The following is a 109,071-nucleotide window of genomic DNA, read 5'->3' on the forward strand; positions in this document are numbered from 1 at the left end:
GATGATCGCGCCCGCCTTGCGCAAGCGCGCGGCAATCGTGCTGTCGGCCGTCGGTACATGGTCGGCCCAGGCCGTCAGCCCGACCGTGGTGCGCATGCCCGCCGTGGCGTGGCCGTCCTTCAGGGTGACCGGCACGCCATGCAGCGGCCCGACGGCCTCGCCGCGCGCCAGGGCATCGTCGGCGGCCCTCGCGCCCTCGCGCGCCGCCTTCTCGTCAAGCGTGATGATGGCGTTGAGCAGCGGGTTGACGGCGGCGATGCGCTCCAGCTGCGCCTCCATCGCCTCGCTGGCGCTGACGCGGCGCTCGCGGATCGCGGCCGCCAGTTGCATGGCGGTGAGGAAGGTGGTGTCGGCGGTCAGGGCGTTTGTCATGCGCGCATCCTCCCCGGATTGGCCTTCGCCAATCGCCAGCACGGCAGCCTATCAAAATCGGGTTGCCCCATGGCCTTTCCCCCTGCCCTCATCCTACCACAAACGACAGGATGCGGTGAGGGGCCGGAAAGTTCGGTGGTTCAGTCGATCTTGTGTGGCCTTCCGGCGGAAAACGAACAACAATGGCCTGCCGCCACGCCGCACGATGGCGGAAAGAGTAGCAGGAGGAGATGCGAATGGACGAGCCCGATCGCTGGCGCAACATGGCAAGCGCGCCGAGGGATGGCAGCCGGATCCTGGTCACGGTGCGGCCGACCGAGCAGGGGCCGGCCGAGGTCGACATGGCCTATTGGTCGCGCGCCGACCAGCATGGCGAGGAAGGCTGGCGCTCCTCCGACTCCCAGCCGGGCCGCGTGGTCGAATATGCCGACCCGGAACTGAAATGCTGGATGCCGCTACCATCAGCCGGAAGAGGCTCGATGCCGAGCCCGTGGGAGGGCGACGAGGTGCCGCTGCTGGACGGGTCGGGGATTTAGGGCCAGTCTCCCCCCTTGAGGGGGAGATGTCGCCGAAGGCGACAGAGGGGGTCGCCGCGCGTGGAGCGCCAGCCTTGATCCGCCGCAGGAGGTAGAGCCCAGTCGAACCGACCCCCTCTGCCCTGCCGGGCATCTCCCCCACAAGGGGGGAGATGGCAGCTTCAACGGCTCACCCCACCGCCACCAGCACCTCCCCTGCCTCAACCTTCGCCGGGTAGGTCCTCAGATTGATACATGGCGGCAGGCGCCTGGCTTCGCCTGTGCGGTAGTCGAAGGCGCCGGAGTGTTTCGGGCATTCGACCTCGTAGTCCATCACCAGCCCGTCGGCGATGTGGACCGCCTCATGCGTGCAGAGGCCGTCGGTGCAGAACACCTCATCGTCGGGCGAGCGGAACACGGCGTAAGTCCGGCCCTCATGGTCGAAGCGGCGGGCGCCTTCCTGTTCGATGTCGTCGAGGCCGCACGCCTTGATCCAGCTGGTCATTTTTCTCACCGTAAGATTCGATCGCGGCAGGCCTCCGGGGTCACCCGGAGGCCCAGTCCTGGGATCAGTTCTTGTTCATGTACTCGGCCGCGTTGGCCGGCGTGACCAGCTCGAACGGCACGTAGACGACGCGGTCGACCTTCTCGCCCTTGGCGAGCGCGAGCGCGGCGTCGACGCCGCCGCCGCCCTGCCCGTTGGCGTTCTGGAACACCGTCACCGCAAGATCGCCGGCCTTCATCGCCTGCAGGCCGTCCTGCGTGGCGTCGATGCCGCCGACGACGACGTCCTTCATGTCGATGCCGTTGGCTTTGAGCGCCAGGATCGCGCCGATGGCGGACTCGTCATTGTTGGCGATCACGGCATCAGGTGCCGCGCCGGCGGTCAGCCAGTTGGTCATCAGGTTCTGCGCATTGTCGCGCGACCATTCCGACGACTGCTTGTCGGTGACCTTGATGAAGTTGCACATGTCGGTGGCAAAGACCTGCTCGACATCCTTGGTGCGCTGGAGCGCCGCCTGGTGCACCAGGCTGCCCATGACGATGTAGGCATTGGCGCCTGCCGACTTGCCCTTGGCGCGCAGCATCTTGCAGACCTCGAAGGCTTCCAGCGTTCCGGACTCGACCTCGTTGGAACCGACATAGACCTGTTTTTCCGGCAGGTTCGCCATGTCTGACGGTTCGAGGTTGACGAAGACCAGCGGAATGCCGGCCTTGGCGGCCTCCTCGCTCAGCGTCTTGGAGGCGTTGGTGTCGACCAGCGTGACGATGATGGCGTCGACGCCGCTGGCGATGAAGTTCTTCACCTGGTCGAGCTGCTTGGCGACGTCGTTCTGGGCATCCTCGACCTGGATGTCGGCGCCCTTCTCCTTGGCGCGGGCCTGCATGCCGTTCTTCAGCAGCGTCTGGAAATTGTTGTCGAAGTTGACGATCGAGACGCCGATCTTGGCGGCGAATGCGTTTGCCGGCATCGACATCATGGCGGCGAGCGCGGTTGACAACAGAAGTCTCTTCACGGGTTTCCTCCCTTTGGACTGGAGCGCCGGGTCACTCCGCTTCTTGATTTTCCGGCCCTTGCGGGATGGCTTGTGTGGAAAGCCAAAGGCCTTCTCACTGGGTGGATGGCCGAAGGCCATCTCAGCAGCGAACGGCCGAGGCCGTTCACGTGGCTGTCTGTTCGGGCGTCATTTGGCGGCGGCGTTGGCGCGCGCCTTCTTCTTCTCGTAGCGGGCCTGCATGCGGGCCTCGCCGTCCTTGCTGCCATCGTGGAAAGTGCCGAACCAGCGGTCGAACGGAATGAGGCCGTCGCCGTAGTTCACCTCGAAATGTTTGTGGTGCAGATAGTGGATATAGGCGTGACTATCGACGCTGGTGTTCTCGCCAAGCTCGACCTTGTCGAAACCGACATGGCCGGGGATCGCGCCGAAGCCGGCATAGTGGAGCTGGTAGAGCGCGAGCAGCGGGTTCGACGGGATGATCAGGTGCCAGAGCGCTACGCCGAGATAGCCGAGCTGCTCGACCGGATGCATCGACAGCGACGACCAGGGCGACGGGTTGACGGAGTTGTGGTGCACCGAATGCACCCATTTGTAGAGCGGGGGCCAGTGGATCGCCCGATGCAACAGGAAGAAATGCGTCTCGTGGATGATCGGCACCACCAGCGCCAGGCAGAACAGGTATACGGGATGCTCGGCAACCGTCAGCCACGGCACGTAGCCATTGGCATAGGCGTAGAGGAGCGCCACCTCGATTGCCGTCCAGATCGGCATGCCGGTGCCGAAGGTGCGCAGCATGTTGTCGAGGTTCTGGTTCTCGAAGAAGAAGGCTTGGCTTTTCTGCTCCGATGGCCATTTGCCGTTGTATTTGAAGCGGTTGCCCTGGGCCCTCAAAATGTAGAGTCGAAGCTCGAAAACGCCGAAGAAGACGAGCAGCGCCGCGCAGTTGACGAGGAACAGGCGCAGGATCCAGCCGACGGAGAGCGTCTTCATCACCTCGGCGTCGGGCAGCACGAAATGCCACCACGCCACGGCCGAAAGCGCGAACAGCACATTGTAGGGCAGGAAATAGCTCGGCAGCCATTTCAGCACCGCCAGCGGCCGCGGTGGGAAGACGAACAGCGGCGCGGTGCCGGCCGGCTCGTTCGGCGCCCAGTCGCCTCGCTTGTTGCGCGTGCCGTATTGCAAGTCGTCCATGGCTGATCTCACAGGCCCCGGTTTCACAAAGTTTGAGAGAGGGTGAGGAAGCGGTCGTAGGCGGCATCGTCCATGTCCACCTGGTGCTTCGCTTCCGGGTAGCTGCCGCCGGCGACGTCGCGGCCGAAGGCGCGGAAGGCGGCGATGCGCTTTTCCTGCAGCTCGGCCTCCAGCGTGAGGAAGTCGGCATAGCGCTTGGCGTGGCGCGGATAGTGGCCGGCATGGGTGCCGAGCACATCGCAGGAGAACAGATACTGCGTGTCGCAGGCGCTGCCGCAGCCCATGCCCATGGTGATCAGCGGGGTCGAGCGGGTGATGTGCTCGGCGAGCCTGACAGGCACCACTTCGACCTCGACGCAGGCCGCACCCGCATTCTCGATGTCCCTTACCGCGCGCAGCACCTTGAAGGCTTCTTCCGCCGTGCGCCCGACAGCGCGGAAATTCGTCCAGGTGGCGCGGTTCGGCACCAGGCCGACATGGCCGGTGACCGGGATGCCCTCTGCCGCCATAGCCTCGATGAAGCGCGGCGAATGCGAGCAATAGACCGCATCGGCGCCGCGCTTCATCATGGCGAAGCCAAGCCGCACCGCTTCATCGGGCGAGGCGACCGCGCCGTGCGGCATGCCGACGGAGAGGAAGGCGAAGGGTGCCGCCTGGCGGATCAATTCCAGATTGTGGTCGGGCTCGCAGGACAGGATGACGATGTCGCAGGCTACCGCGGCGGCCGCTTCGGCCGGCGTGTCAACATGCAGTTGCAGCCATTTGCGGCTGCCCTTCTGGCTTTGCAGGTCGCTGACTGTCAGCCGTCTCGTCACCAATGCATCCTCCCGTTCGCGGGCGGACGACCGCAGGTGGGAAAGAGCCCCCTCACCCGGATTGCCTGCCGATCTGTGAAGGACAGATCGGAGCCATCCGACCTCTCCCAAAAGGGAGAGGGAGATCATCGGCGCCGGCGCCCGCTTCTTCTCCGAAACGGCCAAAGCTGCGGACGAAGCGACCGGATGAGGGGGCGAACTTCACATGCCATCGCCCTTCCGTTCACGGGCGAGTTAGCACCGTGACGGCGGCGAAGGCTCGCGGTTCCTTGATCAAATCAGATCAAAGGTTCTCGGCGGTGAAGGTGACGAAGCGGATCGGCGGATTGTCGACCGGCAGGTCGTGCAGGTTCAGCGCCGCGAGCACAAGGTCGATGGCGCGGCGCGCCTGTGCTTCCGGCGACTGGTCGAGAACGACGTCCATCGTGCCCTCGCGCAAGGCGCGCGTGCTGCGCTCGGTCAATTCGTGACCGACGAAGAAGATCTGGCGGCCCCTGCCGTGGCGCCGCAGCACCTCGTTCAGCGCCGTGTTGGCGCCGCCGGCATTGTAGAGCCCGGCAAGGTCGGGCCAACGCACAAACGCCTCGTGCAGTTGCTCTGCGTTGCGGTCGCCATCGTCGAAGCCGAACAGCGCCGCCACCGGTTCGAACCCGTCGCCGGTCTCCATCAGATAATCGAAGAAGCCGCGCACGCGGTCGCGGTGGACGCGGTAGATCTGGCTGTGGCAGATGGCGACGACCTTGCCCGGCCGACGCTGCATGCGCGCCATCAACAGGCCGACCGTACGGCCAGCGGCGTAATTGTCGATGCCGACATAGGTGCTCCGGGTGCCCGATATCTGGGTGACGATCTGCACCGTCGGGATGTTGTCCGCCTCGAGTTTGCGGAGCGCCGCACTCACCAGCGGATGGTCCGGCACGGCGAGGATCAGCCCGGCGCGGCGCATCTCCGGATCGAGGATCCGCGCGGCGATCTCTGCCGGGTTCGCCTCATCGAGGAAGGTGCGGTGAACGGCAATCGAGCGGTCAAGCGTGGCGGCGATGCGCTCGAAGGCACGCGAGAGCCGCGCGAAGAAGGTGGCGTCCGGCCTGACCAGGATCACTTCGATGCGGATGACGCCGCGATGCGCCTCGGGCAGCCGGCGCGGATAGTCGAGCAAACGCGCCGCCGCCACCACCTTCTCGACGGTCTCGGGCCGCACTCCGCCCCTGCCGTTCAGCACGCGCTCGACGGTTGCCGTGCCGACGCCGGCACGGCGGGCGATCTCGAGGAATGTGGGCTTTGGAATGGCGAGGCTCCCCGCTGCAGCGACGCGAAGCCTAATCCTTCCGCCCTTGCGGGAGAAGGTGCCGTTCCATCAGCGAATGCCAATTGACAGCCCAATGGAAACGGCGCTGATTGGCGCTCGCGGAAATTGCGCCAGACGGGCGATTTCGACCCGTCGGGCATCACCCCCGGGAGGGTCTGAAATGCCAACGATCATCGGCCATCACAACATCACGAAAGGCGCCAAGCACTGGCTCACATCGCCGAAGCGCAAGGAGATTTTCGGCGCGCTCGGGATCACCAACATCCGCACCTTCGTCGATCCGCAGAACCCGAACCGGGTGGCGCTGATGATGGACGTCCCAGACATGGACAAGCTGGCGGTCCTGATGCAGAGCAAGGCAGCCGCCGATGCCATGGAGTTCGACGGCGTCGTACCGGAATCGCTGGTGATCCTGGTGGAAGAAAAGGGATAGCCGCGACGCGCCCTGGCTTCGAGCGCGTTCATCGGCCCCAGAATGTCTTGCTGAACTCGGCGTGGCTCTTCAACAGCGTCAGGGCGATGGAGTTGATCGGCGACATGGCATTGTTTGCCGGGCCGACATTTCGGTCGCATGGCCGCCGGATCAGGAAGAAAGTGCGTCCGACGCCCGCGACCAGCATTGCGGCAGGGGTCATGGCGGCCCACAGATCGAGCCGGCGCACGACGGATGCCCGGTCGGCTTGTTGCTTTGCGAGGTAGCGGGCCAGGGCGATGTCGTGACGCTGCAGGGCACCATACCCTTGCTGATCGTTCCAGGGATCGTCATGCCAGATGGGCCATTCGGTCAACGCGGGATGTCGCATGGTATCCTCCTGAAAGAGCTTCAGGGCGGACAGCCTCCCCGAGCGCCGTGAGGAATGCGTGGCAACCAGCGTGATGGAATCGTGAAAAACGCCCCGCCGGCCCAATAACAGTTGAAATAGAGTGAGCTAAGCGAAAGGATTGACCTCACATCGTGGCTGTGGCGGATCCGATGACCGGACCTCACCTCTATTTGCTGGGTGGTTTCGACTTTGCCGGCGTCGGGGCGGCGGCCCCGGCCTTCAGCCGCAAGGCACGCGCGATGGTGGCTTATCTTGCCTTGCAGGCGGGACAAGCCCAATCGCGCGAGAAGCTGGCTGCCCTGCTCTGGAGCCTGCACGGTGAAACGCAGGCGCGAATGAGCCTCAGGCAAGCCGTGTCGGCCGTCCGGAAGGCAATGCAAAGGTCGGGCGGTGGGCGCTTTCTGACCGAGGGGGCCAACATTGCGCTTCACCTCGATGACTTCGATTTCGACGTCGCTCGTTTCGAGGCGCTGGCTACAAGCGGCTCGATCGAGGATCTGGAGCAGGCGCTTGTGGTCTATCGCGGCGACCTTCTCGACGGCCACGGCCTGAAGGAGGAGCCGTTCGAGGACTGGCTGCGGGTCGAGCGCGAGCGCCTGCGGATGATGGCCGTTGCGGCGCTGGACAGGTTGGTCACGCAATACGGCACGGCAAACGACTTTGCATCCTGCGCGCGCGCGGCGGCGCGGCTGCTCGCCATGGAGCCGCTGCGTGAAGACATCCATCGCGCCCTGATGCGCTCCTTTGCTGCCCGGGGCCGGATCAATCTCGCGCTGAAACAGTACGAGCTTTGCCGCGACGCACTGGAGCGCGATCTCGCCTTGGCTCCTGAACCGGAAACCCGCCAATTGTACGAGACGTTGCGGGCGCGGCGAACGAAATCGGCGTCCCATCATTCGCTGCAGATTCCGGCGACCGGGACGGAGGGCAGCGTGCCCATCGCTGCGCCAACCCACTACGTCAAATCGGCAGGGATCAATATTGCCTACCAGATGACCGGTGACGGGCCGGTCGATCTGCTCTACGTCCAGGGATGGGTCTCCAACCTCGATCTTGCCTGGGGATCGCCGCGCTACGCCCATGTGCTCAGGCGGCTCGGAACCTTCTCGCGCCTGATCCGCATCGACAAGCGCGGCACCGGTCTGTCCGACCGCAATGTCGGCCCGCCGACGCTGGAGGAGCGGATGGAAGACGTGCGCGCCGTTCTGGATGCGGTCGGCTCGAAGCGCACGGTGCTGTTCGGAAGCTCCGAGGGCGGGCCGATGTGCATGCTGTTCGCCGCCACCTATCCGGAGCGCACGGCGGCGCTGGTGCTCAACGGAACCTATGCCAGCGGCACATGGTCGAAGGATTATCCCTGGGCGAGAACCACCGAGCAGGTGGACGAGGACCTGGCCTCCGTCGAGCGGCAGTGGGGCAAGCCCGCCGAACTGCTCAACGCCGCGCCCTCCCTGTCCGAAGACAGCAGCGAGCGCGAATGGTTTGCCGCCTATCTCAGGAATTCGGCCTCGCCCGCCGATGCGATCGCGCTCTGGCGCTGGGGCACAGAAATCGACGTTCGCGATATCCTGCCCGCCATCCATGTTCCGACGCTGGTCATCCAAAGGACGGGCGACCGCTGGGTAAGGCCGGAAGAAGGACGCTACCTGGCAAGGCATATCGAAGGCGCCAGATATCTCGAGTTGGCCGGCAGGGACCATTTGATCTGGGGCGAGGACTGCGACCGCCTGGTCGACGAGATCAGACGCTTCGTCACCGGCGCCCTGCCCGCGGCTCCGAGCGAGCGCTTGCTGCTCTCGGTACTGGCAATCGAGATCGCGCCTGCCGGCGAAAAGGCGATCGGCCAACACGCCGAAGCGATTCGGGACGAGCTGCTGCTGTTCGACGGCAGGGAGATCAGGCGATCCGGCGACAAGGTGCTCGCTGTCTTCCAGCGGCCGACGCGGGCCATCCAATGTGCGGTCGCCATTCGCGAGCGCCTGAAGCCTTTGGCTGCCAATTTCCGCTCGTCGATCCACATCGGCGAGTGCGAGTCGCACGGCGAGGAGTTCAGCGGACTCGCCATCGAGGTCACGTCGCGGTCTCTGGACCATGCCCGGCCCGGCGAGATCATCGCATCGCGGACGGTGCGCGACCTGATCGTCGGCTCCGGCCTGGCTTTTGAGGAGCAAGGTGCCATGTGCGGCCCCCGGGTGCGCTGCAGTTCTTTTGTGTCGCCGCGACGCCCGTAAATGCTGGCGCATAGACGCCTTCGGCTGGATGGGTCGGCGGGACAGCCCGCCTTTGCCCTGCCGGGTGCCGCCGCATATGGGTTGGTTCGGTCGAAAATCGCGCCAAACAGACAACCACATGTTAGTCTGGGGCCACCAAATGCACCGTGGGGGATAGCAATGCTGGAAACGGACAAGGTGTTCGCCGGCTCTGTTCCGGAAAACTACGATCGCTATATGGTGCCGTTGATCTTCGAGCCGTACGCCGCGGACCTGGCGCAGCGGGCGGCGTCCCTGTCGCCCGGCGCCGTTCTGGAAACCGCCGCGGGCACCGGGGTCGTCACCCGCGCACTGGCGCCAAAACTGTCCCCCGCCGCGCGCTATGTCGTGACCGACCTCAACCTGCCGATGCTCGACCACGCCGCCTCGCGGCAAGGCGCCGACAGCCGCATCCAATGGCGCCAGGCGGATGCGCTGGCGCTGCCGTTCGAGGACGCCGCCTTCGACCTCGTCTGCTGTCAGTTCGGCGCGATGTTCTTTCCCGACCGCCCGGCCGGCTACCGCGAGGCAAGGCGGGTGCTCAAGCCCGGCGGACGTTTCCTGTTCAACGTGTGGGATCGCATCGAGGAGAATGAGTTCGCCGACGACGTGACGAATGCCCTGGCAAGGATTTTCCCGGACGATCCGCCGCGCTTCCTGGCACGCACGCCGCACGGCTACCACGACAAGGACCTGATCCGCAGCGACCTGGAGGCTGCGGGCTTCTCGCATGTGACGATCGAGACGAGGGCCGAACAAAGCCGGGCCTCCTCGCCGCGCATTCCTGCCGTCGCCTATTGCCAGGGGACACTGCTTCGCAACGAGATCGAGGCCAGGGACGCGGCAAAACTGGAAGCCGCGACCGACTGCGCCGAAGCCGCCATCAGGGACAGGCACGGCAGCGGCGCGGTCGCCGCCAAGATCCAGGCGCATGTGATCGTGGCGATGGCGTAGCGATAGGCCAATCGCCAACGTTGCAGAAAAGGCGCCTTCGGCGAAGCGCTAATCTCCCCCTCGTGGGGGAGATCAGCTGTTTCAACGCCTCAGAACAAGAACGCCGCCGTCGCCGGATCCGGCCCGGTGCGGCCGTCGGCGGAATCCATGCCACGGATGGTCTCCAGGTCGTTGCCGTCCAGCTCGAAGCCGAAGATGTCGAAATTGGCGGCGATTCTTTCCTGGTGGTTCGACTTCGGGATAACGATCAGCCCTTCCTGCAGATGCCAGCGGATGACGATTTGCGCCACCGACTTGCCGTGCTTCCTGGCGATCCCTTCCAACGTCGGGTCGGCCAGCAGGCGACCGCTGCCCAGCGGGCTCCAGCTTTCGATCTTGATATCGTGCCTGGCATGGAACTCGCGCTTGTCGCGCTGCTGGAAGCGCGGATGCAATTCGATCTGGTTGACGGTCGGCGTCACGCCGGTCTCGCCGATGATGCGCTCCAGATGGTCCTGGTTGAAGTTCGACACGCCAACCGACTTGATGCGGCCTGCCTTCTGGAGTTCGACGAGCGTCTTCCAGGCTTCGACATACTTGCCCTGGCTGGGCACCGGCCAGTGGATGAGGAAGAGATCGATCTGATCGATGCCGAGCTTTTGCATCGTGTCGTCGAAGGCGCGCAACGCGGCGTCGCGCTGGTGGGCACCGTTGCGCAGCTTCGAGGTGATGAACAGGTCGCCTCTCGGCAAGCTTGCCGCGCGGATCGCCTCGCCCACGCCTTCCTCGTTGCGGTAGCCCTCGGCGGTGTCGATCAGGCGGTAGCCGGCGTCGATCCCCCAGCGCACCACCTTGGCCGTGACGCCCGGATCGACCTGCCACACGCCGAGCCCGATCTGAGGAATGGTGGCGCCGTCGCTCAGTTTCAGCCGTTCAGGCATGCGTATGTCCTTCTATAATCATATTTGCCCCGCGCTCTATCTAGGCTGCGCTCCCGGCAATGCGAGTCGATGACGCGTTTGTGTATTTGCGGAACGGTCGGCGGCAAAGCGCACACGGCCCATTTCGACCGCACTGGAACTTTCTGCATGGCTAATGTTTTCTTAACCACCAACTCGCAGTCTCGACGGGAGCGCGTTGCAATGGCCTTGCGAAAACGTCTGCTTGGGAGGCGTCATGCCAATTCGTCGAAAAGCTCAGGACGCTGGTATTTTCGATCCGTCCGAACTGGCCTTGCTGGCAAGGGTCTTCGAACGGTTGAAGCTTGAAAGCGATTCCCCCGATCGCCTTGAGGGCCTGGCGTCCCGCATCCTTGCCAACTACATGGCCGGCATCGCCGACGAGGAAGAACTTCTGTCGCTGTCGAAGCAACCGCTGGGACGATAGACGCATCGCGGCGCGCCCGACTACCGGGGCAGCTTCGACGCCTCCCTCGCCCCGAACCGCAAGCCATCCATCAACAGCTTGACCAGCCGCCCCGAGCGGTCGCGCCAGTCGGGCGTGTTAGGCGCGGAGTAGATGCCGCCGAGTGCATGCAGCACGTCGGAGGCATCGACGTCGGCGCGGATCGAGCCGGCGGCGGCAGCCCGCTCGACCAGGCCTTTCAGCGCGCCCGAGACACGCCCGGACGTATCGGAGAACAGTGTCGAGTTGGTGGTGAGCAGGATGCGAAGGCTGGTCGCCAGGCCGCGCTTGGTGCCGATATAGTCGACGAAGCGCTGCATCCACAGCTCCAGCGCGACATCGGCCGGATGTTTTTCCGCCAGTTCCCCGGCTGCGCGACAAAGCCCTTCCACCTCGCGGCGATAGACCACCTCAACCAGATGCTCGCGCGTCGGGAAATGCCGGTAGAGCGTGCCGATGCCGACCCCTGCCCGTTTCGCGATCTCCTCCAGCGAGGCATCGACACCAGCCTCAGCGAAAGCCTGCGCCGCCACTTCGACCAGCCTGTCGCGGTTGCGCTGGGCATCGGCGCGCAGCGGCTTTGGCGCGGGCGCGTCTGGCTTCTCGTCGGCTGTCGCTGGCGGCCTTTCAGCCAATTTTGTCTCCACGAGTCGATTGGGGCTTGAACCCGACCGGGTCAGCCCCCACGTAAATAAACGGAGGCGCCTCCGTTTTAGTGGAGCAGCTTTATCATATAATCAGGGGGACCGGTATGTCACGTGTTGAGTGCGTAATCTCCCCCTCGAGGGGGAGATGTCGCCAAAGGCGACAGAGGGGGTCGGTTCGACCGGGCGCGACCTGCCGCGGCAGATAGAGGTTGGCGCTCTTTGCGAGACGACCCCCTCTGGCCTGCCGGCCATCTGCCCCTCAAGAGGGGAGATTAACACGCTCCCGTCACCCTTGCCCCTGCCCTCCCAAGCCCCATTTCCATCCGCCTAGCGTCCAGCAATTGGAGCCCGACGCCCCATGAATGACCAAGTCACCATCAGTCCGACCACGCTTTCCCTCCACCTCATCATCAACGGCAGCGACCACACTCTCGACATCGAGCCGCGCGTGACGCTGCTCGACGCGCTGCGTGACCGGCTCCACCTCACCGGCACCAAAAAGGGCTGCGACCAGGGTCAGTGCGGCGCCTGCACCGTGCATGTCGACGGCGAGCGCGTGCTTGCCTGCCTGACTTTGGCGGCGCAGGTCGAGGGACGCGACATCACCACCATCGAGGGGCTTGCCGACGCGGACGGCACGCTCAACGCCGTGCAAGCCGCCTTCCTCGATCAGGACGCCTTCCAGTGCGGCTATTGCACGCCGGGCCAGATCATGTCGGCGGTGGCCTGCATCCGCGAGGGCCATGCGGGGTCCGACGAAGAAATCCGCGAATACATGGCCGGCAATCTGTGCCGCTGCGGCGCCTATCCGCACATCGTCGCCGCCGTCCGCCAGGCAGCAGAGGGGCTCCGCTCATGAGAGACTTTTCCTACCTCCGCGCCGACACTGTCGAGGCCGCGCGCCATGCTTCCGCCCTCCCCGGCGCCATGCTGCTTGCCGGCGGCACGACGCTGGTCGACCTCGCCAAATGCGGCGTCGCCGAACCCTCGACCGTTATCGACATCAGCCATATCGAGGGGCTCAGCGCCATCGACGTCACCGCCGACCGCGCTATGATCGGCGCGCTGGCGAAGATGAGCCATGTCGCCGACCATGCCGGGATCAAAAGTTGCTTCCCGGCCGTCTCGGAGGCTCTGTGGCAGGCGGCCTCGGCGCAGCTGCGCAACATGGCGACCATCGGCGGCAACCTGATGCAGCGCACGCGCTGTCCCTATTTTCGCGACCCAGCCAACTTCCCGGCCTGCAACAAGCGCGCGCCGGGCAGCGGCTGCTCGGCGATCGGCGGGGTGACGCGGGGCCATGCGGTGCTCGGCACCAGCGAGGCCTGCATCGCCACCTATCCAGGCGACCTCGCGATTGCGCTCGTCGCCTTCGACGCCGAGGTCCATCTCGGCGAGCGCAGGCTAAAGGTCGAGGACTTCTTCCTCGCGCCCGGCGCGACCGCCGAGCGCGAGCACGACATCCGCCCCGGCGAGGTGATCACGGCGATCGAGATCCCGGGCTCGGCAGCGGCCAGACGCTCGACCTATCTCAAGGTTCGCGACCGCCAGTCCTACGAATTCGCGGCGGCGAGCGCGGCGATAGGGCTGGAGCTCGAAGGCGACGGTCGCACCATCCGCGACATCCGCGTCGCGCTCGGCGGCGTCGCCACCAAGCCGTGGCGCGCGCGGGCAGTCGAAAACGAGCTCAAAGGCAAGACGTTGACCGAGGCCACCGTGCGCAAGGCGAGCGAACTCGCCATGGAAGGCGCCGTCGACCATGGCGCCAACCACTACAAGATCGAGCTCGCGCCGCGCGTCGTCGCGCGCGCCATCCTCAATTTGGGAGAGACGGCATGACCGTTCATGAGATGAAACATGCGGCTTCGGACAGCGCCCGCCTCGAGGCGGTGGGCGGGCGGCTGTCGCGTGTCGACGGCCCGGCCAAGATCACCGGCGCGGCGCACTACGCGGTCGAGCAGCAACTCGAAGGGCTGGCGCACGCAGTGATGATAGAAAGCACCATCGCCGCCGGAACGGTGGTGGCCATCGACAGCAGAGCGGCGGAGACAGCGCCCGGCGTGCTTCTGGTGCTGACGCCCGACACTATCATGGAGTTGAAGGGCGCTTCGGATTGGCTCGGCAACCCGCCGTCGCAACAGACCTATTGCCCGCTTGCCCGCACGGTCACCTATTCCGGCCAGCATATCGCCGCGGTGGTGGCCGAGACCTTCGAGCAGGCGGTCGCGGCGGCCGCCCTCGTCAAGGTGACCTATGACGAGACGCCGGCGATCGTCGACCTCAGCGACCCCAAGGCCGGCGACGGCATCCCGATCGACGCCATGACCAAGGAGTGGGGCGACGCTCAAGGTGCCTTCGCCGCCTCGCCGGTGCGCGTCTGCGCGGCCTACAACACGCCGCGCGAATTCCAGGCGGCGATGGAACCGCATGGGCTGATCGCCCGCTGGCAGGGCGAGGCGCTCACCATCTGGGAGCCCAGCCAATGGCTGGACGGCATGGCGCGCACCTATGCCGAATGGTTCGCGATCCCGTTCGAGAATGTGCGGCTGGTCTCGCCCTATATCGGCGGCGGCTTTGGCTCGAAGGCGCTGGCGCTCGCCCACAGCGCGGTGGCGGCGGCCTCGGCGAAGATGCTCGGACGACCGGTGAAGCTGGTGCTGACCCGGCCGCAGAATTTCACCTCCTATGGCGGCCGCGCCGCGACCCGCCAGACGGTGGCGATCGGCGCAGACAAGGACGGCCGCATCCAGTCGATCGTGCATCGCGGCGTCAACGAGACGGCGGTCGATGGCATGTGGGTCGAGCCGCTCGGCTCCGTCACCTCGATCATGTACGCCACGCCCAACTTCTCCTCGAAGCAGAATGTGGTGCGGGTGAACACCGTGGTGCCCGGCGCCAAGCGCGCGCCGGGCGAGAACCCCAGCGCCTTCGGCATCGAATGCGCCATCGACGAGCTCGCCTATGAGGTCGGCATCGATCCGCTGGAAATCCGGCTGAGGAACTACGCCGAACAGGATCCGCACGCCAGGAAGGCGTGGTCGACCAGGCAGTTGCGCGAGGCCTTCGCAGCCGGCGCCGAGGCGTTCGGCTGGGGGAAGCGTTCGCCAATGCCGCGCTCGATGCGCGACGGCCACCAGCTGATCGGCTGGGGCGTGGCGGCCGGCACCTATCCGGTGCGGCGCGCCCATGGCGAGGCGGTGGTGAATATCCTCGCCGACGGTTCGGTCGAGGTCGAAAGCTCCTCCATCGACATGGGCCAGGGCACCTACACGATCCTGGCGCAGACGGCGGCCGAGACGCTCGGCGTGCCGGTCGAGCATGTGTCGGTGAAGCTGGGGGATTCCCACTTCGCCCGCGCCGGCGTCGCCGGCGGCTCGCGCCTTGCCGGCGTCATGACGGGCGCGGTCTACAAGGCGGCGAGCCAGGCGCTGGACGAGCTGATCGGGCTGGCGATCGCCGATCCGGGCTCGCCCTTCCATGCGCTGCAGGCGAACACACTGGTGGTCAAGGACGGTCGCATCGCCTCGCCGCGCGGCGACGGTCCCGAGATCCCGATCGCCGAGCTTCTGTCCGCCGTCGGTCGTGAACGGATCGAGGCCAAGGGCGATACCATGCCGGCGAACGCGACGGCTGAGGAGCGCTACCGGAACTACACCACCATCGCCGTGTCGATCCCGCACACCGAGGGCGACTATTCACGCCACTCCTGGTGCGCGCATTTCGTCGAGGTCAGGGTCGACGAGGATTTCGGCACGGTGCGGGTGTCGCGTGTCGTGTCGGCGCTGGATTCCGGCCGGCTCTACAATCCAAAGCTGGCGGAAAGCCAGTGGAAGGGCGGCATCATCATGGGCATCGGCCAGGCGCTGCTGGAGGAAGGCATGGTCGACCGCCGCCATGGCCGCATCGTCAACGGCAACCTCGCCGACTACATGATCCCGACCAACGCCGACATCCCGGACATCGAGACGATCTCTGTCGGCATCCCCGACCCGCATTCGTCAGTGCTCGGCGGCAAGGGCGTCGGCGAGCTCGGCATCGTCGGCGTCGCCCCGGCGATTGCGAACGCGGTGTTCCATGCGACGGGCAAGAGGATCAGGGATCTGCCGATCACGCTGGAGAAGTTGATTTAGGGAGGGTTCCGCTGGCGGAGAGCGTAATCTCTCCTTGCGGGGAAATGTCCGTCACCATAGCTTTTCGCCGATCTTCAGCGTCAGCCTTTCCTTACCACTCCAACCCAAACACCAGCTTGCCGAAATGCAGGCCGCCGGCGGCCATGTGGGTGTAGGCTTCGGCCGCTTCGTTCTGTGAAAACACCTTGTCGACGACCGGCTCGATGCCAGCGGCGGCAATGGCGCGGGTGGCGTCCTTGAGGTCTGACACCGATCCGGTGTTGTTGCCGATCACCTTGAGCGCCTTGACGATGATCGGCAGCAGATTGACCGTTGCCTCGGCGCCGGTAACGAAGCCGATGGTGAACAGCGTGCCGCCCGGCGCGGTGGCGTTGACCGCGCGGGCGAAGGTGGCGGCGCCGCCGGTCTCGACGACGAGGTCGGCGCCGAGGCCGTCGGTCAGCTCCAGGACCTTGCTGTCCCAGTCAGGCGTCGCGCGGTAGTTGATTAGGTGATCGGCGCCGAATGCCTTCGCCCGCTCCAGCTTCTCGTCCAAAGACGAGGTGATGATGACAGTGGCGCCGGCCGCCTTGGCAAGCTGAAGAGTGAAGATCGAGACGCCGCCGGTGCCGAGCAGGACGACGACCGAGCCCGGCCCGACATCGGCGGCGCGGATGGCGTTCCAGGCGGTGGTGCCGGCAATCGGCAGTGTCGCCGCCGCCTCGAAAGAGAGATGCGCTGGGACCGGCACGACCGAGTTGGCCGGCAGCGCGATATATTCGGCCAGCGACCCCGGCAGCGAGATGCCGCGCATCTGCGTCATCTCGCAAGGCCGAGGCCGGCCGCCGATCCAGCGCGGCTTGGCGTGGACGACGACGCGGTCGCCGACGGCGAAGCTGGTGACGCCCTCGCCGAGCGCGACGATCTCGCCGGCGCCGTCGGCGACGGGAATGAGCGGGAAGCGCGGCCCGGGATAGTTGCCGCTCGCCACCGCGACATCGACGAAGTTGAGGCTCGCCGAACGCTGGCGGATCAGCACCTCGCCGCGCTGTGGTTCGGGGGTGGCAACGACTGCGGCGCGGAAGGCGTCCAGCCTGGGCTGGCTCAGTTCGATGGCTTTCATGGGTTCACTCCGGTGTGATGATTAATCGGTTGAGTGAACCTAGTTGCTGCGCTATTTCTGGATAATCCTTGGCTTTCACATTTAAGTATTGCGCAATATGCAGCAATCCCACGAACCGGCGGCACTTGCCGAAATGGCGGCGTTTGCGGCCGTCGCCGAGGCGCGCTCCTTCACCAGGGCGGCCGTGCGGATCGGCCGCGACCCCACCATCCTGTCGCGGCGCCTGCATTCGCTGGAGGAGCGGCTGGGGGTCAGGCTGCTCTCCCGCACCACGCGCAGTGTGTCGCTGACCGAGGCGGGCGCCGAATTCCTGGTGCGCGTGCGCGCCATCCTCGCCTCGGTCGACGAGGCCGAGGCCGCCGCTTCCGCCCATGCTGGCGGCGGCCCGCGAGGCCTGCTCAGGCTGGCGCTGCCCGGCACGTTCGGGCGCATGTGGATCGGGCCGCTGTTGCCTCAATTCCTCGCCGAATTTCCCGATGTCCGCATCGAGGCCGAATTTTCCAACCGGTTCGCTGACCTCGTCGCCGAGAATTTCGACGTGGCGGTGCGGCTCGGCGCGCTGGAAGATTCGCGCCTGGTGGCACGCAAGGTGGCGACGCGGCGCCGGCTGCTCTGCGCCGCCCCCTCCTATCTCGCCAGAATGGGCAGGCCGGAAACACCGCAGGCGCTGCTCGAACATGTCTGCCTCGGCTTCTCAGGCTTCCAGACCTTTCCGGCCTGGGAGATGACCGACCGCGAGGGCCGGCACGCGCGCGTCGAGGTGTCGGGGCCGCTCGTCACCGACGACGCCGAGGTGCTGGTCGATGCAGCCGTGCAAGGCGTCGGCCTGATGATGAGCACCGACTGGCTGGTCGGCCGCGAGCTCGCCGACGGACGGCTGGTGCCGATCCTGGAGGACTGGACGCTGGCTGACGAGGGCGCGGTCTATGTCGTCATGCCGTCAGCCAAGGGCCAGGCCGCCAAGACCCGCGCCTTCGCCGACTGGATCGGCAAGCGCTTTTCGCCCGAGCCGCCCTGGCGGCGGGGTTGAGGCGGCCAGCAAAGCCTCACTTCGCCTGCCCCTTCAAAAACTGCCCGAGCAGGTCCACTGGCAGCGGGAAGACCACGGTGGAGGAGCGTTCGCCGGCGATGTCGTGCAGGGCTTCGAAATAGCGCAGCTGCATGGCCTGTGGCTCGGCCGCCAGCATGCGGCCGGCTTCGACCAGTTTCGCCGCAGCCTGCTGCTCGCCGTCGGCGTTGATCACCTTGGCGCGGCGCAGGCGTTCGGCCTCGGCCTGCTTGGCGATGGCGCGGATCATGCTCTCGTTGAGATCGACATGCTTGATCTCGACATTGGAGACCTTGATGCCCCAGGCGTCGGTGCGCTGGTCGAGGATCTCCTGGATGTCGTTGTTGAGCTTGTCGCGCTCGGCCAGCATCTCGTCCAGCTCGTGCTTGCCGAGCACCGAGCGCAGCGTGGTCTGCGCCAACTGGTTGGTGGCGGCCATGAAGTCCTCGACCTGGATGATCGCCCGCTCGGCATCGACGATGCGGAAATAGAGCACTGCGTTGACCTTTACCGAGACGTTGTCGCGCGAGATCACGTCCTGTGGCGGCACGTCCTGCACCACGACGCGCAGGTCCACCCGCACCATCTGCTGGATGAAGGGGACAAGGATGATGAGGCCGGGACCCTTGACCGCGGTGAAGCGGCCGAGCGTGAAGACCACGCCGCGCTCATATTCCCTGAGGATGCGGATGGCCGCCGAAAGGAACATGATCAAGGCCACCGCAACGACCAGATAGGCGACGTAACCGACCATCATCTTATTGCTCCGTTGTTGTTGCCATCGCGGCGCCTGACCGTCAGCACGAGGTCGCTGACATCGGTCACCTCGACGCTGTCGCCAGGCGCGACAGGTTCGTCGGCCCTCGCCCGCCAGCGCTCGCCCTGGGCCAGCACGTGGCCCTCGCCGCCCTGCCAGTCGAGCACCTTGACGGGGAGGCCGCGCATGACCTCGCCGCCGACGCGCGGCGGGTTTTTGCGCGCCGCCCAGACATAGGTTCCGGTGAGAAGCGCCAGCCCCAGCGTCAGCGCCGCGGCGGGGCCGATGACCGCCCATGACATGGCGAAGCCCGGACCCTCGACCTTGAGCAGCATGGCCGCGCCGAGCAGGAAGGCGGCGACGCCGCCCAGGCCCAGCACCACGGTGGGATTGAAGGCCTCGATGACGAGGAAGGCAATGCCGAGCAGCATCAGCGCCAGGCCGGCATAGTTGATCGGCAGGAGGTTGAGCGCATAGAGGCCGAGCAACAGGCAGATCGCGCCGATGACGCCGGGCGCCACGGCGCCCGGGCTGGTGAACTCGAAGATGATGCCGTAGACGCCGACCAGCATCAGGATGACGGCGGTGTTGGGGTCGGTGATGACGGAAAGCAGCCGGATGAACCAGCCGGGCTCCAGCGTCTCGACCGGCAGCCCCTTGGTCGCCAGTACCTTTTTCTGCCCGGCCACGTCGACGGTGCGCCCCTCGGCCAATTGCAAAAGCTCGGTCGTGTCGCGGGCGACGAAGTCGATGACATGCTCCTGCAATGCGGCGTTGGCCGACAGGCTCGCCGCCTCGCGCACCGCCTTTTCGCCCCAGTCGCCATTGCGCCCGCGCAATTCGGCGAGCGAGCGGATGAGCGCCACCGCGTCATTGGTGACCTTGGCCATCATCGCGTCGCCCGCCGCCCGCCCGGTGGCGTCCTTCTGGTCTTTGTCCTTCTCGCCGCCGGGAAGCGACGGCAGCCCGCCCATCTCGACCGGCGTCGCCGCGCCCAGATTGGTGCCCGGCGCCATCGCCGCGACATGGGTGGCGTAGAGGATGTAGGTGCCGGCGCTGGCTGCATGGCCGCCGGCCGGGGCGACATAGCCGATGACGGGCACCGGCGAGGCCAGGATGTCGGCGATCATCTCGCGCATCGAGGTGACCAGGCCGCCAGGCGTGTCGAGCTGAAGGATGAGGACCGCGGCATTGCGTTTGGCGGCGGTGTCGAGCGCCTCCTCGAGCTGCCTTGTGCTCGCCGGCCCGATGGCGCCGTCAATGGCGACGCTCAGCGCGACCTTGCCGGTCCCGTCGGAAGAGAAGGGAGAAACGACGGCCGCGGCCATGAGAGCAGCGGCAAGAAGGGCCACCCGCGCGAAGGTCACGCTCAAAGCTCCATGGAGAAGATATGGGTTGCATTTTGGTGAAGTCCAATGCGGGTGGTGAGGCGAAAGCGGCGCAACCGCCGATCTATCCCCTTGCGGGCGAGATTACGCGCTCGACCGCTTGCGCCAATCTCCAGCGCCGCGCCTGCGCTCGAGGGATCATGCCACGGCGTCATTTGTCCTGTATGGTCGCCAGATGGTCTCGACGGCCTTGGGGGGAAATCAATGCGAAGAATATTGGCGGCATTCATCGTCTTGGGAGCGCTGGCGGCCACCCAGCCGGCCCCCGCCGCATCCTGCAGCTGGAGCGCGAAGATGGAGGAGGACGAGGGCGGCAGCGTGCTGACGGCGTCGGTTTGCGGCGGGCCGAAGGGTGGCGCGCATCTGATGCTGACCTGTTTCGGCAAGCCGACGCTGAGCTACGACCTCGGCGAGGCCGGGCCGGAGCTGGAGCCGGGCATCAAGGCTTCGTTCGCGTTCAGGGCCGGCGGCAAGACGGTGACGAAGACGCTGGTGCTCGAGGCAATGTACAATTACTTCACGACGCAGTTCGGCAGCACCGACCCGCTGCTTGGCCTGCTGCGCGGCAAGGGCGAGGTCACCGTCACGTCCGACAAATATGGCGAGAACAGTTTTTCGCTTGCCGACTCGAGCGCGGCGATCGGCAAGGTGCTGGCTGAATGCGGCAAGGCTTCCTCCGACTCGGACTGACGCCGGCGGGAAGGAGGCAGCAGCGCCTCAGCGCAGCCTGTCTCGCGCCTCCATCAGCGCAAAGCCGAGCAGGTTGTCGCCGCGCCAGGTGAGCGGGTTCGCCGCGCGCTCGTCACCCGCGGCGAGGCCAATGCCCCAGATGCGATCGACGGGGCTTGCCTCGACCAGCACGGCATCCTTCGTCGCCAGCAGGAATTCGCCAAGCGGCCCGTTCTGCCGGAATTTCTGGAAGCTGCCTTCCGAAACGAGGCGGAACTTCTCGGCATCCCAACTCGCTCCGTCGAAGCCGCGCACCTCGCGCCCCACCTGCTTGGCCTGCTTCGGGCTCGCGGCGGCGAGCACGCGGCGCACGGCCTCGTCGTCGCCGAACAGCCGCGCCTTGCCGGCCATCATCCAGTGTTCCGCCGTCGCATAGGTCAGCCGGTCGACCGTGAAGGGCGCGGGCCACCACTGGCTGAGACAGGACGTGGTGATGCTTCCGTCCTTCGACGGCTGATGGCCCCAGAAGAACAAGAAGCTGGGCCGGGATTTCGCGCGGACGGCTGCCTCGAGCCAGGAACGATCATAGGTCATGACGGGGATGGAGCGGAGCGGACGGTGAATTGTCAATGGCGGCTGGCGCCTCGCCGCTTTCACCAGCGCGCTCCCCCTGCCGCGCGGCCTGCGGGTTTCGCCGCAATTTCCCTGAAGTTTCGGCGGCGCGTCACGATCTCCGGCGGGGCGGCGACTATCCTCCGCCTTGCTGTCACAGAGGACAGTTCGGAGATCAACGCCATGACCACGATCGTTTCCTTCACCGGCGCCACTGCTCACAACCGGCGCCAGGCGTCCCCTTTCCGGCACTCCCGGTTTGCCACCGCTGCCGTATCGGCACTGTTGTGGCTGCCGCGCTTCTGGAAGGCGCGTAGCGAGCTGGCCGCGCTCGCCGCCATGAGCGAATGCGAGCGCCGCGACATCGGCCTCACCGCCTTCGACGTCGAGAACGCGCTGACGCTGCCGGTCGACCGTGACCCGACCGAGGTGCTTGCGAAGGTCGTGGACGACCGCCGCCATCGCCGTGAATTCTGAGCGCGATACTCCGGGGCCGGCCGCCGGCGTTCCAGTCAGTCCGGCAGGCCGGCCTCGCGCAGGCCGGCGGCGATGCGTTCAGTCGTGCCCGCGTCGAAGGGCGAGGCGTCGCCGACCCTGGCAACGGTGAGGCCCGGGTAGGTTTCCATCAGCCTGCGGCAAGCGTGCCGTGCCTCGTCCTTGCGACCGGCATGAACCAGCGCCGTGACCAGCAGGCGCAGTCCCCACCAGGTGCCCGGCTGCTGGCTAAGGCCGCGCTGCGTCAGCGCCACCGCCTGATCGTAGCGCGCGGCGACGAAATGCGCGGCGCCGATGCCGATCTCGGCCATGTAGCCCATCGGATCGCGCGGGCTCAGCCGTTCGAAATGCTCGAACTTCTCGATCGCCGCCTCGGGCCGCTCGCGATAGACGTCCAGCCAGGCGCTGCGCAGCCAGGCCCAGGCGGAATTCGGATCGAGCGCGCGCGCCCGCGCCAGATGCATGTCGGCGACATCGTAGTCGCGGGCAAAGGAATGCGCCGCGCCGAGCACCGCAAGCACCATAGGGTCGTCGCCGGAGAGCGCCGCCCCCTTCTGCGCCAGGCGCAGGCCCTCCTCCCGTGAAGCGGCCGGCGTTTCGGTCCAGCGGTAGCCGGCGCGCTGCAGATGGCACCAGGCGAGCAGCGAAAGCGCCAGCGGATAATCCGGCTCGATCGCGATCGCGCGATCAAGCAGCGTGCCGGCTTCCTCGTTCTGCGCCCGCTCGAGCGACCAGGTGAGCGGAAAGGCGCGCAGCACGTAGTCGTAGGCGGCGAGGCTTTCCGGCCGCTTGCGCCGTGAACGCTCGATTTCGGCCGACAGGATCGACGGCTGGATGGCGCCGACGACACTCTCCGCAAGCCGGTCCTGCAGGTCGAACACGTCGGCCATGGTGCCGTCGTAACGGTCGGCCCAGATCGTCTTGCCGGAAGCGGAGTCGATGAGCTGTCCGGTGAGGCGGATGTGGTCGGCGGCCTTGCGGACGCTGCCGGTCAGTACGTAGCGCACGCCGAGTTCGGCTCCGGCCCGTTTCACGCCGTCGGCCTGTCCTTTGTAGGCGAAGCTCGAATTGCGGGCGATGACGAACAGCCAGCGCATGCGCGACAGCGCCGTGGTGATCTCGTCGACCATGCCGTCGGCGAAATAGTCCTGCGCCGGGTCGCCGCTGAGGTTCTCGAAGGGCAGCACCGCGATCGACGGCTTGTCGTCGGCCGTCCCCTCCCCGGCCGCGGTGGCAACCCGATCCTCGAGGCGGCGCACGCGCTCCTCGTCGATCACATAGCCGCGCCGCAGCACGGTGCGGATCAGGCCATCGGCCTCGGCGCCGAGCGCCTTGCGGATGTCCTTCATGCATTGGGTGAGCGAATCGTCGGAAACGGCGATGTTCGGCCAGACCGCATTGACCAGCTCGTCCTTGCCGATGACGCGGCCGGCATTCTCCAGCAGGTAGACGAGCAGCGAGAGCGACTTGGCGCGCAGGTCGACGTCGTGCCCGCCCCTCTGCAGCCTGCCCCTGTGCAGATCGAGCCTGTGGCCGGAGAATTCGAACGTCGTCATGTCGCCCCTCGAGGAGACGTCAACCAATTCGATCCGCGCGATGGCTAGGAGTCTGTCACGGCCCTCGCATGCTCGAAGACATCACGCCCGCCCGAAGACATCAAGGCTTTCGCCCGCTGAAGATGGCGTGGCCGGCGAACAGCCAGGCGCAGTCGACTTCGATGAAGCCCGCCTTCGCAAGCCAGGAAAGCTGCTCGGCGAGCGAGGAGGGCTTGTCAATCGGCTCGCCGTCCGGGTTGCGGAAATAGTTCCAGCCCAGGCGGTTGAACTCGGCGAAGGCGGCGAGATCGCCGTCGATCGCCAGCGCCCGGGCGCGCACCGCCTCGTCCCATTGCCGCGCGGCGATGTCGAGCCCGCCTGCGCTCGGCGGGCGCACGATGTCGGCCACCACCAGCACGCCGCCGGGCTTGAGCGCCGCCGCCAGATCGGCAAACAGGTCCTGCTTCTGCCGGCCGTCGAGATGATGGATGGCGAGCGAGGAGACGACCGCATGCGGCGGCTCGGCAAAGCGCCGCCAGCCGCTCTGCGCCAGCTCGAACGCGGCAGTGGTCAGGCGCCCGGCATGGTCGCGGCAGGTGGCCTGCGTCTGCTCCAGCATTTGCGCCGAGCCGTCGAGCGCCAGGACATGGCAGTCGGCAAAGCGCTCCAGCAGCGCGCGGCTGAGCAGCCCCTCGCCGGAGCACAGCTCGACCAGCAGGCCACCCGGCGCGGGTTGCGGAATGAGGTCGGCGATGATCCCGACCTGGCGCTCGCGTTCCGGCACGAAATAACGCCCGTTGTGCAGAAAGCCGCGAGAATGGTTCTCGTCCCAATGTGCCGTGCCTTGCGCCTGCGCCATGATCGCATCCATCCCTTTTTCGCCCAGCGTGAACCGGACCCGACCGGTTGTCGTGAGGCGCGGCTGAAATTCGGCTGAGATTGGCGTGACGAAGGCGCCCGAAGCGCAGCGGCGGCGATACGCAATACCCAAGGCGAGGCGGCAAGCCATGCGAGCCGCCCGGCCGTCGCGCCCCCGCGCTTCGGTTCCGTCGCTGTGCATCGTCTTGCCCTGGCGCGCTATGAAGCAATTCACACAGGCGCACCGGCAAAATCGCCGCCGGTCCAAATACACCCAAAAAAGTCAGGTTGATAATGCTGGGCCGAAAAAGTCCAGCCGGCGAAAGGCAAGCCGATTCAAGCGCATAGGCGGGAGCCGTCGCATCGGCAACCGGAGCGGTCGAAAAGCCCGGAAAACCGGCTTTTGCTGGCCTTCAGGGGCAGCAAGGACGTGATCGCGCGGGTCTGCGGCGATGGTCCGCGAGGGTCAAAAACGGGCATTCGGACACCTCGGGAAGCGACGTTGACAGCGCGCACCGCCAATGGATATTCGCAACCACTGGTCACGCCATAACCGGGGGCTGTTGGGGACGGACGGGGTTTCAGCAGCTTGGCGGGGGCGCCGGACGGGCTGGTACACGCATGGTGTACCGCCCGCTCCTGGCCGGTCTTCCAAAACGCAGATTTGAGCCGCGTCGCAAGCGCGCGCACGCCACCCTTGCGTCTTGACCGCCGATTGACCATCCTCTTGCCAGGTCGTGCATCCAGAAGGAGTCGCGGCATGGGGTTTTTGGCGCATGGGATCCATGCGCGGGCGCGGTTGGGGGATCGCATATGCCGACGCTTTATGCGTTGAAACCAGCCTTCCAGGCGAGGCTGCGGCCGCTGGCCGATCGCCTGGCCAGCGCCGGCGTCACCGCCAACCAGATCACGCTGCTGGCCGCTGGCCTTTCCGTCGCCACCGGCGTGGTGGTGGCTGCCTTCGCGGCCCATCCGGCCGTATTCCTGCTGATGCCGGTGGCGCTGTTTACGCGCATGGCGCTCAACGCGATCGACGGCATGCTGGCACGGGAACATGGGCAGGCGTCAAAACTCGGCATGTATCTCAACGAGCTCTGCGACGTCGTCTCCGACCTGGCGCTGATCCTCGCTTTCGCCGCCCTCTTCCCGGCCTGGGGCGTGGTCGCCTTCGCGATCATGGCGGTCATCGTCGAGTTCGCCGGCGTGCTCGGCATCGCCGCGGGGGCGGCGCGCGACTATGCAGGGCCGTTCGGCAAGAGCGACCGGGCGCTGGCGCTGGGCGTCATCGGCGCGTTGATCGTTTTCGGCCTGTGGCCGGTGGCACTCACGCCCTTTGTGTTTCCGGCGCTCGCAACACTGTCGCTGGCGACCGCCATCAACCGGATACGCAGCGGCCTTAGAGGAGCAGTCGGGCAATGAGCGACCTCGGGGGCAACACCATGATCCATCAGCAGAATATCGCCGCAGCAGCACCGGCGAGCCTCCAACGCGTGGCCGAGGAGCGGACCTTCAAGACCCATGACGGCACCGAGATCTTCTACCGCTACTGGCCGGCGCTCGGCGAGCAGCCCAGGGGCGCCATCCTTCTCTTCCATCGCGGCCACGAGCATGGCGGGCGAATGGCGCATCTGGTCGACGAGCTCGCAATGCCCGGCTACGCCTTCTACGCCTGGGACGCGCGCGGCAACGGCCGCTCGGCCGGCGAGCGCGGCTATGCGCCGTCCTTCGCCGCGCTGGTGCGCGACATCGACTGCTTCGTGCGCGAGATCGCCCGCGACGGTTTTTCCCAGCGTGACGTAGCACTCATCGCGCAATCCTTCGGCGCCGTGCTCGCCGCCGCCTGGGTGCATGATTATGCGCCCGACATCCGCGCGCTGGTGGTGGCTTCGCCCGCCTTCTCGGTCAAGCTCTACGTGCCCTTCGCCAAGGAGGGTATCGCGCTCTGGCAGCGGCTCAAGGGGCGCTTCTTTGTCAATTCCTACGTCAAGGCCAAGTTCCTGACGCATGATCCGGAGCGCATCGCCTCCTTCGACGCCGATCCGCTGATCACGAGGCCGATCGCCTCCAACATACTGGTCGAGCTCTACACGCATGCCGCCCGCATCGTCGCGGACGCGCGCGCCATCACCGTGCCGACACAGCTGCTGATCTCGGGCGCCGACTGGGTGGTGCGGCACGGCCCGCAGCACGAATTCTTCGTCAACCTGGCAAGCCCCGCCAAGGAGCGGCATGTGCTGCCCGGTTTCTTCCACGACACGCTGGGCGAGCGCGACCGCAAGTACGCGCTCGACCTAGTCCGGCCATTCCTCGAAAAGCAGTTTTCAGCGCCGGAGAAGCCTGCCGACCTGACCGCGGCCGACCGCTCCGGCTACACGCGCGACGAGGCCGACAGGCTCGCCTCCCCGCTGCCGCTGCTGTCGCCCAAGGGCCTCTACTGGGCGATGAGCCGCGCCTTCATTCGCATCGGCTCCTGGTTCTCCACCGGCCTCAAGACGGGGATCACCACCGGCTTCGATTCGGGCTCCACCCTTGACTACGTCTATGAGAACGACGCCCGGGGTGAGACCCATCTCGGCCGCATGATCGACCGCACCTTCCTCGACGCCATCGGCTGGCGCGGCATACGCCAGCGCAAGCTCCATCTGGAAGAACTGATCGGCAACGCCACGGAGCAGCTTAAGTCCGCCGGCCGGCCCGTGCACATCGTCGACATCGCCGCCGGCCATGGCCGCTACGTGCTCGATGCCGTTGCCAAATGCCCGACGCCCCCGGCCAGCGTCAGGCTGCAGGACTATTCCGAGCTCAATGTCGGGCTCGGCACCAGGCTGATCGCCGAGCGGCACCTGCCGACCAGCGTCACCTTCCGCCAGGCCGACGCCTTCGATGCCGGAATGCTCGCCGCGCTGAAGCCGGCGCCGGACCTCGCCATCGTTTCCGGCCTCTACGAGCTCTTCGCCGACAATGCGCTGATTTCCCGCTCGCTCAGCGGACTCGCCAGCGCCATGCAGCCCGGTGCCCTGATCATCTACACCAACCAGCCCTGGCATCCGCAGCTGGAGATGATCGCGCGTAGCCTGACCTCGCATCGCGGCGGCCAGGCCTGGGTGATGCGGCGGCGCACGCAGGGCGAGATGGACCAGTTGGTGAAGGCCGCCGGTTTCGAGAAAATCGACCAGCGCATCGACCAGTGGGGCATCTTCACCGTCTCGGTCGCGCGGCGCGTCTGAGGAAGCCGTGCCCGCCGCCGACCCTGCCCCAGCCGCCATCGCCGAGCCGTCGAAGGATAGATTCGGCGCCATCCTGCTACGCGCGGCGCTGTGGCTGGCGCTGCTCGCGCCGCTGTTCTACTCGACCTATGGCTTCGCCAACTGGCTGGCCTCGCGACGCGACGATGTCGGCAGCATTGTCTTTGCGTGGGAGCGCGACATCCCGTTCATGGCGTGGACGATCGTGCCCTACTGGTCGATCAACCTGTTCTACGGCCTGTCGCTGCTTCTCAACGACACCAGGCGCGGCGTCGACCGCCTCGCCGGCCGCTATCTGACCGCGCAGGCAATCGCGGTGACCTGCTTCATCTTGTTCCCGCTCAGGGCGACCTTCGTGCGGCCGGAGACATCGGGGCTGCCGGGCTTCCTGTTCGCGGTGCTCGGCGGCTTCGACAAGCCGTTCAACCAGGCGCCGTCGCTGCACATCGCGCTGCTTACGATCATCTGGGACCACTGGCGGCACCGGCTGAGCGGCATCTCAGGAATTGCCTGGCACGTCTGGTGCTTCCTGATCGGCGCCTCGGTGCTGACGACATGGCAGCACCATTTCATCGACATCCCGACCGGCGCGCTGCTCGGCCTGTTCGCGCTGTGGGTGTTCCCGCGCACGGGCGAACTGCCTTTCGCCGGCTTCCGGCTGGCGACCGACAGGAAAGCGCAGCGGCTGGCGGTCTTCTATGCGCTGGGGGCCACACTGCTGCTGGCGGGCGCGGCCGGCGGCGCCCTCGTCTCGGCGGTTGCCCTCGCCCTTCTGTGGCCGGCGCTGGCGCTGGCCATCGTCGCCTTCGGCTATGCCGGCGCCGGAGCCAAGGTGTTCCAGAAAGCGGCGGACGGCCGCGTCTCACTCGCCAGTCGGCTGCTGCTCTGGCCCTACCGCGTCGGCGCCAGAATCAATCTCTGGGCCTGGACGCGCACGCTGTCGCCAATTGTGCCTGTCACCGACGGCGTCTTCCTCGGCCGGTTCCCGACGGCTGCCGAGGCCAGCGGCTTCGGCACGGTGATCGACCTTGCCGCCGAACTGGAGCGGCCGCGCGGCGCATCCTGCCGCTGGATCAGCCTCGCCGTGCTCGATCTTCTGCCGCCATCCGCGAAGCAACTCTCCGAAGCGGTGCCGGCGATCGAGGCGGCGCGCCGGCAGGGGACGGTGCTGATCTGCTGCGCGCTCGGCTTCCAGCGCAGCGCCACGGTCGCCGCCGCATGGCTGGTCGGCACCGGCCGCTCGCACACCGCCGCGCAGGCGCGCAAACTGCTCGCCGCCTCCGGCCGACCGGTGCACATTCAGGCCGGGGTGGACGAAGCGGCATGAACAGCAATAGCTATCAGGACAAAGCCGGCGCGTTCGCCGCCGGACTTATGCTGCAGGCGGCGTGGCCGCTGCTGGCGGTCGCGGCTTGCCTGCTCGCCGCGCCGGTGATCGGGCTGGCGGCCGCGCCGCAGGTGACACCGCTATCGGCGGCAGCGTGGCTGGTGGCTGCGGCGGCGGCTCTGGCTACCCTCGCCTTCACCGCGCTCCTCCTGTTCGACGCGCTGCTGTTCCGGCTGATGGCGAGCCATGACAGCGAGGTTTCGGGCGGCGGCGCGGTCGATGATTTGCTCGCCCGCATGCGGCTGAAGCCCATGCCTGCCGCGACGCGATCGCTCGACCAGCGGATATCGGGTACGCGCCGGCTGCTGATGAAGCAGCGTATGGCCTTTGCGGTGTTCGCGGCGGCGTCACTGATGGCGGCATTGCTTTGAGACTTCGATGACAAAACTCCACATCCGCGCCAACACTTTCACCCTCCTGCAGACCATCACCTCGGTCGGCCTGTCGGCGCTGGCCTGGGTGGTGACCGGCGTGCGACCGATATGGAACGGCAGCCAGCCCTCGGAGCGGCAGCGCATCTATTTCGCCAACCATGCCAGCCATGGCGACTTCATCCTGCTCTCGGCCTGCCTCAGCGAGAAAGTGCGCGCCCGCACCCATGCGGTGGCGGCGGCCGAATATTGGGGCAAGTCGCGGCTGCGCCGCTACATCGCCGAGGACATGCTGTCCTCGGTGCTGATCCACCGGCAGTGGACCGAAGAGTCACAGAACCCGATCAACATCATGCTGTCGGTGCTCGACCAGGGTCATTCGCTGATCCTGTTTCCCGAGGGCACGCGCAACACCACGGACGAGCCGCTGCTGCCGTTCCGTTCCGGCCTCTACAACCTGTCGATGGCGCGGCCCGAGGTGGAGCTCATCCCGTGCTGGATCGAGAACATGTCGCGGGTTCTGCCCAAGGGCCAATTCCTGCCGGTGCCGCTTCTGTGCCGCGTCGTCTTCGGCCCGGCTGTGACCATCGCGCCCGGCGAGGAGCGGCGCGCCTTCCTCGAACGCGCCCGCCAGACGCTGCTCGCCCTCAACCCCCGCCCCGACCGAGACGACTGATGCCACTACCGCCGATACATGAAACCATGATCCTGATCGCCGGCCTGGTCGCGGTGCTGTCGACGGCCAGCGTCACCGCCGGCATCTTGTCATGGCGAGCGCCGAAGCCGCTGTCGCCGACGCTCGTCAATCTCACCCAGCGCATCAACGCCTGGTGGGTGATGGTGGTGGCGATCACCGTCGCCTTCTTCTTCGGCCATGCCGGCATGACCATCCTGTTCGCGCTGATCTCGTTCGCGGCGCTGCGCGAATTCGTGACGCTGACGCACAGCCGGCGCAGCGACCACTGGGTGCTGCTCGGCATGTTCGCCATCATCATCCCATTCCAGTACTGGCTGGTGTGGACGGCGTGGTACGGGCTCTTCACCATCTTCATCCCGGTCTACTGCTTTCTGCTGATGCCGGCGATCACCGCGCTCAACGGCGACACCGAGCGCTTCCTCGAGCGCGTCTCGGCACAGCAATGGGCGATCATGATCTCGGTCTACTTCGTCAGCCACGTGCCGGCGCTGCTGACGCTCGACGTGCCGGGCTTCGAGGGCCGCAACCTCCTGCTCATCGCCTTCCTGATCATCACCGTGCAGGGCAGCGACGTGCTGCAATACATCTTCGGCAAGCTGTTCGGAAAACACCTGCTGTCGCCGACCGTGTCGCCGTCGAAAACCTGGGAAGGGCTGGTCGGCGGGCTCGCCGCCTCCAGCCTGCTTGGCGCGCTGTTGTCGTTCCTGACGCCGTTCTCGCCGCTGCAGGCGGCCGCCGTCGCCCTTGTCGCCTGTCTGATGGGTTTTCTCGGCGGCCTGGTCGCCTCGGCCATCAAGCGCGACCAGGGCGTGAAGGACTGGGGCCATCTGATCGAGGGCCATGGCGGCATGATGGACCGCGCCGACAGCCTGGTCTTCGCCGCCCCGGTGTTCTTCCACACGGTCAGGTATTTCTGGTCGGCGTGAGGGGAATGGGCTTGCGATCGCAAGTGGGCGCCTGACCCAGCCGAGCCCATTCAGGCAGCGGCCGCTGCAAAGAAAGCCCGCCGGTGTGCGGCCGGCGGGCAGATTTGGTGTCGATAGCGAGAAGACCTCGCTGGGTTGGAAACGCGCGGTCGATGATTTGGTTTCGTGCCGGCCGTACCGCGGCCCAATGACAAACGAGCAAAAAAGCTCGCCCGGCGTGACCGGGCGAGATGGCTCTTGGAGGTTGGGAACTGCCCGCCCAACTTGCCGCAGTTTCATGACGGTCCGATGAACCGGGCGCCGGCCGGCAGCGCTCGCCCCGATTGGTTAGGCCCAGCGGCCGCCCGCGAGTCGCATGGGGCCGCCGGACCGCGTTCTGACCGCCCCCTAGAGCCGGATGATTTCAGGTCGAATCGACCTGAAATCTGAATCCGGCTCTAAATCAAAGAGATAGAGCATGATGTCGTCCGAAACCCGCTTCACACTTTTCGGCATCATGCTCTAGTCGCGTGCCCTGCGGATGGAAGAGATGAGCTCGTCGACACGATCCACCGGGTGGGCACGCGGCTTGCCAAGCGATCGAGCATCCAGCCGGTTGTCATAAATGCGCGCCAGCAGATCGCAGGCCACTTTGGCGCGCTGCCAGGTGCGACCGACCAGTGAGCGGCCTCCCAAGGTACCAGGAGCGTTGTCGGACTCATCCCACACCATCCAGCTTCCCGAAGGTTCTGGACGACAGCGGAATCTCGCCTTTCCATGATCCTGCATGGCTTCGAAACGGGAAAGGCGCACTGTTGGTTCGACAACAATCGAGGGCATGGTTAACGCCGCCGAGCGTTGTGGCAGCCCTCCGCGATCATGCCATGGCCCACTTTCGAGCGGCGGGCCGGTTTCGCCGGCTGCAAATCCAATTTTGCCTGGCAGCGGTAATTATCACGTAAGACTAGTCTAATAACTTTTGGAAGCGAAATACTTAGGGTTGGGAACGCATATGGAACAGTCCACCCGCCTAGGGAACCTGCACTTCGCCCAGGCAATGTTGAGGGAAGTCCGCGAGCGAGCGCGGTCAGACGGTGAGGATCTTCTGACCTACCTAATCGACATGGCTTACCTGGAAGCCAGCGATCGAATTAGGGCAATCTGGGCCGCAAAAGACAACGACGCCGCGTCCGGCGAAGGCCGATAAGACGACCAGGGCGTGGACCCGCAACGCCCTGGGGCCCTCACAGCCGGCCCACCGGCTCGTTATTCGGTTTCGGCCACGAAGGATATGGCGATCAGGTCGTCGCCACCAATCTGGCCCTGGCCGTCTTCCATCACCGCGGCGACCTTCCGGAAGGTCTTCATCTCGTGTTCGGTAATGCGGGCTTCCCGCATCCTCGCCCTCAGGGCGGCTACGCGCAGTCCCAAGGCGTGGGATTGCCCGATCTCACGGTCCAACATGCATGGCTCCTCGATATTTGAGCGACTTGAAGGCCCGCCGCACCGAAATGCAGCGGGCCTGAGCTGAAGCGTTTGGCCTATTCGTAAACTTTGATGATCTTGCGCGTGCCCGGATCAACGAGGACCGTCCGGTTGTCGATCACGACGTAGCGGTATTGCACGTCGGGAACTTCATAAAGCTCGACTGTATCGGGAAGAGTCGTGCCGATGTTGAGCTCCACGCCAGGAAGCGCTACCGAGGCCAGGGGCTTCTTCTTCACATATTCCCGGATGACCGTTTCCTGTTCCGGCTGAATGATCAGGGTGTCGGCGGCGGCAGCCCCGATACCGGCCAGCAGCAAAAACCCCGCAGCGGCTGCGGCGAGATAGATTTTCATAGTTTCCTCCTGGTGGTGTGGTTGCGCCAGACGACATTGTCTTCACGCTGCAAGCAGACCCAACGCCAGGTTTTTGCAAACGTTCCGCGATGAGGACCTAGGTCTGAACCGTGTACGACCTTATCAGGCGCAATAGCCTCGTCAGGGGCGGCAACCGGAACCCTTGATTGCCCGCCTTCGTTGCTCGCTACAAGGTTCAGGAGAGGAATCCATGGATAAGAGCGTCGATCAGGCACGCTGGCTACTCACGCCGGTGTTCGCGGTCGCCATCATGTTCTTGGCGATTGGAATGGCACTCGGCTGAAAATCCTTGGCTCGCCAAGAATCTTTTCAATGGAACCTGCGCAGTCCGGTCCTTTCCGAAGCCCTCGCCGCGGAGGAACCGATGTGTCCCGCCAGCCAGCTTCAGCCTTCATACTTTAGCAGTTTCGAAACTAAGCCCGCCCTTACGCGTTGACGCTTGCCACAATGGAGAATTTCAAGAATGGATCCGGCGGTCGCGGCGGTGATGATTTTGCTTTCGTGCAGCCGAGGACAGACCTCCGTCTGCCGACCTATCGATTCGCCGCCCGACCTCTACATGTCGGTCCAGCAATGCCGGGCGTCATTGAAGGAGCGTCTTGCCAGATCGGCTAACGGCGTAATCATCGGCCGCTGCCGAGAGATCGACCTGAGTATTACAGGTTCACTGCCGGCCGGCCATGCGATCGTAACGGTGACGCGCGGTGTGGGGAACAAGACCGTCACCAGCTATATCGTGCCGCGCAAGACCGACTAGAGACTGGGCGCGGCGGGCGCCGTTGCCGGCGGCCAGGTCTGCCGCCGCCTCGACCAAATCTCGACCAACCGTGGCCGGACCTCAAGCCGCCAAGCGACAATATGGGAACCGGAACCAACACTTCTAGGTCCTCGTTGATCCGATGATGCAAGAAGAGGACACAGAGATGGCCACCAAAGAAAAGAAAGAAAAAAAGCAGGCGAGCCGCGTGGTGAAAGGGCAAGAGCTGGAGGTGGAGCACCTGACGGAAATTGCCGACGTCTCGCCGAAACAGGCGCGCGCCTTGTTGGCAAGCATGGTGCCGACTGGACCAAGCTCAAGGACGAAGCCGAAGATTTGAAGGATGACTGAAACACCCGGCACGGCTTCCTCTCTCGGTCTCCGCCGCGGCGTGAGGGGATATTGCGCGATCCCTTCTTTCCTTGTGGGGACTGCTCAGGCGCCCGAGTGCCGCAGCCAATGGCGGTCGAAGACGTCCAGGATGGCGCGGAACTCGGCCGGCGGGACCTGGTGGACGCCGCCGTCGCTGCCGCCGACCAGGAAGCGCGTGAGCTGCCGGTCGACCTGCTCCGGCTGCTCGATGGCGATGCCGAGCGATGCCAGATCACCCGATATCGACTGGTCGGGCAACAGGTATCCGCCCCATGAGGCGGCGCCAGGCAGTGGAGCGCGCAGACGCACGATGAGGATCCTTGTCAGCGATGGCTGCGCCTCCGGGCCGATGATGGCGGTGCCGCACATATAGCCGCCAAGCACGCTGCCCGGCTGCGACTGCGGGAACAGGCTGATGAAGAACTGGGCATCGCCGCCGACTTCCTTCAGATGCACGTAAAGGGCGCGCTTGGCCGGCGTGACCGGACCGCCAAGCACCAGCTGGCCGGTCGGCAAGGACTCGCGATAGGTGGCGGTCAGGCCATGCATGCCAGGCCCTGGCTCGATCGACAGGATGCCCTTGATGAACTGGCCGCGAAAATAGGGCGACCAGGCGCGCGAATAGCATGCGTAGGTTCCGGCGAGCGCGAAGGCGAGGCTGCGCTCTTCATGGCTGGATGCCGTCTCGAACTGGGCGCTGGCGCGGCGTTCGAGCTCGGCCCTGTCGACGCCGTGATGGTCGGAGATGGTGGCGATGAAATCCGGCAGATCGCAGTCGGCGATCCAGGCGCCCGGGTGCTCCAGGCGAAGCAGCTTCGCCCAATCGTCGTAGACGCTGTGCTCACGCGGCTGGGCGCGGCCCTGCAGCCATTTGTCGGCGCGGCCGAGATCGAACGCGGTCTTCGGATTGACAGCCCGGAAGGCCGCCGCCAGTTCCTTGCGGGTGACAGTTCCCAGCAGGGCTGAAGTCAGCCGCAATTTCTGCCCGATATGCTGTGCCATGCGGCCGCCCCTTACTGTCCGCTGTCAGCCATAACACGCCCTGGCGCATCCTTACATTGTACTTTTCCACAAGCTAATATTCCAGGAATTCCAAAGAATTCCACGGCATTCCGCGCGTGCTGCCTTCTCGGTTCGCGGGCCGGCGCTAAGCTCGCCGCGGGCAAGGGGCAGGCCGTCGGGACAACACATAGAAATGTGGGCTGGGCACGTCTTCCTTCGCAGAGCAGTGACACGCTTCAACCGAGCAACGGCGAAACCAGGCTCAGGAACCTGGAGCAACCGAACCGTAATGCCACTTCAACCTGAAGGAACGACCCGATGAACTCGAGCGCCTCTTCCAGACTGACCTTCATTGTATTTACCGCCGGATGCATCGCATTGGCGCTGCTCTTCCGCTACGCGCCGGCCGGTGATCTTCCCTCGAAATATGTCAAAGGCCCGGCTGCGCAGGCCGCGCAGTCGACGCGCATCGACATCGACAACGAGGCGCACGCGATCCGCTTCTACATCGACGGCAAGCAGGTCGCGCTGCTCGACGAGTCCGGTTTCAAGCAATGAATGCCGTGGAACCAAGGGAGGAAACCTTCATGAAAGTCGTTCTATCCGCGCTGTCCGCGCTGCTCGTCATGCTTGTGCTCGCGCAGAGCGCGGAGGCCAAGAAGAGGGCCCCGGCGCACCAAGACAACGCCGCCAAGGCCGAGGAAACCCGTCCGCCGCTCGACAACACGTCGACAGGTGGGATAACGCCCGCCGCGGAGGCAAAGGCGCCGGCCGGCGACGGGTCGCAGTACCCGCCGGCGCTGTATTTCAATTTCCAGTAGGAGACACCCTGCCCGGCCCTCAGCCGGCAACCGCTGCCGGCACTTTCCTGGCGGCAGGCCGGGCGCGGCGCGGGCGGCGCTTGGCGGCGAGCTTGAGGACCACCGGCGGTGCGCTCGACAGCGCGCCGGTGACGGCGTCGACCATGCCGTAGGCGACGAAATCGGCATTGAGGTCGCCGGCCTCGGCGGTGGCCGCCTGCCTGTCGCTGTTGCCGGTTTCCGACCAGAAGACGATGCCGACCCTGAGCTTTGGCCTGCGGCGCTTCAGCCGCCGCACCAGAAAGCGCGCATGCTTGACGGAATCCCGGTTGAGGAAGCCGATGACGACCGTATCGATCCCGTCGAGTTCGAGATGGCGCACACCGCCGGGCTCGATATCGGTGAAGCCCGCCTTCGTCACCGCGGCGCCCTGCACTTCCAGCACCTGCGCCAGCATGGCGGCCGCCGCATCGTCGAGTTCGTCGCGCCCGCCAGCGCATAGAACCGCAATGCCGGTTCCATCCGGCAGGTTCACCTCTTCAACCTCCTCGGCTTCCTTGTCCTCGCCAGGCCTGCGCTCGGACGCCTTGCGTTCGCCGGCCTTATCGTCGCCCGAGCCGGCGGCTTCCGGCTCGACCTCTTCCTCTTCGGCTTCCTGCTGGGCACTGTCGTCGAGGTTCGCCACCAGGGCCTCGGCGCTGCCGGCCACCAGGCGCCGCTGCTCATCGTCGAGGACGCCGCGCATGCGGTCGTGCTCGCCGAGCAGCAAAGCAGGGATAGCCACCTTGTCGTAGAACTCGAACAGATATTTGTCTTCCAGGTATTCCTCGGCGTGGTCGGTCGCCTCGTCGGGGTCGCCGGCCAGGAGCCGCTGGTAAAGCCGGGCATGGGGCTCCAGCACCGGCTCGTTGCCGAACAGCACGTCGAGGAACTCGAATTGCGGCACATGGCGGCCGAGCACGACCAGGCAGACGGTGAGCGGCGTCGACAGGACCAGGCCAAGGGGGCCCCAGAGCCAGGTCCAGAAGATCGCCGCGACGATGATGGCGAGTGGCGACAGGCCGGTGCGCGAGCCGTAGAGCCAGGGTTCGATCACATTGCCGGTGATCAGCTCCATCACGATGAACAGGGCCGCCGTCCACAAGAGCAGCGCCCAGCCGGGTGCCACGGCCAGCGCCAGGAACAGCGGCAACAGCGCGCCGATAATCGGGCCGATATAGGGGACGAAGCGCAGCGCCAACGCGAGCATCCCCCACAACAGCGCATTGGGGATGCCCAGCACCCAAAGTCCGATGGTGATCGGCACGGCGTAGACGATGTTGACCACCAACTGCATCAAAAGATACTGGCCAACCCGCTTGCCGGCATCCTGCAGCGCCTGCGTGGTGCGGTGAAGATCGCCATAGCCGACCAGGCGGATGAAGCGGTCGCGCAGATCCTCGCGCTCCATCAGCATGAATATGACCACGACGATGACCAGGCCGGCCGAGGCGAGCGGGCTGAGCAGCGGCGCGATCAGGTTCTGCAGCACCTGTAGCGGCTTTTCATGCGCGACGATCTCGACCGGGATCGGATCGCGCTTCGGCGTCTCGGCCGCCGATGGCAGTTGCGGCTCCTGGCGCTCGATCTCCTGGCCGACGCGCTCGATCACCCCGCTCAGCCTGGCGATGATGCCGCCGCCGAGGCCGCTTTCCTTCAGCGCGCGGATCTTGGTCAGGATATTGATCTGATAGACGGGGATGTTCTGGGCGAGATCGCTGACCTGCGTGGCGACGACGAAGGAGAACAGGGCAAGGGCGGCGAAGGCGCCGAGCACGCTGGCGACGACGGCGGGCAGGCGGGGAACCCCTGCGCGCTTGAGCGAGGCGACGACCGGCGCGATGGCGAAAGTGAGCAGCAGCGCGACGGCGATCGGCAGGAAAACCTCGCGACCGAAATAGAGCGCCGCGACCGTCGTCACCACGGTGGCGACCGTCGGCAGCACCGTGCGCGGATGGCCCCGCGATGCAGCAAGCAGACTTGCCAGTCCCGGCTCCGACGCTCGCATGCCGTTCCGACGATTCACCTGATGCCTCCGCCCTGCCAATGGCCATGATCGGCCATATTTAGCCGGCAGGCAACGCGCTCGCCCACCGCCCGGTTCCGATGGGCGGCGGCAAAGCCGCCGATCTCCTCGCTTGTGGGGGAGATCAGCAGCTTTTGCGCTCTGTCACTTAACCGGGATCATCAGATGGGCGTAGGGCGTGCCCGGCCACATCACATAGGGCTTCGAAGTGTCAGGCTTGGGGTCGGACGGATAGCCCTTCATGACGTCCATGGCATTGACGATCATCACATGCGGGCCGGTCTCTATCCAATTGTTGCCTTCAGTGGGCGCAGTCGCATAGGGGTCGGTGTTGCTGCCGTCGGTGCCACCGGACAGCATGTACATGAAGCCGACCTTGCCCTTGGGCGGATCCTTCTTCTCGACCCACGCCATCGCCCATTCCATCGCGTTTGCATCGCCGCACATCGGGTCCGGGCCGGGCGAAGCCGGGTTGTCCGGCATGCACCAGAAGCCGTTCTTGCCCTCGCGCACCGTGCGCATGGTGCCCTTGTCATCCATGGCGTAGATTGCGGCACCGCTCGCCACGGCACGGCGGCGGCGCGGCGGACTCGGCGCTCTTGATCAGCGCAGCATCGTCGGCGGCTGCGCCTTGCATCGCAATCAAACTGCTCGCTGCCAATAGCGCAGCGACCGTCAGAAGCCGTTTCATGGCCGTTCTCCGGTTCGAGTTGATCTGTTGTGCATGATGTCGGACGCACGGCGCTCCCAGCGCCGTTTGTCGGTGATCAAATGCTAGCAGATCGCACGTTTCCGGACAACGATACTTTAGCGCTCCCTAACATTCGGTGAGTTGGGTCGTGGGTCCCGGCGCCGGCCCAGGCGGTGCTTTCGCGTGCCCGCCGGCGCGGCCGCCTCAGCCCACCCTGACGACAAAATGCTTGGTCACCGGCTCGATGATCTTCCAGGTTCCCTTGAAGTCGGCTTCGACCACGAAGGCATCGCCCGGCCCGACCTCGACCGGGGTTCCGCCGTCGGGCGTGATGATGATGCGGCCGGCGATCATGTGCACGAACTCGTAGTCGGTGTAGGTGGCATGGTAGGTGCCGGGCGACGCCCGCCAGGTGCCCGAAATCACCTTGCCATCGGCGGTGGTGTGCTGCACGGCGGTCTGCATGGTCGGCCTGCCCTCGACCACGACCCAGCCCGGCAGGTCGCCGGCCTCTGCATGCTCGATGGCGCCGAATTTGAGGATGGTGGTGTCGGTCATGTTGAGCTCCCATTTCGGCCGATATTGGCTGAGCGGGAATAGCCGATGCGCGAGGCACGGGCAACGCGAAGGCCGACCGCGAATGTCGGAGACTGGCGAAAGCGCCCTTGCCTTCTCCCCCTGTGGGAGAAGGTGGATCAGCGCGCAGCGCCGAGACGGATGAGGGTGTTCCAGCTTGGCGCCAGCTTACCCCTCGCCCGGATTGCCAACCGATTTGTGAAGAACAAATCGGGGCAATCCGACTCTCCCACAAGGGGGAGGTAAGAGGCGCCCCTCCCCTTATGTTGCACTGCGTTAAATATGTTGCATTGCGATATCGGCGCCCAGGGGCGAGTCTGTTCCTGGGTGGGCTGCCAACGACCAGTACGAGGCGTCGTCTTGACAGCACAGTTCCCGGCCTCGGCTTCGTTCCGGCCCGACATAGAAGGCCTGCGCGCGCTGGCGGTGGCTGGCGTCATCGCCTTCCATTTCGGGCTCACGGCGCTCCCCGGCGGCTTCACCGGCGTCGACATCTTCTTCGTCATCTCGGGCTATCTGATCACCCGCCATCTCGTGAACGAGATCGGCGAGACCGGCCGGCTCGACCTCTGGCGCTTCTATGCGCGGCGCGCGCGCCGGCTGCTTCCGGCCGCGCTGTTCGTCATCCTTGCCACGCTGGTCGCCGGCGCCGTCATCCTGTCGCCGGAGGAGCAGTCGCTCTATTCCAAGGGCGCCATGTTCGCCTCGGCCTACATGATCAATCTGTGGCTTATCCGCTGGTCGTTCGACTATTTCGCCGCCGACGCCGCCAACAACCCGTTCATCCATTTCTGGTCGCTGTCGGTCGAGGAGCAGTTCTACCTCGCCTGGCCGGCGCTGCTGATGCTTGCGACATGGTTGAGGCCGGGCAAGCGGGCGGTGATCCTGGTCATCGGGCTTGCCGGCCTTGTCTCCTTCGCCGTCTGTGCCTGGCTGACCACGGTAGCCCAACCCTGGGCCTTCTATTTCTCGCCGTTGCGCGCCTGGGAGTTCGCCGCCGGCGGGCTGGCAACGCTCGTGCCGGCGGCGGCCTTGCGGCAGCGCCGCGGCCTGAGCGCCGCCATGGCCTGGGCGGGCCTTGCGCTGATCGCCATCGCCTATCTTTGCTTCAGCGAGGACGCCCCCTTCCCCGGCCTGCCGGCTTTGGTGCCGGTGGCCGGCACTGTCCTCATGCTGCTGGCGGGAGCGGCCGGCGCCAGGAACGGCCTCAGTGCCGTCCTGGCGCTGCCGCCCTTGCAATGGGTCGGCAAGCTTTCCTATTCGCTCTATCTCTGGCACTGGCCGGTCATCGTCTATGCCGGCATGCTTACCGCCGAGCTCTCCACCGTGCAGCGCCTCTTCTGCCTGGCGCTGACGCTGGCGCTGTCGGCCTTCACCTACCTGTTCATCGAGAACCCGATACGCCGCAATGGCTGGCTTATGGCCAATGCGGCGCGGGCGCTGGTGCCGGCCGTCCTCCTGACCGGCACCGGCGTCGTCGCCGCCTACGCCAATGCGCGACTGGCCGTGCACGACCTCGACCCCGAGCAGCGCGTCATCGCCGAAAGTGCGGCACGCCCCTCCACCGCGCGCGCCAAGGGCGGCTGCGTGCTCGATTTCGAGACCGTCAAGCCCAAGCCCTGCGTGTTCGGCGCCAAGGATGCCGAGGGTTCGGTCGTGCTGTTCGGCGACTCGCATGCCGATCATTGGTCGACGCCGCTGATCGAGGCGGCAAGCAGGAACAACTACCGCGTCGTCACCTATCTCAAATCCTCCTGCCGTGCCTCACGGGTCACGACCTGGAACTGGCGGCTGAAGCGCGACTACACCGAATGCGACCGGTGGCGGGAGCAATCGGTCAAGGACATCATCGCGCTGCATCCGCGCATGGTGGTGATCTCGGAATTCTCGATCGGCAACGTGATGAAGGAATCGCCCGAGGAACTGAGGCACGCCGATTGGAACCAGGAATGGAGGGCCGGCCTGCACTGGACGCTCGCGGCATTCAGCCGGGCCGGGATCAAGGTCGCAGTGATCAGGGACGTGCCCTACAATGGAAACTATGTCGACAAATGCGTGGCGCGGGCGCTGTGGCGCGGGCAGCCCCCTGAGGTCTGTGATACGCCGAGGATCACGGCGGCGAACGACGATATCGCCGCGGCGGAGCGCGACGTCGTGCGCAGCGTGCCCGGCGCCACCTATGTCGACCTGACCAGCCAGTTCTGCGACCAGACCACCTGCCACGTCTTCATCAACGGCAAGCTCGCCTACCGCGACCGCCATCATCTGGCGACCCCCTTCGCGGAATCGCTGGAGCCTGTGGTGGAAAAGACAGTGCTGCGGCAGGTGCGCAGTTAGGGGCGAGAGCCGTACCTACTGCGGTCTTTCAGCTGCGAGCGGCGTTTGCCGGAGCTGCGTCAGGGTCGGAAAGCGCGGTCGTGCCAGCTGTGCGCACCGCATCAGACGGTTTCGAGCCGGCTGAACCGGACCGGAATGAGTTTGCGGGTCTTGATCTGCCCTGCCGCGGCCTTGTCGATAACAGTCAGAAACTGAACGTCTTCGGCCACCAGTGGCAGAACCAGACGTCCCCCTGGCTTGAGCTGGTCGAGCAGAGCCGGCGGCGTCCGGTCGGCCGCCACGCTCACCAGGATCTTGTCGAACGGAGCGTGCTCGGGCCAGCCGCGAGACCCGTCCCCGACACGGATGGCGACGTTGGAGAAGCCAAGGCCGCGCAGTAGATCCTCGGCCTGGCTGGCGAATTCCTCGATGATCTCGACGCTCCAGACCTGTCCGGCGAGTTCCGCGAGAATCGCGGTCTGATAACCCAGTCCGGTCCCGATCTCGAGCACTGACTCGTGGCGTCGGGGAGCAAGGAGATCGGTCATCAGAGCGACCATGAAGGGCTGAGAGATGGTCTTGTCGAAGCCGATCGGCAGCGGCATGTCCTGGTAAGCATAAGGCGCGACCGAGGCCGGCACGAAGAGATGTCGCGGCACCCGCAGCATCGATGCCATCACCCGCTCTTCGAACGTTGCCTTGCCGAGTTCGTCGCTTGTAAGGTCGGCGAGGATCGCAATCATCTCGACCATGTGCCTGCGTAGGATCGCAAGGTGCTCTTCGTTCATCGGTTTCATGACGGTGGAGCTTTCCTCGACCAGTCTGCTGCCAGATCGTTTTATACCCTGTTCGTCCTGTCACGGTCACGCCCGCCATTGGCGGGGCCCGACGGCGCGAAGCGGTCATGCGCGAACGCCGCCCTTTGGAGCTCGGCGCAGCCAGCCGATGCGCGCGTCCCGTTCCGCCGGCAAACGCTGGAACAGATCGAGCGGTTCCGGGAAAATGACGGATGCATGCCGCCAGGCGGCAACGAATGACGCGGCCGGGCGTTTGGGCGGTGTCGAGAAGCTGGAGCCAAGCTGGCCGGAAAGCGGCTCTTTCGGGCCGGTGGACCTAGATTTCCGTTTCTCGGCCGCACAGGCGATTGGATCGCCAGGGAGAAGGACATGGCTGCGGGTCATACCAAATCAGACGGGCCGGACCTGGCTCAGGGCATCGCGTTCTCCGACCTTGCCGATGGCGGCAAGCTGGTCGGCCACTGCGGCGATGAAGAAGTGCTGCTGGTGCGCCGCGGCGCCGAGGTCTTTGCCGTCGCGGCGTCCTGCACACATTACGGTGGGCCGCTCGTCGACGGTCTTGTGGTGGAGGATACCGTGCGGTGTCCCTGGCATCACGCATGCTTCGATTTGCGCACCGGCGAGGCCTTGCGCGCGCCAGCCCTCAGTCCGCTGGCCTGCTGGTCGGTGGAACTGCGCGATAACAGGATCTTCGTGGGCGAGAAGCGCAAACGGACGGCAGCGAAGCCGCGCGATGCAGGCTCCGACCCGGCAAAGATCGTCATTGTCGGCGGCGGCGCGGCCGGATTCGCAGCGGCCGAAACACTGCGGCGCGAACGCTATCAAGGCAGCATCGTCATGCTCAGCAACGACGAAGCGCCGCCGGTAGATCGGCCCAATCTTTCCAAGGACTACCTCGCCGGCAAGGCGCCGGAAAGCTGGATTCCGCTGCGCGGCGAGAGCTTCTACGCAAAGAACGATATCGACCTGCGCCTCAAAGCGGACGTTGCCGGCATCGACGTGCGTTCCGGCGAGGTCGTGCTCGCCGACGGCGCCCGGGTCCGCTACGACCGGCTGCTGCTTGCGACCGGGGCCGAACCGGTGCGCCTCACCATTCCCGGCGCCGACCAGCCGCACGTCCACACGCTGCGCTCGTTCGCAGACAGCAGGGCTATCATCAAGCGGGCCACGGGTGCGCGCCGCGCCGTGGTGCTTGGCGCCAGCTTCATTGGCCTGGAAGTTGCCGCGTCCCTGCGCACACGCGATATCGACGTCCATGTCGTGGCGCCGGAAGAACGGCCCCTGGAGCGGGTGCTCGGTCCGCAACTGGGCGACTTCATCCGTGCCCTCCATGAGGAGCATGGCGTTGTGTTCCATCTCGAGGACAGCGCCAGCAGCATCGATGGCGGCAAGGTGACGCTTACCAGCGGCAAGACGCTGACGGCCGACCTGGTCGTCGCAGGTATAGGCGTGCGACCGCGGACCGGGCTTGCCGAACAGGCAGGGCTTATCCTTGACCGCGGTGTCGTCGTAAACGCCTTTCTGGAGACGAGCGCGCCTGGCGTATTCGCCGCCGGCGACATTGCGCGATGGCCAGACCCCCGCAGCGGCGAGACCATCCGGATCGAGCATTGGGTGGTTGCCGAGCGGCAGGGGCGAACCGCGGCGCTCAACATGCTCGGCCGGCGCGAGAAATTCGAAGCGGTGCCGTTCTTCTGGAGCCAGCATTACGATGTTCCCATCAACTATGTCGGCCATGCCGAAAAGTGGGACGAGATCGCGGTCGATGGCGACATCGGTGCCAGGGACTGCCTGCTGCGCTTCAAGCGCGACGGCCGCACGCTGGCCGTCGCCTCGATCTTCCGCGACACCGCGAGCCTGGAGGCCGAGGTGGAAATGGAGCGGGAGATGACTGCCGTGAAATCGTAGGCGGCACCCCGCGATGGCTTGCGAGGCAGCCTGAGCACCATCAATGCTCGCCAGCCTCAAGCAGGGAATGGCTGTGGCCAACAAAAGCGAGTGTCGTAGATAGGCTTGGATCTATTCGAGAGCCTTCATCAAGGCTCGGCAGTTCTGGCGTGCAGCCTCCCAACCCAGCGCCTGCCGGGCGAACTTCGCACCAAGGCGTATCAGACCGGAACCATTTTTATCGGAACAGCACCGCGTCTCAGGGGTTTTATTAGATCAGCATTGAAAAGGAGGTAGTCATGAAAAAGCTCCTGCTCGCCTCCGTCATCGCGATTGCGTCGGCGGCGGCTATGATCAGCCCGGCCAGTGCCGACAGCCTGCGCCTCGGTATCGGCATCGGCCCGGCCTATGACGATGACTATTATGGCGCCTATCGCCCCTATTACGGCGACCCTTACTATCGTCCGCACTACCGCTACAATGTCTACGACGATGGCTACAGGCCGCGCTACTACATGCGCCACCACCGTCATTGCTGGACCGAGTACCGTAAGCACTGGCGCCACCACCACCGCGTGATCGAGAAGATCCGCATCTGCGAACGGCGGTGGTAAGCGTTGATACCGCCTCCCCTTCTCCCCTTGCGGGAGAAGGGCGTCGCGCTTGCAAATCCCCGCCCACATGGCATCTGATCTCCACCCCGCGACGAACTGCTCAGGCGGCTTGCGCGTCCTTTCTGGTTCCATCCTTCGCCGTGACCGACATCCTCTCATCGGCACGCTGAAGCGCGGCGGAACCCGCTTGCCGCTCGGCATCCCGTCTGCGGTGGGCACGACGCCCCTTGCCGCTACCCCGCGGCAATCTCCTCCTCATGGGGCCAGATCCACACCGACGAATATTAGCGATTGGGAACATAGGTCTCCTGCGGTGCGTTTAGCCGATGATCAGCCTCAGGAGGAGGTTGCCATGAAAAAACTGCTACTTGCTTCAGTGATCGCCGTTGCCACCGCGGCAGCCACGGTCGCGCCGGCGGATGCGCGCGGATTGGGATTTTTCGGTCCCGCTTTCGGTCCGTTCGGCGGCCCGTTCTACGGCGGCCCGTTCGATGGACCTTTCTATGGTGGACCCTTCGGCGGACCGTTCTATGGCGGCGGACCGTTTTACGACTATGGCGGCCGCTATTACGGCCCGCGCTATTACCGTGACTATTATCCCGGTTACGTGGGCCGCTATCCGCACCGCTACCATTACCGGCACCATTACCGCCATTGCCGCGTGAAGTGGGTGAGGCACTGGCACCATCACCGCCGGGTGCTGGAACGCGTGCGGATTTGCCGTTACTGACGAGGCGGGCAGGGAGCGAGGCTCCCTCGTCAACCTCGGGCTTGACCCGCGGATGGATACCGTGACGCCAGTCCTACAATGCGGCGGATCAGAATTCCGCTTCGCCGCAACGCTCACAAGTCACGGCATGGATCTCAGGGTCTGCGCGCGTCGCTTCGCTCCTTGCTTCGCCCTGGATGACGACCGCGAAGCTTGTGGGCGCCACCTCCTCCGCCTTGCAAATCCCTGCCAAAATGCCATCTAGAAAGCCGGCACTCAGGAGACAAACGCGTGACGCAGCGAAGCGGCAGCGCCGACCTGCCGCTGCATGGCGGGCGGGTCCCGAAATGGCTGGGCGATCGGATGACGAAGCTGGGCGCCGTGCTGTGCGAAGCCATCATCCACCATTACGGCCGCGACGAGCTTTTGCGGCGCCTGGCGCACCCCTTCTGGTTCCAGTCTTTTGGCGCCGTGATGGGTATGGACTGGCACTCCTCCGGCATCACCACCTCGGTCATCGGCGCGCTGAAGCGCGGCCTCAACCCGCTATCCGGCGAGCTCGGCATCCATGTCTGCGGCGGGCGCGGCGCGCATTCGCGCAAGACGCCGGGCGAATTGCTGGCCATCGGCGACCGCACCGGCCTCGACGGCGAGGCTTTGGCCACCGCCAGCCGGCTGGTGGCCAAGGTGGACAGCGCCGCGGTGCAGGACGGCTACGACCTTTACCTGCACGGCTTCATCGTCACCGACGACGGGCGCTGGGTGGTGGTGCAGCAGGGGATGAACGGCGACGCCCGCCAGGCGCGCCGCTACCACTGGCTGTCGGAAGGCTTGACCAGCTTCGTCGACCAGCCGCATGCGGCAATCGAGGGCGAGCGCCAGGGCGAGATCGTCAACCTCACCGACCGGCGCGCCGAAAAAGCGCGCGGCGGCCAGATCCAGCTTCTGAAGACGATGAGCCCGGAAAAGATCCTGACCGAGCTCGCCGTGCTGGAGCCCCCGGAAATCGTGAGGCCTGAGCCGGAACCGGCCGCGCAGCCGCTGCTGCCCAACCTCGTCATGCCGGCGCATCACGACGTGCGCGAGAGCGACATCGTCATGCGCCGCCTGCACGGCAACATTTCCGCCGCGATCGAAAGCGGCCCCAAGGATTTTCCCGAGCTGCTTTTGGTTCCCGGCGTCGGCCCGCGCACCGTGCGCGCGCTCGCCATGGTCTCGGAAGTGGTGCACGGCGCACCCTACCGCTTCTCCGACCCGGCGCGCTTCTCGCTCGCCCACGGCGGCAAGGACCGCCACCCCTTCCCCGTGCCGCTGAAGGTCTATGACGAGACGATATCGGTGCTGAAATCGGCGGTGGGCAAGGCCAGGCTCGGGCGCGACGAGGAGCTGCAGGCGCTGAGAAGGCTGGATGGCGAGTCGCGAAGGATGGAGCGGTATGTGACGGGGCCGAGCCTGAAGGAGATCGTCGCCGGGGAGATGGACCAGTCGCAACTGCTGGGTGGCCGGAGCGTGTTTGGGTGGGAGGGGGCGCAGAGCGACGACGATTCAGACCTGGGTGCAGCACGCTGACTTGGGACTACCAGTAGCGGGGCGACCAGATCATTATACATAACTGCATTAGTAAATTTTCGTCTCCTTCTTGTAGAAATAATGAGCGACCAATAGAAACAATAATCGACTTGTTTTTGCTAAAGCTTGCAAAAACCCATTTCTCAAGTGATGCTGCCAGGTGGGGGACTCGGCATGAAGACATTCGCATGGACGTTGGTTTTAGTGCTGCTGGCGATTGGCGACGCGATCGCCCAAACCGCGCCTGAGCCTATCATGCTGCAACATGCACCGCCGATGGGCTTCATCGTTGTACGCAGCAACGCACCCGGATGCGAGCCGACATGTCCGGAATGGATTTCTGCGCAAGGTCACATCGAGGCCGGTACACCAGCTTTGCTGAAGGCTCTGCTGAAAAAACTCGGCCACCGCAAGTTACCTTTGGTGTTGAATTCCCAGGGCGGCGAAACCGAGGCAGCGATGGCGCTTGGCCATATGATCCGCGCCGGCGGTCTCGACACGATGGTTGCCAAGACGGTATTTTCCGAGTGCGCGCCAGACGCAAAAGCTTGCGGGCTGGACGACCTCCACTTCGGTATCGCCAACCCCTATCGGCGCAGTCTGCTCGTCGGCTTGTACGATGGTTCTGGCGAGCGGCGTACGACGTCTGGCAGACAGCCGCGCCTTTGTCGGCATTCATCGAATCATGCTGCCGACCGTCAAGAAGATCGGCGGCAATAAGACCATCGTGCTCGTTCGGGTGCCCGAATGGTATGAACGCAAGATCGACAGCTATTTCACCGAGATGAATGGGGCTCGTGGATCTTATCCGCCATGCAAAAAACGCCTGACGACAGCATACGATACCTCATGACATATGAGCTTTTAGACCTGAACCTGATAAACGAGTTCGGTCACGGCGACACGCACACCTCGACAGATATTTGCAAGACCACGCCGCCGGCGGACAACTGCCGCACTGTCAGGCAATAGGAAAATAGAGAGCCGGAGGTCGTCGAAGCGCCAGTTCGGTGCAGTTCCGTGTCTTTCAGGCCTAACGCTGCCCAAGGCTGCCGGCAGCATATACTCATCGACGGAAAACTCACCCCGCCTTCCTCCCCATCATCCCATAGTGCACCGCCAGCAAATCCAGCCCGACCTTCAGCAGCTTGACCACCACATCCCGCCCGTCGCCGCTGCGTTCGGCGATGGCCTTCACCGACTGGCCTTCGAGGCAGACCTTGCGCACCACATCCGCCACCTCCCAATGGGCGAGCGCGGCCGCCGCCTGCGCATGGGCGCGGCCGGCTGAGAGGACGCGGTCGGGGATGCCGGCATTCACTCGAGTGCCGTCGACGCGCTCGCTCCAGGACTGTGGTTGCAGCCCCTCGCGCGCGGTGCGCTCGAAATCGTCGCGGAAGCGCCCTCCCGCCTCGCGCTGCTGGCGCGTCAGCGAGGTGATGCCCACCAGCGGATCGACATTGCGCAGGCGCACGATGCCGCCGGTGGAGGTGTAGCCGCCGTTCGAGACCGCGTAGACGCGGCGTGCCTCGGCGGTACCGGCCGCGAGGCGCTGGCGGCCAAAGGCGTCTTGCTTCAGCGCGAAGTCGTGGCCGACCTCGCGGCGGATGCGCACCTGCTCGGCCTCGCCCTTGGGGAGCTTTGGGGGTGCGGGTTTTTTGGAAGGTTTGCGGGGCATAAGCGGGTCCTTGTGTGGGGGATTGTCGAAATGGTTGCGCCAGGCACCCCTCATCCGTCTCGGCGCTGCGCGCCGATCCACCTTCTCCCACAAGGGGAGAAGGGAGAACCTGGCGGCGGCGGCGCTGCCAGCTACCAGCGTCGGCGATGGGCTGCGAGGCTGGCCCGGTCTCCCCTTCTCCCCTTGCAGGAGAAGGTGGCCGCGAAGCGGACGGATGAGGGGTGTTCCGCGGCACGCCGTCTCCAGATGTCAGCTTTTCACCAGCTTCACAGGTGAATCCCCTCCCCGCTTGGCGATCAGCTCGCGCATCAGACGGCGCTCGCGCACCTCGATCGAGAGCTGGGCGCTGGACGGGCAGAACTGGGCGCTGTCGACCCTGGCCTCGCCGCGGATGAAGCGCTGGATGGCGGCCTGCACGTCCGCCAGCTCGGCATCCTTAACGGCGGCCAGGTAGCCGCGCATCTGCATGTCGACGTCAGCGCGCGCCGACTGCGGGAAGCATGAGAACATCGCCGCCAGGACCTTGGCCGCCTGCTGCAATTCGGCTGCTGTCATTGATCTCCTCGATGATTGAATTGGCGGCATCGAGATGGGTTTTTGGCCGATGCCAGCCGGGCCTTTCTTTCGGCGCGCCTGCGCGTCCTGAAAAAGCGAGAGCTTTTTCCCTGGACTCTGGGTTCTGGGAGTCTGGACTCTGGGGCTTATCCCCTGCCCGGCCGCGCGGCTTAACCCGCCCGTTGTCCGCCCCCTTATCCCGGGGCGATTTTGCGCTGTCGTTTGAAAGGCTTGGGTTGCCGCCCTTCAAGCCGTTGCGGCGCGCGAGCCTGGCCTTGCGGGCGTCCGCGATCATGCGCCGCGAATAGATGCGGCCGTGGCGATCGCGCGAGAATACACGGTTCCGCTCGAGCTCGCCAAGCAGGCCGGCAAGCTCCGCCTCGGGACAGCCGGTCAGCCGGGCGAGCGCCGACTCGTCCAGCCCCTTGCCGGCGACCGCGACATAGCCGATCGGCTCGTGCGCGGCGGCCACGCACAGCAGGCGCATCCACAACCCTTGCGCGGCGAGCGAGCAAAGCCTGAGGTTGGGATCGGACTCCCAGTCCGCCCAAAAGAATTTCGACCAGACGGTGCCGCTCATGGGGAGGTGTCCGGATGGGCGGCGCGCCAGTGGGGATCGGGTAATCTCCCCCACCTGGGGGGAGATTGGCAGTTTCGGCCACACCGCCCATCATACCACCCCCGCCCGGTTCCCATGGAACCTGGCATGGTGGTGGCTGCAGTAGCTGCTCATCGGGCGCGTGCGCAGGCCGCAGCAGAGCATGTCGGGGCCGGGGCGCGCGCCGGGCGGATCGTCGTCGGCATCCTCGCGTAATGCGAGGTCGAGCGGCGCGCGGCAGCGGCCGAACAGGCAGTCGGTGAAGCGCATGGCGGCGACATGCGGCTGGCGGCCGGGCGCAGCCGGCCGCGGCGGCGCGGGGATCTTGTAGAGCTGCGCTTCGGATTTCTCGCGCGCCAGCCCGCCCGGCGCGAGCCATGCCGGCGGCAATGTCCGCGCTGGCATCCTCATCCTGGCTTGCTTCGGCTTGGGCGCGGTGCGGGCGGTCGCGATGTCATCCGCTTGCGCGGAGACCGCATGGGCCGATACGTCGACTCCGCCCTGCCCGTCCTCCGCGGCAGCTGCGTTGCAGCTGCCGAGGGTGGACCGGACGTCTCCCCCACTTGCGGGGAGATTGGCGGTTCCGGCGCTGGCGCCCGCCATCGACTGAGCACGTCTGGAAAACGCCGCCGGTTGGGAGAGCGTCACCCCTCCAGCGGCAACCCTGCCCCGCTTGCCTGGACGATCGGGCCGCGTCGCGTGCTTCCTCGGCCGGCCACCGGCGCGGCCGCCCTTGGGGTTGGCGAAGCCGATGGCGCGCAGGCCGGCGTTGCGATGCACGATGCCGATGATGGCATTGCGCGACACGCGCGCGCCGCGCAGCGCACTGAAGCGGGCGGCGATGCCGGAGGCCGAAAGCCCCTCCTTCAGCCAGGTCGCGATTTCGGTGAGTTCCTTGTCGGTATAGGCGGCAGGCATATCGGCATCCATCGGTTTGCGGGCTTGCGGGCGCGCGCCAGGGCTCGGCCCGAAGGCCGTCGCGAAAATCGTTCGGGGATTGGTCGGATCAGGCGGGACTCGGCGCCTCGCCATCAAGGCGCAGAAGGGCGGCCTCCGCCGCCTCCCTGGTCAGGCCGGACACCGCCCGGCCGGTTGCGCGATCGAAGAGGATGACGGTGCCGTCCTCAGTGCGGATCAGCGAGGTGACGCCGGTCCGCGGCGGGCCGGCGGCCTGACGAAGAAAGGGGGCCGGAGCCGGGGGAGGAGCGGCTCCGGCCGTTCCGGTGAACCGGGGTGCGGGCGGCTCAGCCGGATCCGGGGCAAACGCCCCGGTATTCGTCCGGACCGGGGAGGAGGACGGCCCGGACGATTGGAATTCAAAGTCGAAATGCACGCTCATGCCGCCTCCCCTTGCGCCGCGCGGCCGGCCAGCCATTCGTAGCTGACGCCGGCAATGCCGCGCCTCCGGCAGGCCGCCACCACATGCGCCCAGTGCTGCGGGGCGATGCGCTCGCGGCGGCGCATCTGGCGGGCGGCCTCGTAGCCGCAGCCGACATCGGCGGCGAAGGCGCCGATGCTGTGCCAGCGGTCGATCAGCCCGGAAATACCCGTGGGCTGCCCCGAGATGCTGGTGGGCAGAGCCGAAGCGCTCGTGGGCAATGCGGAAATGCTTGCGTGATGGTCGATCATGCGGTAAGCGTACGTTATGTACGAAAGAGTCGCAAGCGAATTCGTACACTTTGGACGATATTTTTCAGGCATTTTGTACGATGATGGATTCACGGCACAGATTGCAGCAGGCGCGCGCCCAGGCCGGCTATGCCTCGCCCAGCGATGCGGCCCGCGCCCTGCGCGAGATCAACAAGAACACGCTGATCAGCCACGAGAACGGCAACCGGCCGCTGTCGCGCAAGGCGGCGGAGAAATACGGCCGGCTGTTCGGCGTCGACCCCGGCTGGCTGTTGTTCAATGCGGACGGCGCCGAGGCCGCACCGGTCAGCCTGCAGCCCTCGCCCGTCACCGTCGACGTGCCGATCGTGTCCTGGATCAGCGCCGGTGAGCTCGGCAGCCAGGACAGCGTCGTCAACCTCTCCGACTATCCGACCATCCCGACCGCCGACCTAGAGGAAGGCGAGTGGATCGCGCTGCGCGTCGACGGGCCGTCGATGAACAAGATCTCGCCGCCGGATTCGATCATCTTCGTCAATCTGCGTGACAAGCGGCTGGTGACCAATGGCTGCTATGTGATCTCGGACGAGACCGGACGGGCCACCTACAAGCGCTGGCGCCCGAACGACACCCCGCCCTTCCAGCCGGCGTCGTACCTCGACATCCCGCCGCCGGAGCTGGAGGGCGCGATCACGATCATCGGGCGGGTGAAGCGGTCGATGATCGATATGTGAGTAATCTCGCTCTCGCCCGTCGGCCTCTGACTGCTCTTTCATGACGCCGCAATTTCTGCTTGCATGGCAAGCAGCCGTCGGCGTCGGCCGAGGTCGATGGTTTCGGGGGAGAACCGGCGAAATGACGAACCGGGAAGGCGTGGGCGAAAGCCGGCTGATACGGCTGGTGCGAAAATGGCGCCTGCCGCTGTTGCTGCTGCTGACCGGCGTCGTCGCGCTGGACGTCCGTGGCGCGATGGGGATCGCCAGCAATCTCGCCTACACGGCCTGTATCGGCAATGCGGCCGACCCGGCCCGCCGGATCGAAGCTTGCACGCAAATCATCGACAACCAGGCCGACGGTCCTGACAAACGCGCGACGGCCTACTTCAAGCGCGCCTACGCCTGGTCCATGGAAGGCGATCTCGACCGCGCCATCGCCGATAGCGACCAGGCGATAAGCCTCAATCCTGAATACGCATCGGCTTACTACAACCGAGGCTACGACTGGGCCACGAAGGGCGATTACGACCGGGCCATTGCCGATTACGGTCAGGCGATCGCCTTCGACCCGAAAAGCAGCGCTGCTTACAACAACCGGGGCCTTGCCTGGGCGTACAAGGGCGACAATGACCGGGCCGTCGCGGATTACAACCTGGCGATCATCGCCGATCCAAAGAACGCATCCGCATACCTCAACCGGGGCGGCGCATGGGCGGCGGAGGGCGCCTTCGATCACGCCATCGCCGACTACAACCAGGCGATTGCCTTCGATCCGACACTCATCGGGGTCTATGAAAATCGTGGCCTGAGCTGGGGCGGCAAAGGCGACTACGACCGCGCCATCGCCGATTTCAACGTGGCTATCGGCCTCGATCCGAAACGCGGCTACGCCTATTACGGCCGGGGTCTAGCCTGGTCAAACAAGGGCGACGACGACCGCGCGATCGCCGACTACGACCAGGCCGTGGACCTCGACCCGAAGCTTGCCGATGCCTACTACGCGCTGGGCCTCGCCTGGGCGCATAAGGGCGACCACGACCAGGCCATCGTCGACTACGACCAGGCAATCGCGCTCAATCAGAAATCCGCCGATTTCTACAGCGCCCGAAGCGCCTCCTGGAAGGCGAAGGGAAACCGCGAACGCGCCGAGGCCGACCGGAAGACGGCAGTTAGCCTTGGCGGTAAGTAGGTTGCCAGACTGGAAGGTCGCGTTGCTTCGCGCCTTCCCCTGCCCTCCGCTTGGCTCAGGGCCGGGCGCACAATCCAGCCACCGCAATTTCTGCTTGCATTCTGGAACAGAATGAGAACTGGCGCCTGCCGCGCTCTTCAAAAAGTGGCCGTCGTTCAGCGCCTTCAACAAGGCATGCCCCAGCGCCGGGTTGGTGAGCGTGTCCTTGTTGGCGGCGATCAGCAGGTCGCCTGCCTCCCGCGCATGATCGACGGCGAAAGCGTAGCCGGCGCGCGTCGCCTGCGCGAAGGCTGCAGCCGCCTTCGGATTGGCGCCAAGGAAGGCGTTGCTGGAGACGATCAGCGTGGTGTGCGCGTCGCGCACGCCGTAGTCGGCATAGCGGAACGAGCGCTGCTTCAGGCCCTTCAGCACTGTTCGAGCGATTGGGGAAGAGTGTTTTTGGAGCGAGGTGCGAAACGCTGTTCCTTCTCTCCAGTGGACAAGGCGGAGTCGCGTTATAAGATTTTCACTATTTTCTTATAACTCCCTTGAAATCCGGCCGGATAGCGTGCAGTTATAAGAAATCTGTGTAATTCTTATAACGCCCAGCCCAGACTTGGGATCGCGCCATGAAAACCATCGATCTCGCCTATCGCACCATGTATGCCGAGCTTGTGCAGCGCAGCCTGGATGCTTCCTTCGAGACCGATTTCTCGACAGCGGGCAATTTCGTGCGCGTGCCAGTGAAGGGCCGCGACTATTGGTACTTCGAGGAGACCCGGCCGACGAAGACCAGGCGTTATGTCGGTCCGGCCGAGGACCCCGAGATCGCCAAGCGGGTCGCGGCCTTCAAGGAGATCAAGAGCGATCTGAGAAGCCGCCGCAAGCTGGTTTCAAGTCTCGTGCGCGACGCCGGCCTGACGGCGCCGGACCCCGTCACCGGCGACGTGGTCGAGGCGCTGGAGAAGGCCGGGCTCTTCCGCCTGCGCGCGGTGCTCGTCGGAACGGTCGCCTTCCAGACCTATGCCGGGCACCTCGGTGTCAGGCTGCGTGGGGCCGCGCTGCAGACGGGCGACGCCGACTTCGCCCAGTTCCATTCCGTCTCGGCCGAGGTGGACGACAGCCTGCCGCCGGTTATCGAAGTGCTGAAGGCAGTCGATCCGACATTCCGCGAGGTTCCGCACCGGACCGATGCCGGACGCGCGACGCAGTTCGAGAACGCTTCCCGCTACCGGGTCGATTTCCTAACCCCGAACCGGGGCAGCGACGACCATGCCGATCACGCAAGCCCGATGCCGTCGCTGGGCGGCGCCTCGGCACAGCCCTTGCGCTTCCTCGATTTCCTGATCCGCGATCCCGTCCGGACGGTGCTCCTGCACCGCTCCGGCGTGCCCGTGCTCGTCCCCTCGCCCGAGCGCTTCGCCGTCCACAAGCTGATCGTCGCCGCGCGCCGCGAACGAAGCGCCGGCGCCAAGCGGGAGAAGGATCTGTATCAGGCAAGCCTGCTGGTCGAGGCGCTGGACGTCACGCGTCGGCAGGACGACCTCGCCTTTGCATTCGCCGAAGCGTGGAACAGGGGCGACGCCTGGCGGGACGCGCTGCGGAAAGGCCTGAACCTGCTCGGTCCCGACAGCCGTGACATGGTCGACCTGGTGCTCGGAACAGCGCTTGCCGCAGTCGGGGCGCAACTCGAAGGCTTTACGATGCGGCTCGCCTAACACGCCACGATTTGCCGCCTTATCGTTCAATTTGTACGAATTCATCTTGACCCGTATTCGTACGTAAAGTACGATATTTCCCTTCTCCGAGGGGAACATCCTTGAACACCGCGAACCACGCCGCCTTCGCCGACCTCTCCCGTCCACTGCTTTCATCCTTGCCGCTCGAACAGCGCGAGCGCCTCGCCGGCGCCTGGCGGATGGCAAGCCAGGACATCGCCGAGGACATCCGCTTCATCCGCCAATATCTGAAGGTCATCGCCGAGAAGGAAGAACGGCTGTCGACCGGCACGCTGGTCCACAGCCGCGCCTATGTCGAGGCCTGCGCCGGTTGGTTGCCGCGGACCGTGGCGCGCTATTTGCGCAACCTGCGCGCCATCACCGAATGCGAGTTGGCGATGACGGCTGCCGGCATCAGTTTTGCCAAGTCAAGCGATGCGTGGTGAGCCATCGCTTCTCCGCTTGTCTCCTGCCCTACGAACTGAAGACGGCGTTCACCCGTTGAACTTGTAGGGGAATTGTTTGGCGATGCCTTCCGTCAGCATGTCGGCGAACTTCAGCATGTGATCATGCCCTTCGTCGTAGGACTTGATGTCCGCCGCCCAATCCTTCTTCAGCCGGCCGACCACCTCGCCGGTCGTCAGTTCCAGATGCTTGTGGAGCATGTCCCGGAGATCTTTCTCGGGCCAGTTCGGATTGGCCTTGCCAAGGAACACCGCAATGTCATCGGCATTGCCGGTCCATTTTTCCTGAGCGGCCGAGAGCTTGTCCTTGCTGCCTGATTTGGCCGCCTTGACCACTTCCGTCGCAATCTTGATGTGGTCTTTCAGCAGCGCGGCCAGTTTCTGGCCGGCCGCATCACCGTAGTAAGGCTTTACCGCGTCGCCTATGTCGTCCTGGTTCTGGAGGAGACGCTTCGCGACTTCGTCCGTGTCTTGCAGATCAGCGAGGGCGCTGATGATGTAGTTGCGCGTGTAAGTGATGTGGTCTTCCCAAAGTTTCCGCATTGCCGCTCGAACGTCCGTCGCCGATTGCGGTTCGCCGGCGCGAGCGGGCAGCAGCGACAACCATCCGGCAGCCGCAAGAGACACAGCAGAGAGAGAGGAAAGCAGTACCAGACGCCTGTTCATGGCCGATCTCCGAATGTGCCAACACTCGCGCGACAGATGGGCAGCAAAGCGCGGCCGATCGGCTGTTTCCGTCCCGATCGTCGGCACCCGAAGGCGATGTTCGCTATCGGAAGATGAACATTAGCGATGGCTAAAGGTTCCGCGCCGGCGGCGAAATAGCGAGCCGTGGCGATGGCGATCCTTACGATGGAAAAAGGCTCCGGCGTAGCATGCCGGAGCCTTCGTCCTTTTTCGACGCATCAACCGCCGCTCGGAGCCGGCGCGGGGGCGGCCGGAGCCGGAGCCGCGGGCGCAGGTTCTGATGGCGCAGGGGCCGCAGGCGCGGGTTCCGAAGGCGCGGGCGCCGCAGGCGCAGGCGCTGACGGCGAGGATGCCGCCGGCGCCTCGACCTTGGGCGATTCGACCTTGACGTTGACGTCTTTGCTGCCGCCGCCATTGATGTTGATGACACCTGTGAAGACGAGCAGAACCACGATCGCCAGAATCGCGAGAACGACCGCGACAACCGTGCCACCTCCGCCCGAATTCACAACCGTTGGACCGTCAGCCATGGTTCTTCTCCTTACGATTGCACTGTCGAGAAAACGGGCGCGTCACGGCAACGTTCCGCCCCAGGGACCTCAGTCCCGGCAGCCGTGAGACTGAAGTCTCATCACCACGCGCAGAGGGCCGGAATGGTCGGTTTCAAGGAAACCGAAGCCTCGCCAACTCATTGGTAAGCGGACCACCGGACACGTCCCTTCTCGGCGGTCTCTGGGTGCCCGCCAATCATCGTTCCCGTGCTGGCGGGCACCCGCTCGCCTTCCTGTTCCTGGAACCCTGGCCCGCGCACTCGCGTGGAGTGACGAGCTTGTTAGTTGAGCCGGCGAAGGGAACGGAACCTCCTCAACAGCGTATGTTAGCTGTCGCCCAACCGGGCAAGCTGGCCAGAGTTTCCTGCAATGACCAAGGCATCGCTCCATCTTCTGAAAGGCGCAGGCTACCTGGTCTCCACGGCAAGCGTGATCCTGCTTGCGGTGGTGAGTTGGAAGAGCGCTTCGGAAAGCCCGCTGCTGGTCGCCTGCCTGCTTGGCGGCGCCGCGGCATCCATTGTCGGCATGTTCTGCCGCTGGCTTTCCTACGAGATCGAGAAACGCCGGGAAGGAAAATAGCATCCGTTGTCGGGCGCCGTCCGCAAAAAGCCCGCGCCACGGAGGGACCGATGGCGCGGGCCGGCCGATGTTTGCCCACCAGCCTGCGCGGGACGCCAAGCAGCGACGTCAGGCGCCAGACCTCAACCATTCGAAGCGGCTAATGTTCCATTTGCTCGATCGCTAGATCTGGCGACGTCGAGGCTATCGACGGCGCTCGTTTGCCGGCCAAGCGCCGCCCGGCGCTGGGTGAAATTTCTGGACCGCCCCTCACGATGCGCGTAACATCCCGTCAACGGCGATAACTGGCAAGGGCATCGCCGGCTGAGAGCGAGCATCGCGCTTCCGCCCCAATGGAGGAGGGAGCGTTGATCGAGCACAAGAAATCCACCAGCGGCATCGCCTATCCGGATGACCTCTGCCTGTTGAAAAGGGCCTACGACCAGATATGCCTCGAGAGGGATCTCCCGGCAGGCTCGCCCGCGGCGGAGCAATTGGCCATCCGCGCCATGGAGTTGTTTGCGCAAGGTATTTTTGAGGAAGAGGCCCTCTTGCAGGGGCTTAGGCAGCCCGCTTGAACGCTCGCTCACTTCACGGAACTGCGCCGACTGGCCATGCTCGGCCCTACCCGCTCGCAAGGACAGCCATGACCCCGCGATATCTCGACCACCTCCTGGAATGCCCCTATTGCCTGACGATCAAGCTGAGGATTCCGGCCGACGCGCAGCCGGACACGCGCATCGTCTGCGACGATTGCGGCGAGTTCCTCGGGCTGTGGGACGAGTTGCTGACGGACTTCGAAAGGCAGGGTGGCAACAACGGCGTCTTCCGTCTCGACAGGGGCCGCATCAGGCGCCTCGGCTGAAGCTGTCGCGATGCCCGGCTCCGCATAGGCCTTCATTCCTACAACCGCCGAGCCGCAGCGCGCGGAATGGAACGTTTCACGCAATTGCCAATTGGTGGACTCGCATGCCCTGCCGGGCGTTAGATTGGCGGCAGGCGAAGGAGGGCACGTCGCGAACAGGGAGGACGTAATCTATGGATTACGAATACGAGAAGATTCTACCCGACGAGCAGCCTTATGAAGTCATTACTTTTGCCAAAAAACACGGGTTGACGGTGCCGGCCGCGGATGCCGTCCTGTTCGCCAAGGGCCCGTCCCGGAAAGCGTGCGACGCCGCGGCATTGGCCTTCCTGTGCGCGGTGGCGCAATACGCCGACAGGCGATCGCGGCACTAACGCGCTCGCCGCATAGGGGCGTGGCGAAGACCTGTCTCGCCACGCAAAGCGCCGCTGCGACGGCCGTTATCTCAAGCCGAGAAAACTCAGTATCGCGATGACTATGACGATGGCTCCAACCAGCCAGATGATGTTGTTCATGACATTCTCCTTCACCCGAGATGGGTGCTGGAGGGACAACATAAGCGCCAGCTAAAGGTTCCGGTCTAAGGCGCGGCGGCGGCGGGGCGGTGCGTCGTTCGCAACAAAACGACTTCGCAATCGTTTCTCATTCGCCAGACACTCTGGCTACTCCAGACCTTCTCCCGCCGGCAGCGCCGGCGGGTCTTTTCGCAGCCTTTGGCCAGGATGCCATGCCGTCGACCTCGATCCGAAAGACGGACTACGATACCCAGAGGCGGATCCTGCGCGTGTGGTTCGTGGGCAGCGGCAAATGCTACGAGTTCGAGGACGTGCCGCCGGAGACTTTTGCCGGTTTCCGGGCCGCCTTCGCAAAGGGCCGATATTTCAACAGCTACATCCGCAACCGTTTCCGCTATCGCTTGGTGGCCGCCGCTGGCGCGCCGGCGGCCATGCCGCCAATTCCGGCCGCAGATCCTTCTTCAGGGAACGTTCGCCTCTCACGGCAGTTGAGCTTCCAGCGCGAAAACAATGTCGTCTCGCGCCCGACTTCAATCCGTAGGAGGAAATGATGAGAATGCACTTTTCCGCAGCCGCCGCAGGGCTGTTGCTGCTCGCCGGTATCGGTGCGGCCGCCGCCGACACCGTGGTTATTGCGCCGGAACAGGAAACGGTCATCCGGGAATATGTGAAGAAGCAGCCCCTGGCTTCGGTCAAGCTTCCCGGCGTGGAGCTCAACGTCGGCACGGCCCTGCCCGATACGGTCGAGCTTTATGAAGTGCCCGATGTGAAATACCGCTACACCGTGATCGACAACCGGACAGTCGTCGTCGATCCCGACACGCGCACGGTGATCAAGATTATCGAATAAGATCGACGTTCCGATTGAAGATCCGCCAGCCGACAAGGAGTGGCGGGTTTTCAACACGTCGAGGAGGCCGGGCCCACCTTCACTCTCGCCGGCGGCAAATATCCAACGATCCGCAAACGAACCAGAGTGTCCGACTTAGTCCCCTTAGAAAAGCGTCACGAAAACGATCGGTCCAAGGATCAGGCAAACACCCATTCCGATTGTAATGGCGATAGCCAGGCGTTCCGTTCGCCGGACAATCTCGGCCACCGCTTCGTCATCATCCGGGATGAGATCGAGGACTGAATTGTCCTTTGGCGCGGACGATTTGCGCCGGCTGACCGGACCTGTCGGTCTCCGCCGGCCAGGCGGACAATCGGATTCCGGCCGACGATAGCGCAGCCTGGTTTTCATGCGTCTGCTTCCAGCCGCTCATGCTCCGCTTTCTGGTGCCAGATCACCTGGCGGAGGTCGCGCATGTCGACAGGCTGGCCACATCTGGGACAGAGATAGAAATGGCATACCGGATATTCGTCCGGCGGGCTTCCGCGCCGGGTGCCGGTCAACGGCGGCCCGAGATCAGAAAGCTTCGTCATCCGCGCAGCTTCCTGGCTTGCCGCGCCAAGGTTTTCCGGTCATTGCCGTGCTCGCTTATCAACTCGCGGACCTCGTCCTGCGTGATGCGATGCTGCTTGGCAAAATACCTTACTTCGTAGTCGTCGTCGGCTGAGACGCGATCCCGGTCACGAAGGCCGCGGTTGCTCTTATCGTCGGCCATCTGGATTTCTCCCTGTCGAATGTCGCTAGTTTCACTCTGACTAATATAAGCCGCGAGCCGGACCCCGGTTCCATGCAAGGGCCCGGAAGACGCCGGCTTTTGCTGCGCCGGCGGCAGACCGCCTTCACGAGCGAAGATGCAGATGGACTCAGCGAGAGGAGGTGTCATACCGCCCATCGAAAAGGGCGGCCCAGCGGACTCGGGGGCGGGGCCGCTGAGCCTGACCAACGGCGTTTTTTTCGAGGGGGGTTAGCCGTTGGCTTGGCTACGCATTATAGCCCATTTTATTAGCATTAGCTAAATTTACCCTGCGGTCGGCAAAAGCTTTCCAATCGCGCAAGCAACCTTCGCGGCGCATAAAAACCCGCCGGCCGGAGCCGGCGGGTTGACCGCCCTCGAGGTCGCGTTCAGTGGAGTCGTCTCGACCATTCGTCGATCTGCCGCTGGGCTTCTTCCCTGGCAATGCCGTAGCGCTCCTGGATGCGCCCGAGAAGCTGATCGCGATTGCCTTCGATGCGGTCGAGGTCATCATCGGTGAGGTCGCCCCATTGCTCCTGGGCCTTGCCTCTGACCTGCATCCATTTTCCCTTGATCTGATCCCAGTTCATGACTGTCTCCTTTGCTCTCCAAAGGAAATGGCGCGGGCGCGACAATGTTCCCGATGCGCAAACGCCGGGTCATGACAGGCAGCGCAGCGGCACCATCAATGTGATGGAGGCCGTCCCGCGTTCCGATAGTCTACCGGCTGGCGCAGCGCAGAATTGCAACCGGGAGGACCGGCGATGCCTCATCTTCACATGAAGGGGGTCGATGTCGTCGTCGATCTCCTCGACGCGGCCGAGGATACAGGCTCAGCGAGCAGGAGCTGAAGACGCTTCTTTTGGAAGCTTCTGAAGCGGGATGTTCCCGCCGACGTCGCGAACCAGGACCTGTGCCCCGGGAGTTGATTCTGTCGACGCGCGACGGCGCGCACTGGCCATCGCCCCTGCGATGCGGAAACGCCACGGGGTAGGACGGAATTGTCAGGCTCACAGGCGCCGCCGATAGCGGCGCAGCGTGGTTGTTCAGCCCTTGCCGGCCTTCGACTTAGCGGCCTTCGGCTTGGCGGCGGCAGGCTTTGCCGTCTTGGCGGCGGCGGCTTTAGCTGGCTTGGCGGCACCCTTCTTCGGCGCGGCCTTCGCTTTCGGCTTGGCGGCCTCGCCATCGATCTCGGCCGTGGCTTGGTCCCAATGCTGAATATCCGAGCCTTCGGGCCTGCCTGCCTGTTCCCAGATCGCGTGTGCCCGCTGGCGGATGCGTTCCTGCCTGTCGTCCGTCACTGTCGCCTCCGTGGTTGTCCAAATTCCGGGAAAACATTAGCCGAAATTTCGGCGGACGTCTTGGGTGGCGAGTGGGCAACCGGGACTTGCGGCGGGTTTATTGCGCCAACACCGCCACGCCCAGCAGCGCCGCCTTCTTGGTGATCAGGCCGGCGAGATCGGCATCCGATCGCTCGGTGCCGGTGCGCCGGCGCAATTCGTCGATCGCATCCTTCATCGAGATCAAGCCGGCGCCCCGCTCGGCCAACAGCTTGTCGCAACACGCCGCCACATTGGCGGAGTTGGGGGTCTCGACATGCGGTAACATGGAAGTCGTCCTTTCCCACCCCTGAACCCTTCGCCCGCCGCCTCCGCGGAGGCGGCGGTGTCGTCATGCGTCAGCCGGCGATCCGGCCGTCAATTGAGGACCTCGACGACCCTGCGCGTGCTGGGATCGACCAGCACGGTGCGGCCGTCGACGACCACGTAACGATATTGGACGTCGGGCACCTCGCGCAATTCGACCGTGTCCGGCAGAGTCGAGCCAACATTGAGCTCGAGGCCGAGAAGGTTGATCGAAGCAAGCGGGTGCTTGTGGACGTATTCGCGGACGACGGTGCGCTGCTCGGGCGTCACGATTATCTGGTCCGCGACCGCCGCGCCGATGCCGGCAATCATGGCCAGACCAGCGACAGCAGGAATGAGGGTAATTTTCATCTCTGCCTCCTGTTGGTTTGTTTGTGAGCGTCGCCCCGCCTCCGCGGCATGCGGAAGCATTGAAGAGTTCGAAATGGCGGGCTCTCCGAAGCAAAACGCTGCCGCAAGGCTGTTGTTCCGCCAGCGGGCACGAATTGATCCACGCCGGAACCCTGCCGCCCTGCCCCGCATTGAAGGCGAATAGTCAATCCAAGCGGAGGCGCCAATGATTGAAGACATGCCATTCGACCCGCCGATCGCCATCGCCGTTGGTGCCGGCTTCAGGCGCGACATCGCTTCGTTGGCGCAGATGCAGAACTTCCTCAAGGAATGGCCGCTGGCCGCGGGCGACACGCTCCACGCCAAGGCGCTCAGCGCCTGCGAGGCGGCACGAGCCGGAGATGCGACCCCGGCGCAGACACGGCGCGCCTTCATGGCTTTCGCCAAGGCTGCCGGCATCGGCTGGACGGGCATCGACCCGGTGACGACGCTGCGCCGGGCCAAGGTCAGGACGATGCGCGCGGCGCGCGCCGGCCGCGAGCGTCACCCGCGCTGACAAGGGCTCCACCCTATTGCTTCGGCTGCTGCGGCGGCAACTCGCCGGGCCTGATTATCGGCGTGTTGCCTTGCTCGGGCGCCGGCTGGGCCATGCCCTGGTCGCCGCTCGGCGGCGGCTGCAGCACGCCGCCGCAAGGCTTGAGCTTGCCGGTCAGGCCACCGCCGGTGTCGGCGGCCGGCTTCTGGTCGGTAGTGCCCGGTATTTGCGGCTCGGCCTGGCAGGGGCCGGCGGGCACCTGCGTCTGGTCGTTGTCGTCCTGCGCGGCCGCCGGACCGGCCAGCGCCATGACCAGAAGCGCGCATGGCGCAAAGGCGAAAGGTCTCATGGTCTGGCTCCTTTCCTTGTCCGGGAAAGAACGCCGGCGCCGATTGGTTCCGTGGCGCGCTGCCGGCGCCCCCTCCGGCGCGGCTTCGCGGGAACCGGCGGCCAGGGCCGCGAGTTCAAATCCTGGAGAGTTTCAATGGCGAGCCACAGGAGGCAGTCATGGGACCGCGCAAGAAACCGAGCGACGAGGTCGAGCCGTCAACGGCCGACGACAAGGCCCAGGTGCCAAACGACGAGGTAGAGGTGCCCTCGCCCAGCCAGCAGGATTGGGACGCGATCAAGGGCGCCAGGATCCTGCCGGACGGCGGCCTACCGCAAGAGGAAGTGCCGGGAACCACCGGCATCGAGAAGGAGGGCGCCCTGCCGGAAGAGGACGATGACAATCCCTACCAGGAGAGCGACGAGGCGTTGCCAGACGATGCCGAGGAAGCGGCCATCGCGCGCGATCCGGCAAGACGCGGTGGACCTTTCGACGAGGTATGAGGCCGCGCCTGACAGACGCGCGCCTCCACCCGCGCGGGCGGGGTGCGGATATGCTGGAATGATGGCTTGACGCCGCGCGGCCGGCGGCACTCAGTTCGGCGCGCTGTCGCCCACCGTCTCGGCGACGAAGGAGGCCGCGATCAGGTCGTCGGCGTCGATGCGTAGGGAGCCATCGGCGCCCCCCATGATGGCCACGACCTTCTGGAAGGTCTTCATCTCATGTTCGGTGATGCTGGCGATCCGCATCCTGGCCCTGAGGTCGGCGACACGCATCCCCAATGCCGGGGACGTTCCGATTTCGCGTTTCGACATGGTGAATATGCTCCCTACCCCGCCCGGTCCTTTTTGCCGCCCGCCCGATTCGCCGCCGCCAGTCTGCCCATTAATGAGGCAGCACGAAGTCAGACGCGGCAACGCGTGGCGCGATGGAAGGTTCCTGCCTGGGATGGTCACGAAATAATACCGGGGCGGCTCGCCCTCCGCCCCGGCAAGTACCGGCTGTCTTTGCGGTCACTGGATGATCTTCACGACCTTGCGGGTGCCCGGATCGACAAGCACGGTCTGGTTGTCGACGACAACGTAACGGTACTTCACGTTGGGAACTTCGCGCAGTTCGACCGTGTCGGGAAGTGCCGTGCCGACATTGAGTTCAACGCCGGGAAGCGTCACCGAGGCCAAAGGCTGCTTGTGCACATACTCGCGGATGATGGTCTCCTGCTGGGGCTCGATGATGACGTCCTGGGCGGACGCGGCACCCATGCCGGCGAGCAGCAGCAAGCCCGCGGCGGCCGTCTTAAAATGCAGTCTCATGATCTTCTCCTGTCTTGACCGGCGACCTCTTCCGCCACGCGAATGATGCCGTTCGCAGCCGGGCCACCTCGGTCGTTAACGTCACCGCATAGGGCTTGTTCCGGCAATTTTTCGACTTTGAACCGAGGCGATTTGCTTCGGAACAAAGGCTGCGAGTCGAGGTTAACCGAACGAAGGGACAACACTTCGAGGAGAGTTTCCATGAGACATATTCTGATCACCAGCATGCTCGCGCTCGGTGTCGGCTGCGGCGCCGCGATGGCCCAGGCACAGGCGCCGGCCGAGGTCCAGCCTGGCGGTGACGCCAGCTGCGCGGCCGGCGCTGCCGACTGCCAGAAGGGCGGCAAGGCGGGTGAGCAGGCCCAGGGCAAGGCCAAGATGAAGACCGATGATCAGGCGCAGGGCAAGGCCGGCGCCACCACCGAGGAGCAGGCCCAGGGCAAGCCGAAGGTGAAGACCGACGAGCAGGCGCAGGGCAAGGCTGGCGCCACCACCGAGGAGCAGGCCCAGGGCAAGCCGAAGGTGAAGACCGACGAGCAGGCGCAGGGCAAGGCCGGCACAACGACCGAGCAGAAGGCCCAGGGCACAAGTGGCACGACGACTGAGCAGAACGCCCAGGGCACGACCTCGACCCAGACCGACCAGGGCTCGACCGCATCGATCACCAATGTGACCGTCGAGCAGAAGACCGAGATCACCAATGTGATCCGCGAGACGAAAATCTCGCCGGTCGCGAGCGTCGATTTCGACATCTCCGTCGGCGTCGAGGTGCCGCGGCACAAGGTGCGACTGCACCGCCTGCCGCCGCGCATCGTCAAGATCGTTCCGGCCTACGAAACCTATGAATATTTCGTGCTGGCCGATGGCAGGATCGTCATCGTCGATCCGGACACGCTGAAGATCGTCATCATCCTGACCTGACGTTCACGAGCGTCACCAGGCCCGCCGCGCCGCATGGCATGGCGGGCCTCTCTCGTTCGCGATCCAAAACAAACCGGAAAAAGGCCGCGGCCGGCGCGACGTTAATCCGACGGCAATCCTTTCATATTAGCGTGGCCGCATATTCCGGGGATTGCTGAGGGGTCAGCGGCCGATGGCGATGGTATCACGTGGCGCGGCTGGCGCGTTGAAAGCAGACGTGCCGGCAAGCCGGGGCACGGCGGGCCTCGCCGAGGCGATCGGCCGGATGGCGCAGCTGATCGAGCATTCGCGGGAGCGGATCCGGCTGCTCGAGGCGGTGATCGAGAATTTCCCCGGCGGCGTCTCGCTGTTCGACCAGGATCTCAACATGGTCATCTGCAACCAGCGGCAGCGGACCCTGCTCGACTATCCGGACGAGCTCTTCGCCAATGGCTATCCGTCGATGGAGATGCTGTTTCGCTTCAACGCCGAGCGTGGCGAGTACGGGCCGGGCGAAGTCGAACTGCACGTCGCGCGCCGGCTGGCGCTGGTCAGGCAGCGCGAGGCGCATGTCTATGAACGGACCCGCCCTAACGGAACCGTCGTCGAGGTGCGCGGCATGCCGATCGAGGGCGGCGGCTTCGTCACCACTTATTTCGACGTCACAGAGCAGCGCCGCGACCAGGCGACGATCGCCCACATGGCGCATCACGACGCGCTGACCGACCTGCCCAACCGCATGCTGTTTTCCGATCGGCTGCAGAGCGCGGTGGCGCTTGCCAGGCGCGGCGCGCTGATGGCCGTGCATTATCTCGACCTCGACAAGTTCAAGCCGGTCAATGACGGCTTCGGCCACAAGGCCGGCGACAGGCTGCTGATCGACGCGGCCACCCGGTTGCGCGGCGCGGTGCGCGACCACGACACGGTGGCGCGGCTCGGCGGCGACGAATTCGCCATCGTCCAGACAGGCATTGCCGCAAAGGGCGACGCGGCAGCGCTTGCCTCGCGCATCATCGATCGCTTCCGGGAACCCTTCACGGTGGCCGGCAAGCCGCACGTCCTCGGGCTCAGCGTCGGCATCGCGCTAGGGCCTGGCGATGGCGTGAGCTCCGACGAGCTGCTGCAGAAGGCCGATATGGCGCTCTACCGCAGCAAGTCCGGCGGACGCGGGAAATTCCACTTCTTCGAGGCTTGAAAAGCGGGGCGCGTTTCGACGGCAAAACAGGCTTCCCCAAACATTCGCAAATGCTAATATGGCTGTGCGCGGGGACAACACCCAATCTTCGCGTGGGAGCGTCGGCGGAGTCTCCATAGAGCTGCCTCGGCCGGCGCTCCGTCTCGCGTGCCGCCTCGCAGGCACGATCTCGTCGGGAGAAACAACGGCCGCGGCGGAGACGCTTCCGCACGCCCCCCGACCGCAATGGGAGGAAATCATGTCGCATTACGTCATACTCGTGAACTTCACCGAGCAGGGCGCCAAATCCATCAAGGATACGGTGAAACGGGCGGAGGCATTCAAGGCGATGGCCGCCGACAGCGGAGTGAAGGTGAACTCGCTACTGTGGACGCTCGGCCAGCACGACGTGGTGGCGACCGTCGAAGCCAATGACGACATAGCCGCCACCGCCCTCAGCCTCTCCGTGGCATCGCTCGGCAATGTGCGCACCCAGACGCTGAAGGCCTTCGACGCCGCCGACATGGCGAAGATCCTCGGCAAGATGGCCGTCTGACGGCAAGCAGCCCGGCGCGAGGCGTCACGCCGGGCATGCCCGAGCCCCGGAGCTGCCGGCTCGCGTCAACCGCCGGTGGAAGAGGTCAAGACAACTCTTGCATGCAACACCGCAAGGCCCTAAGTCCTAAGACGTAGGTCGCAGATCACAAGCCGAAAGGCAGATGAGAGCGCGGCACTGGTGCCAACTTGCGACCATGCGTGAAAGGTGCAACGCTCTAATAGGGTAGAGACATGGGCGGGCATTCCGGGCGTTGCAGTCCGGAGCGTTCGATCGGGCAAATGTATTTTCCGCAGTTCCTTGTGGGAATGTCGGTCACGCTTCTCGTGGTCCTTGGATGGACCTACGCGGAGACGGGATCGCTTTGGCAATCGCTGGGCTGGGCCTTCGTCGCCGCTTTGCTGCTGCAGGTGGGCTATTTCGTCGCCGTGCTGGCGATCATCTACGGCCGCGGCTCTTCAGTCGCCAAGACCAGCGACAGTTCGCTTCCGGCCAAGATGCCTGGCCCCTTCAAGCGCGATGGCATCCTCTTCAGCCTGCTGTCGCGGCTGCTCTAGGCGCCCGGCGATTGGCGCGAGCCGAGGCGACAGCCAATCCCCCTTGTGAGGGAGATTGGCAACTCCGCCGTTGGCGTCAGTTCCTCAGCGAGGCGCCGACTGCAGGCCTGAGGCGGCCGGCACCGGTTCGGATGAGAACACCACCACGGCGAAAATCAGAATCGCGGCGGCGACGATCAGCGAGCCGCCGGCCACCACCGGCTCCAGTGCCGGATTGCCGTGCAGCAACAGGTAGAGCGCGGGCATCATGATCACCAGGCCGAGCGTGTAGAGGCCGTAGTGGATCATGGCGATGCGGCGGGCCGCCTTGGCCGGATTGAGCGCGTAATAGCCGCCGAACAGCGCCGACGTAACCCAGCCGAGAAGGTTGATGTGGGCGTGCGCGGGAAACGCGCCATGGTCGCCCGAGATGGCCATTTCCAGGCCGGCAACGACGCCCAGCATGAGAAACACGATGGCGGTCTTGAAGAAGAGTTCCGAAACCCGTGGCATGTTGTTGTCCTCCCAATGCCTTTTGATCCCCTATACGCTGGAGACTACATTGGGAGAGAAAGATTTGCCATGCCGAACATGGGCTTAGCGGTGGTTTTCCCCGTTGCGATGAATGGAAGCGAATAGCGAACAGGGAGTAGCGAATAAGGACGAGCGAGTAGTGAGTAGCCAGCAGTGAATGGTCGGTGCCGCGGTATGCAGCACCCCCATTTGCTATTGCTACTCCCTACTCACTCTTCCCTACTTACTCATTCCGTCGTTTCCGTTTCCTCTTCGGCCGGATCGGAGGTCGTGTCATCGGTCGTCGCCGCGGCGGCGTCCTGCTCCGCCAGCTTGGCAGCTACCTGGTCGATCTTGTCGTCGAGCACGCCCGTGGCCCACTCTGTGACCTCGTCGTCGACCGGCTTGTTGGCCATCTCGGCAAGCGCCGCGTCGAGCGATGGGACTTCGGCAGCGGCTTCGTCGGCCGCGGTCTGGGCCGCGGCGGCTGCCGCTTCGGCCTCAGAGATGGCAGTCTCCTGATCGGCGATCTGCCCTTCCAGATCGGCGATCTGCGCGGCCTTGGCCGCCTCCTCCTCGGGCGTTGCCGGCGTCAGCGCATTCGCCTCGGCGAGCTGCTCGTTGAGGTCGGCGAGTGCGGCCTGGGCGTCGATGACCGCCTGATTGGCGGCTTCGACCGCGGCCTGGGCGTTCTGGGCATTCGCGGATGCCATCACATAGGCCTGCACTGCGGCGAAGTTCTTGCTCTTGGAGTTCATGTAGGCGTTGATGTTGCGCTGCAGCGAGTTCAGCCGGCCGAGCTTGGCGTGGAGGTTCTTCTCCTTGGGCGTGGCGGCGACCTCGACGTCATCGACGGCGGCCTGCGTCTTCTTGCCTGACTTGGCCGATGCCGACTTGCCATGCGTGCTCTTGCCGTGCGTGCCGGAATTGCCGTGCGTGCCGCTCTTGCCGGAATTGCCGCCGCCACTATTGCCGTGGCTGCCGCCACTGTTGCCATGGCCGCCGCCGTTGCCGCCGCCATTGCCGTTGCCGGCCAGCGCCGGAGAGGCCAGGAGCGCGAATGCGGCCACCGCCGCCAATAGGGTTTTTCGGGTTGTCATAGTACCTCCTCGGGGATTCGCCACCTCGCCTACCCGCTATAGCAGTGTCGTATGCAAATTTGCTAATTCGAAGAAGTAAACTTTAGACAAATATAGTAGCGATGCGCGACCAACGCGCCGAGCGGAACGGGTAAGATATTGAAACCAAAGAGGATTATGGCGAACCAATAGCGACTGCACCCTTTGGACCGCAGAAGCCCTATACTGATCAGACCTTGGTCCTAACTGATCATGGGACGCAGTTACGCCAGCAACATCTTGCAGAACACCAAGTGAAACCTTTTGGCGGCAAGATGCTCAGCTTGCAACCAAAGGTACAGTGACTGTCGTTGCGTAATTGATCGGATACTGGTCGAAATACGGGAACTCGATGACGAAGGCGTAGCTGGCGGTCAGGTGCGCCATCTTGAAGCCGCCGCTGGCGGGATCGGTCGCTATCGTCACGACGACGTTCTTCAAGCCCAGCGCCAGCAGTTTCTGGGTGGCGATCGCCTGGATCTGGCTCTGCGAGAGCGTGTTGTTGAGCTGCAAGGCGCGGGCCGACGTTTCCAGCGTGTAGCGGACGGTCGACGTGGCATTGAACGACCAGCCGAACGCGAAGATCCCGAACAGCAGCATCACCAGGAACGGCGCGATCAGCGCGAACTCCAGCCCGGCGCCGCCGGACCGGTCGCCGAGCCATCTGGCGATCCGTTCAGCGGACACGGATCACCTCCTGATGGGTCATCACGCGCGGATCCGGAAAGATGCCGAAATTGAACGGCGGCACCCAGGTGCCCGTCGCCGTGATCTGGATGAAGGCATTCGGCAGCTTGGTTCCGCCGCAGATCGTGGTCTCATCCACCACCGTGGTGCCGCACTTGTAGGATCTGACAAGCACGACCGCGGCATCTTCGGGCTTGTTGTCCCAGCTCGAAAACGCGACCGCCTGCGTTCCCGCGTCATTGGTCGCGCCGGCCATCACCAGATTGGCCGCGGTTTTGACACCGGCGCGCATCTGCAGGTAGCTCGTCACGTAGGACCAGCCGTCGGCGATGCCGAGGCAGACGAGGCACAGGATGGGCAGCACCATGGCAAATTCCACGGCGGCTATCCCGGTCTTGTCCCGGAAGATGCGTGCGACCCGCTCACCCATCCGGCTACTCGACGAGCTGAACGGACTGCGCCGCCGGAATGTCCTTCATTCCGTAGCTGGTGCAGTCCTGCTTGATGGTCGTGCTGCCGGACCACTGGATGGTGTCGGCGACGACCTGGGTGCAGCCGCCGTTCCCGGAGAAATTGCCGAGGTAGTTGACCTGCTGCCTGGGGAAATAGATGGCGCCGGTCAAAAGCGAGTCCGCCGTGCCGTTGAACGTGCTCTGCGCCGCGGTCCCCGTCCTGTCGCCGTAGAACAGCACGCCGGAATAGGTGCCGGAGGTCGGCGCGCTCAGGTTCACCGTGGCGTTGCCGTTCATGCTGACGGTGTTGCTGCCGGACATGAAGATGGTCACGCCGGTGCAGGGTGCGGCGCAGGTGATGACCGCGTTGGCGTTGATCTTGAAACCGCCCTGCACGACATAGACACCGGAAGAAAGCGCGACATTGCCCTTGAGGTCCATGCCGCTGCAGTAGGTGCCGGCCTGGAGCGTTTGCGACGTCTTGTTGCCGTTGACATTCCTGCACGGGTTGGTGGCCGCGGGCGTCGGCAGGCTGGCGTAAGGATCGGCGGCAGGCAAGGCCTTGGTGACGTTGGAGCTGCAGGTCGTGGTCGCCGGATTGTTCAGCACCATGCCACCGACGGTGACAAGGCAGTCGGCCTTGAGCGCGGCCGATCCCTGCGTCCTGATGGCGTCCGCAGCAACCGAATTCGACATGATGACGCAGCCGGTGAGGTTGACGCTGGTGTTGCCGGAGAAGAGCGCCGCCTGCGGGGCCGACTGATTGAGCGCCTGGACGCAGGCCTTCGAGGCGTCGGTGATCAGCGCTACCGCCCTCGCCCGCTGCGGAACCGGGCTGCTGTTGAAGATGGCCGTGAAATAGCGATCGAGCTGCTGGTTGACGATGACCTCGACCGCCTTCTTCGCGGTGTTGGGGCCTGAAGACGGCGGCGTGTTGACCTGGATCGTGCCAGCAAAGCCGTTGGTGGTTGCCGAGGTGGTGGAGGCGGCGACGATGGTCGGGTTGTCCGAACCGGCGACCTTTTCCAACGCGCCCGCATAGGCCGCGGCATCGGCCACCGCCTGCAGCTTCAGGCTGCTGTAGTACCAGAGCGAGGTCTCGACACCGAGGCCGGCGCCGCCAACGACCACCGGCAAGGCGAAGGCGAAGATGACGGCGACGTTGCCGCCCGCGCCTCTGCGTCCCAGCAGGCGGTGAAAGTGATCCATGAAGAAACGGGCGCGCAATGCCATGCCACCATATGAGCAGGCATGCATAAACGAATGCCTAAGATTTTCGCTCGACTTGTCGCGGGCGCGCTTGAAGGGCCGATTTTTCAAAGACTTGCCGCAAATGGCGCGTCTTTGATATAGCGGCTTATGGCGCCCTGAGGATATCGGCGCCCGGCTGCTCGTCGAACAGCACGGAACAGCCGCGTTCCAGCGCCACGGCCGACAACTCGTTCGCCACCATCTCGTCCGGCGAAATGAAATCCCCGGTCAGCACGCGCAATTCCTCCACTGCCCGTGCCATCGAAACCAGGCGTCCGGCGGCACGGCCGGTGACGCAGGCATTGACGATATAGACGAGGTCTGAAATCTCGAAGTGGCCCATGTCAGGCCTCCCGCAAACGGCGTCCCTATCCGTCAACAACGCCGCCGGCCAGACGATGTTCCGGTCTTCGGCATCGTACCTCGTAATGCTGCACTGCGCTGCGACGTCCCCCAAAGTGGCAAAAAAACGAGATTCCGACAAGATTGCGCATCCTCGCCGTTGGCCGCGACGAATGCCCTCGCCGGGCCCTCGGCGCCGCTTGACAACAGACCCTGTTTGTTCTCTTTTTGTTCGACAAAAAATTCCTTAAAACAGGCCCTGCTAATGCTGCAACGCCGCAAGGTGAACGGGATGGCGCAGGGCGCAGAAGCCACCATCCTGCATGCCGATCTCGACGCCTTCTATGCCTCGGTCGAGCAATTGCTCGACCCCTCGCTCAGGGGCAAGCCGATCGCCGTCGGCGGTGGCGTGGTGCTGGCCGCCTCCTATGAAGCGAAGGCCTTCGGCGTGCGCGGCGGCATGCCCGGCCGCAAGGCACGCGAGCTTTGCCCTGAACTCATCTTCGTCGGCGGCCACTTCAGCGAGTACCAGCGCCTCGGCGACGCGGCGATCAAGGTGCTCGACGATTTCACGCCGCTGGTCGAGCGGATATCGATCGACGAGGCCTTCGCCGACGTCGCCGGCTGCACGCATCTGTTCGGGCCGCCCGACGAGATCGCCCATGCCATCCGCCGCCGCGTGAAGGCTGAGCTCGGCCTGCCGATCTCGATCGGCGTGGCGCGCACCAAGCATCTGGCCAAGATCGCCTCGCAAGTCGCAAAACCCGACGGGCTTGTCGTGGTCGAGCCCGGCACCGAGCTCGCATTCCTGCACGACCTGCCGGTCACGCTGATGTGGGGTGTCGGCCCGGCGACCAGGGCGCGGCTGGCCGACATTGGCGTCGAGACCATCGGCCAGCTCGCTCGCACCCATGGCGGCGCGCTGAAACGCCTGCTGGGCCCGGCCGCCGGCGAAAAGCTCGCAGCGCTTGCCTGGAACCGCGACCCGCGCCGGCTGGAAACGCACCGCCGCGCGCACTCCGCCGGCGCGCAGTCGGCGCTTGGGCGCAAGCCGGCGCTGCCGCGCGTCTTCGTGCCGACGCTGCTGCATCTCGCCGACCGCGTCGCCAGCCGCCTGCGCGCCAAGGCGCGGCCCGGCCGCACCGTAACGGTGCGCGTGCGCTTCGCCGACATGCGCGCCGTCAGCCGCTCGGTGACGCTGGAGCAGCCGATCCAGGCCACCGCGATGCTGGCCGAGATCGCCGAGGAACTGGTGCGCGGCGTGCTCGCCGCCAATGCGCAGGAGCGGGAGATTTCGCTGCTTGCCATCTCTGTCTCGCATCTGGAGGAAAGTGCCGAGCTGCAGCTCGAACTGCCGCTCGGCCTCGCCGACGAGAAGCTCAGGCCCGGCAGCCGCAAGGGCCTCGCCCGCTTCGGCGCCGACCGCGCCATCGACAAGATCCGCCAGCGTTTTGGGCGGGAGGCGGTCGGCTACGGCACGGTGGCGCTGGAAGCAGCACGCTCGGTGCCGGATGCGTTCAGGGAGCTGGCCGAGAAGGAGCTGTAGTTGGCCGATCGCCAACCCTACCGGCGACCGGTGCTCCAGTAGCGGTGGACCCTGACGCCGCCGGCGCTTCCGCCGCGCCATGGCTCGCAGGCGATCCCGTCACGGTCGGCATCATGTGTCGGCCAGTAGCCGGGTGGCCCGCGACGCCAATCTCCCCGTCGGGGAGATGGCCGGCGGGACAGAGGGGGCTCGGCGGCGGGTGGCGCCCTGCGAGGACTCCCTCTCCGTCTGCTTCGCGGCCACCTCCCCCGCCATTTGGCGGGGAGAGGCGGGGCGTCGTCGCCGTCACCGCTGCGCTCTCTCGGGCGACATGCCCTACTGATTGATCTCGGGCTCGACGAGTTTTGCCAGGTTGCGGAGCGACTCCTGCCAGCCGAGATAGCAGGCTTCGACCGGGATGGCGTCCGGAATGCCTGCCTGCGTGATGTCGAGGTCGGTGCCGCACGATACTTGCTTCAGGATCACGGTGACCTGGATCTCGCCCGGCAAGTTGGGGTCGTCGAACCTGTCGGTGTAGCGCAGGCGCTCGCCCGGGACGAGTTCGAGATATTCGCCGCCGAAGGCGTGGCTGCCGCCCGTGGTGAAGTTGCGGAAGGACATTTTGAACGTGCCGCCGACCTTTGCCTCGAAACTATGCACCGTGCAGGTGAAGCCGTTCGGCGGAAGCCATTTCGCGAGCGCGTCCGCTTCGACGAATGCGCGGTAGACCTTCTCCGGCTTGGTCGCCAGAACGCGGTGCAAACGTACGGTGCTTGGCATATCGTATGTCCTCTCTGATTTGCTGATCGATGCCCCAAGGACGTACGGGGGCCTGGCCAGTCCGACACGGGCTGTCAAATTTCTTGAAGCCCTGCCCTCTCCCGCTCCCTGCCCTGCTCAGCGAAGCATGTGAGGCGAATGCTTTCAACCCATCGCCTGGCGGATGGATTTGGAGAACCGCGCGAGGAAGGCCGGCCGCGACGCGGCGTCGAGCTTCCAGGACAGCACGGCGAGCGCCATCCTTCCGGGCAGCATGCCGACGGACAGGAACCAGGCGGCAAGCATGGCGCGACGCCTGAGCGAGGCCGTCATCTCGAGGCTGGCGACGGCGCCGTGCGCGGCAAGCGCCAGTTTGGAATCATTGGCGACCGGGTGCCGGTCGGGGTCGGCGCAGAGCGAGGCGAGCCGCTCCTCCAGATGAAGCGTATCATGCAGGACGGTCTCGGCCGGCTCGACCGCCAGGCCGACGCCCGAGACCTGGCCCGACAGCGCCGCCATGCGGTGGAAATCATGCGCCACCCGCCACCGCGCCCGCTCGGCAAGCTTTTCGCCGAAGACGGAATGGTTGGCGCCGTGGATACGGTAGGCGCCGACGCATTCCTCGATCGACTGCACCTGCCCGTAGAGCGGCGCCAGCGTCGCCAGATAGCCATCGGCGCCCTGGCGGAAATCGGCTTCGGGGATCGGCATGATGGTGTCCAGCGTCGAGCGTTCGAAGGCGAGTCCGCTGGTCACCGTCGTCTGGTAGCGCCCCTTGTGCAGCAGCTTCGGCACCACGTCGCCATCGTCGAAGGGAAGTTCCGGCGGCGGGAAGACATCCTTGACGCGCTGTGCTTCGTCGACGATGTGCAGCCGCGACTGCACCTGCGCGGTCGCCGGATCCCAGGCGTCGACGATCCTGGAGACGGCGTCCGGGTAGAGATAGTCGTCGGCGTCGAGGAACAGCACGATCCTGCCTGAGCTTGCCGCGAAGCCGGTGTTGAAGGCGGCGGCATGGCCGCCATTCCTTGGCCGCAGGCAGGCGCGGATGCTGTCGCCATAGGATTCTATGACCGCCGCCGAACCGTCGCTCGATCTGTCGTCGACGACGATGACCTCGACGTCGTCATGGTCCTGGCCGAGCGCGCTGTCGACGCTGCGTTCGAGGAAGCGCGCGTAATTGTAGTTCGGGATGATGATGGACACCGGAATCCGGCTGGGCATCGGATGCATCGCGTTGGACCTCGCATTTGCTTTGGTTTCGGCGGAACCCGCAGGAATAAGCCTTAAGCCCGCGAGTTTCCCTGGGGCAAGACTTGCGCTTGCCTCGGGTGGACGGGTTGCGTTGCGACGTCAGCTGAGCGGCCGCGATTGCCTTCGAGGGTCATCCGCCGCAGGCATTCGGCGCGCCGCGGCAAGGCAGTCGGGGATCCGGTCCGGATGGTGCAGCGGCCGGCTCCGACGGGAATGGTCCTTCATTCGATCCGGGACAGTGCGTCCCGCGCCCCGAAGGCATATCCGGAGTGTGACCGCGAAATGCGGCCGTAACAAGCCCGGGGCGTCGATTGCGCCCCTCAGGCTGGAGCGGACGTTGCTCCAGTATTTGTCCGTACGCAGTCCCGGACGGAAAACCGCTGCGCACTTTTCCTGGAATTGCTTCTAGCTTACGCAATCCCGGACGGAAAACCGCTGCGCACTTTTCCTGGAATTGCTTCTAGCTTACTTGAAGCCCCCGCTTCTCATATTATGGATTGCCCATATGACTGGTTCGTGATCGACCGTATGACCGAAATGCAACACGTCCACCCTAAGGTCTGCCCGCGATTTCCGGTGCCGGAACACCTTTGCGACGTGTCGACAAGGCGGCCCGGCACCGGCCAAAGTCACGCCCCTTGACCGCTTCGGCGGTTGGGACGAGCGTAGCGGCAGACTTTGCCTGGGGGACCCATGGATTCGAAGAAACTGCTGACCCGCATGATCCGCGCCGGCGCCGGCGAGATTCCCGCCGACCTGGTGGTCCGCAACGTGCGGCTGCTCGATGTCGTCACCGGCAGGGTGAGCGAAACCGACATCGCCCTCGTCGGCGACCGCATCGTCGGCACCCATGCGCGCTATCAGGCTGCCGAGGTGATCGACGGCCGCGGCCGCTTCGCCGTGCCCGGCTTCATCGACACGCACCTCCACATCGAATCCTCGCTGGTCAGCCCGCTCGAATTCGACCGCTGCGTGCTACCGCACGGCGTCACCACCGTGCTTTGCGATCCGCATGAGATCGCCAACGTGCTGGGCGTCGAAGGCATAAGCTATTTCCTCGACTGCGCCGAGCGGACCATTCTCGACGTGCGGGTCAACCTGTCGTCCTGCGTGCCGTCGACGGCGTTCGAGACCTCGGGCGCGCGGCTGGAGGCGGAAGACCTCGTCCCGCTCCGCGCCCATCCCAAGGTGGTCGGCCTCGCCGAGGTGATGAATTTTCCCGGCGTGCTCGCCGGCGACGAAGGCATGATCGCCAAGCTCGACGCCTTTTCAGACGGCCACATCGACGGCCACGCGCCGCTGCTCAGGGCCAGCGGCTCAACGGCTACCTGGCGGCCCGCATCCGCACCGACCACGAGACCACGACCGCGGCCGAGGCACGGGAAAAGCTCGCCAAGGGCATGGCGATCCTGATCCGCGAGGGCTCGGCCTCCAAGGACCTCGACGCGCTGGCCGAGATCCTCGACGCCGATACGTCGAGCTTCGTCGCGCTGTGCACCGACGACCGCAATCCGCTCGACATCGCCGAGGAAGGCCATCTCGATTCCTCGATCCGGCGGCTGATCGCCAAGGGCCGGCCGCTGCATCATGTCTACCGCGCCGCCAGCCATTCCGCGGCGCGCATTTTCGGCCTCACCGATCGCGGCCTGGTGGCGCCCGGCTGGCGTGCCGACATCGCCCTGCTCGACGACCTCGAGGACTGCCGGGTGAGCGATGTCGTCTCCGCGGGACGGCTGGTGACGCCGGAACTGTTCGAGACCCGAGGCACGGTGGCGCCGGTCGGCCTCGGCTCGGTGAAGGCGAAGCCGGTCACGGCGGATGCCTTCCGTGTCGAGGCCAGGGCGGGCCGCAACCAGACGCCGGTGATCGCGATCAAGCCCGGCCTGATCATCACCTTCCGCGAGGACGCCGCCCTGCCCGTCCTCGATCAGTGCCTGCAGGCCGACCCCGAGGCCGACATCCTCAAGGCCGCGGTGGTCGAGCGGCACGGCAGGAACGGCAATATCGGCAAGGGTTTTGTCCGGGGCATCGGCCTGAAGCGCGGCGCCATCGCCTCCTCGATCGGCCATGACTGCCACAACATCACCGTGGTCGGCGCCACCGACGCCGACATGGCGGTTGCGGTCAACCGGCTGATCGAGATGGGCGGCGGCATGGCGGTGGCCGACAACGGCGTCATCACCGCAGAACTGGCGCTGCCGCTGGCCGGGCTGATGAGCCTGGAACCCTTCGAGACCGTCACCCATGCCCTGCATCAGTTGCGCGAGGCGACGCGCGACATCGGCTGCACGATCCCCGAACCCTTCCTGCAGGTGGCGTTCCTGGCACTGCCGGTGATCCCGCATCTCAAGCTCACCGACATGGGCCTGTTCGACGTCGACAGGTTCGGCTTCGTCGAGTGAGGCGACCGGCACCTGCCGGCGCAGCAAAAGGCATGCGCTGTCGGGGCACGGTCGGGATCTAAATCCGTCCCTCACATCTCTCCGAAGTAACGAGCACGGGCCAGATCATCCGAGGGTGCCTCGGGTCCCAATCCGACGACATCCGGAACCCGCGTCGGATCGCCGGCAAAAAGCGCAAAGGCATGCTGGCGCCGCCGGTCGGCCGCCTCTCCGCGCTCGAACAGCAATGCTGTCTCCATCGCCTCCAGGCGTCGCATGCAGCCGTAGAAATCATCATGGTCGCCAGCGTAGGCCTCCGCCGCCGATCGCCAATCGGGGTTTTCGAGCAATCGGTCCCGCAGCAGCCGGACATCGCGGAGCGTCCGCGACAGCCCCCTGCCCCAGGCAGGGTCGGTGGCGGCCGCGGTATCGCCGACCAGAACAACCCCGTCGCGACTGGGCCTGTCGACCCATCGATGCGACCCGTCGAAGCTGGCAAACGGACCTGCCTGCCGTGCCCGGTCGAACCAGTGGGCGGGCGCGCCTGTCGCATGCAGCTGGCGTATCATCTCCTCCACCGAATGACGGCCGGAAAGGCGCTTCGGCAGAACATCCTTGTGGTAGATGAGATAGATGCGGTTGCGCCGGGGGGCAATTTTCATCGCGATTACCATGCGCCCGCCCATGGGATCATAGAAGAGATTGATCGTGTTTGCCCGCGGTGGGGCATTGCCGGCGAGAACCTCCGAACAATCGACGTCGCCCTCCAGGATCATGCCGGCCGTGATCAGCAGTTCGGGATCATGCCTCACCTCAAAGCCGAGAAGCGAGCGTAGACGCGAATCCCTGCCGTCCGCCAGAACGACCAGGCGCGCCGAGAGACCCTTTGCGTCGCTGCCGACGTGAACTCGTGGGACATCGCCAAATGTCACCGCCGAGACCACGCTTCCGCGCCTCACCTCCGTTCCCAGGCTCTCGGCATGTTTCAGCAGAACCGTTTGCATCTGCGGATGGGGAAACGTCATGCAACAGGTCCGGGAAGGCGTCGTCGCGATCAAGTCCCGCACAGCCTGCAGAGAGCCATCCCGGAATCTTGAATAGTAGGCCGCCTCGGTGGCGCAGCTTTCGAGAAGCAAAGCATAGACGCCCAGGCGCTGGGCCTCGAGACTTCCCCAGGGCATGAGAACCTCGCCGCGGATGCGGTCCCTGAATTCGTCCTGCTGTTCGACGATGAGAACGCGCGCGCCGCGACCGGCAAGGGCGATGGCCAGCGAGGATCCCGCAAGACCGCCACCAACAATGATCAGGTCATAGTCGGCGCCAGCGCCGTTGGGTAACGGCGTCCGGCCGTCTTCCCTCTCTGCCATGGCGGACTCCCAAAGTAATATTTCGTTTTTCTAATGTACTGTACCTTGCCTACAGCCACCACTTGAATTGCAACGATCACAAGGGGCTCGCCATCGAGGCCATCAGATCGGCAGTCGGCGAACTAGAGCTCTTTGTTTTGACGCAAATCCGGACGGAAAACCGTTTCACACTTTTCCCGGAATTGCTCCAAGCCTCAATCGTTGAGTTCGGCGGCTGCCGCGATCACCTCCGAGACGATTTCGAGCACATTGCCGTCCGTCGTCCGGTGGTTGACGAAGCACGCCCTGAGCGCGAACTGGTCGTGGACCGTCGCGTTCGACAGATAGACGCGACCGCGCGCGATCACGCGTCTCAGGATCGCCCTGTTGTCCTTGGCGCGATGACGGAAACAGACCGCGCTGAGCGGCACCGGCGCCAGAAGCTCCAGCTCCGGATGCGCCTCGACCGTCTCGGCCAGAAGCCGGGCATGGCGCAGGTCCTCGGCGATCGCCTCGCGAAAGGCGCGGCGCCCGTGATATTGCAGCGACAGCCAGAGCTTCAGCGCGCGGAAACGCCGCGACAGCTCGAACGACTGATCGAAGAAGGCGAAACCTTCCGTGGGATCCTGGCTCAGCAGGCCAACATAGTCGTCGCTGTGCGAAAACGTCCTGCGCGCGATGTCCGGGTGGCGATGCAGCAGGCAGCCGCAATCCAGTGGCTGATAAAGCCATTTGTGCGCATCGAGCGAGAGCGAATCCGCCAGCGCCAGCGAGTTGAGCGTCTCCGGCAGGGCCAGGGCCGCCAGAACGCCATACGCGCCGTCGACATGCAGCCACATGCCCTCGCGTCCGGCGATAGCGGCGATCTCGGGCAGCGGGTCGATGGCGCCGGAGACGATGGTGCCGACGGTGGCGACGATCGCGATCGGTATTCGTCCGGCCGCGCGATCGGCGGCGATGGCCGCCTGGAGGGCGTCCGGACGCATCCGGAACTGGTCGTCGACGGGAACCAGGCGCAGGTTCGCCCTGCCGATGCCGAGCAGCGCCACCGCCTTGGCAATGGACATGTGCACCTGCTCGGATGCATAGACCACGCCGCCGCGCACCCCTGTTTCATTGGCCGGCAACTTTGCTTCACGCGCCATCGCCAGCGCCATCAGGTTTGCCGCCGAGCCGCCGCCGCACAGGCTGCCGGTGAATCCGGCGCAGCCGACCGCCTCCGCCAGCCAACCGACGACGGCGTGTTCGATCGATGTCGCCGCCGGCGCGGATCGCCACGAGGACACGTTCTGATTGAGCACCGCCGCCAGCAATTCTCCCACCGCCCCCACCGGCTCGCCGGAACCGAAGACGTAGGCGAAGAACCTGCCAGCGGATGGTCGCGCATGCTCGGCGATCAACTTGAAGTCGTGCAGGACGTCCCGGCCCCTGCCCTCCTCGGCCCAGGGCCGCGAGAAGAGTTCGGTTGTCTCCCTGCCGCTGGTCGACGGATAGGCCGGACGGTCATCGAGCGAGGCCCAATAGGTCGTGGCGAGGTCCATCGCCTCGTCCGCCAGCCGCGACAAATCCTGATTGGAGATTTCGAGCGCCTTCATAGCCTGCCCCCTTGATGCATGCGAAACCACTGGACTTGATTAGCACAAAACCGGCATCGCCACCGGCAAGGGTTTTCCGTCAGACCGGCAGCGGCGGATCCGCCGGCTCCCCGGGATCATGGCCGGCAGCCGAACGGATTTCGGTCAGCGACCAGATCTGCCGCCCATCGCGGAAGTTCGCGGGATCGAGCCAGGCCTCGAAGGCGGCGCGGCGGGCCGGCCATTCGCTGGAAAGCATCGAGTACATGCAGATGTCGCGCGGCTTGCCCTTCAGGAACAGGCTCTCGCGCAGCATGCCTTCATAGACGAAGCCGAGTCGGTCGGCCGCCTTGCGCGAGCGCTGGTTGGTCGAGGTGCAGGTCCATTCCAGGCGCCGGTAGCCGAGATCGTCGAAGACGTGGCGCAGGATGAGGTAGAGCGCTTCGGTGGCGAGCCGCGTGCGCTGCAGCGGCGGTGTGTAGAGCACATAGCCGAGCTCGACGACATGATGCGCGGGTCGCGCCTCCATCAGGCAGAGCCATCCGAGCGGCCCGCCATCGGGGCCATCGACGGCGAAGAAGGCGCGCTTGGGATCGGCCACCAGGACGGCGACTTGCTCGGCGAAGGCCCGTTCGGTGGCGAACGGCCCCACCTTCATGTCGACCCAGGTGGCGTGCGTGTGCTCGTCATGCGAGAGCAGGTAGAGTTGTGCCGCATCGCCCGCGGCGTCGAGCGGCCGCAGCCGCCCCCAGCGGCCGGCAAGCTCAATGGCCAAGGGAACCGGCGCATCACCCGGCGTGACCTCGTTCGGTTTCAGCTTGGATGACATTGTCTCGCATCTCTTTGTTTTGAGCAGTTGCGGACGGAAAGCCGTTTCACGCTTTTGCTGGAGTGCTCTAGTTCCAGTATCGGAACATCCTACCCATTCTGTTCGGCATGACGAAAATCTCCTCCGCGTGGGAAAAGCCGGCATCCCGCCCCATGCCGAGCCATGTGGCGGCGGTTTCCGGGAAATCGGCCAGTAGCATGTGCCGTTCCATGGCGGCGAACTCCTCGTCGGAAACGGCCGACCATTCATCGCGCAGCAAGGAGAAGCGGGCGAGCCAGGCGGCGCGATCCTCTCCCTCGAAAAGCGCTGGCTCCCAGATGACGAAGAGGCCCATCCCTCCCAGGGCCCTGCGGGCGTGCCGCATCAGCCGCGCCTTACCCTCGGTCGGCAGGTGGTGCAGCGACATGCCGATCCAGATCACGTCGACGGGCTCCGACCACGTCGCCATCGCATGCGCGAAATCGCTGCAACGCAACTCGACCGGGCAAGGAAGGATATCGAGCTCTCGAGCCGCCAGCCGCAGCGATGCCTCGGACAGATCGATGCCGACATAGTTGCCGATCGTGGTCGTCCTCAACGTCGCAGCGGAGGCGCCGGCATCGCCGCACGCCACGTCGAGAAAGCGGAACGACGCAGGCGCAAGCTCCGTGAGCACGTCACGCAGAAGGCGATAGACCTCGCGATGGAACATGAGGTTTGCATCCACGATCCTGCGATAGGTATCAAGCTCCCTGTTGAACATGTCCTGGGAGCCCGTTGCCTCGCTCCCTGTCGTCGCCGGCATGCCTTCGCTCGATGTCACGATGCCCTCCATGGAAGGTCGATGGGATGCCGCTAGGCAGCGGCACCTGCTGCGTAGAGATGCAAGGCGCGGAAGACCGCCGTGTGGCCAGGGGTCGCGATGCCGAACTCGATGCCCAGCTGGTGCATCCGCCCGGACAGCCAGGCGACCTCGATCGGCTTTCCCCTTTCGAGATCGTTCGCCATCGACGATTTCACATGCGGGGGGAATGCGCTCCACCTGGTCGTGACGCGCCGTTCGAATCCCTCGGCCAGCGGATGACCGGCGGCCGCGGCAATCGCCATGCCCTCGTCGCGCAGCTGCTCGATGAAGATGCGCGCCTCGGGGTCGTCGAGGATCGGACCGATCCCCGAACGCATCAGCGACGTTCCGCCGGAGAAGGCCGCCAATGTCACGAACTTCTCCCAAAGCACATTGTCGATGTCGGCAACCGGCTTCAGCTCCAGCCCGATAGCCCGATCGCACAGCGCCTGAAGTTCCTTGATGACAGGGTCGCGGTGTCCGCCGACGAGGATGTCACGCAGCCCGCCCGCGTGGACGACTTCTCCGGGCTGCTTGATGAATGCGGACAGGTAGGTGGCGCCACCGATCACCCTGTCGCCCGGAATATGGCGGCGGAGAATGCCGACGCTATCGATGCCGTTCTGCAGCGTCACGACGCGCGTGTTCCCGCCGATGAGCGGTCCGAGCGTGGCGGCGGCCTTCTCGCTGTCGTAGAGCTTGACCGCGAAAATCACCAGATCGACGGGACCGATGTCGGCCGGCGCGTCGCTCGCAGACACATTGGACAGCAAGATGTTACCGAGGTCGCTTTGAATGCGCAGGCCGCTCTGGCGCATTGCCTGCAAGTGGGCACCGCGAGCAATGAAGCTGACCTCGCCCCCCAGCTCGGCGAGCCTGGCGCCGACATAGCCGCCGATGCCGCCCGCTCCCATCATTGCGATCCGCATGCCGTCCCCTCGACGCCCGCCGCCGCGATCGGCCGCACGAAGCTCCCACCGACCAGGTCAATATTAGCATTTCCTTGAATACACAGCCAGCCGGACCGGGGCGGATATTCGGCGGCAAGCAGATCGCGACTAGCCGCTGTCGGGCACGATCTGCATGATAACCTGGCCGGGCGTGATGACGCCTGGACAGCAAGCGACCCTAAGCGCTTTCGGCCTGCCTTACTCCCTGAAGGCACGGCTGATCTGGTCCTGCAGCGGCTTGACCAGGTAGGAGAGCACCGTGCGGTCGGCGGTCTTGATGAAGGATTCAACCGGCATGCCGGGAACCAGCTTGACCTGGCCGAGGCGCGCCACCTCCGCGCTCGTGGTGGCGATGCGCACGGTGTAGTAGCTGATGCCGGTGCGCTGGTCGGTGGTGGTGTCGGGCGAGGTGCGTTCGACCGTGCCGTTGATCTGCGGCGTGGTGCGCTGGTTGAAGGCCGAAAAGCGCAGCGCCGCCGGCTGGCCGACGAAGAGCTGGTCGATGTCGCTCGGCGCGATCCTGGCCTCGATCGCCAGGCTGTCGCTGTCGGGCACGATCTGCATGATAATCTGGCCGGGCGTGATGACGCCGCCGATCGTGTAGGCGATCGACTGCTGCACGACACCGTCCTGCGGCGCGCGGATGTCGATGCGCCTGAGCTGGTCTTCGGCGGCGACCTTGCGCTCCATCAGTTCGCCGATCTTGGCGTCGATCTCGCGCAGATCCTTGTTGACCTCGGTGCTGAGATCGAGATCGACCTGGATAATCTGCAGGTTGATCTCGGCGATCCTGCCTTCGGCCTGCGCCAGCGCCGCCGTCAGCTGGCCGCGCTCGCCGTCGAGCCGCGTCGCCTCGCGCTCCATCGCGGTCAGCCGGTCGATGGAGATCAGCCGCTTCTTCCACAGCGCGCGCAGGCTGACGAGTTCCTCGCCGACAAGCTCGATCTCATGCGACTTGGCATCGGCCTGGGCTGTGTCGCCGCTGATCTCCTTGCGCAGCTGCTCGATGCGCTCCCTGAGCTGGCCCTTCTGGCCGGAGCGCGCCGCCCGCCGTGTCTCGAAGAGCTGCTTTTCGCCGGCGATGATCTCGGCCACCACCGCATCGCCGCCCCGGTCGAGCAGGGCCTTCGGAAAGGCGATCTGACCGGCGCCCTGGCGCTCTGCGTCCAGCCGCGCCTCGCGCGCCGACAACTGGTCGAGCGCCTTGGTGACCACGGCGAGATTGGCGGCCGGCATGGTCGGATCGAGGCGCACCAATAGCGCGCCCTGTTTGACGCGGTCGCCGTCATGGGCGGCGATCTCGCCGACGATGCCGCCGGTCGAGTGCTGGACCTCCTTGACGTGGGAATCGACGACGAGAACCCCCGACGCGATGACCGCCCCAGAGATTTGCGTCAGCGCGGCCCAGCCGCCGACGCCGCCGACCAGCAGCGCGACCGCGCCGAGGCCGAGAAGCGTGTGGGCGCGAATGGACTGGTGAGAGGTGGCGCGCATCCCTCACTCCCCGGCCGCCGCGGCGCCAGAGCGCGGCGGCTCCTCGGTGGCGAGCCTCAGCCGCGGCACGCCGGCCACCGTTGCCACCGCCGGCTGCGGCCGCGGGAACAGCCGGGCGAGAACGTCGTCCTTGAGGCCGAAAGCCTGGATGCGGCCCTGGTTCATCGCGAGGACGAAATCGACGGTGGCGAGCGCGCTCGGCCGATGCGCCACGAGGACGACGATGCCGCCGCGCTGCCGCACCAGGAGGATCGCCTGGAACAGCGCCTGCTCGCCCTCGGCGTCGAGATTGGAGTTCGGTTCGTCGAGCACCACCAGGAAGGGATCGCGATAGAGCGCGCGGGCGAGCGCGATGCGCTGGCGCTGGCCGGCCGAGACCGCCTCGCCGAGCTCGCCGATCTCGGTCTCGTAGCCGTCGCGGAAGCCGACGATGAGATCATGCGCGCCGGCGGCCCTGGCGGCGGCGATGACCAATGCCGGATCGGCGTCCGGCTCGAAACGGGCGATGTTCTCGGCCACCGTGCCGGCGAACAGCTCGACGTCCTGCGGCAGGTAGCCGATGAAGCGGCCGCGATCCTCCTGCGACCACTGGTCGAGGTCGGCGCCGTCGAGCCGGACCCGGCCCGCCGCAAGCGGCCAGGCGCCGACCAGCGCCCTGACCAGCGTCGACTTGCCGGAGCCGCTCGGCCCAATGATGCCGACGGCATGGCCGGCCTCGAGCGCGAAGCTCGCCTCATGCACCAAAAGCCGCTGGGTTCCTGGCGCGGCGATGCTGACGATCTGCATGAAGATATGACGGGCAGGCATCGGCAGGGCGGTCGGCCGGGCGTCGGCCGGCATGGCGGCGAGCATCCTGTTCAGCCGCTGCCAGCCTTGCCGCGCGGTGAGGAACCCCTTCCAGTTGGCGATGACCAGGTCGACCGGGGCCAGCGCGCGGCCGCTGAGGATCGAGGCGGTGATGATGATGCCGGCCGTCGCCTGCTGCTCGATCACCAGCCAGGCGCCGACGCCGAGCATGGCCGATTGAAGAAGCATGCGCAGCATCTTGGAGACGGCGCCGAAGCCGCCGGCAATGTCGCTGACGCTGCGCTGCTCGGCGAGATAGTCGCGGTTGGCCTCCTCCCACTTTGCGGCCATGCGGCCGCCCATGCCCAAGGCCGCGATCACCTCGGCATTGCGGTTGCCGGCGAGCGTCAGGCCGTTGCGCACGATGCCGGTCTGCGTGCCTGACGTGACCGGCTTGCGCGTCAGCCGCTCGGCATAGACGGTGAGCAGCACCAGCACGATCGCGCCGACCAGCGCGGTCAGGCCGAGAAGCACGTGGAACATGAAGATGATGGCCAGATAGAGCGGCAGCCACGGCAGGTCGAACAGCGCGGTCGGGCCGCTGCCCGACATGAAGGTGCGCACGCTGTCGAGATCGCGCACCGGCTGCATGTTGTCGCCGCCGCGCCCAAGCTTCAGTGGCAGCTTCAGCACGCTGGCGTAGACGCGGGCACCGAGCGCCTCGTCAAGCGCGGTGCCGATGCGTACCAGGATGCGGCCGCGCACGAAATCGAGCACGGCCTGGCCGGCATAGAGGATGGCGACGAGCAGGCTGAGGCCGATCAGCGTCGGCACGCTGCGGCTGGGCAGCACGCGGTCGTAGATCTCGAGCATGTAGATCGAGCTCGAAAGCATCAGCACGTTGAGCACGCCGCTGAACAGGGCGATGGCGGCAAAGGCCGAGCGGCAGGAGCGCATGGCGGCTGCGAGTTCCGAGCCCGGCGGCCGGGTGCCGGGCCTTGCCGTCGGACGCCGCACGACACCGGCAACGGCGTCAGCGCTGCCGGGCGCACGCAACAAGGCAAACGCGCCGGCGCCCGCCAGCGCCGGTGGGATCAGCCAGACCCAGGCCGGCAACGCGCCAATCGCGCCGGCCAGGGCGAGCAGAATGGCGCAGGCGATCAAGCCGAGACCGGGAAGCCGCGCCTGCGCCAGATCGAAGATGGCGGAACCCTTTGCCATGCCAATTCACGCGGCAACGCAGCAGAGAGGTGCCGGCCGAAAGGCCGGACGCCAGCTCATTTGATGCCCGTCAGGCCTCCCACCTCATGCAGCGTCAGCCAGAACTGGTCGAGCGTGTTGGGATGCTCGTCGATGATGGTGGTGCCATTGAACCAGCCGACGTTGCCGCCCGGCCCCGAGGTCACCAGTTGATCCTGGTTGAACCACATCAGCGCGTTCTTCAGACCCTCGCCATTGGCTTCCTGGCCGCCGTTCCAGTCGGCAATGCCGGATGCCGGGTCGATGACGTCGACATATTTGTTCCAGGCGATCGAGCTGGTCTTCACCGCGGGGCCCGCCAACGCCGTGCCGGCGCCGTTGGTGTCGATGAAGCCGTCATTGTTGCTGTCGAGATTGACGCCGAGGCTCGCCCAGGCGCCCTGGCCCTTCAGCCACATCACAGCTTCGTCGATCAAGTTGAAGGGCTGCGCCACGCCGTTGTCGATGTTGAGCTGGGCGGCGATCGCCTGCTGCAGCATGATGACGCGCGCGTCGCCGCTGGTCGAACTTGATTCAATGGATTTTGCCAGGGAGATTGAAATCCACAGGTTGTGGTCGTCGTCGACCAAGCCGTTGTGGTTCGCATCCCCAAGCAGCAGGTATTTGCTCTCGTCGACGCCGACGGTGGCTGGGTCGTCGACGCTCGGGTTGACGTCGAGACTGGACAGGACGCCGCTTTTGACGGCGCTCTTGGTGGGATTGCCTTCGTTGCCGGGGATGTTGTCCCAGGCGTCGGTATGACTCCCCCAGAAGCCCTGCGTCAGCGCCTTGTTGGAGTAGCCTTCATAGTCGCTGCTGTCGGTGGCGCTCGGCGTGCGCGAATGGCCGGCCGTATCGGTATAGGCATCGGTGGTGGCGGTGGCGTTGTTGACATAGCCGCCGAGCTGCGCGGTGCCGGTGGCCTGGTAGTGCCAGGTCTCGCCGACGTCGAGCAGGCCGTTCTGGTTGGCGTCGCCGGAGTTGAAGCCGCCGGAGAGGATCGCCGCCGGATGGAAATCGTCACCAATGCCAGGAGTGCCGTTGTCGTCGGTCACCACCACGTTCGACAGCGCGACGTTGCCGTCGTTCTTGACGTCGTAGGTCCAGGTCACCGGCTGGCCCTGGAAGATGTTGAGGCCGTGATCGACGCCGTTGGTCTTCTTGTCCAGCGTGATATGCGGGTCGGCGCCGAAATAGCTGGAGGGGTCGGTGTCCTGAGGCGTGGCGGTATGCCCGGCATCGTCGGTGAAGGAGCCGGAGGCGGTGCCGATATTGCTGTAGTCGCCGATGCCGGCGACGCCGGTGCCGGTGTAGACCCAGGCCTCGGTCAGGTCGAGCTTGCCGTCCTGGTTGGTGTCGCCAACATTGAAGCCGCCAACGAGGTCCGGCGAAACCACCACGCCCTGGTCGTCGGTCACGTTGATGCCCGACAGCGCGACGTTGCCCAGGTTGGTCACCGTGTATTTCCAGGAGATCGGCTCGCCGGAAAGGATGCTGATGCCATCGCCCGAGGCGGTGTCGTCGACCGTCACCTTGTCGATCTTGATCTGCGGGTCGGCGCCGAAATAGCTGGAGGGGTCTGTGTCGCTGGGATTGGCGGTGTGGCCGGCATCGTCGGTGAACGAGCCGGAGGCGGTGCCGATATTGCTGTAGCTGCCGATGCCGGCGACACCGGTGCCGGTGTAGATCCAGGTCTCCGTGAGGTCGAGCTTGCCGTCCTGATTGGCGTCGCCGACGTTGAAGCCGCCGACGAGATCCGGCGTAACGACTACGCCCTGGTCGTCGGTCACATTGATACCCGACAGGGCGACATTGCCCAGATTGGTCACGGTGTACTTCCAGGAGATCGACTCGCCGGCCAGGATGGTCAGCCCGTCGCCCGACGTCGCGCCGTCGACCGTAACCTTGTCGATGTCGATCTTCGGATCGGCGCCGAAATAGCTGGAGCCGTCGCTGTCGTTGACCGTCGTGCCTCCGCCCTCGCCCGACACGGAGCCGATGTTGGAATAGTCGCCCTTTACGGCCGTGCCGGTAGCCGTGAAGATCCAGGTCTCGTCGGTGTCGAGCTTGTTGTCATGGTTGAGATCGCCGACATTGAAGCCGCCGCTGAGCTCGGGCGAGACGATCACGCCCTGGTCGTCGGTCACGACGATGTTCGACAGCGCCGTATTGCCAGTGTTGGTCACCGTGTACTGCCAGCTGATCGGTTCGTCGACCAGCACGACCAGGCCGTCGCCCGACGCAGCGCCGTCGATGGTGATCTTGTCGATGGCGATCGCCGGCTGGTCCTCGGCGCCGCCGCTGAGCGTGGTGGTGCGCCACTCCTCGAAGCCGCCATTCGACCCCGAGAAGCTCGAATAGAGCGTCACGTAGGAATCTGCGGTAACGCCGGCATCGGTGAAGGCGGTGACCGGGATAAGCACCCGGTAGTCGTCCGTTCCCGAGCCGTGGTTGGCGTCGATCAGCGCTTGCGTGGTGGCGAGATCGAAGATCGAGGTGAACCCGGCAAAACCGGCGTTGTAGTCGGCAAGCGTGGCGTCGGCACCGGAGATGTAGATCCTCAGGTCGGTCAGCGAGATCTCGCCGTTGGTGGTGTTGTTGCTTTCGTTGAGGTCCAGCCGGAATTCGATGTAGTCGGTGCCGCCGACATTGATCGGCTGGAGATCGCCAAATTGCAGGCTGTGCGTGAAGGAGGCCTTGTTGTCGAGCACGTTGCCGTTCTGATCGGTGTTGAAACCCTCCTCGACGCTCGTCGCCTGAATGCGCAGAAAGGAATCGTAGTTCCCGGTTCCCGATCCGATGGTCGTTGCTTCGAGAAGCACGCCGCCGCCAATGTCCGCCATGTTACTTCCTCCACAAAGTTGCGCGGTCGGCGGCCGAGCCGCCGTCCCCTAGACCCAGTCTGATCGCGGCGCCGGCGCCAAACGTCCGTGGTCCGCGCAGCGCGGCCCTGCCGGCAAGCGATCGTTGCATGAAAAAACGGTGGCGGCTTTGGACGCGGAAAAGACCGGCGAGGAGTCCCCTTCGCCAGACACAACACCCCCCGGATGGCGGGACAGGCCCGCCGTCGGACTGACTGCTATACTCACGCCCTAAGCCCCGAACCCCACGCGGTCATCAGCAACCGCTTGGACGTTAATATTTCCCAAACCATACTTTGCAGGTTGCAGTGAGCGCGTCCATATAACCCCGGTTATAGGAACCATCACGATGTCGCCATAAGTAAAATTCGGCGATCACGCGAATATATCTTTTCGAGGATTCTCGCTTTTCCTCGAAGGGGGTCGCGACGTTTGCTCAAGCCGCCAGAGTTTTCCGCGCGCTTCGTTGCGTCGCAAGAACAAAGGCCTGCATCGGCAGGGCGGCTCCTGAGCTTTTCCGTCAATCGCCTCGCATCTTGCTAAGGCACCCGGCCTGGGGTTAACTAAGTAGTTGCTAATATTTGTGCGACCACGCTACTTCCGTCGGCTTGGTTTCACGCTGGGGGTGCAAGCCGCGATCCCGTATCGATTCCGGCATGACAGGAAGCGTCCCGTTTTGGGCACGCAGGGGAGAAGTCACCGTGACCGAACACGGACCAGGGGCGGACTGACGATGGTCGCGACAATCCTCGTCGCCGACGATCACCCGCTGCTGCTGCACGGGCTGACCAGCCTGATCGCCCGCGATCCCGGCTTCAGGATCGTCGGATCGGCGCAAAACGGCACGGCTGCAATGGCGATGATCCGGCAGGAGAAACCGGATGTCGCCGTGCTCGATCTCAGCATGCCCGGCATGAGCGGGCTCGAGGTCGCCGCCGAGATCGGCAGGCAGGGGCTTGCGACGCTTTGCGTTCTCCTGACGGTCGGCGCCTCGCAGGCCCAGCTTTATGACGCGGTCGCGGCCGGCGTTGCCGGCATCGTGCTCAAGGAAGCTGCTATCGACGCGCTCTTGAGATGCCTCCACCGGGTCGCCGCCGGCGGCCGCTGGCTGCCCGCCGAGCTGGTCGGCGAGGCCATGCAAAGCGAGGCGGCGCGCAGGACCAAGTGGCATGACCTGTCGTCGCGGCTGACCAGCCGCGAGTTGGAGATCGCCCGGCTGGTCGTCACCGACAGGCCGAACGGGCAGATCGCCTTCGATATCGGGATTTCGAAGGGCACGCTGAAGATCCACATGAACAACATCTATCGCAAATTGCAGGTCTCCTCGCGGGCCCAGCTTTTGCAGCTCGCCGCCGGCCAGATCGGGCCAGAGGCCCGGAGCGGACGCACGGCAAAAGCCGATTCCGCCGCCGGTCCGAGACTGTTGTCGCGCCCGGCCAAATGAAAACCCGCGTGGGCCGCACAAAGGTCGATGTCGCAAACGCCGCGCTAAGCCTATAATCTCCCCAGCCAGGGAGAGGTGGTGCGATTGCTCGGGACTTTCTTGGGGGGATATTTGCAGCGCTGGGGCAGGCTTTCGCTCGCCCTGCAGTTCTTCATTGCCGGCGGCGTCGGGCTGCTGGCGGCGATGTTTGTGGTCGGGCTGTGGGTCACCTCGCAGATCCGCGAAGGCGTGATAACCAATTCCGCCGCGACCACGGCGCTCTATGTCGACAGCGTGATCGCGCCGCTGCTGCCCGACATGCGCAAAAGCCGCGAGCTCGGCGACACCGTCAAGCGGGCGCTCGACGAAACGCTTGGCCAGGGCGCGCTCGGCAACCGGCTTGTCTCGTTCAAGCTGTGGCGGCGCGACGGCACCATCCTCTACGCCAAGGACCCGACGCTGATCGGCAAGACGTTCGAGCCGAACCCACACCTCATCGCCGCTTTCGCGGGCAATGTCGTGGCCGAGTACAACGACGTCTCAGACGATGTCGAAAACAGGGGCAACAAGACTTTCGCGCAGCCGCTGTTCGAGATCTACAATCCGGTGCGCGAGCCCTGGTCGGGCGAAGTCGTCGCCGTGTCGGAATTCTACGAGGTTGCCGACGAATTCCAGGCGACGCTGCGGGCAGCACTTTGGTCGAGCTGGCTGGTGGTGGCGGGCGCCACGGCGGCGGCGCTGACGCTGTTGTCCGGCATCGTCTTTCGCGGCAGCCGCACCATCGAGACGCAACGCGCCGCGCTCGAGGCCAAGATCGCGGAATTGCAGACGGCGCTGTCGCAGAACTCGTCGCTGCGTCAGCGCGTGCAGCGCGCCTCGCGCCGCGCCACCGCCATCAACGAACGCTATCTCAGGCGCATCGGCGCCGACCTGCATGACGGGCCGGCGCAGCTTGTCGCGCTCGCCGCGCTGAGGATGGACAGCCCGATCCTGCTTGATCCCGCCGCCTCGAGCGAGTTGCGCGAGGCCGAGATTTCGGGCATCCACAAGACTCTCGGCGAGGCGATGCGCGAGATCCGCGGCATCTGCAACGGCCTGGTGCTGCCGCAGATCGAAACACAGGCCGTACCCGACATATTGCGGCTTGCGGTGAAGGAACACGAACGCCGCACAAGCAGCAGGGTGGCGCTGACACTTCCTGCCCGCTTGCCTGAACTCGGCACTTCCGAGAAGATCAGCATCTACCGTTTCGTCCAGGAAGGGCTGAACAATGCCTGGCGGCACGGAAAGGGCAAGGATCAGGCGGTGCGGGCCAGCATGAAAGGCGGCAGGCTGATGGTCGAAGTGATGGACGGCGGACCCGGCTTCGATCCGGGCAAGAGCGAAGGGCTCGGGCTTGCGGGCTTGCGGGAACGAATCGAGAGTATCGGCGGGCAGTTCGAGACGCTGTCCGGGCCGCAAGGCACGCGATTGGTGATTACATTGTCTGTCGAGGAGCAGCCGTGACCGGAACCATCCGCATCGCCATTGTCGACGACCATCCCCTGTTTCGCGAGGGTGTCGCGCGCAGCCTGGGCGAAATCGGCGGCTTCGCCGTTGTTGGCGAAGGCGCCAGCGCCGAGGACGCCGAAAGGCTGGTCCAGACGGTTGCGCCCGATGTCCTTCTGCTCGACATCAGCATGCCTGGTGGGGGGCTCAACGCCGCGGCCACCATCCTGTCCGGCCACCCCGGCCAGAAGATCGTCATGCTGACCGTGTCGGAGACCAATGCCGACGTCGCCCAGGCGCTCAACACCGGCGTGCGCGGCTATGTGCTGAAGGGCGTCGGCTCCAAGACGCTGGCCGAGATCCTCAGCGACGTCGCCGCCGGCCAGAGCTATGTCTCGCCAACGCTGTCGGCGAGACTGCTGTCGGACCTCTTGCAGCCGGCGAGTCGCAAGCCCGATCCGCTCAGCCAGCTCACCGGCCGCGAGGCCGAGATCCTGCGGCTGGTGGCGGAGGGCCTCAGCAACAAGGAGGTCGCCGCCAGGCTTTCGCTGCAGGAGAAGACGGTCAAGCATCACATGACCAGGGTGCTGGCCAAGCTCAACGTGCGCAATCGCACGGAGGCGGCGCTGCTGATGCACGAGGCGAAGGAAAGAGGGCAGTAGGGGAATAAGGCAGTAGGGAACAGGAAATTGTAAAGGCCATGGAGCACACGGCTCCGACTGCCCTACTGCCTCAAAAAATCACCCCCGTCCTGAGGGCGGGGGTGGGTGAGGCACAGAGAGGGGGTAGTTCCGTGCCCTCACAAGGCCAAGAGGCGCGCCAGATCCTCAGGCGTCGCCTTGCGCTCGATGATGGTTCGGCCAAAGGCATCCTCCATCTCGAAGCGGCCGTTCTGGATCTCTTCCTTCATTCCGTCGGGATGGATGACCTTGATAGTGCTGCCATTGATCTCGACCTTGTCTCCGGTCGCCGCGTTGACGTGGCTGTTATGATTGGCGCTGTTGCCGCGGTTTCCGTTATTGTTGCCTGAATTGTTACCGCTGTTGTTGCTGTTGCTGCCGCCGGAGCTTGAATTGCCCCCACTGTTGCCATTGCCGCCGCCGCCGTTCCCGTTGCCGCCGCCGCCATTGCCGCCATTGCCATTCCCGCCGTCGGCATAAGCCAAGGCGGGAACGATCGTGGCGGCGCCGTAGAGCTTGACGTGGCAAGGCGCGATCGTCAGCGCCAGCGCCGTCGAGATCAACAGGGCAAGTCGGCTCAGCCGGTTCAAGGACAGTTTTGGCACCCTTCTCTCCCCGCCGGTCTTCTGCGCGGTCTGACAGACCGCGGCCGGCACGATTGAGAAGCAAAGAATCCATGCAAGCGCACGCGCACGAAAGCGGCCCACGACCCATGCCTTGCCGGTTCAGACCTTTTTTGCCGCCTATGCCGGACCTATGTCGCACGGTCGGCGCAATGCCGCCAGGCGCGACAGCGGCAACCGCAAACCGGGGCCGGTTGACGGCGCGTTAACCAAGTCTCTTGGAAAGCGGGGCGCAATTCTCTAGAACTATAGCGCGTGAAAAACACAGGACCGCGCCAACGAACCGCGATGCGCCAAGGGTCGCCCGGCAGAAATGCAAGGCGGACCCCAAAAAAATACCCCCGCCAGTAGGCGGGGGCAAGGTGAGCACGGAAGTCCTGTCAACCGATGATCAAGAACCGAAGAGACGAAGCAAAAGGTGGCAACCTGATTTTGCAGCGCTGACCTTCGGTCCCGAAAAGATCACTCCAGATAGAACCTCGCTCTCACAAACCATTCAAAAACTATTCAGTCGCGCCACATCGGCCGCGGTTGCCGCTCTTTCGACGATGGTGCGCCCAAGCGCGTCCTCCATCCTGAAGCGGCCGTTTTCGATTTCTTCCTTCATACCGTTAGGGTGCGTGACCCTGATGTTCTTGCCGTCGATTTCGACCTTGTCGCCGGTTACGGCGTTTACATGATCGACAGAAGCATCGCCGGCCTTGCCTTTACTGTTTCCCTTGCCGTTGCCGCCGGCGTTGCTGTTGCCGCTGTTTCCGTTCCCGCTATTGCCGCCGCTGTTTCCGTTCCCGCCGCCGCTATTACCGCCGCCGTTTCCGTTCCCGCCACCATTGCCGCCGCCGTTTCCGTTCCCGCCGCCGCCCTTGCCGGCATAGGCCTTGTTGGTGGCGACACCATCGACCGAGAGGTGAAAGGGTGCAAAAATCAGCGCCAGCGCGGCGAAAACGCGCAAGACAAGCCAGCCCAGTTGGCCCATGCGCGGTACGCGCATCCCACTCTCCCCTTGCCGGTCAACCGGCGCGACAGCTAGCCGAAAACCCCAACGGCATTGTCGATGAGAAAGCATTCACAAATCGCGGGGCTTCGCGAAAGTGGCCCACGACCCTTGTCTTGCCTCTTCGGACTTTTTGCTTGTCTGATATCAGACTTAGGTCTTAGTTCAACCTCAAGATGTAGTCCTTGCACAAGGCCTCGCAAGGCGGATTCCGGGACAGAGACGGCAAAACCGGCGCCGCCATTTCGTGCTGGCGACGCCGCCCTTGGGAGCAGGCACCCCACGGCCGGCCGCGAACCGGCAGAATCGCGGAATCGCGTTCGACAAGTGGCTGGAAGCCATGAGGGCAATGGGGCAGCCGAGCATGTTGCCCGGTGGCATGTTCTGGCTCCGCCGTTGGCTGATGGGCAAGCGCGCAAATCGGCCTGCGCGCGACGGAAGGTGACGAGAACTATGACGGCCAGCAGCAATTTCTCCGGACGCCCGCCGCGCTGGCGAAAGACCGGCGGCTTTCAGGCATGGCCGTGCACGCGCCGCTAGGCTGTGCCCGACCTGCTTTTGGCGGTGCGGCCTGCCCTTTTCTCGATGCTTTCGAGCTCGGCGGTGATCTCTTCCCGCGAGCCGTGCTCAAGACCGACAACGTCGTTTCTCGCGGCATCCAGCGCCACGATGATTTCGTTGAGCTTGGCCTGTATGGCCGAGGTGTCGCGATAGTTCTGGATCAGCACCACTCCCGTCAAGGCAATGGCGGAAATCGACAGGATGTAGGTCCCGACCGTCGAACTCGCCACGAGCGCGCATAAAAGCGCGGCGGCCAACATGACATAGAACCCCGGCGGCTTCGAAAAGAACTCCGCAAGAAAGTAAAGCGGCCGGTCCATGGCGCGTCTCCCATTGTTGCCTTCAATGCCCCAATGGCGGTTCGGTTGCCTCGGGAACAAAACGAAAGGCGGCAGATTAACGCTCAGGCCGGCGTGCCAAGGAGATCTGCCATGGGCCTTTTCGGAAATACTTTTCCTGGCCTGATCGGAAAGCAGCCGCCGGCCGGGAAGAGCGGCGAAATGCGCAATGCGACCGGTGCCGGCCCGGCGATCGCCGCGCATTCCAAGGACGCCAAGACATTCCAAGGACGCCAAGACAAGGGCGGCCGCTGGTCAGAACCGCGCCGCCGCGCGCAAGGCGAAGACCGGGAGCTGGCTGCCTTGACGACGTGGCGGGAGCGGTGGCCGGTACGCGGGACATCGAGGCGTTGATGGCGATGATCTGGGCCTTGTTGAAAGAGAGCGCCACCGGCTTCGTCAACGACAATGCCTTGAGCCGGGGGCAGCTCTCGCCTTCTATGCCGCAACCTCGCTGGCGCCCATCCTGCTGATCGTGGTGGCAATCTCCGGGATCGTGGTCGGGCACCAGGCGGCGGAACTTGCACTGTCGGCGCAGATCTCCGGACTGATGGGCGCGCAGAGCGCGGAGCTATTCCGCGCCACGCTGGAGTCGGCGTCGAACCAGACAAGCGGAACATGGGCCGCCATAGTCGGACTGGTCACGCTGCTCGCCACCGCATCCGGGGTTTTCGGCGAGATGCAGCTCGCGCTCAACACCATCTGGAAAGTCGAGCCAACCGACACGTCCCTGTCGAGAATCGTGCGGGCACGCGCCGCAAGCCTCGGGCTGGTGGCCGCGTTGGGCTTTCTTTTGCTGGTCTCCTTGATCGCCAGCGCGGCGATCTCGGCGTTGGCTGCGACGCTGAATGCGTATCTGCCGTTTGGCGAGGCGATAGCCAGCGTGCTGAACACGATCCTGTCGTTCGTTCTGACGGCGGTGCTGTTCGCCGCCATCTACAAGCTTTTGCCGGATCGGTCGCTGGCGTGGCGCGATGTCGGCCTTGGCGCGCTGGTGACGGCGGCGCTTTTCACCGTCGGTAAATCTGCGATCGGCTGGTATCTGGGCGCCAGCACGATCGCCTCATCCTACGGCGCCGCCGGCGGCCTGATCGTCACGCTGCTGTGGGTCTATTATTCTTCGCAGATCTTCCTCTTCGGCGCCGAGTTGACGCGCGCCTATTCAATCCGCCGCGGGTCGAGGCCGGACATGGGTCCCGTCGTGGCGCAGGACGCTGCCGCGAACAAGGCCGTCACGGCCGCCGAAACCGAGCCACAATCGCGAGGCGTCACCTGGGTCTCGATCCTGGTCGCGACCTGCGCCGGCTCAATCCTTGCGCTCATGCTCGCTCGGGAGCGCCGCGCGGATCCATGACCGCGCCGCCAAATACTGTCTCATTGCGAATGGCGTGCTGAAGGAGGCGACCGTCGCCACGCCTCCGGTCCGCGCGACAACATATGTTATAGCTCGATCGGCGGGATGCTCGTAACTTCGGCTCGCTTTGCATGTCTGGGCGAGCTCGGCGAAGAGGCGGCTCGGCCGAAGGTCGGGAATGCGTGGAAACCCAGGCCTATCCCGCCATCTCCCACCATATCTTGCTGCACCGCACAATGTCGCACTGCCCTGAGTCATTCGCCCAAGGTCAATCATCCGGAGATTTTCATCAAATATCAAACAAGCACTCGCGAAAGTTGCGCGCCTCTTACCCAGAACACAACCTGATGAATACTTTTAGACCAACAGAACAAGCGTCGGATTTCTTGCACGACACCCCGACGCACTGGGGCGCAATTGGCAAAAATGGCGAAAACTGGGCGAATTTGCGCCTTTTGTCGGCGCCGCGATCACGATTTTATTTCAAGACGGTAAACATTTTGTGTTGCGGCGCAGCATTCCATGCTACATTCGTTAGCTATTGCGAATATGCCGTGGAGGAGATGAGCAGTTTGGGCCTTCTGCTGACCGGCATCGATATCAATCCAGCCTCAGCGGAAGACGCCGGCGGACGCGGCTGATGGCAAACGCCCGCGACATACAGCTCGATGCGCTGCGCGCCGTCGCGGTGACGATGGTGCTCTATGCCCACTTCCTGGCGCCCGGCGGGGCTTCTTTTGTCGGCCATCTCGGCGTCAGGCTGTTCTTCGTGCTGTCCGGCTTCCTGATCACGCGGCTGCTCATCGACGCGCGCGACGCCGCCGCGTACGAGGCGGGGCCGGCGCTGCGGGCCTTCTACATCCGGCGCATGCTCAGGATCTTCCCGCCCTATTTCGCGGTGCTGGGCCTGGTCTGGCTGACCGACCTCGAACATTCCCGGGGCTCGCTTATCTGGCACGCGCTCTATCTCTCCAATTTCTGGTACGCGCTGCGCAACGAGTGGACGCCCTGGCTGCTCTGCCATTTCTGGAGCCTCAGCATCGAGGAGCAATTCTATCTCGCCTGGCCGCTGATCGTGCTTCTGGCGCCGCGCCGGCGCATCGAGGCGATCGTCACTGGCGTGATCTTGTTGTCGCTCGCCTACCGCTTCTACTGGCCGGTGACCGCCGTGCCGACACTTGCCCGCGATCTGCTGCCGCCAGCCTCGATGGACGCGCTGGCCTGCGGCGCGCTGCTTGCGGCGCGCCGCGCCAGGGGCGCTGACCTGCCGCGCTGGATGCAGCTCGGCTGGCCGGTTTTCGCAACCCTGTTCCTGGCGATCCAGTGGTTCGTCCCGGCGCCGGCAAACCCGATGCTGGAATGGGCGCACTGGCTGCTGCTGCAGGTGCTGCCGCTGGTGCCACTGGTGGTTCTGGTCACGGCCTTCTCGCGAGGCGTCGGCGGCTTCATCGGCAAGCTCGCGGAATTGCCACCCGCGCTTGCCCTTGGCCGCATCAGCTACGGCATCTATCTCTACCACCCGATCCTGCTGGCCTATGCCGTCAAGGCGCAGCCGTGGATTCCGCTCAACGTCTCCGAACAGGGGCCGGGCCGTTTCCTGGTCGCGGGCGCGGCCACCATCATTGTCGCCGCAGTTTCCTGGACGGTTTTCGAAAAACCGCTCAACGGCTTCAAGCGTCACTTTCCCTACGTCGCGCGCCGCGCTCACCCGCGCAGCGCGGGCGACACTGGCCGGTTGACCTTTCCCGGCGTGTCGCCCGATCATCGCGCGGCAGGGCTCGACCTGTCGCGCACGGAGGCACGCCGATGACCGCCGCGCCGCTCGTTTCCGTGCTTTTGCCCGTCTACAATGCCGGGCCCTATATCGCCGCCGCGATCGGCTCGATCCTGCGCCAGGACTACGATCGCCTCGAGGTGATCGCGATCGATGACGGGTCGAGCGACAACTCGCTGGAAATCCTCGAGCGCCACCGCAAGGCCGACAGCCGCGTCAGGCTCGTCTCGCGCGAAAACCGCGGCCTCGTCGCCACGCTGAATGAAGGGCTGCAGCTCGCCCGGGGCGAACTGGTCGCCCGTATGGACGCCGACGACTTCGCCTATCCGTGGCGCCTGTCGCGCCAGGTGGCACTGTTTGCCGAACGGCCGGAGCTCGGCTTCTGCGGCGCCGGCATAGACATGCTGCAGCACGGCCGCATCAAGAGCGGCTCGCTCGATCCGGTGTTCAAGGTCGGCCGCATCCCGATCCTGTCGCAGTTCTTCACCATCTTCATGCACCCCACCGTGGTCTACAATCGCCAGGTCATCGGCGACGACAGCCTGCACTACGATCCGCAATACAGGCATGCCGAGGATTTCGACCTCTTCCGGCGCCTCGCCGCCCGCTACCCGGCGGCGATGATGCCGGAGAACCTGCTTGTCTACCGCATCCATCCGGGCAGCGTGACCAGCCGGCATTGCGAGGAGATGCGCCGCACGCATCTCAGGATCGTGGCCGAGAATCTCGAGGGCGAGGGCCTGGCGCAGGCGACGCAGGACCTGCGCGCCATCGGCGAGAACGTTTCGTTCGACACGGTCGCCCGCGCGGCCCAATTCATCGTTGCGCTGGAGGAGCGGATCGCCTCACTGCCCGACGAGACACGGCCAAGCTTCGCCGCCGGCGCGCTCAACCTTTTCTATTTCCTCTACCAGCTCGTCGGCGACGAGAAGAGGCCGCCGCTGACGCGTGAGCTGCTGACGCGGACGGCGAAATGGGACGCCATCCGCCGCCGAGAGAAATACGCGCTTGGCCCCGGCAACTGGGCTCCCTGGCTCAGCCTCGCCTCGATCACCGCCAGCAAGAAGGCCGACCGGCTGGCCTATCATTTCAAGGCCAGGCCGGAAGCCGAGGTGCTGAAGCCTTTTCGATTGGGGCTGGCATGATCGACAAGCCAGTCGTCCAGCCCGCGCGCCCGCCCTCACCCGCCCGCCAGCGGCCGGAGGTTTCCTTCATCGTCTGCTCGCGCGACCGCGTCGCTGTGCTGGAAGCCTGCATCGCCTCCATCCAGGCAGCCTGCCGGGCGCATGCGGCCTTCCCGGCCGAGCTGGTGGTGGTCGACAACGGCTCGCGCGACGGCACGCCAGAGCGCCTGGCGGCAATCGCCGAGGCTTCGACCATCCCGATCACCGCGATTCTCGAGTCGCGCCCCGGACTGGCGGCGGCGCGCAATGCCGGGTTGGCGCGGGCGCGTGGCCGCGTGCTGGTCTTCGTCGACGACGACTGCAAGCTCGACCGGACCTATCTGCGCGACCTGCAGCGGCATTATGCGAGCGGCGAGAAATGGCTGATCCGGGGCGGCCGGGTCGAGCTTGGCGACGCGCGCGACCTGCCCTTCACCATCAAGCGCTGCGAACAGCGCCAGCGGCTGACGCCGGCCGTCCATCCGGGCGGCTTCGTGCTTGGCTGCAACATGACCATGCACCGCGACGTCGCCGCGCGCATCGGCCCCTTCGACGAGCGCTTCGGCGCCGGCGGCGCGCTGCGCTCGGCGGAAGACACCGACTATCTGGTGCGGGCGATGCTCATCGGCATGCCGGTCGAATATGTGCCCGACATGACAATCTTCCACCATCACGGACGCCGTGACCGCGAGGCAATCGACCGGCTGCACCGCGACTATCATTTCGGCAATGGCGCGCTCTGCCTGAAGCATGTCCGCCGCGCGCCCTGGCTGCTGCGCCATTTCTACTGGGCGGCGCGCGCGGCTCTGCGCGAGCTTGCCGGCGGGCCCAAGTTCGATCCTGAGCTCAGGCTGTCGCATTGGCCCGTCGTCGCCATGAACCTGGCCGGCGCGGCGAAGTTCGCACTGCTTGTCATCGCAAGGCGGCCGGTGCCGGAGCCAACGGGCCGCGCCGAAGCGGGCGAAGCCGAGGCCAGGGCGCGATGATCCGGCCGCTGCCACCGGCGCTCTCGATGCTGCGCGGCGCGCTGGGCGGCAGGCTGATGCGCCTCTTGCCGGTCGTGGTGTTGCTTGGGCTTGCCGCCGCGGCGCTCGAAGGCCTCGGCATCGGCCTGATCATCCCGCTGCTCGGCATCATCATGGGCCATGGCGACGCTTCCGGCATGGGCGGCTTCTCGGCGCTGCTGCAGAAGGTCGGCGCCGGGCTCGGCGAGCGCGAGCGGCTGGTCGCCATTTCGGCGGCGATCCTCGGCTCGATCCTGCTCAAGAACCTGCTCGGCTTCGCCAACACGGTGCTGACCGCCCATATCTACGGCAAGGCGAGCTTCGCGATCCGCAGCGCGCTGTCGGAACGGCTCCTGCGGATCGGCTATCCCTTCTTCCTGCGGCAGAGCCCCGGCCGGCTGCTCAACATCATCTCCAACGAATCGTGGCGCGCGTCCGACGCCATCCAGGCCCTGCTCGGTTCGATCGTCAGCGCCTCGGCGGCGGTCATCCTGCTTGCTTTCCTGCTGCTTCTGTCCTGGCAGATGACTCTGCTGGTGACGCTGGGGCTGGCGCTCGTCCAGCTGGCGCACGCGATGCTGTCGGCGCAGCTCAAGGCGCCGAGCCGCAGCGTCGCGGCGCGCAACAGCGCGCTTGCCTCGCAGATGCTGCATCTGGTGCATGCCGGGCGCCTGATCCGCATCTTCGGCCAGGAGGACCGCGAGCAGGCTGCGTTCGACACGGCCTCCGACGGCGTGCGGCGCGCCGCCTTCGTGCTGGCGACCCGCCAGGGCGCGCTGCCGCCGCTGACCGAGGTGCTGCATGCGCTGCTGTTCCTGGCGACGGTGATCGCCGCCTTTCTCGCCAATGTCAGCTTCCCGCTGACCGCCGCCTTCCTCATCCTGCTTTACCGGCTGCAGCCGCATATGCGCGCACTGCAGATGTCGTGGAGCCAGTTGCAGGGGCTGTCCGGATCGCTGGAGGAAGTGAGCTGGCTGCTGGACCCCGCCGGCAAGCCAGCGCCACCGCTAGGCAGCTTGCCGTTTCCGGGGCTTGGGGAACGCATTGCCTTCGAGGGCGTGAGCTTCACCTATGCCAGCGAGGAGCAGCGCGCGGCGGTGCTGCACGCCGCGACATTCGACATCAAGGCGGGACGCTCGACGGCGCTGATCGGCCGCTCCGGCGCCGGCAAGACGACGATCGTCAACCTCCTGTGCCGCTTCGTCGAGCCGGATGGCGGCCAGATCCTCGTCGACGGCGCGCCGCTTGACCAGATCGATCCGTCCGGCTGGCGCCGCCACATCGCCTTGGCCAGCCAGGAGCTGGAGTTGGTCGACGGCACCATCCTCGACAACATCACCTATGGCCACGACACCGCCACGGCCGCTGACGCCGAGCGCGCGGCGCGGCTTGCCGAGGCGCATGAGTTCATCGAGCGCCTGCCGCAGGGCTACCAGACGGTCGCCGGCTATCGCGGCGTCAACCTGTCGGCCGGGCAGCGGCAGCGCATCGCGCTGGCGCGGGCGCTGGTGCGCGACCCCGACATACTGATCCTCGACGAGGCCACCAACGCGGTCGACGGGCTGTCGGAAGCGGCGATCGTCGAAACGCTGAAGTCGCGCGCCGGGCGGCGCACGACACTGGTCATCAGCCACCATCACTCAACGATCTCGTTCTGCGACGACGTGGTCATCCTCGACCATGGCAGGGTGAAGAAGCAGGCGCCGTTCGCGACGCTGGCCGCGCGCAGCATGGACGAGCTCTACCAGCCGGAGTGAGGAGTTTTCCTCGCCCCCACGGTGGTGGGGGAGAGGTGGCCAAGCCTCGCCAGAACCTAAGACGCGTGCAACCGGCGGCGCGCCCGCCGGCGATGCGTGGGGTGCGCGGGATCGGCGACCACACCGGCGATCTCGACGACATTGTCCTCGCGGGTCCTGGCGGCGGTGACCCGGTGCAGGCGCTCATAGGGCAGCAGTTCCTTGATGCGGGCGTTGAGCGTGGCGACCTCGGCGCGCAGGTCCTCGCATTCCTGCTTCTGAATATCGAGCTCGATCTGCTCGGAGGCCTGCTGCAGCGAAAGCTGCGAGAGATTGGCGTTGATGGCCGAGAGGTTCATCTTGTCGGTTTCGCTCTCGCTCCGCAGCGCCGCCAGCTTCTCGTCGGCGATCTGCTTTTCGGCGAGCGCGTCGCTGGCCTGCGCCTTGAGCCTGGCGATCTCGGCGGCCGCCTCGCTCGTCTCGCTCGCGGCATGCTCCAGCCGCGCCTGCAGATCCTGGATCTCGGAACGCAGGCCGCGCATCTCCGCTTGACCGCGGGCAAGCTCGGCCTCGCGGTCGCCCTTCATGAGATTGGTCGCCTCGGCCGATTCCTGGAGCTTCGCCTGCGCGCTCTCCAGCGCCTTCTGCAGCCGCGCCTCCTCCTTCTCGCTCCGGCCGAGCGCCGCCACCAGATCGGTGACGCGGGCCGTGTCGGTGGCATGCGAGGCGGCGACCTCGTCCAGCTTGTGGCGCGCCTCGGCCTCGCGCTTCTGCGACTGGTCGAGGTCGATCGCCAGGCTGACCTGCTTTTCCCTCAGCATCTTGCATTCGCTGGCGCTCCGGTTGGCCTCGACGGCCTTGGCCGAAAGCTGCTTGGCGATGTCGCCGAACTCGGCCTCGCGCCGGGCGCCGGCATTGGCCGCCTCGACGAGCTCGAGCCTCGCCGCCGCGAGCGCCGCGCGCAGCGTCTCGCGCTCCTGCACCAGGGCCGCCTCGCGCTGCTGCAGCGCCTCGAAGGCGCCGTCGCGCTCGCGCTGCCTGCGCCCCGCCTCGGCGAGTTGATCCGACAGCGCACGCTGCTCGCCGGCAAGTCCGGCATTGGTGAGTTCCATCTCGTTGGCGCGCAAGATGTCGCCGTGCAGTATGCCGAGGAATTCGCGCGTCAGATGGTGCGAGGTGGCGACCTCGGAGAGCTTGCCGGAGATCTCCTCCAGATGCCCCTGCGCGTCGCGGAACAGGCCGTCGAGGGCGCCGAGCGCGGCAAGCCGGGTCTGCGTGTGCGGGGTCAGCCGTGGCGGGTGTTCGGGACTGTCCGCATCGGCCTCGGGCCGTGGGCCGTCGCCTTCCTCCGTGGGATCGGCATCCCCGGCGCTGGCGTCCTCCAATGGCAGCTCTTCATCGAGACAGGCATCGAATGCTTCCGCCAAATCCGTCTGGAGCTCCTCGAAAGCTCTGTCCACCTCATCGGCACGCTTGATCAGCTTCTTGAAGTTCATGACCGAACACCTTCTACACACACACAGTCTTGATACTTAACGAATTGCTAATGTTCCCTTCTACATCCGCCGCTTCCGCAAGGGAAGTCCCCCGATAGGACTAGCGCCTAGCGAGATTCCCGCCGCATCCGCTTTCGCGTTGCGCTCAAATCCGCGATTGACGATGGCCGAGTGGGGAAGGTGGCTCGGCGAAGCCGAGAGGGAGCGGCGCGCCGGCCCTTGAAATCGATCAGAGGGAACGCCAGCGTTGCAGGCTCCCTCACCGGCCGCTGCGCGGCCACCTCTCCCCCGCCTCTGGCGGGGGCGAGGAACTCAAATGCTGGTACCCTACCCCGCCAGCGCCAGCGGCGTGGCGCTCTTGTTGGGGATCTGGATGTCGATTTCCAGCGTCGACATGGTCTTGCCGCGCTCCATCGAGACCTGGAGGTAGTCCTGGTCGATCTGCACGTGCCTGGCAATGACCGCCATGATCTCCTCGCGCAGGACAGAGACGAGATCGGGCTGGCCGCGGCTCTGGCGCTCATAGGCGAGCAGCAGCTGCAGCCGCTCGCGCGCGACCGGCGCGCTGTTGCGCCGCTTGAAGAGGTCGAAAATGTTCATGCCGCCCTCCTTCCGAGCAGACGGTCGAGAAAGCCCTTGCGCTCGAAGGGCACCACCACCGGCAGGTCCTCGCCCTCCAGCCGCCTTGCCGCGTCGATATAGGCCTTGGCGGCGGTGTTCAGCGGGTCGGTGAGCGTCACCGGCGAGCCGAGGTTCGAGGCCCTCAGCACATCCTGGCTCTCGGGGATGATGCCGAGCAGCGGCGTGGAGAGGATCTCCAGCACGTCGTTGATGGAAAGCATTTCGCCGCGCGCGGCGCGCGCTGCGTCATAGCGCGTGACCAGCACGTGCTTGGCGATCTGATCACCCTGCTCGGCCTTCATGGTGCGGGCGTCGAGCAGACCGATGATGCGATCGGAATCGCGCACCGAGCTGACTTCCGGATTGGTGACGATGACCGCCTCGTCGGCGAAACGCATGGCGAGCTGGGCGCCGCGCTCGATACCGGCCGGGCTGTCGCAGAAGACATAGTCGAACACCGAGCGCAGCCGCTCGATCACCTCGCCGACGCCCTCCTCGGTCAGCGCATCCTTGTCGCGCGTCTGCGAGGCCGGCAGCAGGAACAGTGTCTCCACCCGCTTGTCGCGGATCAGCGCCTGCGAGAGCTTTGCCGTGCCCTGGATGACGTTGACCAGGTCGAACACGACGCGCCGCTCGGCGCCCATGATCAGGTCGAGGTTGCGCAAGCCCACATCGAAGTCGACCAGCGCCACCTTCTTGCCGGTCTTGGCAACCGCAGCGCCCAACGCCGCCGTCGACGTCGTCTTGCCGACGCCCCCCTTGCCCGAGGTGACCACCACTACCTTGCCCATGAAATGCCTCCGTTTGGCGATTGTTCTTTCGGTTGGCCGTGCCAGGCACGGTGTTGCAGGACCATCGCACGCGAAACCGGTCCCAGGCTTACGCTCGCGCCGCTCACCCCAGCGGCACCACGCACAGCACGTCGTTTTCGAGGAAGGCCTGCACCGCCTTGCCGCGCGAAACCTTCTCCATCTCCTCGGCGGTGGTGTACCAGCCGTCGACCGAGATCAGCTCGGCCTCGTTCCTGCGGCAGAAGACGCGGGCCGCAATGTTGCCGAGCGCGCCGGCCGAAGCGCGGCCGCGCAGCGTGCCATAGACATGGATGGAGCCGGCGGCGACGATCTCCGAGCCGGACGCGACCGAGCCGAGCACGATGACATCGCCATGCGCATGGAAGATCGACTGGCCGGAACGGATCGGCGTGCGTACCATCAGCGTGTCGCCGCCCGGCAGCGCGGGCTTCGCCGGCACCTTGCCGTCCTCGGCTCTTTGCTCCTCGGCCTTGCCCTCTTCGCCCTTCTTGCGGCCGGGATGCAAGAGCAGGCCGTCGGAGGTCGCCTCCTTGGCGCCGATCAGCTTCGGCGGCAGGTGCGAGCCAAGCTCGGCGCCGCCGTCCATCTCGATGGCATAGACGCGGATGCCGCGCTGGCCAAGCACGCCGACCAGCGAATCGATGGCCGCGATATCGGGCTTCAAAGTGTTCAGATCGAGCACCACCGGCCGCCCGGTAAAATAGCCCGGCGAGTTGCCTATCCAGCGGTCGAGGCTCTCCAGCCAGACATCCAGAGGCGCTTCGGGGGTGAGCGTGAAAGCGACGAAAGAACGGGCGCGAAAACGGATGGATTTGGTCTCGACAGGGGCTGCGAAGGTCACGGGAAGCGATTCCTTACTGATAGGTAAACGCTAGGAGCCGAATGGTTAACGAATGGTTAATTTTGAGGGTGAGGAGTGTTAAGAGCTGACTTGGCTAACTGTTGTGGCGGGGTGGCCACAGGCACCGTTCCACTCTGAGAGGCGCTTGGGTGGCAACCGAGGCTTTGACGCGCCCCCGATGAACGACTGCAGCATGTGAAGTTCCTAATATACGCAGGTATGCCGCACCGGGCACAGTCTGGCCCGGCTGATCCACCCTTTTGGAAGGAGACGGGGCATGCGCATCAATCAGGCAGGCAGCAGGCGGGCAGGCAGCAAGTGGCCAGGCAGAGCAAGCGCAACGATTGGCGCGCTGTTGCTGGCATCCCTTGCAGGATGCATGACCTACCGGACGAGCAGCAGAGACACATTCCAGACCAGCGGCATAGACGCATGGTTGACAGCGGCCAATGCCGACGCGGTCGTCAATGCGATGGCAGCGAAGGGGCTGATGCCGGCGACCATCGACTGCCGCTTCGACCGCACCGTTCCCGGTCAGGTTGCTTACGCCTCGAAGTTCACCTGGCAGCGGGCTCCGGCAAACACACGCTATCATTGGGAAGTCGGCGATCCGACCTACCTCGCCAGCAAGGAAGTCAAATCCAACCGTGTTGGCCTTCACCGCATTGCCGCGAAAATCGTCCGCGACCCCGCCACCGGCCGAAAGGTTGGATGCTCGATCTGGACGAATTAGTCCCTGGCTGCCAGGCGCCGAGCCGGCGCGAGGCGCCGGCCCGGGTTGCCTCAGGCAATCAGGCAGCCTTGCGTTCCTTCAGGGCCTTCTCAAAGGCATCTTTGATCGGCTTGGATACGTCCTCGGCCGCTTTCATGGTCACGGCCTGAAAGTCCTTGGCCTGCTCGACGGACTTTTCCATCTGTTTGCGCAGGAAAGCGGTCTGCAGCTCGACGAATTCAGACAGCGACTTCACGGTAGCCAGTGCTTCAAGGTGCGTGAAGTAGGCGTCGGCATTGGCACGCAGTGCGGCAATCGCCTGCAGGGACACCTCGTTGCTGGTGGTCTTGGCCATTTCAAGGGTCGACTCGAGGGCCTTTTGAGTCGTTTCGGCGCCCGAACTCAATTTGGAAAGGACTTCCTTCGACTGTTCGACGCTGGGTTCGGCGGCAGCGCGGACCTGCTCGACAGCCTTGGACGGGTCGAAGGTGGAGGATTCGACGTTTTCGATGGTTTCGGTCTTGCCGGGGAGCTTGGACATTTTTTCCATCCTTTTCCAGGGGCGGCCTCAAAATCGAGCCGTCCCCTTCGTACGAAACCGCCGCAACGGATTTATGAAACCCGGATGAATTTGCGTAAGTGGGCAGAGCCTGGCGTTGCGCTGGATGCCATCCGTTGCGGAGCGGCACTGCCCAGCCTGACGGAAATTCTAGAACCAGCAGGCGTTGGCCATGGCCGAGCGTGTGGCCGACAGCTCTTGATCAAGAGCACGGCAATCGACCGAGCTGGGCCGCGGATCGGATCCCGGGGCGCCTGGGGCAAGCCACTCGACGGGTGGCCAAAGCGCCTCCCCGGCATCGATCGTTCATGACTGGATTCGACCTGGGCCTCATCCGATTGGAGGACGGCAGGAACCGCAACACAGCCATTTTATCAACTTAGCGGTGATGCATGGGCGGCCTACAATCTTTCCAGCCGGCAAACCTACCCCGTTTGCAGGTCAGACCCCGGCGGTCGAACCCCGAGCCCATGCGCCTTCCGGCCGCTGGGTTTTTCGGCCGCCGGGGCCTTAGGCCTCGCCGGCGCGTTTCCAGAAAATATGTCCCTCCTCGGGGAGATATCCCCTACGCGATCACGCCATACGCCGCGAATAGAACTCTGCTAGCTTGGATTGCGTGGCGGACCCCGGTTCGCCTGGCCGGCGCCATATGCCCCAACGCCCCCCGCCCAATGTGGCGTCGGCCATCTTCCATCCCTTGCGCCCCCTTAGCTGTCAAGGAATGGTGTAAGACGGTTCTGGTCGCCTTCGACCATCCCGTCCCCTCACGCTGCGATCTGCACCTCGCGCGCGGCCGCGATCATCACACTCGCGAGCAGGCCGTAGGCTGCTTCCCAGGCTTCACGCACCGGCGGCGTGAAGGCCTCGCCGAGGCCGGCGGCGAGCGTCTCGATCAGGGCCTGGCCGACGATCGGGTAGTGGTGCTCCTCGACGCCGTAGCCGACGTGGCGCTTGGCGAGGTCGCGCACGGTGGGCAGGATGGTCTCGGCGCGGTCCAGCCCATGCACGACGAAGCCGAGGGCCGCCATCAGCTTGGCGCCCTGCTGGGTCATATCCCTTTCCGGGAACAGCGCCCGAAGATCGCCGTCGATGGCGAACAGGCGTTCA

At 65.3% G+C, this 109,071-nt stretch carries 122 protein-coding genes and 2 pseudogenes (2 of these 124 running past the window's edge); 55 read left to right on the forward strand and 69 right to left on the reverse strand.

From position 1 onward, the window contains the following. Nucleotides 1-372 carry the beginning of an amidase family protein gene (locus tag EJ073_RS08485; protein ID WP_126055319.1) on the reverse strand. It extends 1,014 nt beyond the left edge of the window, so the window shows 372 of its 1,386 coding nt (coding positions 1-372); its start codon is at nt 370-372; the stop codon falls past the left edge of the window. Between the two features lie 236 nt (nt 373-608). Between EJ073_RS08485 and EJ073_RS08490 the strand changes: the two genes are divergently transcribed. Then, entirely contained in the window at nt 609-908 is a 300-nt protein-coding gene (locus EJ073_RS08490) for a hypothetical protein (RefSeq protein ID WP_126055320.1), read from the forward strand. A gap of 169 nt (nt 909-1,077) precedes the next feature. Here the strand turns inward: EJ073_RS08490 and EJ073_RS08495 are convergent, their stop codons facing one another. The 5 genes from EJ073_RS08495 to EJ073_RS08515 form a co-directional block, all read right to left on the reverse strand. Further along, nucleotides 1,078-1,392, reverse strand: a complete 315-nt coding sequence (locus EJ073_RS08495) for a MocE family 2Fe-2S type ferredoxin (protein ID WP_126055321.1) — start codon at nt 1,390-1,392, stop codon at nt 1,078-1,080. A gap of 64 nt (nt 1,393-1,456) precedes the next feature. Continuing rightward, a complete protein-coding gene (locus EJ073_RS08500; RefSeq protein ID WP_126055322.1) occupies nt 1,457-2,404 on the reverse strand; it encodes a substrate-binding domain-containing protein in 948 nt (315 codons plus the stop codon). Between the two features lie 168 nt (nt 2,405-2,572). Next, on the reverse strand, nt 2,573-3,580 hold the full coding sequence (locus EJ073_RS08505; RefSeq protein ID WP_126055323.1) for a sterol desaturase family protein: 1,008 nt from the start codon (nt 3,578-3,580) through the stop codon (nt 2,573-2,575). Between the two features lie 23 nt (nt 3,581-3,603). Next, nucleotides 3,604-4,395, reverse strand: a complete 792-nt coding sequence (locus EJ073_RS08510; protein WP_126055324.1) for a 3-methyl-2-oxobutanoate hydroxymethyltransferase — start codon at nt 4,393-4,395, stop codon at nt 3,604-3,606. 283 nt (nt 4,396-4,678) lie between these two features. Continuing rightward, nucleotides 4,679-5,683 (reverse strand): LacI family DNA-binding transcriptional regulator, encoded by a 1,005-nt coding sequence (locus EJ073_RS08515; RefSeq protein WP_126055325.1) that lies wholly within the window; start codon nt 5,681-5,683, stop codon nt 4,679-4,681. Between the two features lie 181 nt (nt 5,684-5,864). Here EJ073_RS08515 and EJ073_RS08520 point away from each other — a divergent pair, with 181 nt between their 5' ends. Beyond that, the gene (locus EJ073_RS08520; protein WP_126055326.1) at nt 5,865-6,137 is read left to right on the forward strand and encodes a hypothetical protein; all 273 of its coding nucleotides are present in this window, start codon (nt 5,865-5,867) and stop codon (nt 6,135-6,137) included. A gap of 28 nt (nt 6,138-6,165) precedes the next feature. Here EJ073_RS08520 and EJ073_RS08525 read toward each other — a convergent pair whose 3' ends face one another. Next, entirely contained in the window at nt 6,166-6,507 is a 342-nt protein-coding gene (locus EJ073_RS08525) for a hypothetical protein (RefSeq protein WP_126055327.1), read from the reverse strand. A gap of 170 nt (nt 6,508-6,677) precedes the next feature. On the opposite strand from EJ073_RS08525, the gene EJ073_RS08530 reads away from it, so the two are divergent. Further along, nucleotides 6,678-8,759: an alpha/beta fold hydrolase gene (locus tag EJ073_RS08530; RefSeq protein ID WP_126055328.1), complete on the forward strand. Its 2,082-nt coding sequence runs from the start codon at nt 6,678-6,680 to the stop codon at nt 8,757-8,759. A 159-nt stretch (nt 8,760-8,918) separates the two neighbouring features. After that, a complete protein-coding gene (locus EJ073_RS08535) occupies nt 8,919-9,731 on the forward strand; it encodes a methyltransferase domain-containing protein (protein ID WP_126055329.1) in 813 nt (270 codons plus the stop codon). An 89-nt stretch (nt 9,732-9,820) separates the two neighbouring features. On the opposite strand, the gene EJ073_RS08540 is transcribed toward EJ073_RS08535, so the two are convergent. Further along, complete coding sequence (locus EJ073_RS08540) at nt 9,821-10,651, reverse strand: aldo/keto reductase (protein ID WP_126055330.1); 831 nt, start codon at nt 10,649-10,651, stop codon at nt 9,821-9,823. Nucleotides 10,652-10,886: 235 nt separating this feature from the next. Here EJ073_RS08540 and EJ073_RS08545 point away from each other — a divergent pair, with 235 nt between their 5' ends. Then, the gene (locus EJ073_RS08545) at nt 10,887-11,096 is read left to right on the forward strand and encodes a hypothetical protein (RefSeq protein WP_126055331.1); all 210 of its coding nucleotides are present in this window, start codon (nt 10,887-10,889) and stop codon (nt 11,094-11,096) included. 20 nt (nt 11,097-11,116) lie between these two features. Here EJ073_RS08545 and EJ073_RS08550 read toward each other — a convergent pair whose 3' ends face one another. After that, entirely contained in the window at nt 11,117-11,749 is a 633-nt protein-coding gene (locus EJ073_RS08550; protein WP_126055332.1) for a TetR/AcrR family transcriptional regulator, read from the reverse strand. Nucleotides 11,750-12,119: 370 nt separating this feature from the next. Between EJ073_RS08550 and EJ073_RS08555 the strand changes: the two genes are divergently transcribed. The 3 genes from EJ073_RS08555 to EJ073_RS08565 are packed head-to-tail and all read left to right on the forward strand — an operon-like array spanning nt 12,120 to nt 15,891. Next, entirely contained in the window at nt 12,120-12,620 is a 501-nt protein-coding gene (locus EJ073_RS08555) for a (2Fe-2S)-binding protein (RefSeq protein ID WP_189375174.1), read from the forward strand. Beyond that, complete coding sequence (locus EJ073_RS08560) at nt 12,617-13,600, forward strand: xanthine dehydrogenase family protein subunit M (protein ID WP_126055333.1); 984 nt, start codon at nt 12,617-12,619, stop codon at nt 13,598-13,600. The genes EJ073_RS08555 and EJ073_RS08560 overlap by 4 nt, the downstream gene beginning before the upstream one ends. Beyond that, complete coding sequence (locus EJ073_RS08565) at nt 13,597-15,891, forward strand: xanthine dehydrogenase family protein molybdopterin-binding subunit (RefSeq protein ID WP_126055334.1); 2,295 nt, start codon at nt 13,597-13,599, stop codon at nt 15,889-15,891. The genes EJ073_RS08560 and EJ073_RS08565 overlap by 4 nt, the downstream gene beginning before the upstream one ends. Nucleotides 15,892-15,982: 91 nt before the next feature. Here the strand turns inward: EJ073_RS08565 and EJ073_RS08570 are convergent, their stop codons facing one another. Then, nucleotides 15,983-16,993: an NAD(P)-dependent alcohol dehydrogenase gene (locus EJ073_RS08570; protein WP_126055335.1), complete on the reverse strand. Its 1,011-nt coding sequence runs from the start codon at nt 16,991-16,993 to the stop codon at nt 15,983-15,985. 97 nt (nt 16,994-17,090) lie between these two features. Between EJ073_RS08570 and EJ073_RS08575 the strand changes: the two genes are divergently transcribed. Then, nucleotides 17,091-18,023, forward strand: coding sequence for a LysR family transcriptional regulator (locus EJ073_RS08575; protein WP_126055336.1), 933 nt, complete (start codon nt 17,091-17,093; stop codon nt 18,021-18,023). A gap of 16 nt (nt 18,024-18,039) precedes the next feature. On the opposite strand, the gene EJ073_RS08580 is transcribed toward EJ073_RS08575, so the two are convergent. Together EJ073_RS08580 and EJ073_RS08585 are read right to left on the reverse strand one after the other, a co-directional pair. Next, complete coding sequence (locus EJ073_RS08580; RefSeq protein ID WP_126055337.1) at nt 18,040-18,798, reverse strand: slipin family protein; 759 nt, start codon at nt 18,796-18,798, stop codon at nt 18,040-18,042. Beyond that, a complete protein-coding gene (locus EJ073_RS08585; RefSeq protein WP_126055338.1) occupies nt 18,795-20,165 on the reverse strand; it encodes a nodulation protein NfeD in 1,371 nt (456 codons plus the stop codon). The genes EJ073_RS08580 and EJ073_RS08585 overlap by 4 nt, the downstream gene beginning before the upstream one ends. A 225-nt stretch (nt 20,166-20,390) precedes the next feature. Here EJ073_RS08585 and EJ073_RS08590 point away from each other — a divergent pair, with 225 nt between their 5' ends. Continuing rightward, nucleotides 20,391-20,876, forward strand: a complete 486-nt coding sequence (locus EJ073_RS08590; RefSeq protein WP_245455505.1) for a hypothetical protein — start codon at nt 20,391-20,393, stop codon at nt 20,874-20,876. Between the two features lie 27 nt (nt 20,877-20,903). On the opposite strand, the gene EJ073_RS08595 is transcribed toward EJ073_RS08590, so the two are convergent. Then, nucleotides 20,904-21,449 (reverse strand): NADAR family protein, encoded by a 546-nt coding sequence (locus EJ073_RS08595; protein ID WP_126055339.1) that lies wholly within the window; start codon nt 21,447-21,449, stop codon nt 20,904-20,906. 201 nt (nt 21,450-21,650) lie between these two features. On the opposite strand from EJ073_RS08595, the gene EJ073_RS08600 reads away from it, so the two are divergent. Then, the gene (locus EJ073_RS08600; protein WP_126055340.1) at nt 21,651-21,944 is read left to right on the forward strand and encodes a hypothetical protein; all 294 of its coding nucleotides are present in this window, start codon (nt 21,651-21,653) and stop codon (nt 21,942-21,944) included. 35 nt (nt 21,945-21,979) lie between these two features. Here the strand turns inward: EJ073_RS08600 and EJ073_RS08605 are convergent, their stop codons facing one another. Together EJ073_RS08605 and EJ073_RS08610 are read right to left on the reverse strand one after the other, a co-directional pair. Continuing rightward, a complete protein-coding gene (locus tag EJ073_RS08605) occupies nt 21,980-23,518 on the reverse strand; it encodes a winged helix-turn-helix domain-containing protein (RefSeq protein WP_126055341.1) in 1,539 nt (512 codons plus the stop codon). Between the two features lie 100 nt (nt 23,519-23,618). Beyond that, nucleotides 23,619-24,356 carry a class I SAM-dependent methyltransferase gene (locus EJ073_RS08610; RefSeq protein ID WP_190233837.1) on the reverse strand — a complete coding sequence of 246 codons (738 nt, stop codon included), beginning with the start codon at nt 24,354-24,356 and terminating at the stop codon, nt 23,619-23,621. 812 nt (nt 24,357-25,168) lie between these two features. Between EJ073_RS08610 and EJ073_RS08615 the strand changes: the two genes are divergently transcribed. From EJ073_RS08615 to EJ073_RS08640, 6 genes are read left to right on the forward strand one after another with little or no spacing between them, the layout of a single operon-like run. Next, the gene (locus EJ073_RS08615; protein ID WP_126055343.1) at nt 25,169-25,774 is read left to right on the forward strand and encodes a CDP-alcohol phosphatidyltransferase family protein; all 606 of its coding nucleotides are present in this window, start codon (nt 25,169-25,171) and stop codon (nt 25,772-25,774) included. Beyond that, nucleotides 25,771-27,582, forward strand: a complete 1,812-nt coding sequence (locus EJ073_RS08620; protein ID WP_126055344.1) for a bifunctional alpha/beta hydrolase/class I SAM-dependent methyltransferase — start codon at nt 25,771-25,773, stop codon at nt 27,580-27,582. The genes EJ073_RS08615 and EJ073_RS08620 overlap by 4 nt, the downstream gene beginning before the upstream one ends. Nucleotides 27,583-27,619: 37 nt before the next feature. Further along, a complete protein-coding gene (locus EJ073_RS08625) occupies nt 27,620-28,927 on the forward strand; it encodes a phosphatase PAP2/dual specificity phosphatase family protein (RefSeq protein WP_126059133.1) in 1,308 nt (435 codons plus the stop codon). Next, the gene (locus tag EJ073_RS08630; RefSeq protein ID WP_126055345.1) at nt 28,924-29,358 is read left to right on the forward strand and encodes a hypothetical protein; all 435 of its coding nucleotides are present in this window, start codon (nt 28,924-28,926) and stop codon (nt 29,356-29,358) included. Before EJ073_RS08625 ends, EJ073_RS08630 begins: the two co-directional genes overlap by 4 nt. Before the next feature lie 7 nt (nt 29,359-29,365). Next, the gene (locus tag EJ073_RS08635) at nt 29,366-30,034 is read left to right on the forward strand and encodes a lysophospholipid acyltransferase family protein (protein ID WP_126055346.1); all 669 of its coding nucleotides are present in this window, start codon (nt 29,366-29,368) and stop codon (nt 30,032-30,034) included. After that, nucleotides 30,034-30,981 (forward strand): phosphatidate cytidylyltransferase, encoded by a 948-nt coding sequence (locus tag EJ073_RS08640; RefSeq protein ID WP_126055347.1) that lies wholly within the window; start codon nt 30,034-30,036, stop codon nt 30,979-30,981. Before EJ073_RS08635 ends, EJ073_RS08640 begins: the two co-directional genes overlap by 1 nt. Before the next feature lie 501 nt (nt 30,982-31,482). Here the strand turns inward: EJ073_RS08640 and EJ073_RS08650 are convergent. The 3 genes from EJ073_RS08650 to EJ073_RS08665 form a co-directional block, all read right to left on the reverse strand. Continuing rightward, nucleotides 31,483-31,800 (reverse strand): hypothetical protein, encoded by a 318-nt coding sequence (locus EJ073_RS08650; RefSeq protein ID WP_126055348.1) that lies wholly within the window; start codon nt 31,798-31,800, stop codon nt 31,483-31,485. A gap of 426 nt (nt 31,801-32,226) precedes the next feature. Further along, on the reverse strand, nt 32,227-32,424 hold the full coding sequence (locus EJ073_RS08660; protein WP_126055350.1) for a hypothetical protein: 198 nt from the start codon (nt 32,422-32,424) through the stop codon (nt 32,227-32,229). Between the two features lie 77 nt (nt 32,425-32,501). Next, nucleotides 32,502-32,801, reverse strand: a complete 300-nt coding sequence (locus EJ073_RS08665) for a DUF1236 domain-containing protein (protein ID WP_126055351.1) — start codon at nt 32,799-32,801, stop codon at nt 32,502-32,504. Nucleotides 32,802-33,285: 484 nt separating this feature from the next. Here EJ073_RS08665 and EJ073_RS08670 point away from each other — a divergent pair, with 484 nt between their 5' ends. Together EJ073_RS08670 and EJ073_RS08675 are read left to right on the forward strand one after the other, a co-directional pair. Further along, nucleotides 33,286-33,579: a hypothetical protein gene (locus tag EJ073_RS08670; protein ID WP_126055352.1), complete on the forward strand. Its 294-nt coding sequence runs from the start codon at nt 33,286-33,288 to the stop codon at nt 33,577-33,579. Nucleotides 33,580-33,745: 166 nt separating this feature from the next. Beyond that, nucleotides 33,746-33,919 carry a hypothetical protein gene (locus EJ073_RS08675; protein ID WP_245455506.1) on the forward strand — a complete coding sequence of 58 codons (174 nt, stop codon included), beginning with the start codon at nt 33,746-33,748 and terminating at the stop codon, nt 33,917-33,919. 95 nt (nt 33,920-34,014) lie between these two features. Here the strand turns inward: EJ073_RS08675 and EJ073_RS08680 are convergent, their stop codons facing one another. Then, nucleotides 34,015-34,953 (reverse strand): hypothetical protein, encoded by a 939-nt coding sequence (locus tag EJ073_RS08680; protein ID WP_126055353.1) that lies wholly within the window; start codon nt 34,951-34,953, stop codon nt 34,015-34,017. A 378-nt stretch (nt 34,954-35,331) separates the two neighbouring features. On the opposite strand from EJ073_RS08680, the gene EJ073_RS08685 reads away from it, so the two are divergent. Continuing rightward, entirely contained in the window at nt 35,332-35,511 is a 180-nt protein-coding gene (locus tag EJ073_RS08685) for a hypothetical protein (RefSeq protein WP_245455507.1), read from the forward strand. Between the two features lie 29 nt (nt 35,512-35,540). Beyond that, nucleotides 35,541-35,774, forward strand: coding sequence for a hypothetical protein (locus EJ073_RS08690; RefSeq protein ID WP_126055355.1), 234 nt, complete (start codon nt 35,541-35,543; stop codon nt 35,772-35,774). A gap of 19 nt (nt 35,775-35,793) precedes the next feature. Here the strand turns inward: EJ073_RS08690 and EJ073_RS08695 are convergent, their stop codons facing one another. The 4 genes from EJ073_RS08695 to EJ073_RS08705 all read right to left on the reverse strand — a co-directional run bounded on the left by EJ073_RS08695 (nt 35,794) and on the right by EJ073_RS08705 (nt 39,067). Then, nucleotides 35,794-37,800, reverse strand: a complete 2,007-nt coding sequence (locus EJ073_RS08695; RefSeq protein ID WP_126059134.1) for an AI-2E family transporter — start codon at nt 37,798-37,800, stop codon at nt 35,794-35,796. Between the two features lie 162 nt (nt 37,801-37,962). Beyond that, a complete protein-coding gene (locus EJ073_RS08700) occupies nt 37,963-38,358 on the reverse strand; it encodes a hypothetical protein (protein ID WP_245455508.1) in 396 nt (131 codons plus the stop codon). Next, nucleotides 38,351-38,509: a hypothetical protein gene (locus EJ073_RS32030; protein WP_245455509.1), complete on the reverse strand. Its 159-nt coding sequence runs from the start codon at nt 38,507-38,509 to the stop codon at nt 38,351-38,353. The genes EJ073_RS08700 and EJ073_RS32030 overlap by 8 nt, the downstream gene beginning before the upstream one ends. Before the next feature lie 204 nt (nt 38,510-38,713). Next, a complete protein-coding gene (locus tag EJ073_RS08705) occupies nt 38,714-39,067 on the reverse strand; it encodes a cupin domain-containing protein (protein WP_126055356.1) in 354 nt (117 codons plus the stop codon). Nucleotides 39,068-39,445: 378 nt separating this feature from the next. On the opposite strand from EJ073_RS08705, the gene EJ073_RS08710 reads away from it, so the two are divergent. After that, nucleotides 39,446-41,422 carry an acyltransferase family protein gene (locus EJ073_RS08710; RefSeq protein ID WP_245455510.1) on the forward strand — a complete coding sequence of 659 codons (1,977 nt, stop codon included), beginning with the start codon at nt 39,446-39,448 and terminating at the stop codon, nt 41,420-41,422. Nucleotides 41,423-41,523: 101 nt separating this feature from the next. On the opposite strand, the gene EJ073_RS08715 is transcribed toward EJ073_RS08710, so the two are convergent. Both EJ073_RS08715 and EJ073_RS08720 read right to left on the reverse strand, forming a co-directional pair. Next, nucleotides 41,524-42,198, reverse strand: coding sequence for a protein-L-isoaspartate(D-aspartate) O-methyltransferase (locus EJ073_RS08715; protein ID WP_126055358.1), 675 nt, complete (start codon nt 42,196-42,198; stop codon nt 41,524-41,526). A 105-nt stretch (nt 42,199-42,303) separates the two neighbouring features. Next, nucleotides 42,304-42,582, reverse strand: coding sequence for a hypothetical protein (locus EJ073_RS08720; RefSeq protein WP_126055359.1), 279 nt, complete (start codon nt 42,580-42,582; stop codon nt 42,304-42,306). Here EJ073_RS08720 and EJ073_RS08725 point away from each other — a divergent pair. The 5 genes from EJ073_RS08725 (at nt 42,568) to EJ073_RS08745 (ending at nt 47,697) form a co-directional block, all read left to right on the forward strand. Then, nucleotides 42,568-44,106, forward strand: a complete 1,539-nt coding sequence (locus tag EJ073_RS08725; protein WP_126055360.1) for an FAD-dependent oxidoreductase — start codon at nt 42,568-42,570, stop codon at nt 44,104-44,106. The genes EJ073_RS08720 and EJ073_RS08725 overlap by 15 nt on opposite strands. Before the next feature lie 278 nt (nt 44,107-44,384). Then, nucleotides 44,385-44,699: a hypothetical protein gene (locus tag EJ073_RS08730; protein ID WP_126055361.1), complete on the forward strand. Its 315-nt coding sequence runs from the start codon at nt 44,385-44,387 to the stop codon at nt 44,697-44,699. Nucleotides 44,700-45,051: 352 nt separating this feature from the next. Further along, nucleotides 45,052-45,429 (forward strand): hypothetical protein, encoded by a 378-nt coding sequence (locus EJ073_RS08735; protein ID WP_126055362.1) that lies wholly within the window; start codon nt 45,052-45,054, stop codon nt 45,427-45,429. Between the two features lie 270 nt (nt 45,430-45,699). After that, nucleotides 45,700-46,977 (forward strand): DUF763 domain-containing protein, encoded by a 1,278-nt coding sequence (locus EJ073_RS08740; protein ID WP_126055363.1) that lies wholly within the window; start codon nt 45,700-45,702, stop codon nt 46,975-46,977. Nucleotides 46,978-47,151: 174 nt separating this feature from the next. After that, nucleotides 47,152-47,697: a hypothetical protein gene (locus EJ073_RS08745; RefSeq protein WP_126055364.1), complete on the forward strand. Its 546-nt coding sequence runs from the start codon at nt 47,152-47,154 to the stop codon at nt 47,695-47,697. Between the two features lie 361 nt (nt 47,698-48,058). Here the strand turns inward: EJ073_RS08745 and EJ073_RS08750 are convergent, their stop codons facing one another. The 6 genes from EJ073_RS08750 to EJ073_RS08775 all read right to left on the reverse strand — a co-directional run bounded on the left by EJ073_RS08750 (nt 48,059) and on the right by EJ073_RS08775 (nt 51,437). Continuing rightward, nucleotides 48,059-48,655, reverse strand: coding sequence for a DUF6456 domain-containing protein (locus EJ073_RS08750; RefSeq protein WP_126055365.1), 597 nt, complete (start codon nt 48,653-48,655; stop codon nt 48,059-48,061). A 249-nt stretch (nt 48,656-48,904) separates the two neighbouring features. Continuing rightward, nucleotides 48,905-49,210, reverse strand: coding sequence for a hypothetical protein (locus tag EJ073_RS08755; RefSeq protein WP_126055366.1), 306 nt, complete (start codon nt 49,208-49,210; stop codon nt 48,905-48,907). Beyond that, entirely contained in the window at nt 49,131-49,790 is a 660-nt protein-coding gene (locus EJ073_RS08760; RefSeq protein ID WP_126055367.1) for a hypothetical protein, read from the reverse strand. The genes EJ073_RS08755 and EJ073_RS08760 overlap by 80 nt, the downstream gene beginning before the upstream one ends. Nucleotides 49,791-49,880: 90 nt before the next feature. After that, the gene (locus tag EJ073_RS08765; RefSeq protein ID WP_126055368.1) at nt 49,881-50,726 is read right to left on the reverse strand and encodes a GcrA cell cycle regulator; all 846 of its coding nucleotides are present in this window, start codon (nt 50,724-50,726) and stop codon (nt 49,881-49,883) included. Between the two features lie 88 nt (nt 50,727-50,814). Further along, entirely contained in the window at nt 50,815-51,147 is a 333-nt protein-coding gene (locus tag EJ073_RS08770; RefSeq protein WP_126055369.1) for a hypothetical protein, read from the reverse strand. Further along, nucleotides 51,144-51,437: a hypothetical protein gene (locus EJ073_RS08775; protein WP_245455511.1), complete on the reverse strand. Its 294-nt coding sequence runs from the start codon at nt 51,435-51,437 to the stop codon at nt 51,144-51,146. Before EJ073_RS08775 ends, EJ073_RS08770 begins: the two co-directional genes overlap by 4 nt. Before the next feature lie 80 nt (nt 51,438-51,517). Between EJ073_RS08775 and EJ073_RS08780 the strand changes: the two genes are divergently transcribed. Beyond that, on the forward strand, nt 51,518-52,150 hold the full coding sequence (locus EJ073_RS08780; protein ID WP_126055370.1) for an XRE family transcriptional regulator: 633 nt from the start codon (nt 51,518-51,520) through the stop codon (nt 52,148-52,150). A gap of 121 nt (nt 52,151-52,271) precedes the next feature. Further along, nucleotides 52,272-53,321: a tetratricopeptide repeat protein gene (locus EJ073_RS08785; RefSeq protein WP_189347678.1), complete on the forward strand. Its 1,050-nt coding sequence runs from the start codon at nt 52,272-52,274 to the stop codon at nt 53,319-53,321. Between the two features lie 291 nt (nt 53,322-53,612). On the opposite strand, the pseudogene EJ073_RS32915 reads toward EJ073_RS08785, so the two are convergent. Further along, nucleotides 53,613-53,732: pseudogene (locus tag EJ073_RS32915) on the reverse strand (myristoyl transferase); the annotation flags it as partial. A gap of 197 nt (nt 53,733-53,929) precedes the next feature. Between EJ073_RS32915 and EJ073_RS08795 the strand changes: the two are divergent. Next, a complete protein-coding gene (locus EJ073_RS08795) occupies nt 53,930-55,018 on the forward strand; it encodes a GSU2403 family nucleotidyltransferase fold protein (protein WP_126055372.1) in 1,089 nt (362 codons plus the stop codon). A gap of 101 nt (nt 55,019-55,119) precedes the next feature. Next, nucleotides 55,120-55,464 carry a hypothetical protein gene (locus EJ073_RS08800; RefSeq protein ID WP_126055373.1) on the forward strand — a complete coding sequence of 115 codons (345 nt, stop codon included), beginning with the start codon at nt 55,120-55,122 and terminating at the stop codon, nt 55,462-55,464. Nucleotides 55,465-55,512: 48 nt separating this feature from the next. Here the strand turns inward: EJ073_RS08800 and EJ073_RS08805 are convergent, their stop codons facing one another. Together EJ073_RS08805 and EJ073_RS08810 are read right to left on the reverse strand one after the other, a co-directional pair. Further along, complete coding sequence (locus EJ073_RS08805; protein ID WP_210211277.1) at nt 55,513-56,148, reverse strand: acetylglutamate kinase; 636 nt, start codon at nt 56,146-56,148, stop codon at nt 55,513-55,515. Between the two features lie 239 nt (nt 56,149-56,387). After that, nucleotides 56,388-56,699 (reverse strand): hypothetical protein, encoded by a 312-nt coding sequence (locus EJ073_RS08810; RefSeq protein WP_189363045.1) that lies wholly within the window; start codon nt 56,697-56,699, stop codon nt 56,388-56,390. A 390-nt stretch (nt 56,700-57,089) separates the two neighbouring features. On the opposite strand from EJ073_RS08810, the gene EJ073_RS08815 reads away from it, so the two are divergent. From EJ073_RS08815 to EJ073_RS08840, 6 genes are all read left to right on the forward strand, one after another. After that, nucleotides 57,090-57,299: a hypothetical protein gene (locus EJ073_RS08815; RefSeq protein ID WP_126055374.1), complete on the forward strand. Its 210-nt coding sequence runs from the start codon at nt 57,090-57,092 to the stop codon at nt 57,297-57,299. Nucleotides 57,300-57,646: 347 nt separating this feature from the next. Continuing rightward, nucleotides 57,647-57,856 carry a hypothetical protein gene (locus EJ073_RS08820; protein ID WP_126055375.1) on the forward strand — a complete coding sequence of 70 codons (210 nt, stop codon included), beginning with the start codon at nt 57,647-57,649 and terminating at the stop codon, nt 57,854-57,856. Between the two features lie 68 nt (nt 57,857-57,924). Further along, nucleotides 57,925-58,143 (forward strand): hypothetical protein, encoded by a 219-nt coding sequence (locus EJ073_RS08825; protein WP_126055376.1) that lies wholly within the window; start codon nt 57,925-57,927, stop codon nt 58,141-58,143. Between the two features lie 173 nt (nt 58,144-58,316). Next, on the forward strand, nt 58,317-58,517 hold the full coding sequence (locus EJ073_RS08830; RefSeq protein WP_126055377.1) for a hypothetical protein: 201 nt from the start codon (nt 58,317-58,319) through the stop codon (nt 58,515-58,517). A gap of 353 nt (nt 58,518-58,870) precedes the next feature. After that, nucleotides 58,871-59,209, forward strand: a complete 339-nt coding sequence (locus EJ073_RS08835) for a KTSC domain-containing protein (protein ID WP_126055378.1) — start codon at nt 58,871-58,873, stop codon at nt 59,207-59,209. Further along, nucleotides 59,209-59,508 (forward strand): DUF1236 domain-containing protein, encoded by a 300-nt coding sequence (locus tag EJ073_RS08840; protein WP_126055379.1) that lies wholly within the window; start codon nt 59,209-59,211, stop codon nt 59,506-59,508. Before EJ073_RS08835 ends, EJ073_RS08840 begins: the two co-directional genes overlap by 1 nt. 144 nt (nt 59,509-59,652) lie before the next feature. On the opposite strand, the gene EJ073_RS08845 is transcribed toward EJ073_RS08840, so the two are convergent. The 7 genes from EJ073_RS08845 to EJ073_RS08875 all read right to left on the reverse strand — a co-directional run bounded on the left by EJ073_RS08845 (nt 59,653) and on the right by EJ073_RS08875 (nt 62,280). Next, the gene (locus EJ073_RS08845; protein ID WP_126055380.1) at nt 59,653-59,901 is read right to left on the reverse strand and encodes a hypothetical protein; all 249 of its coding nucleotides are present in this window, start codon (nt 59,899-59,901) and stop codon (nt 59,653-59,655) included. Continuing rightward, nucleotides 59,898-60,083, reverse strand: coding sequence for a hypothetical protein (locus EJ073_RS08850; RefSeq protein ID WP_126055381.1), 186 nt, complete (start codon nt 60,081-60,083; stop codon nt 59,898-59,900). The genes EJ073_RS08845 and EJ073_RS08850 overlap by 4 nt, the downstream gene beginning before the upstream one ends. After that, complete coding sequence (locus EJ073_RS08855) at nt 60,080-60,265, reverse strand: DUF3606 domain-containing protein (protein ID WP_126055382.1); 186 nt, start codon at nt 60,263-60,265, stop codon at nt 60,080-60,082. Before EJ073_RS08855 ends, EJ073_RS08850 begins: the two co-directional genes overlap by 4 nt. A 407-nt stretch (nt 60,266-60,672) precedes the next feature. Beyond that, the gene (locus tag EJ073_RS08860; protein ID WP_126055383.1) at nt 60,673-60,873 is read right to left on the reverse strand and encodes a CsbD family protein; all 201 of its coding nucleotides are present in this window, start codon (nt 60,871-60,873) and stop codon (nt 60,673-60,675) included. 456 nt (nt 60,874-61,329) lie between these two features. Next, entirely contained in the window at nt 61,330-61,584 is a 255-nt protein-coding gene (locus EJ073_RS08865) for a DUF2934 domain-containing protein (protein WP_126055384.1), read from the reverse strand. A 97-nt stretch (nt 61,585-61,681) separates the two neighbouring features. Further along, entirely contained in the window at nt 61,682-61,891 is a 210-nt protein-coding gene (locus tag EJ073_RS08870; RefSeq protein ID WP_126055385.1) for a hypothetical protein, read from the reverse strand. An 89-nt stretch (nt 61,892-61,980) separates the two neighbouring features. Continuing rightward, the gene (locus EJ073_RS08875) at nt 61,981-62,280 is read right to left on the reverse strand and encodes a DUF1236 domain-containing protein (protein ID WP_126055386.1); all 300 of its coding nucleotides are present in this window, start codon (nt 62,278-62,280) and stop codon (nt 61,981-61,983) included. Nucleotides 62,281-62,485: 205 nt separating this feature from the next. On the opposite strand from EJ073_RS08875, the gene EJ073_RS08880 reads away from it, so the two are divergent. After that, nucleotides 62,486-62,815, forward strand: a complete 330-nt coding sequence (locus EJ073_RS08880) for a DUF982 domain-containing protein (protein ID WP_245455512.1) — start codon at nt 62,486-62,488, stop codon at nt 62,813-62,815. 13 nt (nt 62,816-62,828) lie between these two features. Here the strand turns inward: EJ073_RS08880 and EJ073_RS08885 are convergent, their stop codons facing one another. Then, nucleotides 62,829-63,143 (reverse strand): hypothetical protein, encoded by a 315-nt coding sequence (locus EJ073_RS08885; protein WP_126055387.1) that lies wholly within the window; start codon nt 63,141-63,143, stop codon nt 62,829-62,831. 158 nt (nt 63,144-63,301) lie between these two features. Between EJ073_RS08885 and EJ073_RS08890 the strand changes: the two genes are divergently transcribed. Next, complete coding sequence (locus EJ073_RS08890) at nt 63,302-63,625, forward strand: hypothetical protein (protein WP_126055388.1); 324 nt, start codon at nt 63,302-63,304, stop codon at nt 63,623-63,625. Nucleotides 63,626-63,715: 90 nt separating this feature from the next. Here the strand turns inward: EJ073_RS08890 and EJ073_RS08895 are convergent, their stop codons facing one another. After that, on the reverse strand, nt 63,716-63,937 hold the full coding sequence (locus EJ073_RS08895) for a hypothetical protein (RefSeq protein WP_126055389.1): 222 nt from the start codon (nt 63,935-63,937) through the stop codon (nt 63,716-63,718). Nucleotides 63,938-64,135: 198 nt separating this feature from the next. Continuing rightward, a complete protein-coding gene (locus EJ073_RS08900) occupies nt 64,136-64,435 on the reverse strand; it encodes a DUF1236 domain-containing protein (RefSeq protein WP_126055390.1) in 300 nt (99 codons plus the stop codon). Nucleotides 64,436-64,636: 201 nt separating this feature from the next. Here EJ073_RS08900 and EJ073_RS08905 point away from each other — a divergent pair, with 201 nt between their 5' ends. The 4 genes from EJ073_RS08905 (at nt 64,637) to EJ073_RS08920 (ending at nt 67,622) form a co-directional block, all read left to right on the forward strand. Beyond that, entirely contained in the window at nt 64,637-65,356 is a 720-nt protein-coding gene (locus EJ073_RS08905; RefSeq protein ID WP_126055391.1) for a DUF1236 domain-containing protein, read from the forward strand. Between the two features lie 172 nt (nt 65,357-65,528). Continuing rightward, a complete protein-coding gene (locus tag EJ073_RS08910) occupies nt 65,529-66,530 on the forward strand; it encodes a diguanylate cyclase (RefSeq protein ID WP_126055392.1) in 1,002 nt (333 codons plus the stop codon). 238 nt (nt 66,531-66,768) lie between these two features. Next, a complete protein-coding gene (locus EJ073_RS08915) occupies nt 66,769-67,065 on the forward strand; it encodes a GYD domain-containing protein (protein ID WP_126055393.1) in 297 nt (98 codons plus the stop codon). Nucleotides 67,066-67,346: 281 nt separating this feature from the next. Then, a complete protein-coding gene (locus EJ073_RS08920) occupies nt 67,347-67,622 on the forward strand; it encodes a hypothetical protein (protein WP_126055394.1) in 276 nt (91 codons plus the stop codon). Between the two features lie 84 nt (nt 67,623-67,706). Here EJ073_RS08920 and EJ073_RS08925 read toward each other — a convergent pair whose 3' ends face one another. From EJ073_RS08925 to EJ073_RS08950, 6 genes are all read right to left on the reverse strand, one after another. Further along, the gene (locus EJ073_RS08925; protein ID WP_126055395.1) at nt 67,707-68,114 is read right to left on the reverse strand and encodes a hypothetical protein; all 408 of its coding nucleotides are present in this window, start codon (nt 68,112-68,114) and stop codon (nt 67,707-67,709) included. Nucleotides 68,115-68,362: 248 nt separating this feature from the next. Further along, nucleotides 68,363-69,214 (reverse strand): hypothetical protein, encoded by an 852-nt coding sequence (locus EJ073_RS08930; protein ID WP_245455513.1) that lies wholly within the window; start codon nt 69,212-69,214, stop codon nt 68,363-68,365. 297 nt (nt 69,215-69,511) lie between these two features. Then, nucleotides 69,512-69,919: a TadE/TadG family type IV pilus assembly protein gene (locus EJ073_RS08935; RefSeq protein ID WP_126055396.1), complete on the reverse strand. Its 408-nt coding sequence runs from the start codon at nt 69,917-69,919 to the stop codon at nt 69,512-69,514. Beyond that, complete coding sequence (locus tag EJ073_RS08940) at nt 69,909-70,349, reverse strand: TadE/TadG family type IV pilus assembly protein (RefSeq protein WP_126055397.1); 441 nt, start codon at nt 70,347-70,349, stop codon at nt 69,909-69,911. Before EJ073_RS08940 ends, EJ073_RS08935 begins: the two co-directional genes overlap by 11 nt. Before the next feature lie 4 nt (nt 70,350-70,353). Continuing rightward, the gene (locus EJ073_RS08945; RefSeq protein ID WP_126059139.1) at nt 70,354-71,580 is read right to left on the reverse strand and encodes a pilus assembly protein TadG-related protein; all 1,227 of its coding nucleotides are present in this window, start codon (nt 71,578-71,580) and stop codon (nt 70,354-70,356) included. A gap of 148 nt (nt 71,581-71,728) precedes the next feature. Next, nucleotides 71,729-71,965, reverse strand: coding sequence for a hypothetical protein (locus tag EJ073_RS08950; RefSeq protein WP_126055398.1), 237 nt, complete (start codon nt 71,963-71,965; stop codon nt 71,729-71,731). Between the two features lie 291 nt (nt 71,966-72,256). Between EJ073_RS08950 and dinB the strand changes: the two genes are divergently transcribed. Further along, nucleotides 72,257-73,510 (forward strand): DNA polymerase IV, encoded by a 1,254-nt coding sequence (gene dinB, locus EJ073_RS08955; RefSeq protein WP_126055399.1) that lies wholly within the window; start codon nt 72,257-72,259, stop codon nt 73,508-73,510. A gap of 315 nt (nt 73,511-73,825) precedes the next feature. Here dinB and EJ073_RS08965 read toward each other — a convergent pair whose 3' ends face one another. After that, on the reverse strand, nt 73,826-74,269 hold the full coding sequence (locus EJ073_RS08965) for an SRPBCC family protein (protein WP_126055400.1): 444 nt from the start codon (nt 74,267-74,269) through the stop codon (nt 73,826-73,828). Nucleotides 74,270-74,413: 144 nt separating this feature from the next. Next, entirely contained in the window at nt 74,414-75,481 is a 1,068-nt protein-coding gene (locus tag EJ073_RS08970; protein ID WP_126055401.1) for a glycosyltransferase, read from the reverse strand. Nucleotides 75,482-76,195: 714 nt separating this feature from the next. Between EJ073_RS08970 and ade the strand changes: the two are divergent. Next, nucleotides 76,196-77,904, forward strand: a pseudogene (ade, locus tag EJ073_RS08975) (adenine deaminase). A gap of 71 nt (nt 77,905-77,975) precedes the next feature. Here ade and EJ073_RS08980 read toward each other — a convergent pair. The 8 genes from EJ073_RS08980 to EJ073_RS09015 form a co-directional block, all read right to left on the reverse strand. After that, nucleotides 77,976-79,250, reverse strand: a complete 1,275-nt coding sequence (locus tag EJ073_RS08980) for an NAD(P)/FAD-dependent oxidoreductase (protein WP_126055402.1) — start codon at nt 79,248-79,250, stop codon at nt 77,976-77,978. Nucleotides 79,251-79,444: 194 nt separating this feature from the next. Further along, nucleotides 79,445-80,824 (reverse strand): aminotransferase class V-fold PLP-dependent enzyme, encoded by a 1,380-nt coding sequence (locus tag EJ073_RS08985; RefSeq protein WP_126055403.1) that lies wholly within the window; start codon nt 80,822-80,824, stop codon nt 79,445-79,447. Between the two features lie 79 nt (nt 80,825-80,903). Then, entirely contained in the window at nt 80,904-81,632 is a 729-nt protein-coding gene (locus tag EJ073_RS08990; RefSeq protein ID WP_189375199.1) for a GNAT family protein, read from the reverse strand. 67 nt (nt 81,633-81,699) lie between these two features. Continuing rightward, nucleotides 81,700-82,434 carry a class I SAM-dependent methyltransferase gene (locus EJ073_RS08995; RefSeq protein WP_189347333.1) on the reverse strand — a complete coding sequence of 245 codons (735 nt, stop codon included), beginning with the start codon at nt 82,432-82,434 and terminating at the stop codon, nt 81,700-81,702. Nucleotides 82,435-82,466: 32 nt separating this feature from the next. Further along, nucleotides 82,467-83,384: a 2-dehydropantoate 2-reductase gene (locus EJ073_RS09000; RefSeq protein WP_245455514.1), complete on the reverse strand. Its 918-nt coding sequence runs from the start codon at nt 83,382-83,384 to the stop codon at nt 82,467-82,469. A gap of 219 nt (nt 83,385-83,603) precedes the next feature. Then, nucleotides 83,604-84,899, reverse strand: a complete 1,296-nt coding sequence (locus EJ073_RS09005; protein WP_126055406.1) for an HlyD family type I secretion periplasmic adaptor subunit — start codon at nt 84,897-84,899, stop codon at nt 83,604-83,606. Nucleotides 84,900-84,902: 3 nt separating this feature from the next. Further along, complete coding sequence (locus tag EJ073_RS09010) at nt 84,903-86,642, reverse strand: type I secretion system permease/ATPase (protein ID WP_127399838.1); 1,740 nt, start codon at nt 86,640-86,642, stop codon at nt 84,903-84,905. Nucleotides 86,643-86,962: 320 nt separating this feature from the next. Next, the gene (locus EJ073_RS09015) at nt 86,963-89,767 is read right to left on the reverse strand and encodes a hypothetical protein (RefSeq protein ID WP_126055408.1); all 2,805 of its coding nucleotides are present in this window, start codon (nt 89,765-89,767) and stop codon (nt 86,963-86,965) included. Nucleotides 89,768-90,518: 751 nt separating this feature from the next. Here EJ073_RS09015 and EJ073_RS09020 point away from each other — a divergent pair. The 3 genes from EJ073_RS09020 to EJ073_RS09030 all read left to right on the forward strand — a co-directional run bounded on the left by EJ073_RS09020 (nt 90,519) and on the right by EJ073_RS09030 (nt 93,358). Next, a complete protein-coding gene (locus EJ073_RS09020; RefSeq protein WP_126055409.1) occupies nt 90,519-91,229 on the forward strand; it encodes a response regulator transcription factor in 711 nt (236 codons plus the stop codon). A gap of 111 nt (nt 91,230-91,340) precedes the next feature. After that, a complete protein-coding gene (locus tag EJ073_RS09025; protein WP_245455515.1) occupies nt 91,341-92,714 on the forward strand; it encodes a sensor histidine kinase in 1,374 nt (457 codons plus the stop codon). Beyond that, nucleotides 92,711-93,358 (forward strand): response regulator transcription factor, encoded by a 648-nt coding sequence (locus EJ073_RS09030; RefSeq protein WP_126055410.1) that lies wholly within the window; start codon nt 92,711-92,713, stop codon nt 93,356-93,358. Before EJ073_RS09025 ends, EJ073_RS09030 begins: the two co-directional genes overlap by 4 nt. Before the next feature lie 137 nt (nt 93,359-93,495). On the opposite strand, the gene EJ073_RS09035 is transcribed toward EJ073_RS09030, so the two are convergent. The 3 genes from EJ073_RS09035 to EJ073_RS32920 form a co-directional block, all read right to left on the reverse strand. Continuing rightward, nucleotides 93,496-93,981 (reverse strand): hypothetical protein, encoded by a 486-nt coding sequence (locus EJ073_RS09035; RefSeq protein ID WP_245455516.1) that lies wholly within the window; start codon nt 93,979-93,981, stop codon nt 93,496-93,498. 514 nt (nt 93,982-94,495) lie between these two features. Continuing rightward, on the reverse strand, nt 94,496-94,990 hold the full coding sequence (locus EJ073_RS09040) for a hypothetical protein (RefSeq protein WP_126055411.1): 495 nt from the start codon (nt 94,988-94,990) through the stop codon (nt 94,496-94,498). A 539-nt stretch (nt 94,991-95,529) separates the two neighbouring features. Then, on the reverse strand, nt 95,530-96,096 hold the full coding sequence (locus EJ073_RS32920) for a low affinity iron permease family protein (RefSeq protein WP_348627250.1): 567 nt from the start codon (nt 96,094-96,096) through the stop codon (nt 95,530-95,532). A gap of 259 nt (nt 96,097-96,355) precedes the next feature. Between EJ073_RS32920 and EJ073_RS09055 the strand changes: the two genes are divergently transcribed. The 6 genes from EJ073_RS09055 (at nt 96,356) to EJ073_RS09080 (ending at nt 102,944) form a co-directional block, all read left to right on the forward strand. Further along, complete coding sequence (locus EJ073_RS09055) at nt 96,356-97,246, forward strand: YihY/virulence factor BrkB family protein (protein ID WP_348627267.1); 891 nt, start codon at nt 96,356-96,358, stop codon at nt 97,244-97,246. A 182-nt stretch (nt 97,247-97,428) separates the two neighbouring features. Further along, the gene (locus EJ073_RS09060) at nt 97,429-97,887 is read left to right on the forward strand and encodes a hypothetical protein (protein ID WP_126055413.1); all 459 of its coding nucleotides are present in this window, start codon (nt 97,429-97,431) and stop codon (nt 97,885-97,887) included. Continuing rightward, entirely contained in the window at nt 97,887-99,056 is a 1,170-nt protein-coding gene (locus EJ073_RS09065; protein ID WP_126055414.1) for an acyltransferase, read from the forward strand. Before EJ073_RS09060 ends, EJ073_RS09065 begins: the two co-directional genes overlap by 1 nt. Continuing rightward, nucleotides 99,053-100,165 carry a glycosyltransferase gene (locus EJ073_RS09070; protein WP_126055415.1) on the forward strand — a complete coding sequence of 371 codons (1,113 nt, stop codon included), beginning with the start codon at nt 99,053-99,055 and terminating at the stop codon, nt 100,163-100,165. Before EJ073_RS09065 ends, EJ073_RS09070 begins: the two co-directional genes overlap by 4 nt. Next, nucleotides 100,162-101,169, forward strand: a complete 1,008-nt coding sequence (locus tag EJ073_RS09075) for a glycosyltransferase (protein WP_126055416.1) — start codon at nt 100,162-100,164, stop codon at nt 101,167-101,169. Before EJ073_RS09070 ends, EJ073_RS09075 begins: the two co-directional genes overlap by 4 nt. Continuing rightward, entirely contained in the window at nt 101,166-102,944 is a 1,779-nt protein-coding gene (locus EJ073_RS09080) for an ABC transporter ATP-binding protein (RefSeq protein ID WP_190233838.1), read from the forward strand. The genes EJ073_RS09075 and EJ073_RS09080 overlap by 4 nt, the downstream gene beginning before the upstream one ends. Nucleotides 102,945-103,000: 56 nt before the next feature. Here the strand turns inward: EJ073_RS09080 and EJ073_RS09085 are convergent, their stop codons facing one another. The 4 genes from EJ073_RS09085 to minC form a co-directional block, all read right to left on the reverse strand. After that, nucleotides 103,001-104,419, reverse strand: coding sequence for a hypothetical protein (locus EJ073_RS09085; protein WP_126055417.1), 1,419 nt, complete (start codon nt 104,417-104,419; stop codon nt 103,001-103,003). 327 nt (nt 104,420-104,746) lie between these two features. Beyond that, entirely contained in the window at nt 104,747-105,019 is a 273-nt protein-coding gene (gene minE, locus EJ073_RS09090) for a cell division topological specificity factor MinE (RefSeq protein WP_126055418.1), read from the reverse strand. Further along, on the reverse strand, nt 105,016-105,831 hold the full coding sequence (minD, locus tag EJ073_RS09095) for a septum site-determining protein MinD (RefSeq protein WP_126055419.1): 816 nt from the start codon (nt 105,829-105,831) through the stop codon (nt 105,016-105,018). The genes minE and minD overlap by 4 nt, the downstream gene beginning before the upstream one ends. A gap of 103 nt (nt 105,832-105,934) precedes the next feature. Next, nucleotides 105,935-106,693, reverse strand: coding sequence for a septum site-determining protein MinC (gene minC, locus EJ073_RS09100; RefSeq protein WP_126055420.1), 759 nt, complete (start codon nt 106,691-106,693; stop codon nt 105,935-105,937). 277 nt (nt 106,694-106,970) lie between these two features. Between minC and EJ073_RS09105 the strand changes: the two genes are divergently transcribed. Then, on the forward strand, nt 106,971-107,426 hold the full coding sequence (locus tag EJ073_RS09105; protein ID WP_126055421.1) for a hypothetical protein: 456 nt from the start codon (nt 106,971-106,973) through the stop codon (nt 107,424-107,426). 58 nt (nt 107,427-107,484) lie between these two features. Here EJ073_RS09105 and EJ073_RS09110 read toward each other — a convergent pair whose 3' ends face one another. Next, entirely contained in the window at nt 107,485-107,946 is a 462-nt protein-coding gene (locus tag EJ073_RS09110; protein ID WP_126055422.1) for a phasin, read from the reverse strand. A 782-nt stretch (nt 107,947-108,728) separates the two neighbouring features. Then, nucleotides 108,729-109,071, reverse strand: partial view of a globin family protein gene (locus EJ073_RS09115; protein ID WP_126055423.1) — the 3' portion only. Its footprint extends 83 nt past the window's final position; the window shows 343 of its 426 coding nt (coding positions 84-426); its start codon lies off the right edge, out of view; the stop codon is at nt 108,729-108,731.

Origin of the sequence: Mesorhizobium sp. M4B.F.Ca.ET.058.02.1.1, from assembly GCF_003952505.1 — a bacterium.
GTDB lineage: Bacteria > Pseudomonadota > Alphaproteobacteria > Rhizobiales > Rhizobiaceae > Mesorhizobium.

Bases quoted from the DNA above. Each gene is read 5' to 3' on its own strand.
- EJ073_RS08950 (WP_126055398.1), bottom strand. From the start codon at position 71,965: ATGGGCCACTTCGAGATTTCAGACCTCGTCTATATCGTCAATGCCTGC.
- EJ073_RS08850 (WP_126055381.1), bottom strand. From the start codon at position 60,083: ATGACGAAGCTTTCTGATCTCGGGCCGCCGTTGACCGGCACCCGGCGC.
- EJ073_RS08945 (WP_126059139.1), bottom strand. From the start codon at position 71,580: ATGGATCACTTTCACCGCCTGCTGGGACGCAGAGGCGCGGGCGGCAAC.
- EJ073_RS08985 (WP_126055403.1), bottom strand. From the start codon at position 80,824: ATGAAGGCGCTCGAAATCTCCAATCAGGATTTGTCGCGGCTGGCGGAC.
- EJ073_RS08765 (WP_126055368.1), bottom strand. From the start codon at position 50,726: ATGCCTGCCGCCTATACCGACAAGGAACTCACCGAAATCGCGACCTGG.
- EJ073_RS08965 (WP_126055400.1), bottom strand. From the start codon at position 74,269: ATGCCAAGCACCGTACGTTTGCACCGCGTTCTGGCGACCAAGCCGGAG.
- EJ073_RS08845 (WP_126055380.1), bottom strand. From the start codon at position 59,901: ATGAAAACCAGGCTGCGCTATCGTCGGCCGGAATCCGATTGTCCGCCT.
- EJ073_RS08910 (WP_126055392.1), top strand. From the start codon at position 65,529: ATGGCGATGGTATCACGTGGCGCGGCTGGCGCGTTGAAAGCAGACGTG.
- EJ073_RS08690 (WP_126055355.1), top strand. From the start codon at position 35,541: ATGAAAGTCGTTCTATCCGCGCTGTCCGCGCTGCTCGTCATGCTTGTG.
- EJ073_RS09005 (WP_126055406.1), bottom strand. From the start codon at position 84,899: ATGCGCGCCACCTCTCACCAGTCCATTCGCGCCCACACGCTTCTCGGC.
- EJ073_RS32030 (WP_245455509.1), bottom strand. From the start codon at position 38,509: ATGAAACGGCTTCTGACGGTCGCTGCGCTATTGGCAGCGAGCAGTTTG.
- EJ073_RS08775 (WP_245455511.1), bottom strand. From the start codon at position 51,437: ATGATCGACCATCACGCAAGCATTTCCGCATTGCCCACGAGCGCTTCG.
- EJ073_RS08920 (WP_126055394.1), top strand. From the start codon at position 67,347: ATGTATTTTCCGCAGTTCCTTGTGGGAATGTCGGTCACGCTTCTCGTG.
- EJ073_RS08840 (WP_126055379.1), top strand. From the start codon at position 59,209: ATGAGAATGCACTTTTCCGCAGCCGCCGCAGGGCTGTTGCTGCTCGCC.
- EJ073_RS08885 (WP_126055387.1), bottom strand. From the start codon at position 63,143: ATGAGACCTTTCGCCTTTGCGCCATGCGCGCTTCTGGTCATGGCGCTG.
- EJ073_RS08895 (WP_126055389.1), bottom strand. From the start codon at position 63,937: ATGTCGAAACGCGAAATCGGAACGTCCCCGGCATTGGGGATGCGTGTC.
- EJ073_RS08675 (WP_245455506.1), top strand. From the start codon at position 33,746: ATGGCCACCAAAGAAAAGAAAGAAAAAAAGCAGGCGAGCCGCGTGGTG.
- EJ073_RS08825 (WP_126055376.1), top strand. From the start codon at position 57,925: ATGACCCCGCGATATCTCGACCACCTCCTGGAATGCCCCTATTGCCTG.
- EJ073_RS08590 (WP_245455505.1), top strand. From the start codon at position 20,391: ATGCGAAGAATATTGGCGGCATTCATCGTCTTGGGAGCGCTGGCGGCC.
- EJ073_RS08930 (WP_245455513.1), bottom strand. From the start codon at position 69,214: ATGACAACCCGAAAAACCCTATTGGCGGCGGTGGCCGCATTCGCGCTC.
- EJ073_RS08880 (WP_245455512.1), top strand. From the start codon at position 62,486: ATGATTGAAGACATGCCATTCGACCCGCCGATCGCCATCGCCGTTGGT.
- EJ073_RS08725 (WP_126055360.1), top strand. From the start codon at position 42,568: ATGGCTGCGGGTCATACCAAATCAGACGGGCCGGACCTGGCTCAGGGC.
- EJ073_RS08535 (WP_126055329.1), top strand. From the start codon at position 8,919: ATGCTGGAAACGGACAAGGTGTTCGCCGGCTCTGTTCCGGAAAACTAC.
- EJ073_RS09065 (WP_126055414.1), top strand. From the start codon at position 97,887: ATGGCAAACGCCCGCGACATACAGCTCGATGCGCTGCGCGCCGTCGCG.
- EJ073_RS08700 (WP_245455508.1), bottom strand. From the start codon at position 38,358: ATGGATGACAAGGGCACCATGCGCACGGTGCGCGAGGGCAAGAACGGC.
- EJ073_RS08635 (WP_126055346.1), top strand. From the start codon at position 29,366: ATGACAAAACTCCACATCCGCGCCAACACTTTCACCCTCCTGCAGACC.
- EJ073_RS08940 (WP_126055397.1), bottom strand. From the start codon at position 70,349: ATGGGTGAGCGGGTCGCACGCATCTTCCGGGACAAGACCGGGATAGCC.
- EJ073_RS08750 (WP_126055365.1), bottom strand. From the start codon at position 48,655: ATGCCCCGCAAACCTTCCAAAAAACCCGCACCCCCAAAGCTCCCCAAG.
- EJ073_RS08555 (WP_189375174.1), top strand. From the start codon at position 12,120: ATGAATGACCAAGTCACCATCAGTCCGACCACGCTTTCCCTCCACCTC.
- EJ073_RS08745 (WP_126055364.1), top strand. From the start codon at position 47,152: ATGAAGACATTCGCATGGACGTTGGTTTTAGTGCTGCTGGCGATTGGC.
- EJ073_RS08575 (WP_126055336.1), top strand. From the start codon at position 17,091: ATGCAGCAATCCCACGAACCGGCGGCACTTGCCGAAATGGCGGCGTTT.
- EJ073_RS08705 (WP_126055356.1), bottom strand. From the start codon at position 39,067: ATGACCGACACCACCATCCTCAAATTCGGCGCCATCGAGCATGCAGAG.
- EJ073_RS08525 (WP_126055327.1), bottom strand. From the start codon at position 6,507: ATGCGACATCCCGCGTTGACCGAATGGCCCATCTGGCATGACGATCCC.
- EJ073_RS09110 (WP_126055422.1), bottom strand. From the start codon at position 107,946: ATGTCCAAGCTCCCCGGCAAGACCGAAACCATCGAAAACGTCGAATCC.
- EJ073_RS08755 (WP_126055366.1), bottom strand. From the start codon at position 49,210: ATGACAGCAGCCGAATTGCAGCAGGCGGCCAAGGTCCTGGCGGCGATG.
- EJ073_RS08545 (WP_126055331.1), top strand. From the start codon at position 10,887: ATGCCAATTCGTCGAAAAGCTCAGGACGCTGGTATTTTCGATCCGTCC.
- dinB (WP_126055399.1), top strand. From the start codon at position 72,257: ATGGCGCAGGGCGCAGAAGCCACCATCCTGCATGCCGATCTCGACGCC.
- EJ073_RS08915 (WP_126055393.1), top strand. From the start codon at position 66,769: ATGTCGCATTACGTCATACTCGTGAACTTCACCGAGCAGGGCGCCAAA.
- EJ073_RS09105 (WP_126055421.1), top strand. From the start codon at position 106,971: ATGCGCATCAATCAGGCAGGCAGCAGGCGGGCAGGCAGCAAGTGGCCA.
- EJ073_RS08560 (WP_126055333.1), top strand. From the start codon at position 12,617: ATGAGAGACTTTTCCTACCTCCGCGCCGACACTGTCGAGGCCGCGCGC.
- EJ073_RS08505 (WP_126055323.1), bottom strand. From the start codon at position 3,580: ATGGACGACTTGCAATACGGCACGCGCAACAAGCGAGGCGACTGGGCG.
- EJ073_RS08665 (WP_126055351.1), bottom strand. From the start codon at position 32,801: ATGAAAATCTATCTCGCCGCAGCCGCTGCGGGGTTTTTGCTGCTGGCC.
- EJ073_RS08795 (WP_126055372.1), top strand. From the start codon at position 53,930: ATGAAAACCATCGATCTCGCCTATCGCACCATGTATGCCGAGCTTGTG.
- EJ073_RS08835 (WP_126055378.1), top strand. From the start codon at position 58,871: ATGCCGTCGACCTCGATCCGAAAGACGGACTACGATACCCAGAGGCGG.
- EJ073_RS08605 (WP_126055341.1), bottom strand. From the start codon at position 23,518: ATGACGACGTTCGAATTCTCCGGCCACAGGCTCGATCTGCACAGGGGC.
- EJ073_RS08640 (WP_126055347.1), top strand. From the start codon at position 30,034: ATGCCACTACCGCCGATACATGAAACCATGATCCTGATCGCCGGCCTG.
- EJ073_RS08720 (WP_126055359.1), bottom strand. From the start codon at position 42,582: ATGACCCGCAGCCATGTCCTTCTCCCTGGCGATCCAATCGCCTGTGCG.
- minD (WP_126055419.1), bottom strand. From the start codon at position 105,831: ATGGGCAAGGTAGTGGTGGTCACCTCGGGCAAGGGGGGCGTCGGCAAG.
- EJ073_RS09075 (WP_126055416.1), top strand. From the start codon at position 100,162: ATGATCGACAAGCCAGTCGTCCAGCCCGCGCGCCCGCCCTCACCCGCC.
- EJ073_RS09000 (WP_245455514.1), bottom strand. From the start codon at position 83,384: ATGCGGATCGCAATGATGGGAGCGGGCGGCATCGGCGGCTATGTCGGC.
- EJ073_RS08875 (WP_126055386.1), bottom strand. From the start codon at position 62,280: ATGAAAATTACCCTCATTCCTGCTGTCGCTGGTCTGGCCATGATTGCC.
- EJ073_RS08610 (WP_190233837.1), bottom strand. From the start codon at position 24,356: ATGGCGCAGGCGCAAGGCACGGCACATTGGGACGAGAACCATTCTCGC.
- EJ073_RS08650 (WP_126055348.1), bottom strand. From the start codon at position 31,800: ATGCCCTCGATTGTTGTCGAACCAACAGTGCGCCTTTCCCGTTTCGAA.
- EJ073_RS08990 (WP_189375199.1), bottom strand. From the start codon at position 81,632: ATGTCATCCAAGCTGAAACCGAACGAGGTCACGCCGGGTGATGCGCCG.
- EJ073_RS08925 (WP_126055395.1), bottom strand. From the start codon at position 68,114: ATGCCACGGGTTTCGGAACTCTTCTTCAAGACCGCCATCGTGTTTCTC.
- EJ073_RS08530 (WP_126055328.1), top strand. From the start codon at position 6,678: ATGACCGGACCTCACCTCTATTTGCTGGGTGGTTTCGACTTTGCCGGC.
- minE (WP_126055418.1), bottom strand. From the start codon at position 105,019: ATGAACATTTTCGACCTCTTCAAGCGGCGCAACAGCGCGCCGGTCGCG.
- EJ073_RS08660 (WP_126055350.1), bottom strand. From the start codon at position 32,424: ATGTTGGACCGTGAGATCGGGCAATCCCACGCCTTGGGACTGCGCGTA.
- EJ073_RS09015 (WP_126055408.1), bottom strand. From the start codon at position 89,767: ATGGCGGACATTGGCGGCGGCGTGCTTCTCGAAGCAACGACCATCGGA.
- EJ073_RS08670 (WP_126055352.1), top strand. From the start codon at position 33,286: ATGGATCCGGCGGTCGCGGCGGTGATGATTTTGCTTTCGTGCAGCCGA.
- EJ073_RS08770 (WP_126055369.1), bottom strand. From the start codon at position 51,147: ATGAGCGTGCATTTCGACTTTGAATTCCAATCGTCCGGGCCGTCCTCC.
- EJ073_RS32920 (WP_348627250.1), bottom strand. From the start codon at position 96,096: ATGCGCGGCGATCGCCGGGCCGGCACCGGTCGCATTGCGCATTTCGCC.
- EJ073_RS08810 (WP_189363045.1), bottom strand. From the start codon at position 56,699: ATGGCTGACGGTCCAACGGTTGTGAATTCGGGCGGAGGTGGCACGGTT.
- EJ073_RS08815 (WP_126055374.1), top strand. From the start codon at position 57,090: ATGACCAAGGCATCGCTCCATCTTCTGAAAGGCGCAGGCTACCTGGTC.
- EJ073_RS08715 (WP_126055358.1), bottom strand. From the start codon at position 42,198: ATGAAACCGATGAACGAAGAGCACCTTGCGATCCTACGCAGGCACATG.
- EJ073_RS08900 (WP_126055390.1), bottom strand. From the start codon at position 64,435: ATGAGACTGCATTTTAAGACGGCCGCCGCGGGCTTGCTGCTGCTCGCC.
- EJ073_RS08615 (WP_126055343.1), top strand. From the start codon at position 25,169: ATGCCGACGCTTTATGCGTTGAAACCAGCCTTCCAGGCGAGGCTGCGG.
- EJ073_RS09020 (WP_126055409.1), top strand. From the start codon at position 90,519: ATGGTCGCGACAATCCTCGTCGCCGACGATCACCCGCTGCTGCTGCAC.
- EJ073_RS08870 (WP_126055385.1), bottom strand. From the start codon at position 61,891: ATGTTACCGCATGTCGAGACCCCCAACTCCGCCAATGTGGCGGCGTGT.
- EJ073_RS08490 (WP_126055320.1), top strand. From the start codon at position 609: ATGGACGAGCCCGATCGCTGGCGCAACATGGCAAGCGCGCCGAGGGAT.
- EJ073_RS09085 (WP_126055417.1), bottom strand. From the start codon at position 104,419: ATGAACTTCAAGAAGCTGATCAAGCGTGCCGATGAGGTGGACAGAGCT.
- EJ073_RS08600 (WP_126055340.1), top strand. From the start codon at position 21,651: ATGACCACGATCGTTTCCTTCACCGGCGCCACTGCTCACAACCGGCGC.
- EJ073_RS08495 (WP_126055321.1), bottom strand. From the start codon at position 1,392: ATGACCAGCTGGATCAAGGCGTGCGGCCTCGACGACATCGAACAGGAA.
- EJ073_RS08970 (WP_126055401.1), bottom strand. From the start codon at position 75,481: ATGCATCCGATGCCCAGCCGGATTCCGGTGTCCATCATCATCCCGAAC.
- EJ073_RS08905 (WP_126055391.1), top strand. From the start codon at position 64,637: ATGAGACATATTCTGATCACCAGCATGCTCGCGCTCGGTGTCGGCTGC.
- EJ073_RS08805 (WP_210211277.1), bottom strand. From the start codon at position 56,148: ATGAACAGGCGTCTGGTACTGCTTTCCTCTCTCTCTGCTGTGTCTCTT.
- EJ073_RS08620 (WP_126055344.1), top strand. From the start codon at position 25,771: ATGAGCGACCTCGGGGGCAACACCATGATCCATCAGCAGAATATCGCC.
- EJ073_RS08595 (WP_126055339.1), bottom strand. From the start codon at position 21,449: ATGACCTATGATCGTTCCTGGCTCGAGGCAGCCGTCCGCGCGAAATCC.
- EJ073_RS08855 (WP_126055382.1), bottom strand. From the start codon at position 60,265: ATGGCCGACGATAAGAGCAACCGCGGCCTTCGTGACCGGGATCGCGTC.
- EJ073_RS08570 (WP_126055335.1), bottom strand. From the start codon at position 16,993: ATGAAAGCCATCGAACTGAGCCAGCCCAGGCTGGACGCCTTCCGCGCC.
- EJ073_RS08780 (WP_126055370.1), top strand. From the start codon at position 51,518: ATGATGGATTCACGGCACAGATTGCAGCAGGCGCGCGCCCAGGCCGGC.
- EJ073_RS08680 (WP_126055353.1), bottom strand. From the start codon at position 34,953: ATGGCACAGCATATCGGGCAGAAATTGCGGCTGACTTCAGCCCTGCTG.
- EJ073_RS08980 (WP_126055402.1), bottom strand. From the start codon at position 79,250: ATGGCAGAGAGGGAAGACGGCCGGACGCCGTTACCCAACGGCGCTGGC.
- EJ073_RS09010 (WP_127399838.1), bottom strand. From the start codon at position 86,642: ATGCGCTCCTGCCGCTCGGCCTTTGCCGCCATCGCCCTGTTCAGCGGC.
- EJ073_RS08785 (WP_189347678.1), top strand. From the start codon at position 52,272: ATGACGAACCGGGAAGGCGTGGGCGAAAGCCGGCTGATACGGCTGGTG.
- EJ073_RS08630 (WP_126055345.1), top strand. From the start codon at position 28,924: ATGAACAGCAATAGCTATCAGGACAAAGCCGGCGCGTTCGCCGCCGGA.
- EJ073_RS08565 (WP_126055334.1), top strand. From the start codon at position 13,597: ATGACCGTTCATGAGATGAAACATGCGGCTTCGGACAGCGCCCGCCTC.
- EJ073_RS08580 (WP_126055337.1), bottom strand. From the start codon at position 18,798: ATGATGGTCGGTTACGTCGCCTATCTGGTCGTTGCGGTGGCCTTGATC.
- EJ073_RS08695 (WP_126059134.1), bottom strand. From the start codon at position 37,800: ATGCGAGCGTCGGAGCCGGGACTGGCAAGTCTGCTTGCTGCATCGCGG.
- EJ073_RS09040 (WP_126055411.1), bottom strand. From the start codon at position 94,990: ATGCGCGTACCGCGCATGGGCCAACTGGGCTGGCTTGTCTTGCGCGTT.
- EJ073_RS08520 (WP_126055326.1), top strand. From the start codon at position 5,865: ATGCCAACGATCATCGGCCATCACAACATCACGAAAGGCGCCAAGCAC.
- EJ073_RS08760 (WP_126055367.1), bottom strand. From the start codon at position 49,790: ATGAGCGGCACCGTCTGGTCGAAATTCTTTTGGGCGGACTGGGAGTCC.
- EJ073_RS08730 (WP_126055361.1), top strand. From the start codon at position 44,385: ATGAAAAAGCTCCTGCTCGCCTCCGTCATCGCGATTGCGTCGGCGGCG.
- EJ073_RS08830 (WP_126055377.1), top strand. From the start codon at position 58,317: ATGGATTACGAATACGAGAAGATTCTACCCGACGAGCAGCCTTATGAA.
- EJ073_RS09070 (WP_126055415.1), top strand. From the start codon at position 99,053: ATGACCGCCGCGCCGCTCGTTTCCGTGCTTTTGCCCGTCTACAATGCC.
- EJ073_RS09080 (WP_190233838.1), top strand. From the start codon at position 101,166: ATGATCCGGCCGCTGCCACCGGCGCTCTCGATGCTGCGCGGCGCGCTG.
- EJ073_RS08540 (WP_126055330.1), bottom strand. From the start codon at position 10,651: ATGCCTGAACGGCTGAAACTGAGCGACGGCGCCACCATTCCTCAGATC.
- EJ073_RS08735 (WP_126055362.1), top strand. From the start codon at position 45,052: ATGAAAAAACTGCTACTTGCTTCAGTGATCGCCGTTGCCACCGCGGCA.
- EJ073_RS08890 (WP_126055388.1), top strand. From the start codon at position 63,302: ATGGGACCGCGCAAGAAACCGAGCGACGAGGTCGAGCCGTCAACGGCC.
- EJ073_RS08860 (WP_126055383.1), bottom strand. From the start codon at position 60,873: ATGAACTGGGATCAGATCAAGGGAAAATGGATGCAGGTCAGAGGCAAG.